The organism is Streptomyces spinosus, assembly GCF_020400655.1.
GTDB classification, from domain to species: domain Bacteria; phylum Actinomycetota; class Actinomycetes; order Streptomycetales; family Streptomycetaceae; genus Streptomyces; species Streptomyces argyrophylli.
This window is the reverse complement of record NZ_JAINRC010000023.1, coordinates 1-115343: the sequence shown is the minus strand read 5'-3', so window position 1 is coordinate 115343 and position 115343 is coordinate 1. Positions and strand designations below refer to the sequence as shown.

Here is a 115343-nt window from a genome sequence, read left to right as displayed (position 1 = left end):
GACTTCGCCGACGAGTTCGGAGGCGTCGAGGGGGCCGTCGCGCGGTGGGAGGGATCGCCTGCCGTACGCCGCCGGCTGGAAGCCATCGGCCGGTCCACCGCCAGCCTGGTGCTCTTCCTGGAGCACGTGCCTCAGACACTCGCCGCCTGGCTCGGCGCCGCCGGTGCGGTGGCTGACACCAGGCCGGGAGGCGACTCAGGCGACTCCTCCTATCTGTGGGTGGAGAAGGCGCTGCTGGACGGGACCGAGTTCATGAGCTCCCGGGGAATGGTGCACTTCGACGCACACTTCGCCAACCTGCTGACCGACGGGCAACAGGTGTACTTCGCGGACTTCGGGCTCGCTCTCAGCCGCGACTTCGAACTCTCGGCTGCGGAGGCCGCCTTCCTCCGCGACCACCTCGTCTACGACCGCTGCTACGCACCGTGGCACCTGCTGCGCCACCACCTGCCCGAGGCCGTGCGCGGTGACACGGAACTCGGGACTTTCCTGCGCCGGTGGATCGCGGGCCGCCGCCCCGACGGCGTCCCTCCCGGAATCTCGGCGATCATCGATCGCCATGCCCCGCATGCCGTCGTCATGGACGACTTCGCCCGTCGTCTCGTCACGGAAAGCAAGCGCACCCCGTTCCCCGCAGCCGAGGTTCGGCAGGCCCTGGCCGGCGCGTCAGCACCGCGGTGAGTGGGGAACGACTGCGGCCACATGAGGGCTCGTGAGGGGATGTCCGAGGGGATGTCGCGGTGTCGCCGATCGGTCGCGGCCGGCCGGCAGGCGCGGCAGAAGGCGCCCTGCGTGGCCGGTGCGGCGACCGGACGGCACGTCCGCGCGAGCAACCACCGCACCGGCGCGCCACTCCCGACCGGGGCCTGGACTCCCGGCCGGGACCTACCTGGCCTTCAAGATCACCGCAGTACCCGGCCCCACGCACCCGCGCAGCGCACACAACCGGCCGGAACCAAGCGCTTTCCTGTCATGTTTCGGACAAGATCCGACGCCGGTCGGCGCCACGGACGGCACCGGACGCACGCCCGGCCGGGTGACGCGGAGAGAGCGGAGCGACACGGGAGACTCCCGCGCCCACGCGTCGATCGCCTCCCCTGCCTGCGGGAACGGCACTCGGTCCACCGCCTCCCGGCCGGCCGGAGCGGGACGCCGCACATCGCCCGCAGCACACCGCGAAACATCACCGCAATGTTTCACCAAGATCTTCCCACCGCCTCCGATGGCAGAATATCGGCGACCATTGAAGACGCCCCTGACCACCGCGTTGACGCGGCCTGGACCCGCATTTAGTCTTGCCCCTCGTGCGGCCGGCAGGTAGCTGAAGGAATCGGTCTTATCGCGTCCGGAGGGGCGGTCAGTATGCCCGCAATCTCGTCGCCGACGTCCCCGACTCTCGTTCATATACTCCGGGACAGAGCATTAGAAATGCCCGACGCCACGGCGTACGTATTCCTTGCCGACGGCGAGGACGACGAACGGCGGATCAGCTACCGGGAGCTGTACGCCGCGGCCGCCGACGTGGCCGACGCCCTGGGCGCGCGCCACGGGCGCGGCGAACGGGCGCTCCTCCTCTTCGCCCCGGGCCTCGACTACGTCACCGCGTTCTTCGGATGCCTGCTCGCGGGTGTCGTGGCCGTGCCGGCGTACCCGCCGCAGGACGCCCGCAGCCTCGGCCGGCTGGACGCCATCATCGCCGACGCGGGCGCGGGCATCGCCCTGACCACGAAGGACCTGCTGCCGATCGCCCGGTCGGCGCTGGACGCACCACTGGAGTGGCTCGCGACCGACGCCCTGGCGGGCGGCGCGCCGCAGGCGGGCGGGCCACCCGGCGCCCGGCCGGTCGTCACGGCCCCCGAGGACCTCGCCTTCCTCCAGTACACCTCCGGTTCGACACGGCTTCCGCGTGGCGTCATGCTGTCGCACGCGAACCTCATCCACAATCTGGAGGCCATCTACCGGGCTTTTGCCGGGTCCGGTCACGACGTCATGGTGAGCTGGCTCCCCCCGTATCACGACATGGGCCTTATCGGTGCCATCCTGGAACCGCTCTACGGCGGATTCCCGGGCATTCTGATGGCTCCCCTGCATTTCCTGCAGAAACCCTATCGGTGGCTGAAAGCGATCTCCGTGCACCGGGGCACGATCAGCCCGTCCCCGAATTTCGGATACGAACTGTGCCTGCGGAAGATCGACGACGAACAACGGGCGTCACTCGATCTCTCGTCCTGGCGCGCTGCCGTGAACGGTGCGGAACCCGTACGCGTGGAGACGATCGAGCGGTTCACGGAGCGGTTCGCCCCGGCCGGCTTCGACGCCGGAGCCTTCCGTCCCAGTTACGGCCTGGCGGAGGCCACCCTGCTGGTGACCGCCGACCCGGTCGGCGAGAGCGTGCGCCGCTTCCCGGTCGAGGGCGTGTCCCGGATCGCGTGCGGGACCGCCCGCGGCGACCAGTCCGTCGTCGTGGTGGACACCGCCACCCTCGCGCCGGCCGAGCCGGGGCGGGTCGGCGAGATCTGGGTGTCGGGACCGAGTGTTTCGGCGGGCTACTGGGGCCGTCCCACCGAGAGCGAGGCCCTGTTCGGCGCGACGCTCCCGGACGGCCGGGGCCCGTACCTGCGCACCGGGGACCTCGGGGCCCTGGACGAGGAGGGCGCGCTCGCCGTCACCGGCCGGCTGAAGGACCTGCTCATCCTGCGGGGCCGCAACGTGTACCCGCACGACGTGGAGGGCGCCGCCGAGCGCAGCCACCCCGCCCTGCGGCCCGGATGCGGCGCGGCGTTCACCGTTCCCGTGGACGCGGAGGAGCGGCTGGTCCTGGTGTTCGAGGTCGTGGACGGCGCGGACGCGGAAGCCGTCGCGCTCGCCGTCCGCCGGGCGGTGCGCGAGGAGTGCGAGGCCGACCTCCACGAACTCGTGCTCATCCCGCCCCGCACCATCCCCAAGACCTCCAGCGGCAAGATCCAGCGCCGCGCGACGCGCGAGGCGTACCTGTCCGGGGACCTGTCGCCGGTCGGCGGCTGGCGTCCCGAGGGCACGGCGGTGTCCGGCGAGCGCACCGCCGTCCCCGCGCGCACCCCGCTGGAGGCGCTGATCGCGGACATCTGGGCCGAGCTGCTCGGACGGGACGAGGTGGGCGTGCACGACGACTTCTTCGCCTCAGGGGCGCAGTCCCTCCTCCTGTCCCAGCTCGCCGTCCGCATCGAGGCGGAGCTGCCGGTACGGGTCACGACGGGCGACCTCTTCCAGGCCTCGACCGTCGCGAAGCTGGCCGCCCTGCTGGAGAGCAGACCGCTCACCGTGGACGACGAGCAGGTCGCCGGTCTGATCGCCCGGAGCGACAACGGCTGAACAGCGCGAGCACCGACCTCTTGGACCGAAGTCTCACCGTTCCCGACGCACGCTGATCCCAGCAGGGGGGCCCATGGATACGACGGACGTGGTGGAAACGCTGGACAACCTGGTCGCCGACGCCACCGACCACCACTACAGCCCCTACACACGGTTCGACTGGGTGGACGAACTCGCCGAGGAGCAGTGGTGGATGACGCCCGACCTGCTCACGGTGGCCGGCACCCGGCACGCACGGGAGCTGGACGAGAAGCAGCTCATGCGGCTGAGCAAGTGGGAGAGCATCAACTTCTTCAGCCTCAACATCCACGGCATACGCGAGCTGCTCATCGAGGTGACCCGGCGGATCCACACCCGGGGCTTCGAGCTGCCGTCCGAGTTCTTCCACCGCTTCCTGGGCGAGGAGAACGGGCACATGTGGTTCTTCGCCCAGTTCTGCCTGCGCTACGGCGGCAAGATCTACCCTGACAAGTCGCTTCCGGTCGCGACGCCGGAGGAGGACGCCGCCGTCGCCAACTTCCTGGTCTTCGCCCGCATCCTGATCTTCGAGGAGCTGGTCGACCACTTCAACATCAGGATGGGCCGCGACACCACCCTGCACCCCCTGATCAGAGAGGTGAACCAGGTCCACCACGACGACGAGTGGCGGCACATCATCATGGGCCGCAAGCTCGTGGGCCTGCTGTACGAACCCCTGCGGGAGCGCGGCGACCAGGAGCTGCGCGAGCGTCTCGACGTCTACCTGCGGCGCTACATCACCGCGAGCGTGCAGTCCCTCTACAACCCCGCCGTGTACCGGGACGCCGGCGTCCCCGAGGCCTTCGCCTTCCGTGAGGAACTGCTGCGGGACCCGGCACGCGCCGCCTACCACGAGACGTTCTTCAAGCGCATCACCCGGTTCCTGGTGAGCCAGGACATCATCACCGCCTCCCCGTTCCAGGAGGCCGCGGCCTGATGGCGACGGACGTGATCGAGCAGGTACGGGCGTGGCTGCTGGCGCGCAACCCGGAGGTCACCGGGATCGGCTGGGACGAGGACCTCATCGACAGCCGGCTCATCGACTCCCTCGACTTCCCCCACCTGCTGCTCCTGCTGGAGGAGCTGGCGGGCCGGGAGCTGGAGCTGACCCCGGAGAACGTCGTCGGGTTCCGCACGCTGCGCGGCATACGCGACACGGTCCTGGCGGACGCCACCGGCGCCGGCGCGGTGAGCCATGAGTGATCTCTACACGGAACGCGGCGGGCTCGTCGCCCTCGGCCCGGAACTCGTCCGCCTCATGGACCTGCTGGACGAGCGCTTCCGGGACTGGGCCGAGGAGTGCGGCGCGACCCCGATGCTCTTCCCGGCGGTCATCGGCACGGCGGACCTGGCGTCCATCGACTACTTCGACAACTTCCCGCAACTGGCCCTGATGACGGCCCCGTTGAAGCTGCCGGCCCAAAAGGTGGAGGACGGCGCGGCACTGCCGCCCGAGCGTCTCGGCGCGAGCGCGTACGGGCTGGCCTCCGCGGCCTGCTACAACGTGTACCTGCACCACCGCTCCGCGACCCTCGCCGGACCCCGCCGCGTCACCACCGTCGCCAAGTGCTTCCGCAACGAGGACCACTACGACGGGCTGCGCCGGCTGCACGGGTTCACCATGCGGGAGATCGTGTGCCTGGGGTCCCGCGAGGCCGTGCTGGCGCACCTGGCCGCGTTCCGGCCGAAAGTGGTGGAGTTCGCGGCCCGGCTCGGGCTGGAGCTGGCCGTTCAGCCGGCCTCGGACCCGTTCTTCGAGAAGGGCGGCGGTCGGGCTCTGCTGGCGCAGCTGTTCCCGGTGAAGGAGGAGTTCGTGCACGGCGGCGATCTGGCCATCGGCTCGCTGAACTTCCACCGCAACTTCTTCGGGGAGCGCTGCGGCATCTCCCTGGCCGACGGCGGACCGGCCTTCACAGGATGCGTCGCCTTCGGTCTGGAGCGCTGGATCGCCGCCCTGCTGGAGACGCACGCGAACATCGACGACATCCTGGAACGGGTGGCGGGGGCGGGTTCGTGAGCGATCTCCTGGGACGCCTCGCCGAGTTGTCCGGGCCGGAGCGCGCCCGCTTGATGGCCCGGCTGCGGCAGCGCTCGGCCGGACCCGCCGCGCGGCCCGCCGAACCCGGCGCCGCCTCGGACGCGCAGCAACGGCTGTGGCTGCTCCAGCGCCTCGCCCCGGACAGCCCGGCCCACCACCTGTCCGCCGCGCTGCACCTGGAAGGGCCGCTCGACGCCGACGCGCTGCGCCGGGCGCTGACCGAGATCACGGCCCGGCACGAGTCGCTGCGCACGGCGTTCGAGGAGCGGGACGGCACACCGGTGCGGCAGGTCGCCGCGCCCCGGCCCGTCGACCTGCCCCTGGTCGACCTGGGCGACCTGGAGCCGCCGGAGCGGGAGCGCCGGGCGCGCCGGGCGCACGCCGAGAACGGCAAGCGTCCCTTCGCGCTCGACGAGGCGCCCCTGGCCCGCTTCACCCTCTACCGGTTCACGGCCGAGCGGCACGTGCTGACCGTCGTCGCGCACCACCTCGTCTGCGACGGCTGGTCGATGGGCGTCTTCACCGCCGAACTGACCGCGCTGTACGAGGCCTTCACCTCGGGGCGCCCCTCTCCCCTGCCGCCCCCGGCCGCCCTCCCGGCCGACGAGCGCCGGCCGGCCGGCGCCGAGCGCGACCGGTCGGTGGCGTACTGGCGCGGCGAGCTGTCCGGCGAGCTTCCGGTCCTCGAACTGCCCACCGACCGGCCGCGGCCGGCGCGGGAGACGATCGAGGGCGCCCGGCACGGCTTCCGCCTGTCCACCGGCCTGCACGAGGAACTGCGCGCCGCGGCCGGCCGTGACCGGTCCACCGTCTACGGCCTGCTGCTCGCGTCGTACGCCGTCACGCTGCACCGGATCACCGGCGCCCTGGACGTCGTCGTCGGCGCCCCCGTGGACGAGCGCAGGGGAGCGGGCGAACAGGCGCTGATCGGCTTCTTCGTGAACACGCTGCCGCTGCGGTTGCGGCTGCGGCCCGGGCAGACGTTCGCGGAGACGGCCCGTCAGGCCGGCGAGGCGGTCAGGGGCGCGCTGACGCACGACCTCCCGTTCGGTGACATCGTGCGGGAGACGAACCCACCCCGGCCGCCCGGGCGGACGGTGCTGCGGCAGACCGCGTTCTCGCTCCAGCCCGCCGTCACCGGCAGCCGGGGCGCCGGGCGGCTGACCGTCGCCCCGGCCGCCCCGGACGACTTCGACCTCGGCGTGTCCCCGCTCGACCTCAGCCTGCACCTGCGCGAGCAGGACGGCGAGCTGCTGGGCTGCCTCGAGTACCGCACCGACCTGTTCGACGCCGCCACCGTCGCCCGCTGGGCGGAGGGGTTCCAGGAGGCGGTCCGGCAGGCCGTGCGTTCGCCGGAGGCGGTCGCGGTGACGGGCGGGCCGGGGCCGGGGACGCAGCCGGCGGCCGAGCCGGTGACCAATCTGACGGACAGTCAGCTCGCATTGTGGTTCGGCAAGAAGACCGCCGCGGGCGTGCGGCTCTACTACGAGAACGTCACCGCCCTCTACACCATCGCCGCCCCGCTCGACCACGGACGCTTCCAGCGTGCCTTCCAGAAGCTGGTGGACCACAGCGACGCCCTGCGCAGCACCTTCCACGAGGTGGACGGCGTGCCCCTGCGGCGGGTCGCCGGGCCCGTCCCGGCGCCGGTGGACCTGGTGGACCTCTCGGCCGAAGCCGATCCCCGGCAGGCCGCCCTGCACTGGGCCCGGCGGCGCAGCGGGCAGGGGCTCGACCCGGAGCGGTGCGTCTTCGACTCCGCGCTGCTGAGGCTGAGCGACACGGCGTACGCGTGGTACCTCAACGTGGACCACCTGGTCTGCGACGCGTGGTCCATGTCGCTGTTCCTGCGCACCGTCTCCGCGTACTACGACCTGGACCGGCGCGGGAGTCTCGACGAGGCCGCGCCGCTGCCGCCGTTCCAGGCGTACGTCGACCACGAACGTTCGCTGCGCGGCTCGGAGCGCCGCGCCCGGGCCGAACGCCACTGGAACGAGACGCTGGCCGAGCCGGTGGAGCGGCTCGCCTTCTACGGCAGGGAGGACGACGTGGCGGGCACGACCCGCACCGCCCGGCTCACCCTGGACCTCGGCGCCGGACGCAGCGCCCGCATCGCCGAGTTCGCCCGGCAGGAGGGCCACGCCTCGCCCGCCGTCGCGTTCGCCACCGCGCTCTTCGCCTACCTGCGCCGGATCGGCGGCGGCGAACTGCTGCGCGTGGGAACCCCGTTCGCCAACCGCCCCGCCGAGTTCCGCGACACGGCGGGCCTGTTCATGAACGTGCTGCCGCTGCAACTGCGACTCGGCGACGACACCACGCTGCGCCACCTCGCCCGCGAGACGCAGCGCGCCTTCCTGCAAGCGGCCCGGTACCAGGACCACGTGCCCCGGCATCGCGGCGGCGCCCGTCTGTACGACGTGTACCTCAACTACCAGAACGCGGTCTTCGAGGGCTTCGGCGGCACGGCCGGCTTCGAGCTGCTCGACACCGGGCACTCCCCCGACCGGCTCACCCTCCAGGTCCGTGAGCTGCGCCGGGACGCCACCGCGCCGCCGCGCTTCGTGCTCGACTTCGACTTCAACACCGCCTGCTTCGACGAGGTGCAGCGGGAGCGCACCACCGGGCACTACCTGGCCCTGCTGGACGCCCTGCTGACCCGGCCCGACGACGCGCTGTCCGCCCCGCGGATGCTGTCGGACGAGGAGCTGAAGCAGCTCGACGCCTGGAACGACACGGCCCGCTCCTACGACCTCGGCATCCCGCTGCACGCGCACGTCCAGCGGCAGGCGCGCCGCACCCCCGACGCCACCGCGCTGGTCTACGAGGACCGCTCCCTGACGTACGCGGAGCTGGACGCCGCGGCCGGCCGGCTGGCCCGGCGGATCCGGCGGGCCGTCGGCGACGACCGCTTCGCGCCCGGTACGACGGTGGCCGTGCGCATGGAGCGCTCCCCGGAGCTGGTCGTCGGCCTGCTCGCCGTCCTCAAGGCGGGCGGGGCCTACCTGCCGCTCGACCCGGCCACCCCCGCGGAGCGCGAGGCGTTCATGCTCGCCGACGCCGGCGTCGAACTGGTCCTCGTCACCGGGTCGCCGGACGCCCTCCCGGACGGCGTACCGGTCCTGAGGGTCGACCTGGCCGAACCGCCGGAGCCACGGGAGACGGCCCCGGAGGTGGTGGTGGCGCCCGACCAACTGGCCTACCTCATCTACACGTCGGGGTCCACGGGCACGCCGAAGTGCGTCATGCTCACCCACCGGGGCATCTGCAACCGCCTGCTGTGGATGCAGGAGGAGTACGGCCTCACCTCGGCCGACGCGGTGCTGCAGAAGACGCCCTTCACCTTCGACGTGTCCGTGTGGGAGTTCTTCTGGCCGCTGATGACCGGGGCCCGGCTCGTCGTGGCCCGGCCCGGCGGTCACCGCGACCCGGGCTACCTGGCCGAGGTGATCCGCCGTACGTCGGTGACGACCGTGCACTTCGTCCCGTCGATGCTGCGCGTCTTCCTCGCCGACCCGGCGGCCGCCGGCTGCGGTTCGCTGCGCCGCGTGATCGCCAGCGGTGAGGCCCTGCCGCCCGACCTCGTCGGCCGGTTCTTCGAGGTGTTCCCGCCGCCCGCCGTCGAGCTGCACAACCTGTACGGCCCCACGGAGGCGTCCGTCGACGTCTCGGCGTGGCCGTGCGGACCCGAGGACGCGGCCGGCCCCGTGCCCATCGGGCGTCCGGTCGCCAACACCACCCTGGACGTGCTGGACGACCGGCTGACCCCGCTCCCGCCCGGCCTCGTGGGAGAGCTGCACATCGGCGGGGTGCAGCTCGCGGCCGGGTACCGGGGCCGCGACGCGCTCACCGCCGAGCGCTTCGTGCCCGATCCGCGCCGGCCCGGCGGACGGCTGTACCGGACCGGCGACCTGGTGCGGCAACGGCCCGACGGCGCCCTGGAGTTCATCGGACGCGCCGACGGCCAGGTGAAACTGCGCGGCTTCCGCGTCGAACTCGGCGAGATCGAGGCGCGGCTGGCGGCCCACCCGTCCGTGCAGGCCGCAGCGGTGCGGCTGCTGGACGACCGGCTGGTGGGGTATGTCGTCCCGGCTGCCGGAGCCGAACCGCCCGGACCGCGGGAACTGCGGGCCTTCCTGGAACGGTCCCTGCCGGACTACATGGTGCCGCCGGTCCTCGTGCCGCTGACCGCCCTGCCCGTCACCGCCAACGGCAAGCTCGACCGCGCGGCCCTGCCCGCGCCCGACCCGGCCGCCGCCACCGCCCCGGCCCGCGTGGCGCGCACCGCGCTCCAGCGCACGGTCGCCGGCCTGTGGGCCGGGCTGCTCGGACGGGACGCGGACGCCATCGGACCGGACGACGACTTCTTCGCGCTGGGCGGCCACTCGCTCCTCGCGGCGCGCCTGATGGCGGTGGTGGCCCGCCGCTTCGGGGTGCGGCTGCCCCTCACCGCCCTGTTCGAAGCGCCCACGGTGGCCCGGTTCGCCGAACTGGTCTCGGCGGGTTCCGAGCACTCGCTGCTCGTGTCCCTGCGGGCGCCGGTCACGCCCGCGCCGCTGTTCCTGCTGCATCCGGCGGGCGGGGACGTGATGGCGTACCGGCACCTCGTGACGCTGCTGCCGCCGGGCCGCGAGGTGCTGGCCGTCCGGTCGCCCGCCCTGACCGGCGGGGCCGAGGCGGCGACCCTGGCGGAGATGGCCGCCCAGTACGTGGACGTGATCCGGGAACGCCGGCCGACCGGGCCGTACCACCTCGCGGGCTGGTCGATGGGCGGCGCCCTGGCGGTCGAGGTGGCGGCCCGGCTGGAGGCGGCGGGCGAGCGCGTCGCGCTGGTCGCCCTGCTGGACTCCTCCGTGCCCGGTGCGGGCGAACCCGACCCGCTGCTCGCGCCCGCCGTCGCCCTGGCCGGCTCACTGCCCGGACTCGACGTCACCGCCGAGGACACCGCGGCGCTGCGTGACCGGCTGCGCGGGCTGCCGCTGACGGAGCGCCTGAAGCTGCTGACCACCTGGGCGGAGGAGCGCGGCTCCCGGGTGCTGCCGTCCGAGGCCCTGCTCCGGCAGGCGGAACTGGCCGAGCTGCACGAGCGGTTGGTGCTCGCGCACCGGCCGTCGGTCGTCGACGCCCCGCTGACGCTGTGGTGGGCCCGCGACCGGCTCCGCGAGCACCGCGCCTCCTGGGCGCGGCAGACCCGGGGCGGTGTCCGCGAGGAGGCCACGCTCCCCGGGAACCACTTCACCCTGCTCCGCCCGCCCCACGTCGCCCAGGTCGCGCGGCGGCTGGCGGCGGCCCTGGACACCTGCGAGCGAACCGTCCTCGCAGAACGACAAGGAAGTGAACATCTGTGACCTCTGCGAAAGCCAATCAGGGGACCGCCTCACCGGATTCGCCGCAGTCTCCGGCCCCGTCCCCGGGCACTCCGCCGCTCGCGGTCGCGGCCGGGCTGCTCACCGTCTTCCTGTGGGCTTCCGCGTTCATCGGCATCCGCGCGGCCGGCAAGGACCTCGATCCGGGCGCGCTGACCCTGGCGCGGCTGTTCATCGGCGCGGTGCTGCTGGGCGTGGTCGTCCTGGTCCGCAGGGTCCCGTTGCCGCCGCGCTCCGACCTGCCGCGCCTGGTGCTGTGCGGTCTGCTGTGGTTCGGTGTGTACAACGTGGCGCTGAACGCCGCCGAGCAGCGCATCGACGCGGGCACCACATCCATGATCATCAGTCTGGGGCCGGTGCTGATCGCCGTCCTGGCCGGGTCGCTGCTCAAGGAGGGCTTCCCGCGTCCGCTGGTCGTCGGCGGCGGCGTCGCCCTCGCCGGTGTCCTGCTGATCGGCCTCGCCACCTCCAGCAAGGGGCTGGAGGCCGGGACGGGCAGTGCGCTGGCGCTGCTGGCCGCCGCCGCGTACGCGGGCGGCGTCGTCACCGAGAAGCCGCTGCTCGGCAACAGTTCGGCCCTGGTGATCACCTGGCTGGCCTGTGTCGTCGGCGCGGTGCTCTGCCTGCCGTTCCTGCCCCAGCTGATGGACAACCTGTCGCACGCGAGCGGCAAGGCGATCGGCTGGACGGTGTACCTGGGCGTCTTCCCGACCTCGGTCGCCTTCACGACCTGGGGGTACGCGCTGGCCCGCTCCACCGCGGGGAAGATGGGCGCGCTGACCTACCTGTCCCCGCCGATCGCGGTGACCCTGGCCTGGCTGATCCTCGACGAGACGCCTCCGTGGCTCGCGGTGGTCGGCGGCGCGCTGTCCCTCGCCGGTGTCGTCTACAGCCAGCGCAAGAGGTGAGGGGCCGGTGACGGCGGCCGTGACCGTCGCCGTCGCGGACACGGACCGGCTCCTGGCCCTGCCCGGTGCGGACGCGTCGCTCCTGACGGCCGCGGAGCGGCGGCGCCTGGCCGCCGCCCGCACCGCGCGGGCCCGGGCCGACTTCCTCGCCGCGCACGTCCTGGCCCGGATGTGCGTGGCACGGCGGACCGGCGGCGCGGCCCGGGACGTCGCGCTGGACCAGCGGTGCCCGCTCTGCGCGGGCCCGCACGGCCGGCCGCGGGTCACGGGCGCGCGGTGCGGGGTCAGCCTGTCGTACGCGGACGGGGTGGTGGCGGCCGCGGCGGCCGATCACCCCGTCGGCATCGACGTCGAGCGGCTGCCCGGGCCGGCCACCCGGTCCGGCGGGCCCGGCCTGCGCGGCTTCGACTCGTTCCTGACCCGCGGCGAGATCGACCGGATCCGCGGGTCGCCCGCCCCGCACCGCGCGTTCCTGCGGACCTGGGTACGAAAGGAGGCACTGGTCAAGCTCACCGCGCGGGGCCTGCCCGCGATGGCGGACGTGGACCTCGCGCGCCTGCCGCTCGTCCCCACGGGCCGGGACCGGCCGTTCCGGCTCGGCCGCCGACTCCTGTACGACCTGCCCGGCGTGCCGCCCGACGTGGTCGGCGCGGTCGCCGTCACCGCCCCGGACGCCTCGGCCGGCCGGGGTTCCACAGCCGCCTCCGGCATGCAGTCGCTCACCACAGACGACCTGATCGACACCCTCTCATTCCAGGGAGAAGCATCATGACCGAGGTACAGACCCAGCCCGAGAGCGTCGTCCCGGACGCCCTGACCACCGTGCTGCTCGGACACAACGCCTTCCAGTTCACCCGCGCCGGTGTCGAACTCGGCCTCTTCGACCTGCTGGAGCGCGACCCCGGTACGCCGCGCGAGCGGATCGGCACCGAACTGGGCCTCGCCGAGCGGTCGTTGGACATCCTGCTGCTCGGCGTCACCTCGCTGCGGCTGGTGGAGCGCACCGAGGAGGGGTACCGCAACTCGAAGTCGATCTCGGACCTGTTCACGGGCGGCCACTGGGAACTCGTCAAGGCGGTCGTCGGGTTCGAGGCGTACGTCACCTACCCGGGTCTCGTCGACTTCACCGAGTCCCTGCGGGCCAACAGCAACATCGGCCTGCGCCGCTACCCGGGCGACGGCGCGACCGTCTACCACCGGCTCAGCGAGGACCCCGAACTGCTCAAGGTCTTCTACCACTTCATGGGCACCTGGTCGGCCGTCGCCAGCAAGCACCTGATCAAGTACGGCGACTTCAGCGCCTCCCGGCGCGTCCTCGACGTCGGCGGCGGCGACGCGACGATGGCGATGGCGGTGGCCCGGGCCCACCCGGACATCGAGGTGACGGTCCTGGAGATCCCGAAGGTGGTCGACCTGGCCCGCAAGCGGGTGGAGGAGGCGGGGCTCGGCGACCGCGTCAAGGTGATCGAGGGCGACATCTTCGCGGGCGACTACCCCGAGGGGCACGACACCGTGATGTTCGTGCACCAGCTTCAGATCTGGCCGCAGGACCGCATCCGCGTGCTCCTGGGCCACGCCCACGCGGTGCTGCCGGACGGCGGCCGGGTGATGATCCTGAACTCGATGTCCGAGGACAACTACGACGGCCCCCTCATGGCCGCCCTGGCCAGCCCCTTCTTCGCGGCGGTCGCGGGCGAGGGCGGGATGCTCTACTCCTGGGAGGGCTACGAGAAGTCACTGAAGGAGGTCGGATTCGACCAGGTGCGCCGCACCCGCTGCACCGAGGCCATCACCCCGCACGGCATCATCACGGCGGTCAAGTGAGCGGGCGCCCGCCCGGTCCCGGCCTGGTGGAGGACCTCGTACGCCTGCGCGAGGACCTCCACCGGGAACCGGAACTCGGGCTCGATCTGCCGCGGACCCAGGCCAAGGTGCTCGCGGCACTCGACGGACTGCCCCTGGAGATCACGACCGGCAGCTCGCTGTCCTCCGTCACCGCCGTGCTGCGCGGCGGGGGCCCGGACACCGGGGACGGCGACCGTCCCGTCGTCCTGCTGCGCGCCGACATGGACGCGTTGCCGCTGACGGAGACGAGCGGCGTCCCGTACGCGTCCAAGATCGAGGGCCGGATGCACGCCTGCGGGCACGACCTGCACACGGCCATGCTGGTCGGCGCGGCCCGGCTGCTCACCGAGGACCTGGACGGGCTGCGCGGCGACGTGGTGTTCATGTTCCAGCCGGGAGAGGAGGGGCACCACGGCGCGCGGCTGATGATCGAGGAGGGGGTGCTGGAGGCGGCCGGCCGGCGCCCGGTGGCGGCGTACGCGCTGCACGTGGCCTCCTCGATGCTGCCGCCGGGGTGGCTGCTGACCCGCAAGGGCCCGCTGCTGGCCGGGGGCGACGCCCTGCGCGTGACCGTCCGGGGCCGGGGCGGGCACGACTCCCAGCCACAGCTCCTGAAGGATCCGGTTCCGGCCGCGGCCGAGATGGTGCTGGCGCTCCAGACGTACGCGAGCCGGGGCTTCGACCCCTTCGACCCGGTGCTGCTCTCGGTCGGCAGCATCCACGCGGGCACGTCGGCCAACATCATCCCGGACGAGGCGGAGCTGAAGATCGGTGTCCGCACCTTCGGGCCGGGGGCCAAGGCCCAGGTCGTGGAGGGGGTGCGGCGGGTGCTGGAGGGCGTCGCCGCGGCCCACGGGGTCACGGTGACGGTGGAGCACTCCATGGACTACCCGGTCACCGTCGTCGACCCGGACGAGGCGGACTTCGCGGCCGGCACGGTCGAGAGGGCGCTGGGCCCGGGGCGGCTCGTCTGGTCCCCGAACACCCTCAGCCCGTCGGAGGACTTCTCCTTCGTGCTGGACCGGGTGCCGGGGGCGATGCTGTTCCTCGGTGCCTGCCCGCCCGACCGCGACCCGGGGACGGCGAGCTTCAACCACAGCCCTGACGCGGTGTTCGGCAACGAGGTGCTGGGCGACGGCGCCCTGCTCCTGGCCTCCCTGGCGAAGGACCGGCTGGCCGCGGCCGGCTGACCGCGGCGGGGCGGGCGCGGACGCGGCTCGGGGTGCGGATCAGGTCCGCGCCCCGAGCCGCGCACGCAGTTCCCGGTTCTCCTCCTCCAGGCGCACGAGGCGCTCGTACACGGGCTCCAGCACGTGCGCGAGCTCGGCCTCGGAGAAGCGCGGGGTGATGTGCTTGGTGCAGTTCCAGGCGAGGCCTTCGACCCGCACGACGATCAGCGCCTCCTCGTGCCCGTCGGTGCGCGCGTCCCCCGACCGGTCCCGCAGGCCGTGGAATTCGGCGGCGTCCCTGATCTCGGCCCGGCCGAGTACCTTCAGCCGGGTGCGGTGCGCGTAATCCATGAAGAACAGCGAGACCCGGTCGTTCCCGCGCACGTTGCCGGTCGTGATGTACTGCCGGTTTCCCCGCACGTCGAGGAAGGCCAGCGTCTCCTCGTCCAGCACGTGCACGAATCCGGGCGGCCCGCCGCGGAACTGGATGTACGGCCAGCCGGTCTCCGTCACGGTGCCGAGGTAGAACCCGTCGCGGGCCGCGATGAACTCGGCCTCGTCGGCGCCCAGTCGGTCGGCACGCCCCGGGTCCGAGGCGAGCAGCCGCTGCATCGCGGCGGCGCTTCCCCGCTCCTCCTGGACGCGCCGGACGTTTTCGGTGAAGGCCACGTGGGCGTATCGGCTCATGCGGCGCTGCCTCCCTATCGAGGAATCCAACCGGGCACGCGGAAAGAGCAACGAGGGACGACTTGGGTCCAGAGCTTAGTTCACAAGCCCCGATGAACTCCACGATTCGGTGAACGGACCGAGGGCCGCCCTGTGCCATTCGGCCCTGCCTCGACGTCGATCCGGGCACCACCGGGCGGTCGGTCCCCGGCTCCGGCCGACGCTTCCGGCCCTGCCGAGGCGACGATGCGGTGCGCGGCCTTGCGGCCCTTCGACGGCGACCGGGCCGCGTTCCGCGCAGCGCGTGCGGCGGTTGGCCCATGCGTCGGCTGCCGGCGGGGAGGTCGTGGTCCACGGCGCGCCTTCCGCGCACCGGCAGACCGGCCCGGCGGCGTCGACGATCCCGCTCCGGGCCCGCTCGGACGTCTACGAGGCCGAGACGGTCCGGGGCTTCCGGCCGAACCGATGCTTCGGCACCGCCTCGTCCGAGGAGGCCCTGCGCCGGCCGGCGGCCCGGCCGCCGCACCACGACAGTGATCGGTCACGACGCATCCGCCGGAGCCTGCGCGTCCGCCTCGGGCTCCCTCGCCGTGGCGGACACCGTCCGGCCCGCGCCGCCGCGGCTGAGGTGCACGCCGATCGCCGAGGTCGCGAGGCCCAGTACGGCGGCCGCACCCCAGGCGGTCCGGAAGTCGTTCCGTGAGGCCGCACCGACGTGCGAGCCGACCACCGCGACCAGGACGGCCACGCCGATCGTGGCGGAGATCTGGCGGACGGAGTTGACCAGCGCCGACCCGGTTGCCGCGCGGTGCCCGGGCAGGGCGTGCACACCGGCGGCCACCAGCGTGCCCAGGGCCAGGCCGACGCCCGTTCCGGTCAGCAGCTGGCTGGGCAGCAGGTCGAGCGCGTAATCCGGTGTGACGGACGCGAAGCACACGCGCCAGATCATGCCGCCGGTGAACAGCAGCCCGCCGGCGGCGACCAGCGGACCGTGTCCGAAGCGCTGCGCGGCGCGGGCGGTCAGCAGGGTGACGACCGGCACGAGGGCGGGACCGGGGACCAGGGCGACGCCGGTGCGCAGCGCGCTCCAGTGCCAGACCTCCTGGCACCACAGCACGTTGGACAGCAGCATGATCGCGAAGGCGACGCCGAACGCGAGGCTGCCCGCGTTCGCCGCCCCGAAGCGCGGCAGCCGCAGCAGGTGCAGCTCGAACAGCGGGCGGGGGTGTCGCAGCGACCTGAGGACGAACGCGGCACCGCCGGTCACGGCGACGGCCACGAGCAGTACGGTGCCGCCGCTCGTCCAGCCCCAGTCGGGGGCCTGCACCAGCGCCCCGGACAGTGCCGCGACCGACGACATGAGCAGCAGGGCGCCGAGGAGGTCGGGCAGCGGCCCCGTCTCCCGCGCGGCCGGCTGCGGCAGGGCCGATCGGCCGGCGACGAGCGCGGCGATGCCGATGGGCACGTTGACCGCGAAGACCCACCTCCAGTCCACCTCGGTCAGGAGGCCGCCGGCGACGGGTCCGGCGGCGGCGGCGAGTCCTCCGACCGCGGCCCAGTTCCGGGTGGCGTGGGTGCGGCGTTCGGCCGGCACCGTCGCCAGCAGCAGGGCCAGGGACGTCGGGATCTGGGCGGACGCCCCGACGGCCTGTACCACCCGGGCCACGACGAGGGTCGCCAGGTTCGGGGCCAGGGCACAGCCCAGTGACGCGAGGGTGAAGACGGCGACCCCGGTGAGGAAGACCGGCCGTTGGCCTATGCGGTCACCGGCGCGCCCGGCCACCACCAAGAGCGCGGCGAAGGTGATCGCGTAGGCGTTGAGGACCCAGGACAGCGAACCGAGGGTCACGCCGCTGCCGCCCCCGGAGAAGCTCGCTCCCATGGCCGGAAGGGCGACGTTGACGATCCACAGGTCCAGGTTGGTCATGAAGACGGCCAACAGGACCACCATGGTGGCCCTTCGGGTGTGCTTTGGAAATCCAAGCGTCGTGGGCATGGCGCAAGTGAAGCACGAGGGTGGTTTGGAAATCAAACCATTGCGAGGTGATACTGGGACCGTGACCACACGCATCGATCCCCAGGACATGGCCGGACGCCCCTGCTCGCTCGCCGCCGCCCTGCAGATCGTCGGTGACCGATGGGCTCTGCCGGCGATCCGCGAGGTCATGCTCGGCAACCACCGGTTCCGGCAGATCGCCAGGAACACCGGCGCCCCCACGGACCGCCTGGCGGCACGCCTGAAGGCGCTGGTGGAGAGCGGCGTCCTCGAACGGCACCCGCTGCCGGACGACGCACGCCACAGCGGCTACTACCTGACCGAGGCAGGACGCGACCTGGCGGGCATCACCCGCGAGCTCATCGGCTGGGGCGACCGCTGGGCCGTCACCTCACCTCCCGTCCGGCTCCTCCACCGGGACCACGAGCTCGTCACCCACACGGTCTGCGAGGTCTGCGGTGAGCGGGTCCACGCCGAGGACATCCACCGTGAAGAGACAATCCCCGGCTGGGACCGGTCCGGTCCGGTGCAGGCCTCGTAGACAGCGGTGAGGCCACGATCCCCCGCTGATCAACCGCTGTCGTGCGGACGGCCTCGAAGCCTCCGTCACGACACCGACGCCGGTGGTGGCGTCAGTGAGCGGGGTCGAGGTGACCGGGCAGCGCCCCAGGGAGTTCGCCGGGAGACCACGTCAGCACTGCCACAGGAACTTCAGGGCCTGATTCCCGCCCGAGTCCGGCCCCCAGTCGCCGCACGACCAGGCAGGCCCTTGGCCTGGCAGAACGCGGCCGACGGCGGGGACGCGGCGCAGGACGAGGCCACCCGCGCAGTGGGCTGCGGCGGCATGCCCGACGGCGTCGGCACGCAGGACCGCGAGGTCCTTGAGCGCGGTGGCATCCGGCAGGCGGGCGTGCAGCGGGACACCCCGGCCGAGCAGTCGCCGCGTCCGGTGATCCGGACGGTCCGGCTCCGCCAGGGAACGCGCTCGGCGGAAGTGTCGCTGAAGGCGCTCGTCGCAGCCGTCCGTCCTCGTTGGCCGATGGGTGTGGATCCGTGACGTCGGTCACGCGAGCCACCGATCAACCAGCGCCCTTAGTAGGAGCGGCGTAGAGGATATTAAGCGCTTTGTCCACTTTGGGTTGGATGTGCATCCTGTCGTGCGTACGGGGGCTCCGCCCGGTCGCCCAGCATGCCAACAACCCCTGCCTGTGAGGTTTTCTGACGTCGCGACAGCTCGTCCTCCTGTCGCCATGCCCTGACGCGGGGGCCTGCCCGCTGCCCCGGAGAGGCCTGAGGGCCTACGAGGCGTCGTAGTGGAGGGACCCGTTGCGCACCCTGTTGAGCCGTTTTAAGAATTACGGCCCACAGGACGTCGCCGCAGTTGAGAACCGGTGTTCACGCCGACTCGACCGCGCACTGCGGCGATCGGTCACCGAGTGAGCAGGAGCCCCCCACGTGAAATTTTCCCGACCGTCCCCGCGACTCCTCTCCCTCGCTCTCGGCCTGGGGCTGGCCTCCAGCGCGCTGGGCGCGGCAGTGCCGGCGAGCGCAGAGCCGGCCGCCACCCCGGCCGCTTCAGCCGGTACCTCCGTGGCGCGGTACGACGGGTCGGCCGAGGAGGCCGCGAACAACAAGGCGTTCTTCGAGGCCGTCCTCAAGTCGGTCGCCGAGAAGAGCGCCGCCCAGCCCGACGCGCAGACGGTGACCATCCACTACGACGCCTCCAAGGCGCCGAGTTTCCGTTCACAGATATCGAGCGCGGCCTCGATCTGGAACAGCTCCGAGTCCCACGTCAAGCTCGAAGAGGCTTCGAGCGGTGCCGACTTCTCCTACTCCGAGGGCAACGACCCTCGGGGGTCGCACGCGGACACCGACGGCCACGGAAAAGGCTCCATCTTCCTCGACTACACCCAGACCCAGCAGAACGACTCCATCCGCGTCGTCGCCCATGAGACCGGACACGTGCTGGGTCTTCCGGACGACTACAGCGGGCCGTGCAGTGAGCTGATGTCGGGCGGCGGCCCCGGTCCGTCCTGCACCAACCGCTACCCGAACGCCACCGAGCGCGCGCGTGTCGACCAGCTGTGGGCCACCGGAGCCGCTCAGGCCCCGAGCACGGGGAACCCGTCTGCGGGGGGCCCGAGCGCGGGAGGCCCGAGCGCGGGGAACCCGAGCGCGGGAGGTCCGAGCGCGGGAGGTCCGCCTGCGGGAAACCCGTCTGCGGGAGGCCCGAGCGCGGGAGGCCCGCCTGCGGGGGGCCCGGGCGTGGGGGGCCCGAGCGCTGGGAACCCGAGCGCGGGAGGCCTGGGCACTGCACCGGGGGTGCGGATCGTGACACCGGGTAACGGTCCGTGGCAAGCGATCCGCAATGCGCCCTGACTGACGGCCGGGGCCGGTTGATCACTTCCCGAGCGGGCGGCGGCCCTCCGTCACGGACGGCCTCGGTCACACGCCCAGGACAGTCGCCTGAGTGTTGCCGTCGGCCGCCCGGAAAGTCCGGTGCCGCCGTGGTCGGCCGGTACGGCCGGTACTCCAGGACCATCGAGCCGGGTCTCGACCCGGTGATCCGGTTCATCGACTCGACACACGACCGGCTCGCCTCGCGCGAGCCGGTCGTGGTGTTCCCGGTCCGTCGCGGCGCACGCGGAAGACCTGGACCTCGTCCACGTGCCTGATCGTGCCGGTTCCGTCGTCGTGGGTCTCGGCGAGACGGTGGCCCGCCCTCACCGCCGTCCGCGCCCACCGCCTCGCGGGCTCCCGCCTCGTCCTCCTCCGGCATCACCCACCACACCGGCTGCCAGGTGTGCGCGGACGGCTCGTGACGCGGCTGCCGGGGGCCGCGGCGGGGACCGGCGGTGCCGGGGTGCACCGGGTGCCGCTCCAGCTCGACGCGGCACGGATGGAGGGTCGGCCGGACAGGGTCCTGGACCGGCTCCGGGGACACGCCTCCGGCCTTGTGACACCCGCATTGCGATCACGTGACAGGCTCCCGGGAGGCCTGGCGCGGAGCGTGATCACGGCCGAAGAATCAATGCCGGTCGGTGTGCTCGCCCGATGCACAGCGAACGACATCCGCCCGCAGGTCCATCACCGCTCCACCAGGACGGCGTGCCCTTCGCCCTCAGAAAGTGTCAGGCTCATGCCATATCCCGGCACACCCTCGCCGGCTCCCCGCGCTGCCACGACCGTCGAGATCCGCTCGCCCAGGGGGGCGGGCTTGTGATCCGCCACCTGACGCGCAAGGCAGCGGGATGGCTCGTCATGATCGTCGTCGCCACCAACGTGACGTACGTGCTGGCCGCCTGGTTCCTCGACCCGAGGTCCAACTACCGGGGGCTGCGGCCGGTCCGCACCGAGGAACAGATCGATCACGCGCTGGCGCCCTACAACCTGGATCCCCGGACCCCTCTGGCGGACCGGTGGTGGCACTGGTTCAGCAACGTGCTCCTGCACTTCGACTGGGGGAAGTCCCCCGTCGGGGCGTCGGTCGACTCGGAGATCGGTTTCCGGGTCGTGGTCAGCGGCCAGCTGGTCACCGCCGCGACACTGCTGTCCGTGGTGGCGGGTGTGGCGCTGAGCGTGTTCACCGCCTCCCGGCAGTACGGGTGGTGGGACCGGACGACCCAGCTCGTCTCCGTGTTCCTCTTCAACGTCCCGGCCGCTGTCGCGGCGCTGGCGGTCGTCTTCGCCGGGATCTGGCTGAACCAGCACCTCGGCTGGCGCCTCTTGTACGTCGCCGGAGAGAAGTCCCCGGACGTCAGCGGAGTCTGGCCGACGGTCGCCGACCGGTTCCGGCACCTCGTCCTGCCGACGCTGAGCCTGACCCTGCTCGGCTACGTCGGTTACCACCTGACCCAGCGCTCGCTGCTGCTGGACAACATCAACTCGGACTTCGTGCGCACCGCCCGCGCCACCGGCCTCACACGTGCCCAGGCGATCCGCCGACACGCACTGCGCGCCTCGCTGATCCCCACGGCGACGTCCGTGGCGTTCAGCATCCCGGCGATCTTCACTGGCGCGGTGATCACCGAGACCGTCTTCGGCTGGAACGGCATGGGCCAGTACTTCGTCCAGACGATCGCCAAGAACGACGTGCACGGTGCCGTCGCCGTCGCGGCGTTCGGAGCCGGCATGACGGCGATCGGCGCGATCCTGGCCGACGTCGCGGTCGTCGTCCTCGACCCCCGAGTGCGGGTGAGGTGACATGGCGACCACGGTGACCTCCCTGCCCGAGCCGCTCGATCCGGACACGACGGCGCCTGGTCCGGCGGCCCGTGCGGGCGGCGGACGACTGTATCTGCGGCGGTTCGCCCGCAACCGGCCGGCGCTGTTCGGGGTCGTACTCCTCGTGCTGCTGGTCCTGTTCAGTGTGTGCGGCGGTTGGCTCACGCACTTCTCCTACACCGACGTGGACTTCACCGCACTCACCCAGCCCCCCGGTGGCACGCACTACTTCGGCACCAACCAGGGCGGCAACGACGTCTACGCCGAGGCCGTGCACGGTCTGCAGCGCTCCCTCGTGATCGCCGTCAGCGTCTCGGTACTGACGATCGTGCTCGCCGCGGTGATCGGTGCGGGTGCCGCGTACTTCGGCGGCCGGGTCGAAAGGCTGACGCTGACCGTCATCCACTTCCTGCTCGTCGTGCCGTCGTTCCTGATCCTGGCCCTGGTCTCGCATCACCTGGCCGGGGACTGGCGGGTGCTCATCCTGGTGCTGACCGTCTTCGGCTGGATGTCGACGGCACGGGTCATCTGGTCCGTCTCCACCTCGCTGCGCGAGAGGGACTACGTGCTGGCCGCCGAGTTCATGGGCGTGCGGCCGTGGCGGATCATCCTGCGGCACATCATTCCCAACCTCGGTTCCCTGCTCATCGTCAACCTCACTCTGGGAGTCGTCGCCACCGTGCTCAGTGAAACCGCCCTGTCGTTCCTGGGTTTCGGAGTGCAGACACCCGACGTGTCACTGGGCACGATGCTCGCCGACGGATCCGGCACGATCACCACCGCACCGTGGCTGTTCGGCTACCCGGCAGCGCTGGTGGTGCTGCTGACCCTGTCCATGACGCTCGTCGGGGACGGCCTGCGCGACGCGTTCGACCCCAGCTCGGCCACCGGTGCGCGCGGAGGCCGGCGATGACCGTGACATCCCCGGGGACGCACCCACCCGCCGGATCCGCCGCGACAGCACCGGCGCTGTCCGTTCGCGGCCTCAGCGTGGCCTTCCCCTCGGAGGCCGGTCCGGTACAGGCCGTGCGGGAAGTGAGCTTCGACGTCCTGCCCGGACGGACGCTCGGCATCGTCGGTGAGTCGGGGTCGGGCAAGTCGGCGACGGCGATGGGCGTCATGGGGCTGCTGCCGGAGACGGCCCAGGTGTCGGGCTCAGTGCTGCTGGGCGGCCGTGACCTGGTCGGGCTCGGCGACCGTGAACTGTCCGCCGTGCGCGGCAAGGACATCGGCATGGTCTTCCAGGATCCGCTGTCCGCCCTGACCCCGATCTTCTCCGTCGGCAGACAGCTGTCCGACGCGCTGCGCGTGCACCAGGACCTGACACGGCAGGCCGCGTGGAACCGCGCCGTCGAACTGCTGGACCTGGTCGGCATCGCCGAGCCGCACCGCAACGCGCGCGCCTTTCCGCACGAGTTCTCCGGGGGCATGCGTCAGCGCGTGGTGATCGCTCTGGCGATGGCGAACTCGCCGTCGGTCATCGTCGCCGACGAGCCGACCACCGCTCTCGACGTGACGGTGCAGGCGCAGATCCTGGACGTGCTGCGGACCGCACAGACCGAGACGGGCGCCGGCCTCGTGCTGATCACCCATGACCTGGGGGTGGTGGCCGGGTACGCCGACGACGTCGCCGTGATGTACGCGGGCCGGATCGTGGAGCAGGCCGGCGCCCACGAGCTGTTCGCGCGGCCGACCATGCCTTACACGATCGGGCTCCTCGGCGCGGTACCCCGGCCCGAGGCACGGGCGAGCGGGCGGCTGGTACCGATCGGGGGCGAACCACCGTCGCTGGTGGGCCTCCCGGCGGGATGTTCCTTCGCGGAACGCTGTCCCGCCGCCGTGGACCGCTGCCACCAGCAAGAACCACCGCTGACCGCCGTACCCGGACACGGTCGGGTCGCCTGCTGGCGCTCCCATGACATAGCCGACGGGAACCCGGCGGCCGGTTCGCTGTTCTCGCCACCCGAAGCGGCCGTCGAAGAGCACCGCCCCGACCGGCGTGGCCCCGGTGAGACCGTGCTGCGGGTCGCCGGACTGGCCAGGACGTTCCCGCTCACCAAGGGGGCGTTCCTCAAACGCCGCGTCGGCACGCTGCACGCCGTCAGCGACGTCGGCTTCGAACTGCGGGCCGGTGAAACCCTCGGGCTCGTGGGCGAGTCCGGCAGCGGCAAGACCACCACCCTGCTGGAGATCATGCGCCTGAGGCCGCCCGAGCACGGCCTGATCGAAATCGCGGGCACCGACGTCGCCGCACCACGCTCCACGGAACGGACCCAGCAACTGCGCCGCACGGTGCAGATCGTCATGCAGGACCCCATGGGATCGCTCGATCCGCGGCTGCCCGTCTTCCGGCTGCTCGCGGAACCGCTCCAGGCCGTCGGTACGGACCGGGACGCCGTCCGGGTCCGCGTGGAGGAACTCCTGTCCCTCGTCGGGCTGGACGCGTCGCTGGCGGACCGCTTCCCAGCGGCTCTCTCGGGCGGCCAGCGCCAGCGCGTCGCGATCGCCCGCGCCCTGGCGACCGAACCGCGGATCGTGGTCCTGGACGAACCCGTGTCCGCCCTGGACGTGTCCGTCCAGGCCGACGTCATCAACCTGCTCACGAGGCTCCAGCACGAACTGGGCCTGGCGTACCTGATCGTCGCCCACGACCTCGCGGTGATGCGACAGGTCTCCGACCGCATCGCCGTCATGTACCTGGGACACATCGTCGAGAGCGGTGCCACCGAAGACCTCTTCACACACGCCCGGCACCCGTACACCGAAGCCCTTCTGTCGGCGATCCCGGTGCCGGATCCACAGGTGGAACGCTCTCGCGAGCACATCGTGCTCAAGGGCGAGCAGCCCAGTGCGTCACGTCTCCCGCGAGGCTGTGTCTTCGCCGACCGCTGTCCGCTGTACCCGCTGCTCGACGGCGGGACACAACAGCGCTGCCGCACCGAACGGCCCCTCCTGCGGCCGGCGGCATCGGGAACCGACCACCGCCACGCCTGCCACGCCCGCTGACCGGTTCCTTCGCCTTCCGCAGCGGTGCCGCGACGCGTGGCGCCGCCTCACCCCACAGAGAAACGGATCAACTCCCCATGCGATCGAGCATCGCCCCCGCCTCCGCGCTCACCGTCGCCCTCGCCCTCGCCGTCACGGCCACCGCCTGCAGTTCCTCCGGGGCCGACGCTCCGAACGCCGGGAAGGCGGGAAACGGCTCGACGCCCGCGGTCGCCTCTGCGAAGGTCGACTACAACCCCCAGCCGTACGACAACATCAAGGACGGAGGTACCTACACCACTCCTGGAACCTTCGACGACCAGGGCAACCCGTTCAACGCCAACGCCACCCTCACCGCGAGCCGTGTGTGGTTCTGGTACAACCCGGATGTCATCACCTACTCCCCCACGGGTGACGTGCAGTACAACCCGGACTACCTCAGTGACGTCAAGGTCACGGTGACCGGCGGCAACCAGCGGGTGGTCCTCACACTCAACCCCAAGGCCGCCTACAACGACGGCACCCCGATCGACTGGCGGGCCGTGAAGGCGACCTGGCAGGCCAACAACGGCTCGAACAAGGACTACAACGCGACCAACACCGAGGGCTACCGCAACATCGTCTCGGTCACCCGCGGCACCGACGACCGGCAGGCCGTCATCGACTTCAAGGGAGTCGACCCGTGGTGGTCGAGCCTGTTCACGACGTTCCTGCATCCCAAGGCCGCCACGGTCGCCAACTTCAACGACGCCTACGTGAAGAAGGCGCATCCCGAATGGGGCGCGGGTCCCTACACCGTCGGCACCTTCGACACCAAGAGCGGCAACCTCACCTTCGTCCGCAACCCGAAGTGGTGGGGCAAGAGAGGCAAGCTCGACAAGCGCGTCTACGTCAACCTGGACTCCGAGGCCGCGATCAACGCCTTCAGGAACGGGCAGGTCGACTATGCCGCCACCGGCAGCGCCGAGGGCTTGAAGCAGATCAGCGGGGTCGACGGAACCGAGATCCGTCGTGGCGGCAGCCCCTTCGAGTACTCGCTCTACGTCAACGCGAAGTCCACGGTGCTCAAGGACGTCAAGGTGCGCAAGGCGCTGCTGGAGAGCGTCGACAGGACACAGATCGCCAAGATCCAGTTCCAGGGCCTGGACTACTCCGAGCCTCTTCCCGGCTCGGCGCTGCTGTACAGCTTCCAGAAGGGCTACTCGGACAACGTCTCATCGGTGATCAAGTACTCGCCCGACGACGCCAGGAAGACTCTCGACGCGGCCGGCTGGAAGGCCGACGGCAACGGCGTCCGGGAGAAGAACGGCGCCAAGCTCAGGGTGGGCTACACCCTGCTCGGCGACGACCCGCTGGAGAAGGCGACGGCCAACGCGTTCGCCGCCATGCTCAAGCCGGTCGGCATCCAGGTGGACATCAAGAAGGCCGACGAAGCCGATTTCTCCAAGATCCTCAGCGATCGCGACTTCGACCTCTTCCTCTCCGGCAACCGCTCGACGGACCCCTTCGGCGCTCGCTACCTGTACCAGTTCTACGGCACCGACAGTGACTCCAACCTGACCGGCACCGGAACCCCCGAGCTGGACAAGGAGATCCACGCGGCGTCCCGGATCTCCGACCCCGCGAAGCAGACGGCCCAGGCCAACGCGATCGAACGCAAGGAACTCGCGCAGTACGCCTTCCTGCCGCTGTACAGCGGTCCCTCCGTCTACGGTGTCAAGAAGGGGCTGGCCAACGTCGGCGCCACGATCTTCGGCACGCCCCTGCCGGAGACGGTCGGCTGGCAGAAGTGACTCCTCGCCGCCGTGGGGGCGTCTTCGCGCCGTCTTGATCCGTGATCGCCCCCTCCCCGGCCTCCGGCAGCGGGCATGGCGCACCCCGGCCCTGGGCGGAGCAGCCCTGACGGCACCTGCCCGCGCTGGTTCGGGTGGTGGCGGACCCGCTGCCGCCGCTGAACGCTTCGGTCCGCGACGGCACACCACACCGCGTCACCACGGCGCCGCCGCCGGCCCCGGGTCAGGGCCGGCCGGCTTCGTCCGCGGATCCGGTTCTGGCTCGCTTCGCGTGAACCGGTCACGGTGGGTCATACGGCGTAGCTCAAAGGCCGTGGTCCCGGTGAGCTTTCCGTGGCCGGAAAGTCCCGCGCCACGGAGGTGACCCGGTCCCGAACGCGCTGCCGGTCCGGAGGTTGACCGCTCGCCAGGTCGAGCGCTCTCGCCAGGTCGACGACGGGCTGCGGCACGTCGGGGTAGTCGAGTTCGGCTGCGGCTTCCGTATGGATCAGCCTCGCTCCGTGTACGGGATCGAGTCGACCGGCACGACCGCTGCCGACCCGGGCTGAACCACCTGGCATTCCACGTCAAGGATGCCGCCACCGCCGAAGCCCTGGCCGCCGAGGCCACACAGCACGGCTGGCGCCTGCTGTTCCCCCACCTGCACCCGCACGCCGGTGGCGAAGAGCACTACGCGGCCTACCTGGAGAACGAGGACGGCTTCGAGATCGAACTCGTCGCGATCAACCCAGCCAACCGCGGATGAGTTCAACCGGTCACAGGTCTCGACTATTACTCCGGTGACCCCGCACTGGCCGCGGCGGTCGATGCCCGCCCGGGCGTCGACACCAAGGAGCGAGATGGAAGCCGCCCATGCATCATCCTCGCCCGCGCGGTCTGGACCTGCTTCCCGGCGTCGTTCACGACGCTCACCTCCACCACCGATTATCGAGTGTATGCTCGATTATGCGGATACCCGCGATGCGGGCAGTCCGGATGACCATTGCCCCCAATCGACCAAGGAAAGCCCTGGTGAGGGCCCGTCCAGGGGGAAGCTGAGCGCAGCGGTCCGGTCGCGTGGGGCGGGGGTGCCGGGCAGGATGTGAAGTGTCAATTCGAACGGGCGCCCTTCGTCTCCGCGCGGCGGCGAACCCCGCAAACGGACCCCCTGCGACGGGGCGGACGCGTCTCGGTGGAGCCCTCAGGGTCGACGCCACAGCGATCCAGGGCGCGACACGTTCCCCGCACAGCACCAAGGAAAGCGGGTCGCCATGTCCCAGGCCGCAAACGAGTTGAGCAGGGCCCCCACGCCGGACCCGGCCGAAGACGACGCGTACTTCCCGTCGCCGTATTCGCTCAGTCAGTACACGTCGTCTAAGACCGACTTCGATGGGGTCCAGCACAGGGGCGCCTACACCCAGGGGAAGTGGAAGGTGCTCATGATCGCGACGGAGGAGCGCTACGTCCTGCTGGAGAACGGCAAGATGTTCTCCACCGGAAACCACCCGGTGGAAATGCTGCTTCCGCTTCATCACGTGATGGAGGCGGGCTTCGACGTCGACATCGCCACGCTGGAGGGCTATCCGGCGAAGCTCGAGCTGTGGGCGATGCCCCGCGAGGACGAAGCGGTCATGGGGACGTACGAGGTCCTCAGGGCGAAGCTCAAGCAGCCCGAGAAGCTCTCCGAGGTCGTCGCCAAGGAACTCGGAGAGGACTCGGATTACATCGCCGTCTTCATTCCAGGCGGGCATGGGGCCGTCGTCGGGCTGCCGGCCAGTGAGGCGGTGAGCCGGACGCTCGAGTGGGCTCTCTGTCCAACGACAAGTTCGTCATCACCCTGTGCCACGGCCCGGCGGCGCTGCTCGCTGCTTCGATGGGCAGGGACGAGTCGCTGTTCAAGGGGTATTCGGTCTGCGTCTTCCCCGACGCACTCGACGAGGGGGCGAACCTCGAGATCGGCTATCTTCCCGGCCGCTTGCCCTGGCTGGTGGCCGATCTGCTGAGCAAGCAGGGACTGAACGTCATCAACGACGACATGACCGGCAGGACCCACCGGGACCGGAAGCTCCTGACGGGTGACAGCCCCCTCGCCTCCCACCAACTCGGTCTGCTCGCCGCCGAGGCCCTGGTCGAAGCGGTCGCGACCGCCGACCAGGTGTACTGATCACGAACGTTGTCGACGCCTGTCGGGCTTGATCGTGGCGAAGACCTCCGGTGTGGTGGAGCTGTCCAGGACTGCACCGCACGGAGGTCTTTGGTTCCCTGCCCGAGGGCCGCTCCGGCACGTTCGCGTACAGCCGCACCGGCGACCTTCGGGTGGCGGCGTCTTCCCGCCGGCAACCGGCCGTCGTCCGTTTCTGCCTCACGGCGCCGTCGCTCGGCGAGGTGGGCCGCTACGCGGACGGCCTGTCCGCGGCCGGGGACGGAACCGTTTCCGTCGCGGGCGCCGGAACATGCCCGGTGGACATGCGGTCCCTTCGCCATGGCAGGAGCAGCGCGCTCGCCATGCACAACAGGCCGGCGATGAACAGTGCGCCGCGTGCGCCCGCTGCGGCGGCGACGAGGCCACCGGCGATCATGAAGGCGGCCTGGCACGTCTTCGAGCCGACGGACCAGGAGGTGCCGACGCGAGACATGAGCGCGTCCGGTGTGGCCGCCATGCGATACGTGGTGAACGACGGGTTGAAGACCCCGGCGGAGAAGAGCAGGCCGAAGTCGGCGGCCACGATGACGCACACGCCGAGGGCACCCGAGGGCGTCAGCGGCAACAGGATCGTCCAGAGAGTGCGCCCGACACCGGACAGCAGCAGAACACGACGCTGCCCGAACCGCCGGGTGAGCAGTGGAGTCAGACGTGAGCCCAGCACGCCTCCCACGCACGGCAGCCCCAGGGCGAGTCCGTACTGCCACGGCGCCAGGCCCAGATCCTTCAGCATGAGAACGGCCATCAGCGGTGAGGCCATCATGACGGATCCGCCGAAGAGCAGCGCGTTGAAGAACAGCGGGCGCAGCGCCGGGTGCCTCAGGAGGTACTGCCACCCGGCAGCGATGTCGCTGCCCAGGTGAGACGTGGCCGCGCGCTGCGGTGGCGCGGGTTCAGGCTGCCGGATGCGACGGACGCCCAGGGCCGATCCGAGGAACGACAAGGCGTCGACCACCACTGTGGCGGCCGCACCCAGGGCTCCGATCAGAAGCCCGCCGACGGGCGGGCCGGCGCTGACGCTGATCCAGTTGGTCGTCTCGAACAGGCTGTTGGCACGCAGACGGTGCTCGGGTGAGACCAGTGCCTTCAGGTGCGCCCCGCTCGCCGCGTCGAACGCGACGGACGACGCCGTCTGCAGAACGCCGACGACGCACAGCTGGATGAAGGTGAGCCTGTCGAAAGCCATGGCGACCGGAATGCTCGCCAGCATCACACAACGGGCCACATCGGCGGTGATCATGACCGGCCGCTTGTACTGGTGCTCGATCCGCACACCGAGCGGCAGAGCGATCACCGCACTGGCCACCGCGGACGACGCGGCGAGCACGGAGACCTGGAACGCGGAGGAATCCAGCACCAGCAGAGCGATCAGCGGCAACGCCCCCATGCCGACGGCACTGCCCGCCGCACTGACCGCGTAGGCGCCCCACAACCGCCGGAAGTCCTGCCCCAGCGTGTCTCGCCGTACCAACCGAACCTCCCCGGGTGCGAAGGCGCTCAGCGTAGTGACACCGAGCGCCCACTACCGCATGATCAGGCCATCACCCGACGCACCCCGGAACATGTCTCCTTCCGCAGGGGACGCGTGGGTGCCGCAGGAGCGCAGGGTTCAGTGCCGAGGTCTCGCGGAGGGCGGGGCGTCGATGACGGCCCGGACGGGATGGCAGTCGGTCGGCGGTCTTGCCGTTGCTGACGTGGTTGCGCATGTCCGGGGTGAGCCCGGTGCGTTGACGCCCGGGGTCGCCCACCGCTGTCCGTAGGCGACCGCCGCCTGACCCGGAGTGCGCATGCCTACCATCGCTGAGACGGGTCAAGGCTTCGAGCACGGTGGTCCTGGGGCCCCTGCCCCGGCCCGCGCCGATCGCGACGCCGGTGGGCGGAGTGATCGTCCAGGTCGACGCCCTCGCGGCGGGCGACGTCGGCAATGGATCCAGCGGCCGGCCTCCGGGCAGGCATCTCTGCCCAGTCCGCACACACCCGGTCGCCGCGCCGTTCGCCGGCGCGGCTTCCCGGGCGACACTGCGCCGAGGCTCCCTTGACGGCCTGACGGCGACGGCACCGGCGTCGGTGGGGGCGCTCAGGTCACAGGACCCCGGATCGCCTCAGTTCGACGAGGCGGTCGTCGACCTCGATGAGCTCGCCGCGCGAAAGGGTCCGGGCAATCCACTGACGTGCGGCGCCGTGGGCGATGAACTCCTCTGGGAGGCCGATGCCGTAGTACTCCACGTAGTCGGCCGCGTCGAGCCGCCAGAAGAAGCGTCCGTCGCTCATGACGGCTGTACCGCCGGAGCGGGCGAACTTGTTGCCCAGGACGTCCTCCGAGTATCCCATCAGGGCGATGACCGGAGTGCCGGAGCGGAGATAGCCGGCGATTTCTTGCCGCTCTTGCGTGGGGATCTCACCCGCTCGCCGACGAAGCGCGTCGGCGTTCTCCGCCCAGGCGGACTGGCTCGCGATCTTGCCGAAAATGCCGAGGGGGATGACGTCTGCCATGCGAGGTTCTCCGAACAGTTAGGCGCTGATCCCGTCGACAGGGGAACGGAGGATCCGTGTTCCTGCCCAAGGCCCGAAGCCGCCGGCACGGGCCACTCGGCCGCCGGCGGCACTGTGCTGAGCCTGGTCGGCCACCAAGGGAGCGGTGGATCTGCTCCTTGCCGGCGCCGGGTGACCAGCTGGAATTTCCGGTGGCCCAGGCAAGGTCCGTCCGGGCGTCGCCCGAGGCCACACGTCCGTGACTTCTTCTCGACGGGTAGCCGGCGTCGGTGATCACGGTGGTGCGGCCGATGGCGGGCTCGGCTTCGGACCGTGCCCACGCCCTGCCGGCGCTGCGGTTGCCAGGCAACGGTCGGCCGACGGTGGGGCAGGGGCGCCGGCCCCCGGGGCCGGCAGCACCCGATCCTCCGGTGGCATGCTTCACGGCGATCCTCCTCACCGGCCCCTGGCCGCCCGGGTCAGTCGAAGAGGGCAATGACTCCGTTGACCCAGATCGCGAGGAACGCGAGGGCCCCCACCGAGCAGCCGGTCCCCGCCAGCACACCGCCGACCGTCCACGGCCCATAAGGCGCCTCCTCGTACTTCTCCTCCAGGCCGTCCCGGTAGGAGGCGGGGTCGTCCCAGTCGACGGGATGCCCCAGCTCCTCGGCGCAGGCAGTCCGCACTGCGATCAACTGCCTCTCCGCGAAGGAGGTGGCAGCCATCGCCTCGGGGCCGCTCCAGGCGAGGGCCTTCATCCGCCACCCGGGAGACCCGTACCGCGTCTCGAAGGCGGCGGTCTCGTCGGCGTTGCGGTCCTCCTCCAGGTACATCCAGCGTCCAGCCTCGGCGGCGTCGCCGTAGAGCCGGTACACCTCGGCCAGACGCCGACGAAGCGTCAGGTCGTACGGGAAGGACGAGACGAGACCTCGCAATCGCTGGCGCGCGACGGGAACGCGGCCGGCGGCCAGGTCCGCATCGACGCGGGCAAGGGTCTCGCTCAGGGGCATGAACACATGATCGGATACCGCACTGGTTCTCGTCGACCCGGTTTGTTGCCCAGCACTTGCCACTCTGCACGATGTGCTGCCGCGCCGGGCACAGGTGCGAAGCCCGGCTGGTTGGGCTGGCGCTGGAGTGGCCACACGGGCTGCTTGTTGCGGTGGGGAAAGGCCGGGGCGCCGCCCTCGTCCGTCCCTGGCGCGTACGGCTGCGGCAGCCGGCCGGGGACGAGCGCGTACGGGCCGGGCGGGCGGAACAGTACCCAGCCGGGGTAGGAGGCCACGTACTCGGCCACGTCCTCCTCGAGGACCGTCGCTGCGCGCCCGTCCGCGGCCGCGTCCAGGAGGTCCCTCTCCGGGGCGGTCAACGACGTGCTGCGGGGGCAGGCCCCGGCCGGCCTCGGTGATCGGTCGACAGACTCGTCGTGGCTCGCGCCCAGGACGTGGGCGGCGAGGACTGACCCGCCGCCGACATGTGGCAGGTCCCGCCGGGCATGTTGGTTCTCGGGCTCCACCAGCGGCCCGTAACGATCCGTCCGCATGGCCGAAATGACCGAACGGGAGATACGACATGATCCTGGACAGCGAACCGGCAGCCCCGGCCCTCCTCACCGCGTCCGACGCGGCAGCACGCAAGCAACGGCTGCGCCGCCGTCTGGAACGGCTGATCGGTGTAGCCGCCACCGAAGGCAACGAACTCCTGCCCCTGCGCAACGGTGACGAGATCTTCCCCGCCATGCTCAGGGCGATCAGGTCGGCCCGGTACACGATCGACATGATGACGTTCGTGTACTGGCGTGGTCAGATCGCCCGGGACTTCGCCGTCGCTCTCGCTGATCGCGCGCGGGCGGGAGTGCGCGTCCGTCTGCTGCTGGACGGCTTCGGCGCCAAGGAGATCGAGCAGGGGTTGCTGGATCTCATGGACGCGGCCGGTGTGCAGGTGGCCTGGTTCCGCAAGCCCGCCTGGCTGTCGCCGTTCAAGCAGAACCACCGTTGCCACCGCAAGGCTCTCATCGTCGATGAGCAGGCCGCCTTCACCGGTGGCGTCGGTATCGCGGAGGAATGGTGTGGTGACGCCCGCAACCCCGGGGAGTGGCGCGACACCCATGTCCAGGTGCGCGGACCGGCCGTCGACGGTATCGCGGCCGCGTTCGCGCAGAACTGGGCCGAGTGCCACGACCAGCTCTACGACGACCGCGACCGCTTCGTCGAGCACGAGCGGGCCGGCTCGTCGGTGGTCCAGGTCGTACGCGGCTCGGCCAGCATCGGCTGGCAGGACATGCAGACGCTCATCCGCGTCATGCTCACCTCCGCCGAGGAGCGTTTCCGCCTGGCCACCGCCTACTTCGCCCCCGACACCTACTTCATCGACCTGCTGTGCCGGACCGCCCGCCGCGGGGTGCGTGTGGACATACTGCTTCCCGGGCCGCACACCGACCAGCGCGCCTGCCAACTCGCCGGCCAGCACTACTACACACGTCTCCTGGAAGCGGGCGTGCACATACGCCAGTACCAGCCGACCATGATGCACGCCAAAATCATCACCGTGGACTCGGTCGCCGCCCTGATCGGATCCACCAACTTCAACCGCCGGTCCATGGACCATGACGAGGAGGTCATGCTCGCCGTCCTGGACGAGACGTTCACCGCCGAACTCGACCGGGACTACGACGCGGACCTGCGGCGCAGCGTCGACATCGACCTCACCCGATGGAGACGGCGGGCCGTACTCCAGCGCGCCAAGGAAGCCGCCGTCGCTCCGATCCGGCACTTCCTGTGAGACGCCGCGCACGCCTCGGCGCGCCGCGCGATCGGACCCCCGACGGGTGTCCGTCCCCCGGCTGACGCGCGCTCGTGACGGACCCGAGCCCGCATGGCGCGCTCGTCACTACCCGAGCCCGCATGAGCCTCCTCCGCACGTGATCGGGGGTTCCGCCGACCCGCCGACCCGCCGACCCGCTCCCGCGCATCCCGCCGGACCGGATGATCACCCGGTCGGGCCGCGCTTCGGCTGATCCGGCACGGCCTCAGCCGGGTGCACATCGACGCGTTCACGTCGGCGTCCGCTGGGCCGCGGACAGGAGCGGCCGCTGCCGGCCGGCCACTCGTGAGCAGGCCCCGACGCGTCGCGGATCCAGGGCTCGGCCGCCGCTCGCGCCGTCCACGCCGCGACGGCCACCTTCACCGGCCACGACTGGGCGATCAGCGATCGCGAGCCGCCCATGGCTGGGCGAGGGTGATCGGAGACCTGCCCTTTCATCGGCTCACCGATGTCCCGCATTGCAAGGAGCACCGCCATGTCCGGACGCAATACCGTCATCCGCAGCCTGCACGATCTGGGGCTGGCCGCGTGGTTCGGTGGCTCCCTGATGGGCGCGGTCGGTCTCAACGGGGCCGCCAGGCAGGAAGGCGGTACGGAGACCGCCCAGGCGCGCATCGCGTCAGCCGGGTGGAACAAGTGGACGCCGGTCAGTGCGGCCGCGGTCGCCGCGCACCTGTACGGAGGCGGGGGCCTGCTCGCCGCCAACGCCCACCGGGTGTGCACGCAGAAAGGCGTGGCCGGCTCCACCACCGCGAAGACGGTCGTCACCGCGGCGGCACTGGCCGCCACCGCCTATGCCCGCGTCCTGGGCAAGAAGGTCGAACTCGCCTCCTCCCCCGACCCCGAGGACACCGAGAAGGCGGCCAGGCACCCCATCGACACCGCCAAGGCCCGGCGCCAGCTCGCCTGCGTGCAGTGGGCGGTGCCGGCCCTGACCGGCTCCCTCGTGGTCCTCAACGCCCTGCACGGCGAACAGCAACGGCCACTCGAGCAACTGCACGGCATGTGGGAGCACGCCCGCGCCGTCACCCCGCTCCTGCCATGACGGTCAGCCGGTCGCCGGCGCCCCTCGGGGACGCCTCGGAGGCTGAGCACGTCAGGGGCCCGTTCGGCGCCGGGTCGTGAGGGCGTCGGCACAGATCGGCCGAGACGGGTGCACACGGGCAGGCATGAGAACCGCCTGAGAAGGAACGTGTCACAGCACAGCTGACTTCACCTTCCAGAAAGGATCACCCGTGTCGCAGGTCGAGGAATCCATCGAGGTCGACGTCCCCGTGAGCGCCGCCTACAACCAGTGGACCCAGTTCGAGGACTTCCCGCAGTTCATGGACGGCGTCGAGCGTATCGAGCAGCGTGGCGACACCCTCACCCACTGGGTGACGAAGATCGGCGGAGTCATGCGGGAGTTCGACGCGGAGATCACCGAGCAGATCCCCGACGAGCGGGTCGCCTGGACCAGCGTCGGCGGTGAGGCCAAGCAGGCCGGCGTCGTCACCTTCCACTACATCGACGAGGCCACCACCAAGGTCATGCTGCAGCTCGACTACGAACCCGAGGGGCTGGCCGAGACCGTCGGCGACAAACTCGGCTTCGTCAAGCGGCAGGCCACCGGCGACCTGAAGCGGTTCAAGGAGTTCATCGAATCCCGCGGCGGCAACGAGACCGGCGCCTGGCGCGGCGCGGTCTGACACCACCGACCGGGGAACGCCACCCGGTCATCTGCGCGGGCGCGGGGCCGGCTCTTTCGCCGGACCCGCGCCCGCGCAGGCCGGGCCGACGCTGAGCGACCGTGCGTGTGCGGCGCCGGCCCGCGGGCCTGCCGTACGGGCGTGTGCGTTCGCCTGGTCAGTTGTCGAGGCGTCGCACTGTCACGGCGCGTCGTGGTCCGCGGGTCTTCGCCGTGGCAGGGGGCTGCGTGGCTGCCGCGCGTGCCATCGCGGTGAGTCGCGCGACTTGCTCACCCATGCCCCGCGTCCCGGTCAGCGGGGTGTGCGCGTGCGGCCAAAGGGTCTTGGCGAGACAGACGTGCCGGGCGCCGCCGAGGACGACGACGGGGTCGAGTGCGCTCAGGCCGAGTCGTTCCGCCTGTTCGCGCAGCTCGGGGGCCGTCACTGCGTCGGGATGCCCATGCGGGACGTCGTAGGGGTCGATCTCGTCACCGAGGTCCAGCAGACCGTGGAAGGCGGAGAGAATCACGAGCCGATCCGGCTGGAGCGCCTCGGCCGCCCTTCGGCAGGCGCGGTGGTACGAACCGACGTACATGTCCGCAGCGCGGGCCCGATGGTCCAGCTTGCGCGCACCGCAGGGGACGACGACCAGTTCCGGCCGGAAGCCGTCGGTGTAGTCCGTCCAGTCCATGAAGATTCCCTTCCGCTTCGCTTGTGACGGGAAATGGAACGCGGTACGGGGCTACGGCCGTCGCGGCACGGAGGGACACGTGGCCCTCGGATCCGGACGTGACGTTTCGGACCCTCCCGCACCGATTTTTAGGCGACCGGTCGTATATTGTGTGGGAGGTATTAGCTACCACCAGGGAGCAAGCAGGTCGTGGCATCGGCGTGCGGGGTCGGCGCACGATGACGGGTGGGAGACCGGAGCGGCGGTCCCGTCAGGATCAAGCCGGGTCCCCTGGTTGCGCCGGCCGGCCTTCGAGCTTGAGCGATCCCACGACCGGGAGGCACCCCATGTACCACAAGCAACCCGGAGCGGGTCCGCTCACGGTGAAGGTGTTCGTCTTCCCGGGGGTACGGCTGCTCGACGTGACGGGCCCCATCGAGGTCTTCACATCCGCGAACGACTGGGGTGGGCAGTACCGGGTCCAGGTCGTCTCCGAGGACGGCGCGGACGTGGTCACCGCCGCCGGGACGCGTCTCGCCGCCGACCTGTCGGCCGGCGACGTGCACGACACCTGCGACGTCCTGGTGGTCCCGGGCGGTCCGGACTGGGAGACGCTGGTCAAGGACGACGCGCTGCTGGACGCCGTACGGGGACTGAGCGGCAGGGCCCGGTGCACGGCGTCGGTGTGCACGGGAGCCTTCCTGCTGGCCGCGGCGGGACTCCTGGACGGCCGCCGAGCGGCGACCCACTGGCGGCAGACGCGTGAACTGGGCCTGCGCTACCCGTCGGTGCGCGTCGAGCCGGACGCCATCTTCGTGCGCGACGGGAAGATGATGACCTCCGCCGGTGTCAGCGCCGGGATCGACCTGTCCCTGGCCCTCGTGGAGGAGCACTACGGGGCGGAGGTCGCCCGGGCAGTCGCCAAGGACATGGTCGTCTTCATGCAGCGGCCCGGTGGCCAGTCCCAGTTCAGCGCCCGCTCCCGGGTCGCGAACCCGCGCCAGGAGATGCTCCGCGAGGTCTTGGACGCGGTCGCGGAGAACCCCGGGGGCAACCACTCCCTGACGGCGATGGCCCGCAGGGCGGGCGTCAGTGTCCGCCACGTCACGCGCCTGTTCTACGAGGAGGTCGGCACCACTCCGGGCCGGTACGTGGAGCAGGTCAGGCTGGAGGCCGCCCAGGCGATGCTGGAGACCGGTGACGACCCCATGGCGGTGGTCGCGCGGCGTACGGGTTTCGGCTCGCCCGAGTCGCTCCGCAGGGCCTTCGTGCGTCACCTGGGGGTGACACCGGCCGCGTTCCGGGCCAGTTTCCGGACGACCGGCCCGGGCACCGGCGGGCGCACCTCCACGACCGACCCGTCGTAGCCCAGGCCTCCCTGCACGGAGGGCGTCGAGGGCTGTCCGACCGCCCCTCGACGGCTCCTCCTCCCCCGGTCTACGGCCGCCTCCCGGACGGCGTCGATTTGAGGTCTCACCGCGGCGGACAGGCCCGCGCGGTAGCCGGCCGGACGGACACCGGATCCGGTGCCTCGGGGCGCGGGGGGGGGTTCGGCACCTGGATCCCGTTCATCGCGGGGGCCGGGGTCGGTGAGCCATTCGGCGAGGACCGCGGCATGGTTGCGGCCCGTGTCCCGGGTGGCGGTCAGCAGGGTGGGGCCGCCGTGTCCGGCCAGGTTCCGCAGTCGGGCAGCCGCGTCCTGGTGCCGCGCGTCGCCGCGTTGCGTCGGTTGCCATGGCGCCCTCCTCCGCCTTGCGACGCACAGCACCAGACCCCGCTCTCCCATCCGGCCTGATCCGGCCTGATCCGAACGAAAGACCCTAGCCGGCCGCCGTCCCGGCGGGGTCCGGCCAGCGGCTCGTGACGACCTTGCCCCGTGTGTAGAAGTGCACGGCTTCGCTGCCGTACATGCGGTGGTCGCCGAAGGCCGAGTCCTTCCAGCCACCGAAGGAGTGGTAGCCCACCGGCACCGGCATCGGCACGTTCACGCCGACCATGCCGGCCTCGACCTCCAGCTTGAACCGGCGGGCCGCACCGCCGTCGCGTGTGAAGACCGAGCTCGCGTTGCCGAACGGGGAACCGTTGATGACGCGCATGGCCTCCTCGTAGGTCTCCGCGCGGACCACGCACAGGACGGGACCGAAGATCTCGTTCCGGTAGGCGTCCGAGTGCGTACTGACCCGGTCGAGGAGCGAGATGCCCATCCAGTGCCCGTTCTCGAAGCCCTCGACGGTGAAGTCTCTGCCGTCCAGGACCACGTCGGCGCCCTGGGCGGCGGCGCCGGCGACGTAGTCCGCGACCTCGTCGCGGTGTGCCCGGGTGACCAAAGGGCCCATCTCGGACCGCGGGTCGTTGCCCGGGCCGATCCTGACCTTCGTGGCCCGCTCGACGATCCGGGGCACGAGCGCGTCGCCCGCGGAGCCGACGGCGACCACCACGGACACCGCCATGCAGCGCTGCCCCGCGGAGCCGTAGGCGGCGGTCACGGCCGCGTCGGCGGCGGCGTCGAGGTCGGCGTCGGGCAGCACCAGCATGTGGTTCTTCGCGCCGCCGAGGGCCTGGACGCGTTTGCCGTTCGCGGACGCCCTGCGGTAGACGTGCCGGGCGACCGGCGTGGAGCCCACGAACGACACGGCCGCCACGTCCGGGTGGTCGAGCAGCGCGTTCACGGCGGCCTCGTCGCCGTGAACGATGTTGAGCACACCGTCGGGCACACCGGCCTCGGCCGCGAGCTCCGCGAGGAACATGGAGGCGGAGGGGGCCTTGCTGCTCGGCTTGTGGACGAAGGTGTTCCCGCAGGCGATCGCCATGGGGAACATCCACATGCCGATCATCGCGGGGAAGTTGAACGGCGAGATGCCCGCGACCACACCCAGCGGCTGGCGCAGCGACTCCACGTCGACGTGGTCCGACACCTCCGTGGACGTGTCGCCCTTGAGGGCCGTGCCGAGCCCGCAGGCCAGCTCGACGATCTCCAGGCCCCGCGCCACCTCGCCCAGCGCGTCCGCGTGGACCTTGCCCTGTTCGGCGGTGATCAGCGCGGCGAGTTCGTCCCGGCGCGCGTCCAGCAGCTCGCGGTAGCGGAAGAGGACCGCCGTCCGCCGCGCGAGCGGTGACAGGCGCCAGGTGGCGTAGGCCTCCTTCGCCGCGGCGACGGCGGCATCGACCTCGTCGGCTCCGGCCATCGCGACCCGTGTGGTGACTTCTCCGGTGGCCGGGTCGGTCACGGGGCCCCAGGTGCCGGACGCGGCCGTGGCGTCTCCGAACGGCTTGCCACCTATCCAGTGGACGACGGTCTTCATTGGCGGAACTCCTTCAAAGGTGACGGTGGCGGGCAGCCAGGCTGCGGACAGCCACTGAAAGGGGGTTGAGGTCAGCCGGACGTGTCGCGGCCCGGCCATGGATGCGCGTGCGCCGCCCGGGCGAGCGGGACTGCCGACGTCGAAGCTACTTCTCCGATCCGCGCGTGCGGGCGGTCCGAAGCCGTACGGCCCGAAGTGCCTGCCTCGTGTCCCGAAGTGCCGTGGGGTGGATCACTCGCGTGCCGAACGCCGGCGCGGGCGGGCCGCCGGCCCTCAGCCGGTGGCGGGGCGTGGAGGACCACCGCGTTCGTGCGGACGCCGGCGGCCGGAGTGCCGGACTGCCTCCGCCGTACGTCTCCGCCGCTGCGGCGGGTGGCCCAACACCATGCGGCGAGGCCGGGATCCGTCAGCGGAAGGCCGCCTCCACGAGCTCCTTCTGCTCGGCGGCGTGCCGCCTGGCGGAGCCCACCGCGGGGGCCGAGGCGGGCGGTCGGCCCGTCAGTTCCGGGGCGCGGCCCGCCAACCGCTCCACGTGCGGCCTCACGAAGGACCACGCGCCCTGGTTGCCGGCCTCCTCCTGCACCCACCGCACCTCGGCGTCACTCGGGAAGCGGGCGAGTTCTGCGGCCAGTTCGGCGTCCGGGAACGGGTACAGGCGCTCCAGCCGGACGATCGCGGTGTCCCGCAGGCCGGCGTTGCGCCGGTACGCGTCGAGGTCGTAGAAGACCTTCCCCGAGCACAGCAGCACGCGCCGGACCCCGGCACCGTCGACCGCTCCGTCCGGCAGGACCGGACGGAAGGAGCCCGTCGTGAAGTCCGTCAGCCCGGAGGTGGCCTCCTTCAGCCGCAGCATCGACTTGGGGGTGAACACCACCAACGGCCTCCTGCGCTCGGTGAGCGCCTGCTGCCTGAGCAGGTGGAAGTAGTTGCCGGGCAGCGTCGGGACGGCGACGGTCATGTTCCCCTGCGCGCACAGCTGGAGGAACCGCTCGATCCTGCCCGAGGAGTGGTCGGGACCCTGCCCCTCCAGGCCGTGGGGCAGCAGCAGCGTGACCCCGGAGCGTTCCCCCCACTTCTGTTCCGACGACGCGACGTACTCGTCGACGACGCTCTGCGCGCCGTTGGCGAAGTCGCCGAACTGGGCCTCCCACAGCACCAGGGCGTCGGGCCGCTCCAGCGAATAGCCGTACTCGAAGGCCAGCGCCGCCATCTCGGAGAGCGACGAGTCGTAGGGGGTGAAGTCCGCCGTGCCCGCGCCGAGCCCGTTCAGCGGGGTGTGCTCCGCCCCGGTTCGCCGGTCGGTGAGCACCGCGTGGCGCTGGCCGAAGGTGCCGCGACGGGAGTCCTGACCGGCCAGCCGCACCGGAACCCCCTCCATCAGCAGCGAGCCGATCGCCAGGGTCTCCGCCGTGGCCCAGTCGACGGTTCCGGCGTCCAGCATCGTGGTGCGCCTGCGCAGCTGCGGCAGGACGCGCGGGTGGACGGTGAAGTCCGCGGGCTGCCCGGTCTGAGAGGCGATGACGTGCCGGGCGGCGGCCTCCGTGATCGCGGTCGGCACGCGCGCGGCGGTGTCGTCCCCGGAGCCCGTGGGGGTGGCGGGCCTGCGGAAGCCGGCTCCCGGCAGGGCCCGGGTCTCGGCGAAGGCGCGTTCCAGGCGCTCCCGGTAGTCCCGTAGGGCGCCCTCGGCCTGCCGCTCGTCGATGGCCCCGCTGCCGACCAGCGCCCGGGCGTACAGCGTGCGCACGGAAGGGGTGGCGTCGATGCGGTCGTACATGCCCGGCTGGGTGATGGACGGGTCGTCGACCTCGCTGTGGCCGTGCCTCCGGTAGCAGATCAGGTCGATGACGACGTCCTTGTGGAACGTCTGCCGGTAGTCGAAGGCCAGGCGTGCGATCCGGACGACCGCTTCGGGGTCGTCCGCGTTGACGTGGAAGACCGGGGCCTCGACCGTCCGCGCCACGGCGGTGGCGTAGGTGCTGGAGCGGCCGCTGGCGGGCGAGGTCGTGAAGCCGAGCTGGTTGTTGATGACGACGTGCACCGTCCCGCCGGTGCGGTAGCCGGGCAGCTGTGACATGTTCAGCGTCTCGTAGACCACGCCCTGCCCGGCGAACGCGGCATCGCCGTGGACGACGACAGGCAGGACGGGGAAGGCCTCGCCGCCGCCGTCGGCCAGGTCCTGCTTGGCGCGCACGACCCCCTCGGCCACCGGACCCGCGATCTCCAGGTGAGAAGGGTTGGCCACGACGGAGACGGCGACCGAGCCGCCGTCCGGGGCATGGTAGGTCCCTTCCGCCCCGAGGTGGTACTTCACGTCGCCGGTCCCCTGGGCCGACAGGATGTCCACCGCGTCCTCGAACTCGTGGAAGATGCTCCCGTACGACTTGCCGACGATGTTGGCGAGGACGTTGAGCCGGCCCCGGTGGGCCATCCCGATGACCGCCTCCCGCATCCCGCGCCTGACGCAGCGGTGCAGCAGCGCGTCCAGCAGCACGATGGCCGACTCGCCGCCTTCGAGCGAGTACCGCTTCTGGCCGACGTACTTGGTCTGCAGGAACGTCTCGAAGGCCTCCGCCGCGCCCAGCCGGTAGAGGATCTGCAGCTGGTCCGCCCTGTCCGGCGGGGGTGCGGGCGCCTCGATCCGCTCCTGCACCCAGCGGCGCTCCTCGACGGCCTGGATGTGCATGTACTCGGCGCCCACCGTCCCGCGGTAGGAAGCGCGAAGGACGTCCAGCACGGCGCGCAGCGTCATGGTGTCGCGCCCGGCGAAGCCGTCGACGACGAACTCCTCGTCCAGGTCCTCCTCGCTCAGCCCGAATGCCGCGACATCGAGCTCCGCGTGTGCGGCCACCGGTGCGACGGCCGCGAGGGGGTCGGTGTGGGCCGCCAGGTGTCCGCGTGCGCGGTGGGCGTGGATCAGCGCGTTGACGCGTACGGCCTTGAGCGCCGCCTCGCGCGCGTTCCGGTTCGGGGACGGCGTGCCCGTAGGCTCACGCCAGCCCGTCGCGGAGGCCCGGGCGACGAAGAAGTCCCTCCACTTCTCGTCGACCGATTCGGGATCGTGCAGGTAGCGCTCGTACTGCTCGTCCACGAGCCATTCGTTGAGGCCGAATTCCGGTCCTTGGAGCGCCCTTTCTCCGGCGCTGGATGTCGACGCCACTGGGTGGATCGCCTTCTTTCCTCGTTCGGGACAGCCGATGGCGGGCGCGTTCGTGTGTGCCCCGTCATCCGCGCATCGCTCCCGGCGGGGGTGCGCCCCCGTTCCGTCGCGGTGGCGTGCGCGCATCGCTGACCGTGTGGCACCACCGACGCTACGGCGGCGCCGGGCCTGCGCCGAGGTCCGAAGGTGCCGGGGCGGCGTCACATCAGGACGTTTCCCGGCGCCGTGCCGTGCCGGTGGACGCGGTGTCCGCCGGGAGCGGGGGCCGGACGTCCTGATGTGAGGGTGCCATGGCACGCCGAGCGGTGCGGTGGCGGCCGGACGCCGGCGTAGCGTCGTGGGGCCAACGAGCCGACGGCTGCGGCCGCGGCCCGTGCGCTGTTGGGGCGGGGAGCCGGTGTGCCGACTGCCGACGGTGGTTCCCGATCAGAGGAAAGAAGCGTTCTCCGCCGTGACATCCCATCCCAGCGACACCCGGTCCCTCCCGCCCCGGAGCGGGCCGGGGACCCGGCACGCCACCCATGCACGCCCCCGGTTGCCGGCGGCCGGCGGGACGCGACGTCCGCACCTGGGCCCCAGCTGGTTCGCGGCCGTCATGGGCACCGGCATCGTCGCCAACGCGGCGGTGACGTTGCCGCGAAGCTCCCCCTGGCTGCGTGACGCCGCCAGGGTGGTCTGGGCGGGGGCTGCGGTGCTGCTGGTCGTCCTCGCGGTCCGGTACCTCGGGCAGCGGGCGTTGCGGGTGCACGTCACCGATCCGGTGCTGGCGCCGTTCCTCGGGGCCCCGCCGATGGCACTGCTCACGGTGGGCTCGGGCACGCTGCTGCTCGGCGGGCCGGTGGTCGGGGCGCGGACGGCCCTGACCGTCGACTGGGTGCTGTGGTCACTGGGCACCGCCCTCGGCCTGGCCGCGGCCTGCGCGGTGCTGTTCGTGATGGTCACCCGGCACCGCTTCGGGCCGGACGCGGCGTTCGGCGGCTGGCTGATGCCGGTGGTGCCGCCGCTGGTCTCCGCCGCGACGGGCGCACTGCTCGTCCCGCACACACCCGCCGGCCAGCCGCGGCTGGCACTGCTGCTCGGCTGCTACGCGATGCTCGGGCTCGGCCTGGTGGCGGTGCTGCTGGTGCTGGCGATGGTCTTCAGCCGCCTGGTCCACCACGACGCACCCACGGGAGCGGTGGTGCCCACGGTGTGGATCGGTCTGGGCGCCGTCGACCAGGCGGTGACGGCGATGGGCACCCTCGCCGCGGCGGCGCCGAGCGCGTTGTCCGGGCCGTACGCACGGGGCGCGGCGGCCTTCGCGCTGCTCGGGGGAGTCGGGCTGTGGGGCTTCGCGATGCTGTGGCTGGTCCTCGCCACGTCGCTGACGGTACGGCAGTTGCGGTCGGGTCTTCCGTTCGCGCCGACCTGGTGGTCCTTCATCTTCCCGCTGGGCGCCTGCGTCACCGGCACGAGCGTGCTGGCCGCCCGCACCGGGTCGCAGCCCCTCGTCTGGACGGCGGTCGTGCTCTACCTCCTGCTCGCGGCGGCCTGGGCGGTGGTGGCATGGCGTTCGCTGCGTCATGCCGCCGGACACGCCGGCCGCAGGGAAGCCCGGACGTGAATGCGGCCCCCGCCGTCTCGGGCAGCGACGGCTGTGGTCACGACCGTGTCCTCACAGACGGTGCATCGACGCTCACTTCCCGGAGTCGGTCCACGTCGCCACGAGTGCCGCCAGATCCGGGAAGCGGGGACCGGAGACCGTCTCCGCGGTGGGTTCACCGTTGAGCCAGCACACTTGCTCGGGGGCGCCGTCGCCGGTGTCGAACAGGCAGCACACTCCTCCGCTGTCGGCGGTGAGGCCGGTGAACGCCTTCCTGATGCCGGCCGACTGCGCGAACAGGCGGCTCATCCGCGACGTCGCCGCCCAGCACTCCACCGACGTGTAGCCGGGGTGGAGAAGGGACTCGAACCGGACCGTCACGTAGATGTACCCGATCCGGACACGCCCGTCCGCCGGGGGTTCGACGCCGTTCGTCTGCGCGTCGTGGCGCAGTGCGTCATCGACGTCGAACATGAGGGACGTGTCGAGCTCGAGCGTGCTGTGCCTGGAGCAGTCGACCGGCTCGCTCGTGAAACGGGACGTGAACGGGAGGACGAGCCGCTCACCGTCGGGCAGGGTGACCTCGAGCGGCGGGACGGCACGAGCCGGTGGCGCCAGCGCGGCCAGGTGGGTCAATGCCCTGGCGACATTCCGAGGACGCAGATAGATGTCGTAGCCGTAGACCAGCCCCACGTGTTCCCCTCTCCCGCATCGAGTCGCACCCTCTCACGACTCAGGCGCGGAGTGAGACGGGACGCGGGCCACCTTCCTGATGTCGCCGACGCCCGAAGCGCGTCACGGCTTCAGGGCCGGGGCGGTGCGGGTCACTCACCCGTTCGGTCCCGCCCCGGCCCAGCGACGCCGCCGCCGGGGCGAGCCGGCCGGGGTCGGTCCAGTACTGGCCGGCTCCCTGGTGGGAGCGACTCGATCGGCCCGCTGTGGTCCCGGCGCCGTGGCGCGGGGGCCGCTGCCGAACCGACGGGTACCGGTGCGCACCGCCAGGACCATGGTGAGGCGCTCTACTCGGTGTTTCCGGGGCGCGGTTAAGGTGCGGGCATGAGCAACCAGGCCCCGACGCTGGAGGACGTCGCCCGTGAGGCGGGTGTCTCCCGGGCGACCGTCTCCCGGGTCGTGAACGGTGTCCGCAACGTGGACCCGGCGATCCAGAAGCTGGTGCACCGCGCGATCGAGCGGACCGGTTACGCCCCCAACCGGGCCGCCCGGTCGCTGGTGACCCGGCGTGCCGAGACGGTGGCGCTCGTGGTGTCCGGCGCCGGTGACCTCTCGCGGGAGACCCAGGAGGCCTTCGTCGCCCGGACCTTCGCCGACCCCTTCTTCGGAAGGGTGGTTTCGGGGATCGTCGGCTTCCTGCGGCCACGCTCCATGTACCCGGTGCTGATGTTCGCCGAGTCGCCCGAGGACCGGCAGGAGGTGCTGACCTACCTGCGGCAGGGCCGTGCCGACGGCGCGCTCGTCGTCTCCACCCACGCCGACGACCCGCTGCCCGCCCTGCTGGCCGAGGCGAAGCTGCCCACCGTGCTGTTCGCCCGCCCGGCACGCGAGGTGCCGGTGAGCTACGTGGACCTGGACCACCGGCACGGCGGACGGCTCGCGGCGGAGCGCCTCCTGGCCCGCGGCTGCCGCGGACCGGCCACCGTGACCGGCCCGCTGGCGCTGCCGGCGAGCCGGGACCGGCTCGCGGGTTTCCGCGACGCGCTGGCCCGTGACGGCCATCCGCTGGTGCCGGTGGCCGAGGGCGGCTTCACCGTCAACAGCGGTGTCGCCGCCATGGAGCGGCTGCTCGCCGGACACCCGGACGTGGACGGCGTGTTCGCTGCCAACGACCTCATGGCCCAGGGCGTCTTGCACGTGCTCCGTGAGCGGGGCAGACGGGTGCCCGAGGACGTCGCGGTGATCGGCTTCGACGACTCGGGGGTCGCCCGGGACTGCACTCCGCCACTGACGACGGTGCGCCAGCCGGTCGAGCGGATGGCGGCGGAGATGGCCCGCCTCCTCGACGACCTTGTCCGCCGGAACCGTACCGGCCCGACGCGTGTCCTCTTCGAGCCGGAACTGGTCGTGCGGGAGACCGCGTGACCGGGGCCGGACACCGACGCCTGCCGGCTGTCCGTCGCCTGGCCCCCACGTGGTGCCGGGCGGTGACGGGCCCGTCGACGCGAAGGGCTCCGACTCTTACGGCTGTTGGGCCACATCGACGGGTGGTGACCGGTCCCGCCGGGAGCGGACCGGGGGCCCGGCCGGTCCCGCGGCGCGCGGGACCGGCCGGGCCGAGGGGCGGGACCGCCGTTCAGGGCAGCCGGTAGTCCGTGTTCAGGGCCGCACCGGCTTCCGGGTGTGTCTGGTCGTAGCCGCGGGCGTCGCACTGGAGGCCGCCCACGATGCAGTGGTCGACCATGGCCTTGAGCGTGCGTTCCTCCCACGCGTTGAAGAAGTCGTAGTGGAAGGAGTAGCCGCGTCCGCTCGCCAGACGCACCTGGGACATGTCGCCGTTGACCGGGAAGGCCATCTTGAACTCGATCATCGGCAGTGCCACCGGATGGTCGTCGGGGCACATGTTGTCGTTGGTTCCGGGCTTGACGACCGGGTACGCCATGTGGCTCTTGTGGTCCGGTGTGTCGAGGTACTTCCCGTCCCAGCAACTGGGTGCCTGGAAACGGATGTTGAGCTGTACGTCGGCCCGGTTCGGGCAGCTCGTGGGGATGTCGGTGTTGAAGTAGCTGTCACCGCACTCCCAGCCCTCGACGAAGCCGCGGTGGTGGCGGAACTGGTCGGCGCTCTGCATCGGATCGCCCACCACGAACCGCAGGCCCTTGGGGAAGGGCCGCACGCTGGTGTAGTCGGTGACGCCGGCCTTGTAGTAGATCGTCTGGGGGCCGACGGGCAGGATCTTCTGGTCGCCCTTGTACAGCGAGGGCATCCAGTATCCCGAGGCGTCGGCGGGTGCCTTGCAGGTGGTGGCGCCGCCGTAGAGGGAGGCCGTGGTGCTGCCCGCGTCGGTCGAGGTGTTGCCCATGAAGGTGTGGTCGTGGGACTTTCCGGGCTGGCCCGGGTAGACGATCGGGTCGTCCGGAGCGGTGTGCGTGACCGAGCAGTTGGCCTGGAACTCGTGGAAGTAGCGTGGCGGCGGGGTCTTCGTGGACGGTGTGACGCCGGTGACCTGCGGCACGGCGGGTATGTAGCCGTCGCCGTCCGGGTCGTCGCCGGACGCCTGGGTGGACACGGCCATCACGTGCCCGGTGTGGGCGACCGCCGTGGCGGGAACCTCGCGGCTGTCACCGGCGGCGGAGAGGGTGCCGACACCCAGGACACCGGCGAGCAGGGCGGTGCCGAGGAGGAGTGCGGGGAGTCGCTTCGGACTCGATCTCATGAGGGTCTCCTGCCCGTGGGGTGGGAAGAGGGCCCGCGCGCACGGTGTGTGACACGCGGGTGGTGCGTTCGGTGCGGTGGTGGCGGAACGCCGCGGTGGGTGCCGTCACCTTCGTGCGGGGCACAGCCGTCAGCCGTAGATCCCCAGTTCGTGCAGGGAGTAGCCCCAGCCCGTACCGCGTGCCGTCAGCTGGAGGCGCACGTAGCGGCCGGTGGCCGAGACGTCGAGGGTGTCGACGTCACCGTCGCCGGCGGTCGTGGAGTACACCGGGCGCCAGGTGTTCGCGTCGTCGGACACCTGCACCTCGTAGGACTTGGCGTAGGCGGGGTCCCAGACGAGCTGGAGCCTGCGCAGGGCCTTGGGGGCGCCGAGGTCGACCTGGAACCACTGCGGATCGCTCCAGTCGCTGGCCCAGCGGGTGTCCGCGCGGCCGTCGACGGCCAGGGCCGGGGTGCAGGGGCAGTCGCCGTAGGACTGCTGGGAGGAGGAGGCGGTCGCGGGCCGGTTCAGTGCCAGGTTGGTTCCGCTCACCGGCGGGGCGACGACCTTGACGGACCTGGTCTCGATGCCGGCGTTGCCGTGCCCGTCCTCGGCTTGCACGTAGACCTTCCACACACCGAGCTTCTGGGGCGCGGTGACCGTGAAGTTCCCGTTCCCGGTCGAGCGCCACTGCGCCTCGACCAGCCGCTTGTCCCCGTTCGCGTAGTTGCCGCTGAGGAAGACCTTGTACGTGACCGCGTCACCATCCGGGTCACGGACGTCGGCGTGCACGGTGAAGTCGCCGCCGGCGGGTGCGGAGGAGGCCGGGGAGACGGTCATGCCGCTGATGACCGGGGGCGTGTTCCCGAGGGACGCCGAGCCGGTGTACGCCTTCTTGACGGCGTAGTACGACAGCCGCTTCAGCCCGTCGGGGACGAGGTTGAACCAGACGCCGCCGAAGTCGTGTTCGGTGCCGTAGTGGAAGAGGGTGGCGCCCAGGGCCACGCCCTGGTGGCCGGTGACGCAGTTCCAGGCCCTGGTGTACCCGTCCGCCTTCTGCACGTCGGTCGGCTCGTCGGGGACGCCGTTGACGTCGTCGGGCACCTCCCACTCGCCGGCCGGTCCGGTCTCGGTGATGATGTACGGCTTGGTGTACCCCCCGTCGATCCAGTCCTGGCGGACCTTGCACACGTTGCTGTACGAGTTCATCGCGTACAGGTCGAGATCGGGCGCGTTGCGCTTGTAGTACGGCCAGGCGCCGGTCCACGCGTCGGTGGAGGTGACCGGGTGGTCGGGGTCGATGCCGTGGATCTTCTTGGCGACGTCGTTGACGAAGCTCGTGTAGGCGTTGCGCTGGGCCTCCAGTTCGTTGCCGCTGTAGCAGTTCTGGAGGCCGAGGACCGACTCGTTGCCGACGTTCCACATCAGCGTCGCCGGGTGGCTCTTGTAGGCGTCCACCCACTTGGCGAACTCGGTGAGCATGGAGTTCTTGTACGCCGTGTCGGTCACGTAGTTGACGCAGCCTCCGGCGCCCGGCCCGCCGCCGGGCTGGAGCCAGAAGCCGTTGATGACGCGGAGCCCGTTGGACGCCGCGGCGTCCAGCAGTGCCTTGCTCGAACCGTCGGTGCCCCAGGTGCGGATCGTGTTGGCACCCATGGCCCTGACGTCCGGCAGGTACCTGGGCGCGTCGGAGACCGCGGGGCCCCAGGTGACTCCCTTGACGGTGTACGGCTGGCCGCCCACGGTCAGGCGCCAGTTGCCCTGGCCGCCCTCGACCTTCACGGCGCCCGGGGCGGGGGGCGGTGTGGTGCCGCCGGCGGAGCCGTAGACCTGGAACTCCCACAGCGAGTACCCGTATCCGCCGGACCGGGCCAGGCCCTGCATCCGCACGTAGCGACCGCTCCCGGACACGGCGAGGTCGTCGGTGCCGCCGTCGCCGCCGGTCACCTTCTTCAGGGTGTGCCAGTCACCGCCGTTGTCGGACGCCTGGATCTCGTAGTCCTTGCCGTAGGCCGACTCCCAGGTCAGCACCACACGGCTGAGGTCCGACACCTGGCCCAGGTCGACCTGGAGCCACTGCTGGTCGCTCCACTGGCTGGCCCACCGGGTCCCGGTGAGGTCGCCGTCCACGGCCGCGGCGGCCGCGTAGCCGTCGCCCTCCTGTGAGGAGGCGGTGGCGGGTTTGCCCTGGGACAGGAGGGTGTCGGCCGCGTGCGCGCCGGGGGCGAGCGCCACGGTGAACGAGGACGCGAGGAGAGCGCCGAGAGCGATGAGGGGAACGGCCGCACGGCGGCGCAGGGAGGGGGTGGTAGCCGGTCTGGACAACGGTGCTCCTGACGGGTCGGGTGGGGTCGGGTCGCCGAGGACAGGACGTGGTGCCTGAGGGGGCCGTCCTCTTCGGCCCCCTGAACCGGTTCGCGGTGTGGGGTGCGCCGGCCACGCTCCCGCGGAACAGGCCGTCGATGTGCGTGCCTTACGGGGGCTGGCGTCCCCCGCGGGCCGCGGTGCGGTGCACGCTACGGCCCCTTCCGGGCCGGGCCGGCCTGCCCCGCGTCGTTGCCGACGTGCTCGTACCGGCCGTCGCCGCCCGGGAGACGACCAAGGCGTCGTGGAGTGTTCCTGCCTCGACGCCGGTACGGGCTCGCCCTGCGGCAGGAGCACGGGGGCGACCTGTGAGGTGCGGCATCGCTGCGCTGGTACCGAGAGCGGACACGAAGTCGTCTCCTCGGGAGCGGAGTTGAGGGGGGCGGGTGAAACTGGGAGAGCGCTCTCCCGACCATGCCCGGCGGTCACCCCGGGGTCAAGGAGTTGAACCCCTTTTCTTTTGGCTTTACTTAAGAACGAGCCCGATGGTCCTTTGCGGTAGACCAGTGCCGCGAAGGGAGGCGGTCAGCCGGCAGGCCCTGGCCGGAGTCCAGTCGCCCGTAGCGACGACCCGCTGCGCGAACGGAGGTCATCTCGGAGGTGCGCGGTGATCGGTGCGCGGTGATCGGCAAGCTCACGGCCGGCCGTGGCTCCCTTCGTGAGGGGACCTCAAGGGAGTCGCATCACGGTGCCGGATCCGGCGGCACGACCGTGGTGACGGAATGCGAAGGGCTGGCCTTCCTCGAGCGCGACAGGTTCTTCGAGCACCACGGTCACCTCGGCTCCGTGATACGGCCGGACCGTCTCGGCGCCGGCGGGCAGTGTGACGGTGCCCCAGACCACGGCGGTGCGGGTGTAGAAACAGAGACGCTCCCCGGAGACGACGTCCGCACTGCCCTGCTCCTCGGACAGCAGGGTGATGTCGGCAGTGAAGCCGGTGTGGGCGCCGACCGATCCTGGCGCCGCGAGCACCTGTCCCCGCTCGACGGCGTCCGCGGCAATGCCACGCAGCAGCACTCCCACGTTCATCTCCGCCCCGGCCTCCGCGATGGACATGCCGTGCTGTTCGATGCCCTCGACGAGAGCGGTCGCACTGCCGCCCAAGCCGATGATCTCCACCGCGTCGCCCTTGCGCACCCGGCCGCGTTCGATCCGACCCGTCGGCATGACGACCCTGCCCTGACGCAGACGAAAGACGTCTTCGACGGGCATCAGGAACGGCTTCTCCGCTGTGCCCACCACTGACTGGCCTGAAGACGCGTCCATGAGTGCCCATCCTCCCTTGTGACCGAGCGTGGCAGCCACGAAGGGAAGTCAAAGACTGACCACGATCGCCGGCCGCCCGGCCCAGGGGCCGACGCGGGCGGTGTGAAGGCCGAAGGAGCCGTCCGGTCCGGCTTGGACATCCGGCGGTTCCACGCCGTCGCGCCTCGGTGGGCGGAGCCGTTCGCGGTGATCACGCTGCCGCCTGTCCGGCATCACCGCGACGTCCTCGGCACCGCCGACGGTGTCGCGTAGGCGGTCTCGTCAGGCGTTCCGGAGCTTACGTCGTCCACGCGCGTGCCCAGGCCTTGCACCCGGGCGGCTGCCCGAGCCTTTCCCGGCCGGGCCATATGTGCTCTCTGATCGCAGACACTTCGTACTTCCCGCCAGACCCGCGGCGACGATCCGGCGCCTATGGCCGCCTCGGCGCCGGCCCCGTCGGGGCAGCCGGCCGCTGCCGCTCTGCCGCGTCGGGCGGCCGTGTCCGCCATCGTGCTGGAGCTTGAGCACCGGCTGGTGGAAGGCCGGGGCCGCCACTGTGACCACCTGCGACCGCACACCGTTCGTCGCGGATCACCGCTTCTCGGACGGACATCCGTCATCGCCGCGGGCGACGCCACCCGGCACTACGGGTTGCGCCCCGCCGCCTCCCCCGGTTCGCCGCCGCAAGCTTGGCGGCACTCACCCGGTCGCAGCGGACTCCGGGCCGCGCCGGGGTCCCTGAGGGGCTGCACCGGAAGGACTCCGGCGAACCGGAGCACCGCGCTGGTCCCCGCCCCGCCCGAACCGCCCCCGCCGGGACAGCGAGGCCGGGCCGCGGGTGAGAGGTCGGACCGGCCGCGCCTACGGGTGTGTGTCCGTGATCGCGATGACCTCGTCGAGGCGGTCCCGGGCGGCCTCCAGGTCCTCGATCCTGGCCTGGATGCGATCGCGCTCGACGCGCAGCATGGCACGTTGCGCGGCGTCGGTGTGCCCGGAGTCCCAGCACGGCAGGAGTTCGGTGATCCTCCGGCTGGTCAGGCCGGCGGCGAACATCTGCTGGAAGAAGCGGACCAGGGAGATGGCCTCCTGCCGGTACAGACGCTGGCCGGACGGGCTGCGCTCCGCGGTGAGCAGCCCCTGCTGCTCGTAGTAGCGCACGGCGCGCACCGAGACGCCGGCGCCCCGTGCCACCTCTCCGATGCGGATCAACCGCTCGGTCGCGTCCGCTGTGACAGACATGGTGATTCCTCTCACCCTGACTCTGACGGCCGGCACTTGCCTCTGACGTTAACGTCAGGTTTTAGCGTACCGGACATGGACATCAACAACTCCGTCGCCCTTGTCACCGGAGCCAACCGCGGCTTGGGCCGTGCCTTCGCCCAGCGCCTGCTCGAACGGGGCGCCCGCAAGGTCTACGCGACGGCCCGCCGACCGGAGACCGTGAACCTGCCCGGGGCCGAGGTGCTGCCCCTCGACATCGCCGATCCCGCATCCGTGAGGGCCGCCGCCGAGGCCGCCCCGGACGTCTCGCTGCTCGTCAACAACGCCGGAATCAATACGGGGACCGACCTGGTGACAGGTTCGCTGGACGCGGTGCGGCGCGAGCTGGAGACCAACATGTTCGGCCACCTCGAAATGATCCGGACGTTCGCGCCGGCGCTCGCCAGGAACGGCGGGGGCGCGATCGTCAACGTCCTCTCCGCCATGTCGTGGTTCGGGGGCCGGGGCGCCGGTGCCTATCACCTGTCGAAGGCCGCCGCCTGGGCCATGACCAACGGCGTCCGCCTGGAACTCGCCGAGCAGGGCACGCTCGTCACAGCGGTGCACCTGGGCCTCGCCGACACCGACATGGCCGCGGGCTGGCCCGTGGACAAGATCGCTCCGTCGGACCTGGCCGACGCGGCGCTCGACGGGGTCGAGGCGGGCTCCGCCGAGGTCCTCGCCGACCAGTGGAGTCGGGATGTCAAGTCCCGTCTGCCCCTGACGCCGGAAGAGTTCAACTCCGCGATGGACCGCGCCCTGGCGGCGCTGACGGCGGCCTGAGGACCTCCTCGGGGCCACAGCGACGCCGGCCGGCTGTTTCTCCGCCGGTCTCTCGAACTCCTCCGCTCCCGCCGGGTTCGTGGTGCCGTGTCGCCGGTCAGGCGGGCCTGATGGTCAGGTGAGGAACCTCGTCACCGGCTCCTCCTGCGACCGGCGTCCTGCTGAGCCCCGCTTGGTGTTCCGGCGGGCCGCGGCAGCGACCGTGGGGGCGGCCTGGTCAGCGGTCGCCGGGTCGCGGGGCCGGTCCGGCGCCGGGAACGGTGGTCGCCGGATCGCAGGCCCGGTCCGGCGCCGGGAACGGTGGTCGCCGGATCGCAGGCCCGGTCCGGCGCCGGGAACGCGGGGCTCGCCCGCCGCCGCCCGCGGCCCGGGCGGCGGGCTCAGCGGAGCAACAGGTCGCGGATCGCCCCCGTGATCTCGTCGGGCGCCTCCTCCGCCATGAAGTGTCCCGCCCCCGTGAGCCGGTGGTCCAGGTCCGGCGCCCACGCGCGCCAGACCGCGGCGGCGTCGTAACCCAGTCGCACGCCCCAGTCCTGCTGGACGACCGTCACGGGCATGGCCAGCTGGGAACCGGCGTCCCGGTCCGCCTGGTCGTGTGTGACGTCGATGCCCGCCGAGGCCCGGTAGTCCGCGACGATCGACGGTACGGCCGCGGCACTCGCCCGCAGGTACGCGGCCCGGACCGGTTCCGGTATGGCGGCCGGATCGCCGGCCCAGGCATCGAGGAAGGAACCGAAGTAGGCGTCCGCGCTGTTGGCGATCATCGTCTCCGGCAGTCCCGGCGGCTGCGCCATGAGGAACAGGTGGTAGCCGACCGCCGCCGGGACACCGTGCAGCACGTCCCACATGTCCAGCGTCGGCAGGACGTCGAGGATGCCGAGGTGTGTGAGGGTCTCGGGATGGTCCAGCCCCGCCCGGAAGGCGACCAGGGCGCCCCGGTCGTGGCCGACCAGAGCGAAGCGCTCATGGCCGAGAGCCGCCGCCAGAGCGACGACGTCGGCGGCCATGGTGCGCTTGGAGTACACCTCGGGACCGGTGGCCGCCGGCTTGTCGCTGGCGCCGTAGCCGCGCAGGTCGGGACAGATCACCGTGTGCTCGCCGGCGAGCCGCTCGGCGACGTGCCGCCACATCAGGTGGGTCTGCGGAAAGCCGTGCAGCAGCACGACCGGGCTGCCGCCGCCGCCGACGGCGGCGGCCAGCTCCACGCCGTCCGTGCCGGGCAGGCGGACGTGGTCGAAATCGGGAATGGTGGGCGTCATGAGCTGCCCTTCCTGGGGTCGGCGGACCGGTGAGTGTCTCGGTCCGGGGACTGACCGGGTCAGCGCGGGCGACGGCGATCAGCAGCCGATCAGTGCGCTTCGACGCCGCACACCGGCCGCCCGCAAGATGGAGGGCATGCGAATCGACGTGCTCGGTGCCGTGCGGGCCTCCCGCGATGACGGCACACCGGTCGACCTGGGCGGGCCCCGCCACCGCGAGGTGCTCGCCCGGCTCGTCGCCGCCGGGGGACGGATGGTCGCCACCGACACCCTGGTGGACGACCTGTGGGCCGAGCCGCCGGTGCGCGCCGTGGGTGCGTTGCGCACGTTCGTCGCCGCGCTGCGCCGCGCCGTCGAACCCGACCGGCCGCCCCGCACCCCGCCGCGCGTCCTCGTCACGGAAGGCCCCGGCTACGTGCTGCGCCTCCCGCGCGAGAACGTCGACGTCCACCGGTTCGAGGACGCCCTGGCCCGCGCCCGGCGTACACCCGATGCGCTGACCGACCTCGACGCGGCCCTCGCGTCCTGGCGCGGCCCGGCCTACGCCGACGTGACCGGCTCCCCCTGGGCCCAGCGCGAGCGGACCCGGCTGGAGGAGCTGAGGCTGGAGGGTGTGGAACTGCGCGCCCGCCTCCTCCTCGACTCCGGCGCAGGAGCCGAGCTGGTCGCCGAACTGGGCGCCCACGTCGCCGAACACCCCTGGCGCGAGCCCGCCTGGGGACTGCTGGCCCGCGCACTGCACCGGGCGGGCCGTCAGGCGGACGCGCTGGCCACCCTCCGCCGCGCCCGCACGATGCTCGCGGACCAGCTCGGGCTCGACCCCGGTGCCGACCTCCGGCGCCTTGAGACGGACATCTTGAACGGAGTCACGACGCTCCAGCCCGCGCGTACCGTGTGGACCGCCGGAGTACGGCTCGGCCCGCGCACCACTGTCGAACTGGCGCGCACCCTGGCCCTGGCCGGTGGTGACGCCCTCGTCCACGCGCGGCGCGACCGCCTCGCCGCCGCCCAGGCCGCGGAGCGCACCGGGGACATCGCCCTGACCGCCCGCGTCATCGGCGCCTACGACGTACCCGCCCTGTGGAGCCGGGCCGACGACCCCGAGCAGTCCCGCGCCGTCGTCGCGGCGGCCGAGCGCACGCTCGCGGCGCTCGGTCCGGACGGCCCCGCCGAGCTGCGCGCCCGGCTGCTGACCACCGTCGCGGTCGAGAGCCGCGGCGCCGACCTGTCCGGCACCGAACGAAGGCGTGCGGGACAAGCGGCGCGCGAGGCGGAGGCGCTGGCCAGGGAGCTGGGCGACCCCGCCCTGCTGGTGTTCGCCCTCAACGGCGTGTTCCTCCAGTCCTTCACCCGGCCCGGGCTCGCTGCGGCACGGGACGTCATCGGCATCGAGATGCTCGACCTGGCCACCCGGCACGAGCTGTCGAACTTCGCGGTGCTCGGCCGGCTCGTCCGGCTGCAATCCGCCTCCGCTCTCGGCGACCTCCATGCCGCGACCGCCCACGCCGAGGCGGCCGAGCACCTCGCCGTCAGCACCGAGGCCTCTCTCGTACCCGTCCTCACCGGCTGGTTCCGGGCCCGGGCAACGGCCGCCCGCAGCGCCGAACCAGGCGGACCGACCGCCGCCACCGCCGCGGCGCACTACCGCGTCGCCGAGGACGCCCTCGCCGGGACGGCGGCCATGCCGGGACTGCACCGGGGCCTGTTCGCCCTCGCGCTCCTGGGCCTACGTCTCCTGCACGGCCGTCCCGCGCCCACCGACTCCGCCCTCGACTGGGGCCCGTACCATCCCTGGACGCACCCCTTGGTGCTGCTCGCCCGGAACCGGGCCGAGGAGGCCCGTATCGCCCTGGCCAGGGCGCCCGAACCACCTCTTGATCACATGCAGGAGGCGCTGTGGTGCCTGACCGCCCACGCCGCCGCCCGCCTCGGCGAGCGCCGGATCGCCGCCCGCGCCGCGACGGCTCTGCGCCCGGCCCACGCCGAACACGCGGGCGGGGCGAGCGGGATGCTGACGCTGGGGCCGGTGGCGCGGTACCTGGCGGAGGCGGAGGCGTGCGCCCGCGGGAGGTGACCGGCATCGTCCGCGGACCGGCTCCCACGTCCGCTCTCGCACCTGGGTCGGACAGGGACCTGCGGACCGGTCCCGTTCCCATGTGCCCGAGGGCGGCCGTGAGCCCTGTAGCCGCCGGCACCGGTCATTTCGCGCGTTCGGCTCTGTCTGCGGCCAGGACGCTGTCGAGTACGGCGGCGAACCTGTCCCGTGCTTCGTCGCGCAGGGACACGTAGCAGCGTGTGCCTTCCATACGTTGCAGCAGGAGCCCGGCGTCGCGGAGCACCTTGATGTGGTGGCTGAAGGTGGACTGGGCGAGCCGCACATCGAAGTCTTTGCGTGTGTGTTCGTTGCCGTCCGCGATGATGCTCATGACGTGGAGGCGGACGGGGTCGCCGAGGGCGGACAGCACTTTCGCGAGGGTGACGGCCTCGATGTCGGGATGGGCCAGTTCTCTGGGCATGAGTCCAGCATACTTCGAACATCGTCGATTATCGATTAATGTGGCGACGTGGGTCGCCGATGCCCGGCTGGGCCCTCGTCTCGGTCCCACCACCTGTCAGCGGAGTGAGGAAGTACCGTCATGAAGCAAGAGCCCATCCTCAACGGTCGCGTCGCGATCGTCACCGGCGCAGGCTCGGGGATCGGCCGGGCCACGGCGATCGCGATGGCCGAGGCGGGGGCCCGCGTCCTCGGTGTGGGCCGACGACGGACAGCCCTGGAAGAGACCGCCGCCGTCAACTCCAACATCGCCACCCTCGCCGTCGACGTGCGCTCCAAGCGGGCTCCCGAGCTGATCATCGGCGCGGCGATCGACCGGTGGGAGCAACTGGACGTGCTGGTGAACAACGCGGGCGCCACCGCACGCGTCTCCCTCCAGGAGCTGACCCGCGAGCGCATCACCGATCTGTTCGACCTCAACGTCATCGCGCCCACCATGCTCGCCCAGGCGGCACTTCCCCATCTGCGGCGCAGTCACGGCTCGATCATCAACATCTCCAGCACCTACGGCCACCGCCCGCAGCCCGGCGCCGCCCACTACGCGGCTTCCAAGGCCGCGCTGGAACAGCTGACACGTACCTGGGCGCTCGAACTGGCCGAGGACGGGGTCAGGGTGAACTCCATAGCGCCCGGACCGACGGAGAGCGAGGCACTGTCCCTGAGCGGTCTCACGGAGGAGGACGTGACAAGGGTCAAGAAGGAGCAGGCCGCACAGATTCCTCTCGGCAGGCGAGGTGAGCCCGAGGAAGTGGCGTCCTGGATCGTTCGCTTCGCCGATCCCGCGTCGACCTGGCTCACGGGCCAGGTCCTCACGATCGACGGCGGGCTTGAACTCGTCTGATCCGCGTGCCTGTCGGGACTCGTGGGCCGGTTCCGGGTGGCTCTTCGCGGTCGGCCCGCCATGGTCCGGTCCCGTGGCGTTCGGCCGGCCCGCCGCCGGGTGCCTCATCTCGGGTCCGGCCAGGTGCTCGTGAGCCCGGACGGTCGTGGAATCCGCCGGCACCGCCCAGGCCAGATCCTCCTCGGCGTCGGCCTGGGCCGTCAGCGGCGTGAAGACCCGCTCCGTCACTCGGTCTGCGGAGATGCCGCTGCGGTCACGGCAGCATGATGGTGCCCGACCGCTCGATCACCTGCTCGGCGCGCGCAGCCATGGCCTCGTCGATGGGCGGCGGCGTCTCCCCCGGGCGCGCGGGCGTGCTGTGGTCCAGCATGAGCTGTTCCAGCCCGGGCGGCGTGTAGATGAACAGCAGCCTGGCGGCGTGCACGCCCGTGTTCCTGAATCCGTGCCGTACCCCCTTCGGCACGTGGATGAAGTCGCCCGCCACGGCGGTGAAGACGTGGTCGCCGTCGATGAACTCCAGCTGCCCGTCCAGCACGTAGAAGGTCTCGTCCTCCTTCGTGTGCGCGTGTGGGATCGGGCCGCCGCCGGCCGGAATGGTCGCCTCGATGAAGCCGATGTTCCCGTTGGTCTGCGCGCCTGTGGCCTTGACCGTGTAGACGTCGTCCGCGCCCCACACGGTCGGACCTTCGCCGGCCGGGACGTAGAGCGCGCCGCGCCTGTCCCACATCGGGTCGTCGGGTGCCACTTCGTTCAGCAGGAAGCTCATGGGTTGCTCCGATGGTCGGTGCGACGCCGGCCACCTCCGCGCCGGACCGGGTGCGAGGGCAGTCATGGCGGCCGGTGCCCAGCATCGAAACGCACATTTCCTTGTCGTGTCAAATACGTGTTCCGAGGTTCAGCGTTCCGGGCGGTAGGTCGCGATGATCACTCCGCTGCTCGTCGGCCGGGCCTCGACCAACTGGAGCCTCTTCATGGGGGCGTCGTCGGTGAACAGCTTCTTGCGGCCTTCACCGGCCACTACCGGGTGGATGAGCAGCACGAGTTCGTCGAGCAGGTCGAGTTCCAGGAGCGAGCGGACCAGCGTGGGGCTGCCCGCGACGGTGATGTCCTTGCCCTCGCCCGACTTGAGCTCCTTGACGGCGGTCACGAGGTCACCCCTGATCAGCGTGCTGTTCGCCCAGTCCTCGACGCCGTCCAGCGTGGAGGAGACGACGTACTTGGGCGACTCGTTGATCCACTTCGCGAAACCGGCGTCCTCACCGCTGGTGACCGTCGGCCAGTACCCGGCCCACTCGGTGAACGTCACCCCGCCCAGCAGGATCGTGTCGGCCGTCTCCAACGTGCCGGCCAGCGCGGCGCCCATCTCCTCGTCGAACGCGAACTGCCACTCGTTGGGCGACTGGGCGACACCGTCGAGCGAGACGAACAGACCCGATACGAGCTTGCGCATGATTCCTCCACGAGTGATGCCGAGGGGTTCTCCCTCCGCCCCGGCCGGGGCGGGGCGACCCGTCGGCCACGTCGGGGACGTTAGTCGGGTGCCGGGAGCGAGGTCTTGTACAGAAGCGACAGCGGTTCCGTCGCGTCCGGTGCGCTCAGCTGGGTGGCGGTCCTTCCCACATACCGTTTCAGGGACCGCGCCAGGTGCGGCTGGTCGAAGTACCCCAGGCGGTGCGTGACCTCCTGGGCCGGCACGCCCTCCTGGATCAGCACCGCCGCCTGGCGGGCGCGGTGGATCTGCCGGACGGCGCCCTGGGTCAGGCCGGTCGCCGCGACGAAGCGCCGCTGTACCGTCCGCTCGGACACGTCCGGGCCGGAGCCGCCGAGCACCGCGGGGACGACCGGGTCCACGTCCACGATGCCCTCGCGCACCATGCGGCGCACGAACGCCTCGGCGTTGTCGTAGTCGGGGACGTGCCAGGCCGACCCCTTCAGCCACAGCGAGCGCCTCGTCACGTCGGGGATCTCCGCGCTGCCGCCCACCAGCCGGCTGACCGGGACGTGGGGCATCGACGTCCCCAGGGCGAAGCTGATCCCGAAGAAGACGGAATCCTCCGGGACCGGTGCGGGCGACGCCTTCGCCTCCGGGCCCAGCACCGCGGCCTGCGCCTCACCTCGGTGCTCCCAGAACACCAGCTCCCAGTGCGGCGTCGCCACGGACATCATCCGGCAGACGTCTTCGCTGCGGCTGCGCCACACTCGTTCCACGTACGCCAGCTCCGACGGCCGACTCTCGATCACCAAGCCCACTCCGGTCCCCCCAGCTCCAGCACAGGCCCTGGCCCGGCCATGGCACGTTCCGCAGCATCCTGTCAGCTCGCCGGCGTCCTTCGCATTCGGTCAGCGGCAGTCTCCACGGCCGGCCGGAAGGCGATCCCTCCTCGGGTGGCGCCCTTCAGCCTGTCCGCGTGACGGTGCCCCGGCGAGTTGGGCCTGGTCCGTCTCGTCCTCAGCACGATCAGGAACTGCTCACGCAGGACGAGCAGGTGGGGTGTTTCCGCAACGCCGCACGTCATCCGAAGCCATGGCGGACGATTCGGTATCCCGATACCGGTGCCACCGCTGGGCCCGGTCGGCGGCGGGCGCCGGCTTCCGGGCCGACGACGCGCGAGCACCATGCCGCGGGCCGGTGATCGACCGGGAGCCGCGCGTCAGCCCCGTACGACGAGGAGGAGCTTGACCACCTCGGCCGCCATCGCCAGTGCCATCTCCAGGACGGCGGCCGGCAGCCCGGACATGGGTTCCGTGGCAAGGCGGCCGTCTTCGCCGCGATGCTCGAGCAGGCGTGGCCGACCCCGCCGTGGAGGAGACCCTGACCGCCGAAGGCACGCGTATGACCACTGCCCGGTGATCCGTCGATTCGTGCGGACCCCGGCGGCTCGGTTCCCTGCGGTCGCGCCGGTGCGTCCCAGGACATGTGGGCCAACGGCAGCGCCCTCGACACGTCCCGGCCGGCACACGTGTCCGGTTCGGCATCTGACCGGCAAGACCCTGCCAGGCCTCGACAGCACCCCGCGCCGTCCGCAATTTGCTTGCTGAATCAACCATTTGCGGGATAACTTACAGGCCTCCACCTCAGTCTCGTGGGCCGGGCCGTCGGCCGAGCGCCCCTCAGCTATCCCAAGTCGGCCCGGAAGGCGCGCCGTTGCCCGGTCGGCAGTGCGGGTGAACCCGTTCCCGGCACGTGGCTCGGGACCGACAACACGGTCGACACAACGAAGGCGCCCAGTTGAGTTGTGCACAACTTAATCGCGCGCTATGTTTTTCCACGTCGCCACGGGGCGGAACCGCCCCGGAAGACACGTCCCTTGCACGCCCACTGCCCGAGGAGAGCCACCATGGACCTGAAGACCGTCTTCCGCCCCACCCGCAAGCGCATCGCCGTGCTGGGCGCCGTCGCCGGAGTCTCGGCCCTCACACTGACGGTCACCACTCCCGCCAGCGCGGCAAGGGCCGAGCACCGCGCCGCGGGCGAGAAGCCCACCGTCGTCCTGGTCCACGGCGCCTTCGCGGACGCCTCCAGCTGGAACGGCGTCGTCAAGCGGCTTCAGCACGAGGGCTATCCGGTGGTGGCACCCGCCAACCCGCTGCGCGGACTGGCCGACGACGCCGCCTACGTCCGCAGCGTCCTGGAGAGCGTCAAGGGGCCGGTCGTCCTCGTCGGCCACTCCTACGGCGGCGCGGTGATCAGCGAGGCCGCGACCGGCGACCCGAACGTCAAGGCGCTGGTCTACATCGGCGCCTTCCTCCCCGACAAGGGGGAAAGCGCACTGGAACTGTCCAACAAGTTCCCCGGCAGCACCCTCGGCGAGAACCTCAACCCCGTCACCTTCCCCCTCCCCGGCGGCGGCACCGGCACCGACCTGTACATCAAGGCCGACAAGTTCCACGACCAGTTCGCCGCCGACGTACCCAGGCCGACCACCGACCTCATGGCCGCCACCCAGCGCCCCATCGCCGCGAGCGCCCTGGAGGAGAAGGCCACCGAGCCCGCCTGGAAGACCATCCCCTCCTTCGACCTGGTCACCACCCAGGACAAGAACATCCCGCCGGCCGCCCAGCGCTTCATGGCCAAGCGCGCCCACGCCCACACCGTCGAGATCGCCGCCTCCCACGCCGTCTCCGTCTCCCGGCCGGCCGCGGTCACCCACCTCATCGAGCAGGCCGCCCGCGGCACCACCCGCTGACCCCGCGCACCCCCTCCGGCACCGGGACGACCGGAGCCGGGCACGGCAGTCGCGGGCACCGACCTCCGTACCACCGCACGAGAAGAGGACACACCATGAACAGCAAGCCGGAGAACAAGCCCACGGTCGTCCTGGTCCACGGAGCGTTCGCGGACGCCTCCAGCTGGAACGGCGTCATCGAGCGGCTGCGGCACGCGGGCTATCCGGTGGTGGCACCCGCCAACCCGCTGCGCGGACTGGCCGAGGACGCCGACGGTCTGCGCGACTACCTCACCAGCGTGCAGGGCCCCGTCGTCCTGGTGGGCCACTCCTACGGCGGCGCCGTGATCAGCCAGGCCGCCACCGGCAACGCCCAGGTCAAGGCCCTCGTCTACATCGCCGCCTTCATCCCCGAGGCGGGCGAGAGCGCACTGGAGCTGTCCGGCAAGTTCCCCGGCAGCACCCTCGGCCCCAACCTCGACCCGGTCGGCAACGGCACCCGGACCGACCTGTACATCAAGGCCGACAAGTTCCACGACCAGTTCGCCGCCGACGTACCGACGCCGACCACCGACCTCATGGCCGCCACCCAGCGCCCCATCGCCGCGAACGCGCTCGAGGAGAAGGCCACCGAGCCCGCCTGGAAGACCATTCCCTCGTGGAGCCTGATCGCCACGCAGGACTACAACATCCCGCCGGCCGTTCAGCGCTTCATGGCCGAGCGCGCCCACGCCCACACCGTCGAGATCGACGCTTCCCACGCCGTCTCCGTCTCCCAGCCGGGTGCCGTGGCCGACCTGATCGAACAGGCCGCCCGCACCGTCACCCGCTGACCGCCCACAGCCCCACCGCGCAACGGTCACGCACGCGGGCACTGGTAGCCCGGCCGGCCACCAGTGCCGGGCGACCGGAGGCACGAACGGTGCCCGCGCGACCCTGACCTCGGCCAACCCGCCCGCACAGGCCCCGCTGGAGAACGTCCAGCGGGGCTCCATGCCGTCCAGGCCGGGTGACGGGCGGCGCGGCGCATCACCCCGCGCTCAGGGCAGCGGGGCCGGGGCCGGCCGCCGGCACCGGTCGCCGTCGTGACCCGAGGGGATCACTGAGCCGGAGGCCAGGCGGGCAGGACGCGGTAGCTGTAGACCGGGGCCGGCGGGTTCCACCAGTGCAGACCGGTGACGTTGCCGAGGCCGTCCGTGCAGTCCTTGCCCTTGAAGATCTCCACGTTGGCGTACTTGAAGTTGGCCACGGACAGCATCGGTTCCGGAAGGTTCGTGCACGCTGTGTCGGTGGCCGGGATGGGGTACACCGTCCCGGTGAGATTCGTACCGGTGTAGAAGTTGGCCTGCCCCCAAGGGAGTTCGACTGCGGCGGCGGGTTGTGCGAGGGCCCCGCCCACGAGCAGCGCCGCTCCCGAGAGGCTGACGGCGGCAGCCGTGAGACGCGTGCTCCTGCGCATGTTCATGGTGCGCTCCTTTGCGCTGGTCCATCGGTGATGCGCCACCTTGCGGCAACGCACTCCGTTTACTTGACTCGTCAAGCATGAGGGGAATTCTCAACTCCCGCAACTGACAATCGAATTGACGTCCGTCACACCTTGAGCGGAGAAAAACACGCGAAAGATATTTAAGATATGTTTCATGAGCACTTCCTTGCCGTTCCGGGTGGCTCCGCGTTCGCCCTCCTACTGGCGCGTGACGTTCGACAGCCCCCCGATCAACCTGGTGACCTTCGAACTCTTCGCCGCGCTGGGGGATCTCCTTGACCGCATGGAGGCGGACGACGACCTCAAGGTCGTCGTCTTCGACAGCGCGGACCCCGACTTCTTCCTCGCTCATTTCGACATGCTCCCGCCCAGTGAGCCGTACACGGGCCCCACTTGGCTGGAGGTCGCGGGACGCATGGCCCGCTCCCGGGTCATCAGCATCGCCTCCCTCCGCGGCCGGGCGCGCGGGGTGGGCAACGAGTTCGCCCTGGCGTGTGACATGCGCTTCGCCGCCAGGGAGAACGCCGTGCTGGGACAGCCCGAGGTGGGGGTGGGCGTCACACCCGGGGGCGGGGCCCCGGAACGGCTGCCGCTGCTGGTCGGACGGGGGCGCGCGCTGGAGATCATCGCGGGCGCCGACGACTTCGACGCCGAGACGGCGGAGCGGTACGGCTGGATCAACCGGGCGCTCCCCGACGCCGAACTGGACGCCTACGTGGACCGCCTCGCCACCCGGATCGCGTCCTTCGACCGCCGGCCGCTCTCGGAGGTGAAGGCCCTGATCAACCGGTCCACCCTGCCGTCCGAAGCGGACCTGACGGCCGGCCAGGACACCTTCCGCGCCTCGCTGACCTGGCCGGAGGCGCACGACAGGATCGGCCGGCTGCTCCAGCGGGGCCTGCAGCAACGTGGCGACGTCGAGTACGACCTCGGCGACCACGTCGCCGGGCTGTGACCGTCCGCCGGCCCGCACCACTGCTCCCGCGTTCGTGACGCGACAGAGGCCCACCGGGCGTCCGGTGGGCCTCTGCGCGGCGCCCCGGCCGGTCACCGCCGGACGTCGCGTCCTCAGGACAGGTGCCGCGCGAACCAGTCGACGGCCGCGCCGCTGGCCGCGTCGAACTCCTCCAGGTACGGCGCGAAGTGTCCGCCCGGGATCAGCTCCAGCCGCTTGGGCTCCAGCGCGCGCTCGTACGCGGCGAGTGCCATGTCGGCCGGCGTCATGGTGTCGGCACGGCCCACGATCATCAGCAGGGGCGTGGGGGAGATCCGGTTGATGTACACCCCGGGTTCGTACATACGGCTGTTGCGGCTCGATCGCAGCGTCAGCCTGTTCTCCCACGGGACGTCGGAGTCGTACGGCCGGAGGTAGAAGTCGACGACGTCGGGAGCGTGGTACAGAGCGGGAACGGCCGGGTCCTCGCTGACGATCGTGACCGTCACCGGGTCCTCCCCCCGCAACTGCGCGCGCTCGTCGTCGTCGTAACGCCGTTCGATCTGCGCCTGGTGCTCCGGCAGGACGCGACGCAGGCCGATCTCCATGCCGCTGACGATGGGTACCTGCGCCACGACGGCACGCAGCCGGCGATCGGTGGCACCGAGCACCAGGGCGTGGCCGCCGGCGAAGCTGGTGCCCCACAGACCGATGCGGTCCGCGTCGACCTCCGGCCGTGCCTCCAGGTAGGAGATCGCCCGGCGCCAGTCCGCGACCTGCTGCCACGGGTCGACATCGTGGCGCGGCGTTCCGGTGCTGGAACCGAAGGTGCGGTGATCGTGGGCCAGGACGACGAAGCCTGCCTCGGCGAAGGCCCTGGCGAAGGGTTCGAGTCCCTGGTCCTTGATCCCGCCGAGCCCGATGGCCATGGTGATGGCCGGCAGCGGCGTGCCGGCGTGGTCGGGCACGAAGAGCCAGGCCCCGAGGGTCGCCCCTTCCGCCGGTATCCCGACGTCGTGACGGGTGAAGGTCATGCGCATACCTTTCCGGGTCCGTGACGGCCCGCGTGTGTCCTACTGGGCAACGTGGCGGCCGAGGTCGAGTTCCACGCCGTCGGGTCGCTGGAGCCCGCGCTCGAACAGGGAGCGGACGCGGTGGGCGTTCTCGGGGCGTCCGGAGGTCTGGAAGAAGGCCTGCAGGCTGGCGCCGTAGGACTCCTCGGCGGGCAGGGACTCCGCGTCGACGAGGGCCTTGGTCCGGGTGATCGCCGTCTTGTCGAACCCCGCGACACGGCGGGCGAAGCCGTCGACGAACCGCTCCAGTTCACCGTCCGGCAGGACGCGGTTGACGTAGCCGTACGCCGCCGCGAGGCCGGCGGGGAAGTCGTCGGCGCCGAGCAGGATCTCCAGCGCGCGCCCGCGGCCCACCAGGTGGGGCAGCCGGCCACTGGGGTTCCCTCCGGGGACGGATCCGACGCCGACCTCGAACTGGCCGAGGACGGCACCCGGTCCGGCGAAGCGGATGTCGGTCGCCAGGGCGAACTCGCTGCCGGCGCCGCGGGCGCGGCCGTTGAGCTCGGTGATGGTGACGGCGGGGACCTTCCCGAGCCGGTACAGGTTGTCGGCGAACGGGTGGAGGCCGGAGGGGGCCGGCCGCATCGCGGCGACGCGGGACCGGTCGGCCAGCATGTCCCAGTGCGCCATGAAGAAGTCGGGGTTGGCGCTGCGGAAGACGACGGCGGTCAGCTCCGGGGCCTGCTCGATGCGGGTGACCAGCTCGGCCAGCTGCTCGATGGTGTCGGGGTCGATCAGGTTGATCTCGCCGTTGGAGAAGGTCACCCGCCAGTAGGACGGACCGACCTCTTCGACGGCGAACTGTTCGTGGGTGCTCATGGGTGTCTCCTCGGTTGGGGTGTACGTGTGTTTCCGGAGCCGTGCCGTGCCGCTCGTGCCGCGCCTGACCGGGCCGGGGCAGGGGGGACGTGGTCACGACGAGGGGCGGCCCTCGGGGGCGGCCGGGCGGTCGAGGCCCGGCAGGTGCCGCCCCATGCGCATCTCGAAGTCGCCGGGCCTGCCCAGTCCCTGTTCGCGCGCGGCGTCGAGCCGGCGCCGGCTGGCCGGGCGGGCCGCGGAGGTCCAGAACGCGCGGCCGGTACGGGCCTGGAGGGCGTGGGCGGGAAGCGAGACCTCGCCGACGAAGTCCTTCACCTCGACGAGCGCGACCTTGTCGAAGGAGGCGATGCGCTCCGCGACGTCCGTGACGAGCGTGTCGAGGTCGGAGTCCGGGACCGCCCGGTCGACATAGCCGTAGCGCTCGGCGAGGTCGGCGTCGTAGTCCTGGCCGGTGAGCATGATCTCCAGTGCCCGGCCGCGGCCGGTGAGGAAGGGCAGACGGTGCGTGGGTGCGCCGCCCGCGACGAGTCCCAGACCGATCTCGGGCTGGGACAGCACCGCGTTCTCCCGGCCGGCGTACCTCATGTCGCACGCCAGGACGAACTCGCTGCCCGCGCCACGGGCGCGTCCCCGGATCTTGGCGATCGAGACGAACGGGCCCTCGGCGATCCGCGCCAGTACGTCCAGCCATGGGGGAAGACCCGTGGGCCCGGCCGGCGGCGGGCTCTGGGGCAGCGGGGCGTCGACGTCGTAGTGCGCCAGGAAGAAGTCCGGGACGGCGCTGTCGAAGACCACGACGCGCACGTCGGGATCCTGCTCCAACTCTTCGACGAGAGCGGTCAGTTCGCTGATGGTGTGGCGGTCGATGAGGTTGAGCGGCGGATGGTCGAAGGTGATCCGCCACACCCGGGGATCCGACCTGTCCATCACGAGGCGCTGCTGTGCGTTAACGGTGACCTCCGGGGATGCCGAGCCTGGGACCTGTTTTCCAATCTAGCATCTGGATTGGAAAACACGTCTCAGCGGTAGGATGGGGGTATGCCGAGAAGAAGCCATGCAGCCCCGACAGGTGAGGCACGTTGCTCCATCGTTCGCTCGCTGGAGGTCTTCGGCGACCGGTGGAGTCTGCTGATACTGCGGGAGGCCTTGAACGGAGCGACCCGTTTCTCGGAGTTCAGGGAACGCCTGCACGTGGCGAGCGATGTCCTCACCCAGAGGCTCGGCGTCCTGGTGGACGGCGGAGTGCTGGACAAGCGGCCCTACCAGGAGACGGGCACCCGGTCGCGGATGGCCTACCACCTGACCCCCGCGGGGCGTGAACTCATGGTGGTCTTCGGCGCGCTCCAGCAGTGGGGAGACCAGTACTGCCCGCACCCCGACGGCCCGCTGGTGCGCCGGGGCAGCAGGTCGAGCGGCCGCCCCCTGCGTGTCGCCTTCGTCGACGAGACCGGCCGGGAGACGCCGCTGGAAGACGTCGACCTGGCCTCACCGGTCGAGACGGATGCCGAGCGGCCGGTGGCGTAGCACCCGGCGGCAAGGCGCGGCCCGGAGGCGTCCGGTGGGTCGAGGCGAGCCGGCCCGCCCGGTCAGAGCGGACCGGGCCGGTGGACGACGAGGGCGATCCGGACCCGGTTGTTCAGTTCGAGCTTGGTCAGGACGTGGGAGACATGTGTCTTGACCGTCGGGATGCTCAGGCCGGGCGCGGCCCTGCTGCTGCTCGGCCTGGTGCCCCTGGCCGAGCGCCTTCTCGCCCACCTGGAGGTGTGGAGCCTCCCCCGCCCTGACCGACCTGGCCCTGACCGCGGCGGGCTCGTCGCGCTGCTCCTGGCGCCGCGGAGCCGGGGCGTCCCGGCCCCCGGCCTGCCGAACTCGCGGGAGCGGTGACCCGAGCCCCGTCCCGCAGGTCATCCTTGCGGGGCGGGGTCCGTCCAGCGCGGGACACTTCGCCCATGGTGCGGGTGTCCCGACGAGGGCACCCGCGGCGAGGCGACCGGTCAGCCCACCTCGGTCACGAACCGGGTCAGCGTGTCCGCGAAGTCCCACGGCGCCTCCACGTGGGGGGCGTGCCCGGCACCGGGCAGGATCTGCACCGCGCCGCGCCAGAGCGTCGGCATGGTGAGACCGAGCAGGTAGTCCAGGCTGACCAGTTGTTCGCCCTCGCCGTGCAGTACCGCGAGGGGCCGCGTCAGCTCCGCCACGACGGCGGCCTCGTCGGCGAAGTTCCCCGACTCGATGCACGCCAGGAGGCCGGCACGAGCCCTGCCGTCGGTGGCGAGCACGTCGGCGACGAAGGCGTCGGTGGACAGGGTGGAGCCGGGCGCGAGGAAGGCCGTGGCGAAACCCCGGGCCGCCTCGGCGTCGACCTCCGCGGTGAAACCCACGTTCATCGCGGGGTTCGGGAGGAACGCCCTGCCCACGTCGGTGACGCGCCCGACGGGCGGAGTGCCGACGAGGGCGAACCCGGTGGCGCCGGGCAGCCGCTCCGCCGCCTCCAGTGCGATGTGCCCTCCCAGGCTCCATCCGACGACGACGGCGTCCTCGGCGTCCGTCTCGCCGACGAAGGACGCGAGGAGGGAGGCGTAGCCCGGCAGCGAGTAGTCCTCGGGATGCCGCGCGGGCGCTGAGCCGCCGTGCCCCGGCAGGTCGGGTGCCAGGCACCGGAACCGCTCCCCGAAGGTGCCGTGCAGCAAGGGGTCCCAGACCCGGGCCGACGAGGAGTTGCCGTGCAGGAGGACGACGGTCCGTCCGTCACCCTCCGACGTCCTGTAGGTGATGTCCTGACCCGCGATGTCGATCCGTCGTTCCCTCACGGCGCTTCCCTCCCTGTATGGCGATGCGTCCGGACTCCGCCCGGCGGCCGCGAACGTGTGGCGCGGCGCGTCCGGTCAGGCCGGGCCCGGACCGGGCTCCACGCACGGGCGGGCCGGCCGGGACGGCGTCGCCCGCGCCGCGGGTCTCACTGCGAGGCGGCGAGGGTGAGGGCGGCCGCCACCGCGACGACGAGGAAGAGCACCGGAGCCATGGCGCCGCCACGGCTCGCGCTGTCGCCGTAGTCGCCCCACTTGACGTGGTACCTGATCGCTCCCAGGAACAGGACGGCCATGCCGACGGCCGCGGCGATGCCCAGGGGCTGCCACCAGATGCCCACGACGAGTCCCACCGCCGCGGCCACCTCGGCGAGGCCGATGAAGCGGACCAGCCCGGTGCCGAGTCCCTTTGCCACGAGGCCGTTCGGCACATCGCCCTTCAGCTGCACCTTGGGTACGCCGGCGGCGAGGGAAAGAAGGGCGAGGAGGACGCTGAGAACAACAGCGGCAATGTACATGACAGTCCTGACGTTGAGATGGGATGAAGAACGTTGGGTCGAAACGGATGAGGGTGCTCGCGCGCCCTGCCCCCGCGCGTAGGCGCGGCGCGGAGCGGGGCGTCTTGAGGGAGGGAACGCACGAGCCCACGCCCGGATCGGCACACGGTGACCCGAGCCGGGCAGGGCGGGCGCTCGCGCCCTCAGGTGCCGATCTTGCGCAGAGCCGCCGCCAGCCCGGCGAGGTCCAGGCCCGCGAGGTGGTCGAGGAAGTGGCGTCGGACGGATGCCAGGTTGGTCGGCCAGGCCTTCTCCAGCCGGGCGAACCCCGCGTCGGTGAGGCTCGCGTGCCAGCCGCGGGCGTCCTCCGCCGACCTGACCCGCCGCACGAGCCCCCGCCGCTCCAGGCGGTCCACCAGCCGCGTCAGACCGCTGACCGACATCTCCACCGCGGCGGCGAGGTCACCCATGCGCATCTGCCGGTCCGGGGCCTCCGAGAGGTTCATCAGCGCCAGGTATTCGACGAGAGGGAGCCGCTGCTCCCGGACCATGTCGGCGTCGACGGCGCGCGGCATGGCGTGGATGACGCGGTCGAGCGCCCGGACGACGGCCTCCTCGTCCGCGGTGAGAGGACGCGGTTCCCGGTCAGCGGGCTTCGAACGCCGTGCGTCGGAGGACATGCTCCCCACCGTACGTGTCCGAGGGCCCGGGACGACCGGGCCGGGGCGGCGGGAGCGGCCCGTCCCGCCCGGCCGGCCGGGTGCTGTCTGATCTTGGTCATGCCGAGACCCTTCGCGAAGGCGCAACCCGGCGACGGTCCGGGATATACTTGCTGCGACAAGCAATCTACCATCGAAGATTGTAACGTCAAGTAAAGGGTGCGATGCCCCGCCACCGGGGAAGCCGAGTCCACCCCGATCGGTCGGCGTAGCGTTCATCGAGCGAAACACGAGGATGTGACCATGGCACCGAAGCCCGCAGCAACCACAGACGGCGTTCGCCCGCTGTCCGCGGACGAAGAGGCCGTCGTGCGGTCCCTTCCCTGTCTGATCTACGCCCTGCCGCGCGCGATCGACGCCGACATGATGCGTGAGCAGCGGATGTCCAACACGGAGTACCTGACGCTGATGCACCTGTCCGAGGCGCCCGGCCGGCAGATGCGCATGGGCGTCCTCGCCGGCGCCTGTGAGATGTCGCTCAGCGGCATGACCCGGGTCGTGCACCGCCTGGAGGGCCAGGGTTACATCCAGCGCGTGCGGTGCGACCAGGACGGCCGCAGCTGGCACGCCTACCTCACCGACAGCGGGCTGACACGCCTGGAGGAGGCGTGGCCGAGCGCGCTCGCCGCCATACGCCGGCACTTCCTCGACCATCTGGAGGGTTTCGACCTCGCCAAGCTCGCCGCCGCCCTGCGGAACGTCGCCGTCTGATCCCCGCGCCCCGGCCGGCGCACGGCCGGCCCGGCCGGGGCGGCGTTCACCCCCCCCGGCCACCACGGAGGCGTGCGTACTCCTTACAGGACCGCGCCGGGTGTGCCCCGTGTGGCGTACGGCACAGGTTCCGGTGGGACGGCCGACGAGATACGTGGTTATATTTGCTTCGCGTAGCAAGTTCCTCGGCGCCGCGCCTCCGGTTTCGTCAGCGGCGATGGCTCACACCTGACGAGCGCACGCGGCCCGCCGGACACCCGATCGTTCTCCACTGCCCAGCAGTGCACACCACGTAGGAAATCGAGATGGCTGCCAGCATCACCGACGTCCCGTCAGAGCACCCTCGGACCACGCGTGTCCTCACATTCGGGGGCACCGGCCGGCACCGTGGCACACACGCCGACGAGGACCGGTGCGCTCCCGCCGGCGACTTCGTGGGGCACGGCCGTCACCGTCGACCGGCGGGCACGCCCCTGATGCCACCCGCCGCCCTCCTCGGAAGCGGCGACGACCGGACGGCAGTCCGGCCCGGCCGGAACTGAAAGCGGCCGGCCCGAGTGCCGTCCGGCCGGTGGCGGCCGACGACGCCGCGGTCCTCACCGCGGCGTCCGCACCGCGGACAGCCCCGTACCGCTGTCGCGTCCCGCACGGCGCATCGCGCGCCGGCCGAGAGCAACCGGTGACTCAGCCGGGGAACCCTCAGTCCATCACGGCGGCCGGCACAGCCGTCGACACGACAGGCAGGACACACATATGCACTTCGGGATCTTCGGCGTGGGTGACGTGGCTCGCGACCCGCTGTCCGGGCGGACGCCCACGGAGCACGAGCGGATCAAGGCACTCGTGGAGTACGCGAAGCTCGCGGAGGACGTCGGGCTGGACGTCTTCGCGATCGGCGAGCACCACAACCCTCCTTTCGTCCCGTCCTCCCCCACCACGCTGCTCGGGCACATCGCGGCACGGACCGAACGGATCCTGCTGTCGACGTCCACCACACTGATCACCACCAACGACCCGGTGAAGATCGCCGAGGACTACGCGATGCTGCAACACCTCGCGGACGGCCGGGTCGACCTGATGCTCGGCCGTGGCAACACCGGCCCGGTCTATCCCTGGTTCGGCCAGGACATCCGCAACGGCATCGAACTGGCCGTGGAGAACTACGCCCTGCTGCACCGGCTGTGGCGTGAGGACGTGGTGGACTGGACCGGACGGTTCCGTACCCCGCTTCAGGGCTTCACCTCCACTCCGCGCCCGCTCGGCGGTGTTCCGCCCTTCGTCTGGCACGCGTCCATCCGCAGCCCGGAGATCGCCGAACAGGCCGCGTACTACGGTGACGGCTTCTTCCACAACAACCTCTTCTGGCCCAAGGAACACGTGCGCAGGCTGGTCGACCTCTACCGGAGCCGCTTCGAGCACTACGGACACGGCCCCGCCGACCACGCCGTCGTCGGCCTCGCCGCCCACCTGTTCGTGCGCAGGAACTCGCAGGACGCCGTGCGGGAGTTCCGCCCCTACTTCGACGGCTCCGCCGCGTACGGGAACGGTCCGTCGCTGGAGGACACGATGGCCCAGACGGCGGTGGTCGTCGGGAGCCCGCAACAGGTGATCGAGCGCGTTCTCGCCTACCGCGAGAACGCGGGCGGCGACTACCAGCGGCAGTTGTTCAACGTCGACGGCATCGGCGTCCCGCACAGGACCGTGCTGGAGCAGATCGAATCGCTGGGCGAGATCGTGCCCGTCCTGCGCAAGGAGTTCGCCAGGAGCCGGCCCGCCCACGTGCCGGACGCCCCCGTGCATCCCTCCGTGGGCGCGGCGGCCGGACTCGCAGGCGCTGAGGGCGGACGATGAAGCGCACGCTCGCCGTGGTGTCGGCCGGCCTGCGGCTGCCGTCCACGACCCGGATGCTCGCCGACCGGCTCACCGACGGTGTCCGCGCCGAGCTGGAGGGGCGCGGGGCCCAGGTCGACGTCGAGGTCGTCGAGGTACGCGACCACGCGCACGACCTGGTCAACCACCTGATGGCGGGCTATCCGTCACCCGGGCTGGGGCGCGCGTTCGACGCCGTGACGGCCGCCGACGGCCTGATCGTGGTGACGCCGACCTTCACCGCCTCGTACAGCGGGTTGTTCAAGATGTTCTTCGAGTGTCTCGAAGACACCGCTCTGGTGGACAAGCCGGTGCTGACAGCCGCCACCGGAGGCACCGGGCGGCACTCACTCGTCCTCGAACACGCGGTGCGACCCCTGTTCGCGTACCTGCGCGCGGTGGTCGTGCCCACGGCGGTGTTCGCCGCGACGGATGACTGGGGCTACGGCAGCGGCGACACGCAGGACCCGCTGGTGCGGCGTATCGGGCGAGCTGCTCGGGAACTCGCCGACGCGGTGGCACGGCGTGAGGCGCCGACCGTCGAGGATCCCCACGACGGTCTCGTACCGTTCGCGCGGCTACTGGAGGGCGGGGAGTGAGGTGAGCCGTCGCGGTGCGGCGGCTGCCGGTTCCACCGCCGTGCCGGTACGGTCCTCGCGGGCACGGTGCCCCGGAGCGCCGAGCGCGTCCGGGGCACCGTGCGGAGGCTGTTCCGCGACGGGGGGCACGGGACAGCGTGCCAGCCGAGCGCGGACGGCAGGCCCCGGTCGTGGCGGCGTACGGTCCACCTCTCCGCTGTCGCCGAGACTCTACGAGCCGTTACTTGATGCGTCAATCGTAAGAAGTGTCCGCCGTGCGGCCTCCGTTGGGTGTGCCGGTCGCCCGGGGCGGGCCGGGGCGCGGCGGCACCTCACCACGCCGCGGCGCCGCCGTCGACCAGGTAGTCCGTGCCTGTGATGTACGCCGCGCGGTCGGAGGCGAGAAAGGCCGCGAGTTCGACGATCTCCTCGGGGCGGGCGAAGCGCTTGAGGAGTGTCTTGCCGGTGACCGCGTCCCGCGCCGCCTGGTCGTCGCCGAGATCCCGTTCACTGGCCGGCGTGCTGACGGGCCCGGGACTGATGGACACTGCCCGGATGCCGTGCGGCGCCCCTTCGAGCGCGAGTCGCCTCGTCATGCCGACGACGCCGGCGTTCGCCGCGCAGTGCGCGACCATCGGCGGCACCTGCCCCGCGATCGAGCCCGCGACGGAGGCCACGTCGAGGACGACGCCTGCGCCGCTCCGGACCAGATGTGGCCAGGCGAACTTGGTTACGAGAAAGGGACGTTGAGCTCGCCGACTATGGCGTTCCAGTCGTCGACGGAGAAGGCGGTCCCGCAGGTCGACCGGCGCGACGTGCGTCGCCTCACCAGCCGCACTACGTACGAGTTCGACCGTCCCGCGGCTGGCGTCCTCCTGGATGTCGCGGCCGACCCGGAGCATGCCGTCTTCGGTCCATCGGCGTACGCGGCTCGAAAGGGAGCAGCAGGTCCCGCACCGCGCGACGCCTGGATCCGGCGCCCCCGGGGCGCGCGCCGCCGCCGGAGTGCGAGGGGACACCGGCAGCGCGGCGCCACGGGGACGGGTCGGAACCACCGCGAGCGGACGGTGTTACCAGGCGCTCGCGCCGCCGTCGACCGGGTAGTTGGCACCCGTGATGTACGACGCCCGGTCGGAAGCGAGGAAGGCGGCCAGCTCCACGATCTCCTCGGGCCTGGCGAACCGCTTGAGGAGCGTCTTGCTGGTGACGGCGTCCCGGAGGGCCTGGTTGTCACCCAGGTCCCGGTCGCTGGCCGGGGTCAGCACCGGACCGGGGCTGATCGCCACCGCGCGTATGCCGTGCGGGGCTCCTTCGAGCGCGAGCTGCCGCGTCATGCCGATGACGCCGGCGTTCGCTGCGGTGTGCGCGACCATCGGAGGGTTCGACCCTGCGATCATGCCGGCCTCCGATGCCACGTTGATGATGACGCCACCGCCGCGCCGGACCAGGTGCGGCCACGCGAACTTCGACACGAAGAACGGGATGTCGAGTTCGCCGGCCTCCGTCGCCCGCCAGTCCTCGACCGAGAAATCCGGCATGGGGCCAAAACGCTGCATGGCCGCGTTGTTGTACACCACATCGAGTCCGCCGTAGGCGCTGACGGCGCCCTCGACCAACTGCCGCGCCTGTTCCGGGTCGGTCAGGTCGATCGGCGCGATCCCCGTCATCTCGCCGCCCGCGTCGCGGACGAGCCCGACCGTCTCGTCGTTGAGGTCGGTCTTGACGTCCGACCCGACGATCTTCGCACCCTCCCTGGCGAAGATCAGTGCCGCGACGCGCCCCATGCCGCCCGCGCTGCCGGTGATGAGCACTACCTTCCCGTCGAGCATTCCCATCGGAATTCTCCTTGCCTCAGGATGTCGGGACCGGTCCTTTGATCGATCAACCATTTGCTTGACGAAGCAAGCTTGCGCCTGCGCCAGGCGAGCGTCAAGCGATTCACGACCGTGTGGACGCGCCGTGACCGCACTCACACACGTGTGACGCGCACACCGGAGCGTGTTGGACGGGACGGGCCTCTCAGCACCTCGGCCGCCGCCCTCTCTGCCGCCTGCGCGGTCCGGGCGGGCTCGTCCTCCTCCGGTCACCCACCGGGCCGGCGGGTGTCCCCGAAGTCGTGGGCGGCGGCCCTGTCCGGTCGGGCAGACGTGAGGAGAGGGCCGCCGAGGCCGTACGGGAGGCCGGGCCGGTGGACCGGACCGCCGCACGGGGAACGGGCCGCCCGTCGTCGCGGCGTGTCACGCCGAGGCGGCCGTCCCGCTGCCGCCGCCCGCGTGGACGGCGGCAGCCCTCACAGGGGACGACGAGGCGACCCGCGCCGAGGGTTCACCCGCAGGAGCCCGCCGCGGCGCTCGTGGTCAGGTCAGCCTGTGCCAGGTGAGTTCGGCCGTGCGCTCCGCACCCCAGAGCCGGGTGGGGGTGGCGACGGCGAGCTGGAGGAACGAGCCCACGAAACGCACCTTCCGCACCTGGGAGCGCCCGATCCAGTTGGGGAACAGGCTGGTGGTGACGTGGTGCTCCACGGTGGTGGGGTCCACGACCTCGAACGGCCCGCCGTAGGAGACGTAGCCGGCCGCCGCCCTCGCCAGTTCGCCGGTCTCCGCGTCCTCGAGACGCGCCGATCTCAGGGGCGGGCGGTCGCCGCGCCCCAGCTGGGCGGACATGTAGCCCTCCGGGGTGTAGACGATCAGGCCGTACGGGGCGGGGCCGAGGGGGTGGACGACCTCTCCGTCGGAGCTTTCGGCGGTGTACGACACGAGCTGCCATGCGCCGAGCAGTCTCCGGCGCACCTCCTCGCGGGCCTCGCGCTCGTCGTCCGAGGCGGCGCGGTCGGTGACTGTCACAGAAGGGCTCCTTTCCTTGGTGGGGGCGATCCCCTGTCTTCGGCGGAACGGGCCCCGTCCGGTGGCGGACGGGGCCGTGGGGCGGTTCAGTCCCGGGTGAGTTCGCCGTCGACGACCCGCCACAGGTGCAGCGGGTTCGCCTCGCGCAGCGGCTGCGGCAGAAGCTCGTCGGGGAAGTTCTGGTAGGTGACCGGCCGTATGAACCGCTCGATCGCGCCCATGCCGACGGAGGTGAAGCGGCTGTCGGAGGTGGCCGGGAACGGGCCTCCGTGGGTGGTGGCGTACGTGACTTCCTGCGGGATCGAGAAGGCGTTGAACACGATGCGTCCCGTACGGCGCTCCAGGACCGGCAGGAGCCGCTCGGCCTCGGCGCGGTCGGCGGCGTCGGCGTGCAGGGTGGCCGAGAGCTGTCCGCGGAACGCGCGGGCCGCCTCCGGCAGTTGCTCCGGGCCGCTCAGCCGTACCAGCAGCAGGGCGGGGCCGAAGACCTCCTCGCGCAGGGCCGGCTCGGCCAGGAACCGCTCCCCGCTGACCTCGTACAGCTGGGACTGGCCGTCCCACACGCCGTCCGGGGCCGGTCCCGCGGCGATCCGGGTGGCGCCCTCGTCCGCCAGGCGCCGGGCGTTGCGGGTGTAGGCGTCGTGGATGCCGGGCGTGAGCATGGTCCGCGCGGCCACCTTCTCCACCTCGGCGATCGCGGCGTCCCGCAGTTCCGGGAAGCCGGGTCCGTCGACGGCGAGGAGGACGGCGGGCTTCAGGCAGGCCTGTCCGACGTTGTACATGCCGCGCTGGACCAGTCCGCCGCCGATCTCCGCTCCGCGTGCCGCCAGGGCGGCGGGCAGGACGAAGGTCGGGTTGACGCTGGTCATCTCGGTGAACACCGGGATGGGGTCGGGGCGCTGCTGGGCCCGGCGGTAGAGGGCCATGCCGCCGGTCTCGGAGCCGGTGAAGGTGACCGCGCGGACCAGGGGGTGGTCCACCAGCGCCTCGCCGATCTCGTTGCCCGCGCCGCGGACGAGGGAGAAGACGCCCTCGTGCAGTCCTGCCTCGGCGACGGCCTCCTGGATGACCCGGCCCTCGATCTCGGAGGCGCCGGGGTGCGCGTTGTGGGCCTTGACGATGACGGGGCAGCCGGCCGCCAGTGCCGAGGCGACGTCGCCGCCCGCCACCGAGTAGGAGATCGGGAAGTTGCTGGCGCCGAAGACGACGACCGGGCCGAGGGCGACCTTCTGCAACCGGTGGTCGAGGCGCGGTGCGGGCTGCCGGTCCGGCTGCGCGGGGTCGATGGTCGCCTGGAGGAAGCGGCCCTTGCGGACGACGACGGCGAACTTGCGGAACACGCCGGCGGTCCGTACGGCCTCGCCCTCGAACTGGGCGGCCGGCAGACCGGTCTCCAGCTCGAGACGAGCGGCGAGCTGGTCCTTGACCGCCTCCAGCTTGTCCGCGACGAGTTCGAGGAAGGCGGCGCGCTCGGCCAGGCCGGTGTGGCTGTAGCTGTCGAACGCCTCGTCGGCCAGGCGGACCGCGCGGTCGACCTCGGCCGCGCCGCCGAAGGCGAACTCGGGCTCGAGGAGTTCGCCGGTGGCGGGGTTGAGCGCCTTCATGGTGCCCGCGGTCGCGGGGACCTGGGAGGCTCCGATCAGCAGGTCTCCGGTGAGGGTCATGCGTGTGCTCCCTTGAACGCGGTGGTGAGTTCGTCGGTGGTGGTGATGGCGTGGGCGTAGGTGGGGCCGTTCAGCTCGTGCGCGGCGTGCAACATCTCGGGCAGGAACGCCGCGGTGGCGTCGCGCACCAGCGTCACGTGGTAGCCGAGTTCCATGGCGAAGCGGCCGGTCGACTCGATGCATGTGTTCGCCAGCAGGCCGACGAGCACCACGTGGGTGATGCCGTGCTGCTTGAGCTGGAAGTCGAGGTCCGTGTTGGCGAACCCGCTCTGCGCCCAGTGCTCCTGGACCACGGGCTCGCCCGGCTGCGGCTGGAAGTCGGGGTGGAACTCGCCGCCCCAGGTCCCGCGGGCGAAGCTGTGGCGCTCCATGATGCCGAGCTGGGTGGGGTTGGGGTGGTCCCACGTCTCGTAGTCGCCCGGCTCCCAGCGGCGGTGCGGGACGAACACGACGCGGACGCCGTTCTCGCGGGCGGAGGCGACCACGGAGCGCAGGTGGTCCAGCAGCCCCACCTCCCGCGCCATGGGCTCCAGGCGCGGCCAGATCTTGCCGCCCTCGGAGAGGAAGTCGTTGAAGGGGTCGACCAGCAGGACGGCCGTGCGACGGGGGTCGTAGGTCGGGGTCATCGGTTCAGCTCCGATCTGGATGATGAGTAACATCCTGAATCGAGATTACGTACGTCATCCAGAAAGTCAAACGGAGAGGCCGGACAGGCAGCTTTGACAGGCGCAGGTGTATGATGTACGTCATCCAGTTGCGCGGTGTCCCACCGCGTCGCTCCATGAAAGGCAGGGTCGGATGGGCCACTCGCAGGCGGAGAAGGCGGCGACCCGTGAACGGGTGCTGCGGATCACCTCACGCAAGATCCGCGCCGAAGGCGTCACCCGCCCCGGGATCGCGGAGCTCATGAACGAGGCCGGGCTGACGCACGGCGGTTTCTACAAGCACTTCCGGTCGCGCGACGACCTGATCACCCAGGCCGCCGCCTTCGCCCTGGCGGAGGGCACCGCGAAGATGGAGCGGTCCGCGCGGAAGAACGAGCAGGATCCGCGAGCCGGACTGATCGACGCCTACCTCGCCAAGCAGCACCGGGACGCACCGGCCACCGGCTGTGCCCTGGTCACCCTCGGGGCCGCCACCGCGCGCGGCGGCCAGGACGTCAAGGAGGCGTACGAGAAGCAGGTCCGCACCTACCTGGACCTGATCGCCGGCCTGGACGACGACGCCGAGGACGGGGAGGACGCCCGGGCGGAGGCGATGGTCACCCTGAGCGCCCTCGTCGGTGCCGTGCTCATGGCACGGGCCGTGGACGACCAGGAGTTCTCCGACGAACTGCTGGAGACGGTCACCGCCCGGCTGTCGCGGCACGCGTCACAGAACACGGCTCCGGCCACCTGATACGTGTCCCTGGCCGGAGGCGGTCGCGGGGCGGTGGCGCCGGGGCGTACGACCGCACGGCGCCACCCGGTTCCGGGCCGGGGGCGCACCTGTCGGGGCGCGCGACGACACCCGGCGCTCGGCGGGCCACCCGTCCGCGACGGGGGCGGGCCGCGACCGCCCGGTACCGGCCGCTGCGATGGCGGACCGGGTTCCTGGTGTGCTCCAGCCGGAGGCGCAGGTCCTCCGCGCGGGCCCCGGACGGTTGTGGGCCGGCTCTCCTGACGCGAGGCTCACGGAGCCTCCACGTCGCCGGCCCCTGTCGTCCGGCCGCCGGCGCGGGCGAGCCTGGTCAGCTCGCGGACGGTGACCGCCCCGGTGCCTCCGTCGACAGCCAGGGGTGTGCCCGAGGAGAAGCGGGTGGTCGCACCCGTGACGCCGACCGCGGTGGCAACGCCGTACTCGCGGGCCAGGACGGCGGGGTGTGACAGGACGCTGCCCGTATCCGTCACCAGCCCGGCGAGGCCTGGCGGCCGGGACCCGGGGGGCGGGTCCCGGGAGTCCGCGACGAGAGCCGCGTGATGGGGACGCGCTCCCTGTCCGTGCCAGGCGGCGCCGATACCGAACCCGCCGCCCGGCGGGCCTGGCCCCTCGTCGGCAGACGACCGCCGTGACGTCGGGCCCGGCCGCCCCAACGGCCGGGCGCGCCGCGTGAACTGATGGCGTTCCCCTGGCGTGCCGCCGTCCACGAGCCGGTCGGGACCGCCCCGCACCACGCTCACCAGGACGCGGTCGGGACGGCCCTCGATCGGATCCGCGCCGTACATCACCCCGCCGAGGAGCGACGCGAGCATGGGCCGCACGAGCACCGCCATGCCGTCGGCGGACAGGTCCCGCGCGGACGCCGCAACGGCCTCACCGGGCACGGGGAGCAGGAATCCGGGGGTACCGGAAGCCCGGCCACTGCGGCACGCGCACAGTGCGCGACCGTGGCGCCCCGGTCTCCAGCCCCGCGTGGCACGACTCATTTCTCCCGTGAACGGGTGAACTCACGTGCCGCGCCCCGCGCCGGCGGGCGCCGTGGCCCGCCGCACGCCACGATCCTGGACCTGGTGGCCGACCGGTGGCCCCGGCGCCGTGCGAAGACCTTGACGACGAATGCCGGAACCGTCACCGCCGCCACCGCGGCGACGGCGACCGTGCCGGCCGTGCGCAGCAGTCCGGTCGCGGCGGCACCGGCATAGAAGCCCAGCAGCACCGTACCGGTGCCCCAGACCAGCGACGCCGTGGTGCTGTGGAGAAGGAAGCGCCGGTAGGGCATGCCCGACGAGCCGGCGGCGTAGGGCAGGAAGGTCCTCGCGAACCCGATGAACTTGCCCGTGAAGACGGCGGCTCCGCCGTGGCGGGCGAGGAAGGCCCGGGCCCGTCCGTCACGGTGGCCGACGAGGGCTTTGAGGGACCGTCGGCCGGGCCGCCGTGCACACCTGCGGCCCAGGGCATAGCCGAGGTTGTCGCCGGTGACGGCGCCCGCGACCACGACGGCCGCCAGGAGGGGGGCGTTCAGCTCGCCCCGGCCGGCGACGGCCGACGCCAGCAGGACGGCCGTCTCGCCGGGCACCAGAAGGCCGATGAACGCGCTGGTCTCGCCGGCCGTGAGGACGAACACCGCGGCGTACGACCACCATCCGGCCGCCTCGATCACACGGTCGACGTGCATGGCCGTCAGCCCGCCTGCCGCAGGGCCGCGGAGGACGCGCCCGCCAGGCGCTCGCGGGTTCCGGCGCGCCTGCGCACCGGCTCGGCCCGGCCTTCCGGCTCCCAGGCGTCCGCGGGGCCGCGGGCCCGTGCGCCCAGGCGCGCGAGGCGTCCCGCGAGGAACCAGCTCAGCAGCGGCACCCCTGCGGCGAATGTGACGGCGGGCCCGGCGTGTTCGGTGGTCAGGACGGACGTCGCGACGGCGCCCAGCGCGGTCGTCATGACGGCGACGCGCGCCCGGGACGACGAGACGGCGCTGACGACCCCGAGTGCGGTCAGCAGGCACCACCCCGTCAGCGCACCGGGCATCGCCAGGTAGTCGCCGAGGAGGCTGCCCTCACGCGCCGGGAGGTGGTCCAGAGGCATCCGGCTGGTGTAGGCGAGCCCGGCCGCGCCGGTCGCCAGCAGTGCGAGGGCGGTGCGGGCGTAGGCCGTCGGCCGCTGGTGTGCCAGCCACAGCAGCACCAGGGCCGTCAACGGCCAGGGAGCGAGGAGGCGGACGACGGCCATGGCCTGCGCCGTGTCCAGCCGGTCGGGTACGAGCGGGGAGCCGGCCGCGGAGGAGACACCGAGGAGGGCCGCGTGGAGCAGTGCGAACGCCGCCGCCCCGGTCGCCAGGTGCCGCAGGGTCCTGCGGGTGACGGTCTCCTGCCCCTGCCGGGCGTGACGGGGACGGGCTGCCTGTCGGCGCTCGGACGCCGGATCGGTGGAGCCGTGCGGTTGAGTGGTGTGGGTTGCCACTTGGTCACCTCACTAACTTGACGCGACAACCATTTCATTGATTGATTCGTCAAGCAAGTAGTTCCGATACACACGCTTCGGCGATCACCGGAGTCGACACGCAACCGACCCCCCGAATACTTGACTAGTCAAACAGATGTGGTGGAGAGTGGTCGGCGGCGAGGCTGCCCGAGGAGGACACCATGACGGCCCCGGCCTTGGATCCCACGCGGGAACGTCGCGAGAGGGAGCTCGACTGCGGCGCGCCGTTCGCCGGATCCCCTCAGACCGTCGCTCGCGAGATCGCCGACGTGGCCCGGGAACTGCGTCTGAGCCGCTTCGGCCTCAAGCAGGACATCATGCACCTCCCCCTGGCGGCCCGCGCCCGCACGATCGAGCCGCTGGGCCGCGAAGTCGCCCCGCGCGTCAGGGAACCGTCCAGCAAGGAGTCCACCCATGTCTGATCCCGTCTTCGGCCTGGACACGTTCGGCGAGGTACCCGAGGACGACTCCGGCGTCCTCGTCTCCCACGCCCGGGCGATCCGGCAACTGGTCGAGGAGGCGGTGCTCGCGGACGACCTCGGCGTGGACGTCCTCGCGCTCGGCGAACACCACCGCCCCGAGTACGCGGTCTCGACGCCGGAGACCGTGCTGGCCGGCATCGCCACCCGCACCCGCCGCATCCGTCTCTCGTCCGGAGTGACCGTGCTGAGCTCGGACGATCCCGTACGGGTGTACCAGCGCTTCGCGACGGTCGACGCGCTGTCCGGCGGCCGGGCCGAGGTCATCCTCGGCCGCGGCTCCTCCACGGAGTCGTTCCCCCTGTTCGGATTCGACCTGAGTGAGTACGACACGCTGTTCGAGGAGAAGCTCGACCTCTTCGTGCGGCTGCTGGAGGAGAAGCCCGTCACCTGGAAGGGCACCGTACGGGCCCCCCTGGAGAACGCGGAGGTCTTCCCCACCACCGAGTCCGGGCGCCTGACCACGTGGGTCGGCGTCGGCGGCTCCCCGCAGTCGGTCGTCCGGACGGCCCACTACGGGCTCCCCCTGATGCTCGCCGTGATCAGTGGATCGGCCGAGCGCTTCGCGCCCTACGTCGACCTCTACCGGCGCGCGGCGGAGCAGTTCGGCACCACCGCCCACCCGGTGGGCCTGCACTCCCCCGGCTTCGTCGCCGACACCGACGAGGAGGCCAGGGAGGTCTTCTGGCCGCACTACCGGGAGATCCGGGACCGGATCGGCGCGCTGCGGGGCTGGCCCCCGGTGCGCCGGCGGGAGTTCGACGCCGAGATCGAGCACGGTTCCCTGTACATCGGCTCGCCCGAGACGGTCGCACGCAAGATCGCCGGCGCCATGCGCGGGCTCGACGTCGCCAGGTTCGACCTGCTGTACACAGCGGGCGCACAGCCGATCAGCGCCCGCCTGCGCGCGGTGGAGCTCTACGGATCGAAGGTCATCCCCATGGTCCGCGACATGCTCGCCGGCTGAACCGGTCCGGCGCCGGCCGGAAGAAGCCGGCTCGAACCGCGCCGTCATACGCGGCGACCGCGGTCCGTCACCCCCATGCCCCCCACGCTCCAACGAGAAAGGACCCGATCATGGCACAGCCGCAGGGCGAGGAACTGCAGGCGCTTTTGAAGCGACAGGAGGAACTGAGGAACCGGTACCTCGTACCGGCGGCGCAGCGGCCGCGGACCACCGCACGGGGCATCCAGCACGCCGCGTACATCGCCCGGGACGTCGAGGAGACGATCCGCTTCCACCAGGACGTCCTGGGCTTCCCGCTGGTGGATCTGATAGAGAACCGGGACTATCCCGGGTCGACCCACTTCTTCTTCGACGTCGGCGGCGAGAACATGCTCGCCTTCTTCGACTTCCCCGGCCACCCGCACCCGGACTACGCGGAGACGATCGGCGGTGGCCACCACATCGCGCTGTCGGTCACACGGGAGGTGTACGACGAGGTGAAGGGCCGCCTCGACGAGCGCGAGATCCCGTACGCGGCCTTCCCGATGGGCCCCACTCTCAGCCTGTTCGTGGCCGACCCCAACGGGCTGCGGATCGAGCTGACCACGGAGGCGTTGGGTCACTCGCTCGGCGAGTACCTCCTGTGACACCACGCGCGCCGGTCTCGGTCCGCCGTGACCGGCGCGCGGCCGTTGATCCGCGCTCGGCCCGCTCGTCACCGGCGTGCCCGCTCGCCACCGCCGTGCCCGCTCCTCACCGGCGTGCGCGGGCGGCCCGGACGGGGCACGCACGACGAAGGGCGGGACCGCCGGTCGCGGTCCCGCCCCTCGTGCTCGCGTCAGCGCAGGCCGAAGGCCCGGGTGAGCGTCTGCGTCACACTGTCTCCGTCGTGGTCCGTCGCGCCGACCCGGAGGCTGACGAAGCGCGCGTCCTTCGGGGCGCGCAACGCGGTGCGCCAGGCGTCGCCCCGGCCGTCACGGCTCAGTTCGGCGCGGTGCCAGGTCTTGCCGTCGTCGTACGACAGGTCGACGGTCGGCTTGCCCACCGCGCTGTGCACGCCGGGGAGCTGCGAGGCGGTCACCGTCAGCGCGGCGTGCCGGCCGGCGCGGCCGGCCGGGTCGGTGTCCACGCCGTAGTCCACCTGGATCACCGGCAGCGGCACCTCCCCCTCGGTGGCCTCCGAGGTGAACCTCCACTCGGTCAGGGTGTGCCGGGAGTAGGGGTTGGCCCAGGCGCCGCGGTCGTTGTCTACCACCAGCCGGTACGGCAGCCGCTGCGGGGCCAGGCCGGACAGCAGCAGTTTCTCGTCGTTGCCCCAGTCGACCTCCTGGTCACCCTGGTACAGGGTGACGCGGTTCTTGACGTCGAAGTTGGCGTGGGCGTCGCCGATGTGTCCGGCACCCGAGTCGCCCCAGCCCGGCACCGGCAGCCACATCGCGTCGCCGTAGCGCACCGGCTGGTAGCCGAGCGGACCCATCCGGGGCCGCTGGATCGGTCCGAACCAGGTGACCGGGCTGGTGGTCCCGCGGCGATAGGTGGTGAACTCCTGTGACGCCTGGGACGTCTCACCGAGGATGCCCGCGTAGTCCTGCCACGGGATGTCCGCGGTGAGCCAGTCGGTCCGTTCGCCCTGGGCGGGAGCGGGCAGGGGCGCCCAGACGCCCGAGAAGCCCTGCTCGTCCGAGCGGAACTCGTACGCCTTGCCCGGCCGGTAGTTGCGGAAGGAGACGTCGACGCGCGCCAGGTCGCCCCGGCGCTCCCGCCACGTGGGGTCCGCGGGGACGCCCCCGGTCCAGTGGTGCACCACGTCGTAGACGTAGTCGGTGGTGGGGTTCGAGGTCACCGTCAGGCGGACACTGCCCCGCCGCAAGGCGTCGAGAAGGCCCGCGCCCTGGTCGGTGTCGAGCGTGGCCGTCGACAGCGGCGCCGGGTCGCCTTCCAGCTTCCCGTCCGGGGAGGGCAGCAGACGGCCGGTGCCGTCGTTGACGACGACGATCAGCCGGGCGCCCGCCGCGGCGGCGGCCTCCGCCTGCTGCTCCGGTGTGAGGGTGTCGCTGCGGCGCACCACCGCGGCCTTGCCGCGCACACCGGCCTCGGCCAGTTCGTCGGCCGTACCCGTGCCACCGTAGACCGCCGTCAGCCGGTGGGTGCCGGCCGGCAGCGGTGTGGCTCCCCGCCTGACCAGGATGTCGCGGTAGGTGTGGGTCTTGGTGGCGATGGTCAGGGCGGGCTCCTCCAGCCGGAACCGCGCCCCGAAGGTGAAGCCCTCCTCGTGCTGCCGGGGGGTCGGCAGTGCCCAGATGCTGTCATACGTGTCATCGGGCATCTGCACGGTCGTCACGGAGCTGTCGCCGAACGTCTGGGACACGTCCAGCCGCGACAGGAGTGCCGTGGCGTCCTGGGGGACCTCCGCGCCGACCCGCCGGAGCCGGCGTCCGTCGAGGGTGACGGTGCGGTCCTGTTCCACCTCGACGCCCTGGAAGCCGAGCAGCGCCAGACCCTGCGCGTGGGGGCCGTTGGCCCCCGTGACGGTGGACAGCATCCATCCGCTGTAGACACCCGGAGGCACCCGCAGGGTGGCGCGGCCGGAGTCGTCGAACGTCGCCGACGTCCACAGGTTTTCGGACGCGACCAGGATCGACTCCCCGGCGAGCGGCCGGCCGGAGCGGTCCTTGGCGACGAGGGTCAGGTCGTGGCGTTCCCCCTCGCGGGAGGCACCGATCAGCGTCCGGCCCCGGACGGCTCCGGTGTCGTCGGTCGCGAGGACCGTGCCGCTGACCGGCCGGTCGGCGGGCAGGCGGCCGACCGCCGTGGTGAGCCGCACCGACCGGGTGCCGTGCGCGGGTACGGTTACGCGCCGCTCGGACAGCGAGAACGCGTCCGTGGCGGCACCGGCGTCGACCGCGAGACCGAGGTCGACCGGGGTGTCGCCGACGTTGCTGTACGTCACTATCCGTACGTCGGTCTCGTCCGGTGCGGTCGGCCAGGTGTGGCGGCCGGCGTAGGCGCTGGCGGTCGCGAAGACGTCCGCGCGCGTGGCGGCACCGGCGTCGACGCGTCCCGCCCCGGCCTCGTACGGCGTGTAGGACGGGGTGGGCCGGGCGCTGCTGACCAGCGCCTGCTTCAGCTGCTGGCCGGTCCAGTCCGGGTGGGCGGCGGCCAGCAGCGCGGCGGCCCCGGCGACGTGCGGGGTCGCCATCGAGGTGCCGCTCATCGTCGTGTAGAGGCCGGTGCCCTCCGCGCTGTCCTGGGAGCGGGCGGCCAGGATGCCGACGCCCGGCGCGGTGATCTCCGGTTTCAGTCCGTCGTCCCCGGAGCGCGGGCCGCGGCTGGAGAAGTCGGCGAGGTGGTCGGACGCGTCCACCGCCCCGACGGTCAGCGCGGCGTCCGCGGCGCCGGGGCTGTTGACCGAGTGCGCGCCCGGCCCGGCGTTGCCGGCCGCGATCACGAACAGCGAGCCGGTCTCGGCGCTGAGTCCGTTCACCGCCTGGCTCATCGGGTCGGTGCCGTCGCCGTATCCGCCGAGGCTCATGCTGACGATCCTGGCGTGCCGGTCCCGGGCGGCCCACTCCATGCCGGCGATGATCCAGGACTCCTGCCCCTGGCCCCGGGGGTTGAGCACCTTGCCGATCTCCAGGCGTGCGCCGGATGCGACGCCGCGTTCCTTGCCGTCGGAGGCGGCGCCGGTGCCGGCGATGGTGGAGGCGACGTGCGTACCGTGCCCCACCACGTCGGTCATGTCCTGGTCGGTGGGGACGAAGCTGGCGGTCCCGTCCACCTGCCCGGCCAGGTCGGGGTGGTCGAGGTCCGCACCGCTGTCGAGGACGGCCACCTTCACGCCCGCCCCGGTGTTCCCCTTCGCCCAGACCTGCGGCGCTCCGATCTGAGCGGTCGAGTCGGCCAGGTCCGCGGTGACCCTGCCGTCGAGCCACACCTTCGCGACGCCCCCGGCGAAGGCGGGCTTCGCCGTTCGGTTCGGCGCGCCGCCTTCGGTGGTGAGCGCGGACCAGAACGCGGGAGCCCGGGTGTGGTTCTCCGCGACGGCCGCGCCGTTGATGCTGTCCAGCGCGCGGACGGTGGTGGATCCGGCGAGTTTCGCCGGGGTGCGCGCCTTGGTGGCCTCTTTGGTGTAGCGGACGATCAGAGGCAGTTGGTCGGTGTGCGCGTCGTCGTAACCGTCGCGCACCAGCCGGGTCACATTGAACAACTGCTTGTCCAGCAGCCCCGAGGACACGTACGGCAGGACGACGGTGGGAAACACATATGTCGCGCCGCCCATGACGACGGCGTGGTAGCCGGAGCCGGTCTTCTCCGCCCCTTCAAAGGAGCGGACGGTGGTCCGGCCGCGGGATGCGGCGACCGTGACCTTGTCACCGGTGATCAGCGTGACGGTGTGGGTGCCACCCGGGTGATCGGGCCGCTGTATGACGTCGGTGGGGCCGGGGACGGTCCGGGGTGCGGCTGCCGCCCCGGTGGCCGGCAACACCCCGACAGCCAGGGCGGCGGCCGCGACGAGCGCGATCGGCCCCGGTCTGGGACCGGACGAACTGAGCAAGAAAACTCCCCTTCGGGCAGCAGGGCTCGGCTGCCGCACAGCGAGCGCGTCTCCCCGTCACGTCCGCCAAGAGCGGACAGAACACGAGGAAACGCTCTTAATTTACAGGGCAAGTAATGCGGCGTCATTCAAAGTCCTGGTGAACAACAAGTCAAGACTCACACGACAGCCTCCGCCGGCCGCGACGGCCGACCTGCGACATCAAGCGGCGTCAAGGCCGCACGCCATCGGCGGTCACGTGACATGTGTGACACCTGCAACGACTTGACCGACCGTCAGGTGTGACCTGTACTTGACCCAACAATGACTTACCGGCACGACTGGTCGCCAAAAGCGACCGAGTGAAGGCAGTAATGAACCCGGAAGACCTCTTCTCCGGCACGGAGAATCCCCCACGAACGCCCTCACCCGAGCCACTTCCCGCACACGTGCGCAGAATCCGTGACTACGTTCTCTCCGAGCTGCCGTCCGACCTGTCGGCCGTGTCACGGCAGGAAATGACCTACACGGCCCTCGCCGGCAAACAGTGCGGGCTCCTGGAAGAGGCCGGCGCCGACGCCTTCCCGGTCGACGACCTGGCCGCGGCACAGGTGACGCAACTGGACCTGCTCTTCATGCTGAACGGCTATCTGCCCGCCGGCCCGGAGGCGTTCCCACGGCCGCTGGTGGACGCCGTCACCGCACAGTGCGCGCGGCATCCCTCGCTGGACCCGCACATGAGTTACGAACTCCTGATCGACGTCAACAGTGAACAGTGGCAGCGCCACGGACACATGCGGGTGTTCTCGGAAGGTGAACTGGGGCGCCTGGAGCGCGACTTCTACCTGGGACACCACCTCACGGAGCCGGCGGTACGAACGGCGTACGACCGGCTGTGCTCGTCACTGTCGGAGCCGCCCCCGGAGGACCTCGCGCACAGCATGGACGAGGCGTTGCGGAAACTCGACGAGTTCCGGCTCGGCATGGCGCGCTACGGCAGGCTGACCAGGGAGCAGTTCAACTCCTTCCGCCGTTACCACATGGGCTACCAGGGCGGCCCCCGGGGAGCCAGCGGCGCGTTCATGCCCAGTGTGCAGTTGCTGGAGCTGGTCCTCGTCCCGCCCACCGAGGAGTACGAGGTGTACCTCGACCAGTCCATGCCCTATTTCCCCACGTGGTCCCGGGAACTCATCGCCGAACGGCGGGCGAAGTCCGCACAGGGGGAGAACGTCACGCAGGCGGTCCTCGACGGCCGCCTCAAGCTGGACCAGGAGTCCGCGACCGCACTGCTCGGCGTCCTCGACAAGTTCACGGACTTCCGCATGGTGCATCTCGGCGTGACCAGGAAGATGATCCCGGAGGCGTTCGCGGGAACGGGCGGGACGACCCGCGGGGACATAGCCGCACAGGCCGGGGAGCGCACCGTCCTGGCCGAGGGGAATCCGGGCACATCCGGTTTCGACGTGCGCAACGTGCTCACCAACGCGGTGTACCGGCTGCTCGCGGCCCGCCGCGAGATCGAGGCCCTCCATGCCGTCTCGTCCTGACACGCGAGGAGGTGTGATGTCCGGACCACAGGTGGCCGTGGTGGACGCGTTCGGGACGGCCTTCCGCTACACCGACGCGTTCGCCGCCCTGGACACCGGGGTGATACACGTCCAGAGCACACCCGGCCTGCTTCCGGGGGTCGCGCCGGTGGACTCGGCGAAGTTCACCCGGACCCTGGTGCACGACGGCGACCTCGACGGCCTCGCCGACAGGCTGGCGGCTCTGCGGCCGCTCGCCGTCCTGCCCGGACGCGAGTCGGGCGTCGAGCTCGCCGACGCGCTGTCAGAAAGACTCGGCCTGCCCACCAACGGCACCGAGCTCAGTGCGGCGCGCCGCGACAAGTACCTGCAGATCGAACGCCTGAAGGCACAAGGCGTGCCCGCCATGCGGCAGATACGCACCGACGACGAGGACGAACTGCGCGCCTGGCACGAGGCACTCGCCGGTACCGCGGTGGTCAAGCCGCTGCGCGCCGGTGGCGGTGACGGTGTGACCTTCTGCGACACCCCGGACGACTCGGCCGCCGCGCTCGGCGCGCTCCTGCACCGTGTGAACAGTCTCGGCGAGCGCAACACCCATGTCGTGGCGCAGGAATACCTGGTCGGCGCCGAATACATCGTCAACACCGTGAGCTGTGCGGGCCTCCATCAGGTCACCGACGTGTGGAGCACCGACCGCATCACCGCGAACGGAGTGCGGGACCTGGTCGTCGCGCAGGTGCTGCTCCGCCCGGACGATCCCGCGGTCCCCGAGTTGGTGCCCTACGCCCGCCGGGTCCTCGACGCGCTGGACATCCGGCACGGCGCGGCGCATCTGGAGATCAAGCTGACGCCGGACGGCCCCCGCCTGGTCGAAGCGGGCGCCCGGCCCTCTGGGCTGCCCTACTACGTGGCGGAAGCCGTCGGCGAGGGCCAGTTGGAGTGGTCCGCCGACGCGTACCTCAGACCGGAACGCTTCCGGGCGCGCGCCGGCAACGACTACCGGCGCCGGACCGCGTTCGCCTGGGCGGCGCTCGTCTCCCCGGTGTCGGGACGGCTGGTACGCTACCGTGCCCTCGACGAGGTCCGGCGCCTGGAGAGCTTCCGGGACCTGACGCTGCTGGTCGAACCCGGTGACCGTGTCGTGCCCACCACGTGGGATCTGGGGTACCCGGCGACGCTCACCTTGAGCCACCCCGTGGAGGCCGTCCTGCGGCGCGACCTGAACACGCTCCGCTTCCTGGACGGCACGGGGATGTACGAGGTGCGGGAGAACCCGGATCCCGCCCACGAACGGGCGTGACCGGCCCGCACGAGAGGAGTTCACCCGGTGGGCCGGCCCGGGACGAGCCGGCCCACGGTCCACGGTGCACCGTCGACCGGGTGTGGCGAGTGGCCTGCGCAGGCCCCCTCCATGACAGCCGTCCCCGCTTCCGTACGCGAGGAGGCGGGGACGGCTTCGTCTCGACTGCTCACCCGGCCGTGAGGAACTCGTCCGCTGACAGGGGGCGGTTGACGACACGGATGTCACCGATGTTGCCGTGGAAGACGATGTCCACGGCACCCGCGTACTCGTGACCGCCGACCAGCCACGGCAGCCCGAGCGTGGTGAGGCCGCTCGACACCCGGCGCGGGTTGTCGACGACCTCAGCGCCCTCGACGTACAGCTTCGTGTAGCGCCCGTCGTTGACGACCGCCAGGTGCCACCACTTCAGCTCGACCAGGCCGTGCCCCCAGTTGGTGGTCGGGTAGGTGTTGTTCAGCGGGTAGTGGTTGAACTGCGGCTCGCGGCCGTTGTTCGAGATGGAGAGCTGCACCAGGGGCTCGTCGGGGTCCGTGTTCCTGCCCTGCTTGCCGGCGGCCCCGGCGGAGCCGCGACGGCTCAGTACCGACGCGAAACCGTTCCTGCCGGCGTCCCAGTCCAGCGGCATCCGCACGAAGGTCTCGATCGTGTACCCGCCGCGGAAGGTCTCCCTGTTCAGCGGGGCGTTCGCCCCGGTGCTCAGATACGCGCCGTGGAGCGGGTCGCGCCCGCCCGCGAAGCTCAGGCTGGCGTGGCCCGGCTGGTCCGGGTGGTGGTCCTGCGACCAGGTCAGCGCGTCGGCGGCCGTGCCCGGCACGGTCACCACCGTGAGGTCGTTGCCCTTGCCGGACAGGTCACGGATCGTGTGGCCGGCGGGGAGCGGGGTGCCGGGCGCGCCCTGTCCGTCGAAGCGCCAGTAGGCCAGGGTGCCCTTCACCAGTTCCGCGGCGGCGGGGCGGGCGGGCCGGCCGGGTACGGGCAGGAAGCCGGAGAACCGCTTCGCGAAGTCGATCGGCACCGAGAAGTCGTCGACCGGGCCGGTGATCCGGGCGTGTTCGGCCGCCAGCTTGTTGCGCGACTCCGGGGCCTGGGCGAGGATCCACGGGTTGACGGTCTCGACGTCGATGGTGTCGCGGGCCAGGTCGAAGTGGTACAGCCGGATCATGCCGCCCCCGCCGAAGTAGCGGTTCTGGTAGTTGGCGATGTGCAGGTACACGTCGTTGCCGGCGGCGTTCTTCCTGGTCGTGCGGCCCGACGGCCAGTAGTGGCCGTTGAGGGTCAGGAAGATCTGATCGTTGTTCTTGATCAGCTTGTCCCAGATCTTCTGGCCGTAGCCGGAGAGTTCGGCATTGTCCTCGGGATCGCCGGACTCGTACGGGAAAACGTTGTCATCGTAGGTCGAGTAGACCAGGTCGTGCGTCGTGAGGATCACCGGCATCTTCGGGTGGGACCTGATGAAGTCCTCGGCCCACGCGAAGGCCTGGTCCGTGGCCCGCCAGTCCAGTGCGAGCACCAGCCAGGAGCGGCCGGCGGCCCGGAAGACGTGCGCGGTGTTGTAGCCGGTCGGGTCCGCCCCGGCGAAGGTCTTCGAGCGTCTGAAGCGCTGTGGTCCAAGGGTGCGCAGGTACGGCGTGTCGCCGCGGTCGTCCTCGCCGGTCACGTCGTGGTTGCCGGCCACCACACTGTAGGCGGCCCCGTGCGCGTCCAGGAGGGAGAACGCCTTGTCGACCTGGTCGAACGACGTCGGGTCGGCGTCCTGCGTCAGGTCGCCGAGGTGCGTCATGAACACGATGTTGTCGGTTCCGCTCCCGCTGTTGCGGATGATGTAGCGGAACGACTCCTCCTGCGGCGTCCTGTTGACGCTGTCCTGGCTGCCCCAGTACAGGAACTGCGTGTCCGGCATCACCGCGAGGGTGAACTGGAGGGCGTCGGGGTCGGGGCTCCACGTACCGGTGCCGCCGCTTCCGGCGGCGTCCGCGGCGTACGCGGCCGGTTCGCCGAGGAGGGGGGCGCCGATCCCCGCGGCCGCCGCCCCGGCGCCCGCCAGTGTCGCGTTGCGCAGGAAGCCGCGTCGGCTCTGCCCGGCCGGTTCGTGTGAGGAGGTGTCAGCGTGAGTGCACATGGTGTCCCTTGGCGGATGTCGATGGAACAAGCTCCACGACGCTAGCCAGAAGCCGCGCGGGCCGGGCGGACACGGGGTGACGAATGCCGTACGGGTGCTCGTCCATCAGGGGAACCACCCACCCGGTCCGGCCGGCCTCCGGGCAGGCGTCTTCGGAATACCGCACACGTGTCGCCGTCCGCCCCGCAAGGTGTGTATCCGGCGCGAGCGGTGTTCCCGCATGTTCCGGCGCCGGGACATCCGGCGGCCCGCTCACACCTCCCGGCTTCTCACCCGGTGCCTTCGCGTGCCTTCCGGCGGAGCGTGTGACGTTCCGCGGGCGGCTGTTCGCCCCGTATCTCCGCCAGGAGCGCGGTGATGGCGGCCATGATGTCCTCGGTGGCCGCCGCCAGTACATCGGAGGTGAGGGGCAGGCCGCGGTACCGGCTGAGGTCGACGGGCGGCCCGGCCGTCACCTGGACCCGCTGGCGGGGGACCAGCCGCACCCTGCGGTTGCCGCGACCGCCGCGCGCGTACGGCGGCACGATGCGGTGGGCCCCCCACTGGGCCACCGGGATGACGGGCGCCCCGGTCGTCAGCGCGATCCGTGCCACACCGGTCTTGCCGGTCATCGGCCACAGCCCGGGGTCGCGGGTGACGGTGCCTTCGGGGTAGACCGCGACGCACTCGCCCCTGTTGACGGCGTCCACCGCGTCCCGCAGCGCGAACGCGGCGTCCGCGGTCCCGCGGTGGACCGGGATCTGGCCCGTCCTGCGCAGCACCGTGCCGACGAAGGGGATGGTGAAGAGCGACGCCTTGGCGAGCAGGCGGGGCGGCCGGCCGCTGTCGTACTGGAAGTGCCCGTAGGTGAGCGGGTCGAAGTAGGAGATGTGGTTGACGGCGGTGAGGAAGCCGCCCTCGGCGGGTATGTGTTCCATCCCCCGCCACTGGTGTCTGACGAGTAGGAACAGCACCGGTTTCGCGATGGCCGCGGCCAGCCGGTACCAGAAGCCGTAGGGGTTGTGTGCGCTGCGGGGCACCCGGGATCCTCTTTCCTCCGTGCGGCACGCGGTCCGGCCGCCTCCCGCCCACGAGTCTGTTTCCCCGCCGCGGCCGGTCACGGCACGTGGGTGCCCGGTGGCGGGGAAACGGGTCCTCGAGGCCGAGGTGGGCCGGGCGCGGGAGTGTCCGTGGGGGCCCGGCGGACACACGCCGCCGGACGGGAACACGCACGGGCGCGAACCGCCGTGAACGACCCATTTGCTTGACGGTGCAATATCCTAGGGCTGATGTGTGCCTCGATCAACACCGCCGCCGGTGACTGCGGGACACGTCGCCGAAGCGGACCGCGGTCGGCGTGCCGGGGTGGGCCCGGACGCGGCGCCGGCGGTGCCGGCACCCCCGTGCCGGAGCCCGTGTCACGTCAGCCGGTCGTGCTCTCGCGTACGGGGAGCCTGAGCGCCGCGGTCACCTCCCCGGAGGGGGCGCGTGGCGCCGCCAGGCGCACCGTGGAACCGCTGACAGCGCGTCGCGGGCGCGGGTGGTCGGTGCCGCGCCCCGTCGGGGCCGGTACGGCGTGGGGGCCGGCGAGGTCGGCCGCGGACGGCCGGAGGTCCGCGCCACCCGCGTCGTCGACGAGGTACCGCCGGGTCCTGACTCCGGGGACGCGCGGGACCGTCGGCTCCCGCGCCCCGCTTGCCGACGTGCTCGAAGTGGGTGAACCTGCTGGGAGAGCCCGCGGGCACACGCGCCCGTGCACGGTCGTGTGCGGACCGGCCAGACCCCATCAGACGGCACCAGGTGGTGACAGGGCTCGACTCCCGCGGGCCGGCGGCTCGACATCCGCCGGCGGATCCGTTCCCGGGCGGCTCCCCGGGTTCGGCCGGCGCGGCAACGCGGGAGGTATCACCATGTGCTTCGTCCACTCCGGAACCCTGCCGGACGGCAGCCTGCGGCACCAGGCGTCCGCCGGACCGGGCGCGGACGCGCTGTCCCGCCTGGCCGCCGGCGCGGAGGGCATCGGCGGCATGGACGTCGCCGGCTCGGGCACCCCCGACGTGACGGCGGGGCCGGGCGGGCAGACCGTCGTGGACGGGTACGGCAGGGTGCTGCACAACCGCTGGAACAGGGACCTGCCGCCGGTGGCCACCGTACGGCCCGGTGAAGTGGTCCAGTTGCTGTGCCGGGACGCGCTGGACATCGGTGAGGCTGCACGGACGATGACGCCCGACGGTACCCTCACCATCGACCTGGGTCTGGTGCATCCGCTGACGGGGCCGGTGGAGATCGTGGGCGCCGAGCCCGGCGACATCCTCGAGGTGGAGATCCTGGACGTCGCTCCCCTGGTGGACTTCGGCTACGTCGCCGTCAGCCCCGCCCTCGGCCTGTTCGGTTCCCTTCGTCCGGAGGCGCTGGCTCCGTTCGCCTCCTGGAGCGAGGCTTCGCAGCTGAGCGACCCCACCCCTGGACCTGCGGCCGGGGCCATTCCCGAGGACCAGGCCCACAACAGCGGAGCCCCCTTCCTGCAGACCTTCGGGTTCGAGCGCGGTCAGAGCGATGGCCTCGCCTCGTTCACCGGCGTCGACACGGGCAAGAAGGCGCGCGTCCCCGTCGCCCCGTTCATGGGCATCCTCGGGGTCGCCCCGCTGCACAGGGGCATGTACCGCACCTTCCCGCCGGACGTCAGCGGGGCGATGGGCGGGAACACCGACATCCGACAACTCGTCAAAGGTGCCCGGGTCCAGTTTCCCGTGTACGTGCCGGGAGCCATGTTCTCCGCCGGGGACGGGCACATGGCGCAGGGCGACGGGGAGGTGACGGGGACCGCCGTCGAGACGCTCATGGCCGTCACGCTGCGCTTCGGCCTGGTGAAGAACACCATGATCGCCTCCTCCCGGGCCATCGTTCCCGCGGCGGACCCCACGCAGCTGACCATGCCCGCGGAGATGCTGCAGCGGGGGTACTACCAGACCGTGGGCACGGGACCGGATCTGATGGAGGACGCCAAGACAGCCGTCCGGGAGATGATCGACTGGCTGGTGACCGACCAGCAGGTGAGCCTGCACGAGGCGTACGCCCTGTGCAGTGTGGCCGGCGACCTGAAGATCAACGAGACGGTCGACCTGCCCAAGTGGCTCGTGTCGATGACCCTGCCCCGCGGCATCTTCGGCTGACTGCCGCTCCGGCCCGCCCGACTGCGGCAGGACGCGGGAGCGGCGGCCCTGTCCCGTCCTCCGCCGGGCCACGGGTGACCGTCCGCGGGGCCGCTGGGCGTTGAGGGGGAGAACCGGAAGGCCGGCTGCCTCGGCGAGAAACATGCCTCCTTGGCGCCCCAGCGCCGACGCGGACCTGCCGGCGTGTCATCACTCTCCCGACCGGCCCGCCGCCCTGGCGCCCGGTTGCCGCCGCAGAACGCGGGTTCCCTCGGCACCCGGCCACGCGGACGGAGGGCACGCCGGGGCGGAGTGCCGACACCGACCCGCGGACCAGGCCTGGCCGGCCAGGCCGTACCGGGACCGGCTGCGGGCGGTTCGCTCAGCCGAAGTCCGGCGGGCTGGTGCGCGTGCGCTTGATCTCGTAGAAGCCCGGCGTGGAGGCGACGGCGAGCACGCCGTCCCACAGCCTGGCGGCCTCCTCGCCCTTCGGTGCCGGGTTCACCACCGGGCCGAAGAAGGCGACGGGGTCGCTGCCCGCGTCCCGGCCGGGGACGGCGATGACCGGGCTGCCGACGTCCTGGCCGACCAGGGCCATCCCCCTGTGGTGGGAAGCCCGCAGGCCTTCGTCGAACCGGTCGGTGTCGCCTGCGTCGGCGAGGTCCACGGGCAGGCCGGCCTCCCGCAGGGCGTCTTCCAGCGTGGCCCGGTTCTTGGGCTGCTGCCGCAGGTGGTAGCGCTCCCCGAGGGCCGTGTACAGCGGCTCCAGGGTCTCGGGGCCGTGCAGTTGGGCCGCGGCGGTGAGAACCCGCACCGGCGCCCACGCCTCGCCCATCAGCACCCGGATGCGCTCGGGCAGCTCGTCCAGCCTGTTCTCGTTGAGCACCGCCAGGCTCATGACGTGCCAGGTCACCTCCACGGGCCGGCTCCTGGCGACCTCCAGCATCCAGCGGGACGTGAGCCACGTCCACGGGCAGACGGGGTCGAACCAGAAGTCGACAGGCGTCGTGGGCTCGTGAGGGGTCGGTGTACGCACGGGGGACTCCAAAAAATAGACCGGTCGCCTAGTATGCCTCACGGACGGCGGTCCCGCGCGGTGGGACGACACCCGGATGGCACCGGCGCGTGAGCGCACTCACCGGCGCACGGTGCCCATCCGGGCGCCTGCGGGGCGCTGGAGCGTGAGGCGATCATCCGCTGGCACTGCAACGAGGGCCCGGCCGACGCCCAGCTGTACGCCGGGGACGACCGGGCCGGGCCCGTACAGCGGTCGTCGCCAGGCACCGAGTGTCGGGAACCTCTCCCTGACCGGGCCGACCGGAATGCATACGACCGGTCATCCGTTTCCACTCCCGTCCTCACGGCCTCTCGCCACCGCGGCGAGCCGGCCGGCCCGCGGGCGCCGTAGCGGCGCAGCGCCTGAGCGAATGAGCAAGACATGAGCCACGATTCCACCCACCGCCCCGGTCCGGCGTCCTCACCCCCGCCGGGTACCAGCTGCCGTTGCGAAGGCACCGTCCTGCTCGACGGTTCGGTCACCGTGCCGGTCACCCTGTCCTTCCACTACGCCACCGACGAGCCGTACGCCGTGCGGATGGTGGTGGACTCGGGTGTGACACCACCGGTGGAATGGGTGTTCGCGCGTGATCTCCTCGCGGAGGGACTGTCGAGGCCCGCAGGTCTCGGAGACGTGCAGACCTGGCCGGCGCCGCGTCGCCCGCACCGGCTTCGGGCGGGCCGGGGCGCGCTGTGCATCCGGATCAGCTCGCCGGCCGGCACCACGATCGTGTCCGCGCCGGCCACCGCGCTGCGGCGCTTCCTCGACCGCGCCTACGGCAGCGTGGCCGCCGGCACCGAGAGCGGCATGCTGGGGCTGGACGAGTTCCTCGGCGGGCTGATGCGCGGGACCGGTCGCAGGACGGAGTGACCCGGATGCCCTCCCGGCCCTCGGCGGCACGGGGGAAACCCCGGCCCAGTCGGCTCAGTACGCAGGTCGCAGGCCGTTTCCGAATACCTCGGCCTCCTGCGGCTCCAAGACACGTGTCATAAGCCACTCCGCACATGTATCACCGGCGGGGCCACGCCGTATTCGGTGGCCGGTGCCTTTCCGGTCGACCGCGAAGTCATGGAAATGCCGTGCCGGCGGAAACACGCGCTCGCCACCGCACGGGGCCGCCTCGCCATGCAGGACAAGACGTACCGGCACTACCCGGCCCGGCACTACCCGGCCGTCGTCCCTCTGGACCGTGCTCTCTGCGGCACCGGTGGGATCCTGCACGCCGACGGCTGCCGGAGCACCGGTCACAGTGCATTTAGTTTCCGCTGCAATTTGAGTCGACCGGTCGCCTTCTAAATGACGAATTTCCCTTTTCCGCGACCGGAGTCCTGGATGCGGACCCGGTACGCACCGTTCTGCGACAGGGTTACGGCATTTACACTGGCGCCATGGCAGACGTGACAACCATCAAGCCCTTGAACCGCGACGAGGAGGCCTTCCTACGGGCCTTGGGGAGAGTAATCACACTCCTGCCCCGGGTCGTGGACGGGGACATGCTGGAAGAGCATTCGATTTCGAGTACCGAGTACATGGTCCTCGTGCACCTCTCCGAGGCGCCGGACAACCGGATGCGGATGAGCGAGCTGGCCGGCATGTGCGGGCTGTCACTGAGCGGAATGACACGGGTGGTGAACCGGCTGGAGGCGCAGTCGCTGGTCACCCGTGAGAAGTCGCCCGACGACGGGAGGGCCTGGCTGGCCGTTCTCACCAGTGCCGGATGGACGCAGCTGAAGCAGGCCTGGCCCACCAATCTCGCGAGCGTACGACGCCATGTCTTCTCGCGCCTGGAGGGCTGCGACATCGCCGCCGCCGCGAAGGTTCTGGAGCGCATAGCGTCCGCCTGACGCTCCGTCGGCCGAGCGGACCGGCCGGCTCGCGCCGAGCCCCGGCCGAGGTTGCCGCGCCAGTGCTCTGCGATCCCGTGCCGCGGGCCGAGGACCTCGCCCTCCCCGCCGGCCCCGGTCGCCCCTGCCGAGGAGTCCTCGCCACGGACCGTCGGACCAGGTGGTGCCGCGCGGAGACCCGTCAGCCGTCGGTGACGCCCAGCAGCTTGCGGATCGCCGGGACGGCCAGGTTCCTGCTCTTGAGCGCCGCCGTCGCCCTGTTGCCGAGGACCAGGACGTCGCGGCCGAGCGCCGGGAGGAGGGTGGTGCCCCCTTCGGGTCCGAGCGGCACGGAGAAGATCCTGACCGGCGCGGGCTTGTACGGGCGTGGCCGGCCCCCGTGCTTGCCGTGGTCGAGGTACGCGCGGATGTTGTGCGCCGCGGCCTCCCCCTGCGCCACCGCCGAGGGGCTGAGCTTGGCCTCGGACACGTCGTTGACGTCACCGACCGCGAAGACGTCCCTCTGTCCCAGCACCCTCAGGTGTGTGTCCACCTTGACGTGACCGCTGCCGTCGAGCCAGGTACCGAGGCCGGCCAGGCGGAGCCACAGGGTGTTCGGAGTGGTGCCCGTCGTCCAGTACACGACGTCGGCGGTGAGGGGGTTGCCCGCCTGGTCGCGCAGCCGGGCACCGACACCGCCGGCGGAGGTGACCGAGGTGTCGAGCAGGACCCGCACGTCGTGCCGCTCCAGCCAGGCCCTCGCCTGACGGCCCATCCGGCCGGTGCCGTGGTGGTTGAGCAGGCGGGGGCCGCGGTGTGCGAGGGTCACCGCGGCCGCCGGGTTGACGCGGCGCAGTTCCGCCGCCAGTTCCACGCCGGAGGGGCCGCCCCCGATGACCAGGATGCTGCGTGCTCCGGTGACGCGTCGCTGGTGGCTCCGGAACGACTCCGCCGCCTCCTCTACGGTGCTGCCGGTGAAGCGTGCCGGTTCCTGGTAGTCGGCGCCTGTCGCGATCACGAGGGCGTCGTACGGCACCCGGTGGCCGGTGGCGAGGACCACCTCACGTTCCGCGGTCGCTATGCCGACGGCCTTGTTGCGCACGACACGGCCGCGGGCGAGGAGTGAGTCGTACGGGATGAAGGGGGCGTACGTCCATTCCTCGTCGGCGCCGGCCCGTAGCGAGGCGACGCGGTGGAAGAACGCCTCCTTGAGGTCGATCAGCGTGACGTCGGCGTCCGCGTCGAGTTCGCGCGCCAGGCGTACTCCCGCGTATCCCCCGCCGATGATGACGACGCGTCGCCTGGTCGTGACTATGGACATGATGAGCTCACTTCTCCGCACTCCTGCCGAGTCTCCTCGACAGCCAACCGATGCCGCCCGGCCAGGGGCCGCCTTCCGTTGAACGCCCGGAGGGACGTGTGGGGTTCAGAGGGGCTCCCGCGAGGTGCGAAACCTCTCCTTGTGGGCACGTGTGTGAAGATCTCGTGTCCACCCGGCCGTGGCGGGCGGCCGGGCCGTCCGCGCCGCGGTGCGCGGCTCCGCCCGTTGCGGCGGCGTCAGCCGGTTCCCGGGTCCGGGTGGCGCAGCAGCGTACCGGCCCTCTCCTCGAGCAGTGCCACCGCCAGCAGTTCGCCGTCGACCGGCCCGTACCGTTCGAGCGCCTCCTCGTGCAGGCGCCGGACGGTGTCGGCGACGGCGTGCGGAGTGCCGCGCTGTTCCGCCAGAGCGTTGATCGCCGCCAACTGGTCGTGGATGCGGTCCAGGCCGTACGCGGGCAGGTAGTCGCCGGCGAGGAGCGCGGGCAGGTCCCGGCGGACGAAGGCGGACGAGGCGGGGCCCGCGGCCAGGACGTCGGTGAGGACGCCCAGGTCGATGCCGGCGCGGCGGCCCAGCAGCAGCGCCTCCGCGGTGGCGACCGCCTGACCGAACCACAGGAGGTTCACCAGCAGCTTGGCGGTGTAGCCGGTACCGGGTCCGCCGAGGTGGCTGATGCGGTCGGCGACCGCCGACAGCAGGGGACGGTGACGTTCGAGGAGGGTGGCGTCGCCTCCCACGAAGAGCCGCAACCGCCCGTCGGCGGCGTCCGCGGGCGAGCCGCCGATGGGTGCCTCCAGGAATCCGACACCGTGCGCCGCCGCCCGCTCCCGGCAGGGGTCCGCGGCCGTGGGCGCGTTGCTGCTCATGTCGATCCACGTGGCGTTCGTGGCCAGCGCCTGGAGGACGGCGTCCCGCACGGCCGCCGTGACCTCGGCCGGACCGGGCAGCACCGTGAGGAGTACGTCCGCCCCCGACGCCGCGGCCACCGCCGAGTCCGACCACCGGGCCCCGCACGACCGGACCGCCGCCCGGCGCTCGGTCCGGATGTCGTGGGCCCGCACCTCGTGCCCGGCGAGGACGAGACGGCGGCACACCGGTTCGCCCATCCGTCCCACACCTATCAGGCAGATCGTCGACATGCGCGGATGCTATCCCGTCGCCCCCCTGCGGACCCCGGAGAGCGCCTCACGTGTGCCGCCCGGTCCGCGGCGTGTGGTGAGGCGGCACACCTGGACCTCGACGAACCGATTGTGGCCTCCCCCGAGGTCGGCCGGAAGACGCGGCCGAGGTCCGTGCGGCCTCACCTCACGCCCATGCTTGACGCGTCAATTATTTTGGATGACACTTGATCCATCAATGAAAGTGCCGGACGGTACCGGACGGTCGAGCCGGCAGAGGAGAGATCATGAGCGCCACGCCCTTCGATATCGGACTCAACTCCTTCGGAGAGGTCGCGACGGACGACGGCCGCGTCCTCGGCGACGCCGAGACGGTACGGCTGCTGGTCGAGGAGGCCGCGCTCGCCGAGGCGTCGGGACTCGACGTCTTCAGCGTCGGAGAGCACTACCGTGCGGGCCACGTCGACAGCGCCACTCCGGTCCTGCTCGCCGCCATGGCGACGGCCACGGAACGCATCCGGCTCGGCACGTCGGTGACCGTGCTCAGCACCAACGACCCCGTGCGGCTCTACCAGGAGTTCTCGACACTGGACGCGCTGTCCGGCGGCCGGGCGCAGCTGGTCCTGGGCCGCGCGTCCGCCACGGAGTCCTTCCCGCTGTTCGGCTACGACATCGCCGACTACGAGCAGCTCTTCGAGGAGAAACTCGAACTCTTCACGCGTCTGCAACGTGAGGAGACGGTGACGTGGTCCGGGGCGTTCCGGTCGCCGCTCACCGAGCAGCGGCTGATGCCCCGTATGCGGCCCGGCGGCATCCCCACCTGGATCGGCGTGGGCGGCAGCCCCCACTCCGTACTGCGCGCCGCCCGCTATGGCCTGCCCCTGATGCTGGCCGTCATCGGCGGACGCCCACAGCGCTTCGCCGGCCACGTCGATCTCTACCGACGGGCACTCCAGCAGTCCGGGCACGCTCCGCGACCGGTCGGCCAGCACTCGCTGGGACTCGTCGCCGACACCGACGAGGAGGCGGTCGAGACCTGGTGGCGGTACTGGGAGCCGGTCGCGACCGCACTGGCCGAGGAACGCGGGTTCTACGCCCCGACCCGCGCCCGCTACGAAGCGGAGCTGGCCGACGGCGCGCTCTACGTCGGGTCCCCGGAGACGGTCGCCCGCAAGATCGCTCGTACGGCCCGTGATCTGCACCTCAGCCGCTTCGACCTCAAGTACGACATCATGCACCTCCCCCGGCAGGCCCGCGCCCGCACGATCGAGCTGCTGGGCCGCGAAGTCGCCCCGCGCGTGCGGGAACTGCTCAGCGACGAGCCAGCCCCTGTCCGGCCCGGTACGGCACCGAGGTGATCCCCCTGATCACGCCGGCCGGCTGACAGAAGGCCCCCGAGGAAGAAGCGAAGGAGCGCAATGAACATCACCGACGTCCGCACGATCGGCATCCTGGGCGCGGGAAAGGTGGGAACCGTACTGGCCCGGCTCGCGGTGACGGCCGGCTACCGGGTGCTGATCGCGGGCTCGGGCGAGGCCGACGCCATCGCTCTCACCGTGGAGGTCCTCGCCCCCGGCGCGGTCGCGGTCACCGCGCGGGAGGCCGCGGCCCAGGCCGACGTGGCGGTCCTGGCGCTGCCCCTGGGCAAGCACCGCAACGTCCCGGTGGAGGCGCTGCGCGGCAAACTCGTCGTCGACGCCATGAACTACTGGTGGGAAGTCGACGGCATCCGCGACGACTTCACCGACCCGCGCATCTCCACCAGCGAACTGGTCCAGGCGTTCCTGCCGGACTCCCGCGTGGTCAAGGCGTTCAACCACATGGGCTACCACGACCTCGAGGACGAGGCCCGGCCGGCCGGGGCGGCCGACCGCAAGGCGATCGCCCTCGCCGGTGACGACCCGGACGACAGGGCCACGGTCGCGCACCTCGTGGACGCCCTCGGCTTCGACCCCGTCGTCGCCGGTCCGCTCGCCGCCGGCATACGACTGCAACCGGGCACCGAACCCTTCGGCGCCAACGTGGACGCCGACCGACTGCGCGCCATGCTCGACCTCGACCGCTTCCCCGCGCCGGAGCCGGGCCACGCCGTCGGCGAGGCTCGCTGAGGCGGTGTCGTCGGCGGGGGCGGCCGAAGCGGTCTCCAGCGTCCGCGGACCGGCGCTCACGATGATCAGGATGCTCGCGCCGGTCAGTCGGCCGGCGCCGCCCGGCCGCGGAGGGCCCGGGTGATCGCACACGGCCTGGGCCCGCCCACCGTCTTCGAACGGGCGAGCCGGTCCGGCAACCCGAGGGCGATCGGGACACGACACGCACGCGTACCGGCCCGCGGGCGCCTGGACCCGGACACCGCGCACGACGGGTTACGGCTCGCGCGGAGCCTCAGGGCCGCCGAATAATTGTTATCGCCGGAGTACGGCGGAGCACCTTTCGACGACCGGTCGGCGACAGCCGACGACCAGCACCTCGCTGGAGGGAGCCGTCTCGTGACGAGCAGCGGCGCAGCACCGGATCAGCGGCGGCGGAACGGACCCGTGGACAGGCGCGGAACGGACCTCGGCCACACCCTCCACCGTGCCGCCAGTGCGGCCAGACGCCGGTTGAACGCCGTGACGACAGCGGTCTACCTGCTGGACGAGCACCGCGGCGGACTCCGCCTCGCGCTGGCCGACGGAAGCGCGCCGTCGCTGTTCACGATGCCGGGGCGGCTGGAACTGGACGTGCCCGCCGCCACGGTACGCGCCGTCCTGACGGGGGAGACGGCCGTACTGCTGGACCGGGACCCCGCCGACCAGCGCCGTGAACACCATCTGCCGTATCCCTACATCGCGGCGGCGGCCCCCGTCGTCGCGGCCGGCCGGCGCTTCGGCGCCCTGACCGCGCTGCGGCTGGAGACCGACGGCGCCTTCACGGCCGCCGAGAGGGCGGAACTGCGCGATGTCGCGGACCGGCTGGCCGCGGCTCTGGCCGCGCTGGCCGACGACGGCGTGGCCGTGGCGGCCGGTCCGATGCCGATCATGGTGCCACCGGCCCAGGACGACCCGCGTGCACCTGTGTGCACTCCGGGCTGGGGGCTGGGCGACATCCCGGGCTCCGCGGGCACGAGCATGATGTTCCCGCTGCGCCGCCTGGCAGAACTGCTCAACCGGGCCACGACCATCGAAGAGGTGATGCAGGCCGCCCGGTACTGCGTCATGGACCCGCTGGGCGCCCGGGCGATGGCGCTGGTGTCGGCCGTCGAGGGCCGGCTGTGGGTCCTCGGGCACGTCGGTGCCTCCTCCGGCATGGCCCGCGCTCTGCACGGTGCCAGGATGGACGACCGGACACCGGCGGCGGAGGCGTTCCGCGGCCGCCCGGTGTTCCTGACCGGGCGCTCGCCCACGGGTTCCTTCTCGGCCGACGAGTCGCGCGCCGAGCTGTACCTGCCGCTCACCGGCGACCGCCAGTTCATCGACCTGGCGATCGGCGGCGGCGGGCGGGTGGTCGCGGTGTGCTGCCTGGAGTTCTCCCGGCCGCAGGGCTTCCCGCCCGAGGAGAGGGCCCTTCTCGGGATGATGGCCGGGCTGCTGGGAGCCGCGGTGCGCCGTGTCGAGCTGAGCGCGCAGCAGCGGGCGATGAGCGAGTGCCTCCAGCGTTTCCTCCTGCCCTCCCGGCTCTCGGACCTGCCACGGCTGGCCACCGCGGCGCGCTACCGGCCCGCCGGCGTCAGCACCAGGACGGGGGGTGACTGGTACGACGTGATCACGCTGCCCGGGGACCGGGCCGTGCTGGTCGTCGGCGACGTCGAGGGGCACTCCGTGGAGAGCACCGCGGTCATGGGGCAGATACGCACCGCGGTGGCCTCCTACGTCGTCGAGGGCCACCGTCCCGCCGCGGTGATCGACCGGACCGGCAGGCTCCTGGCCACCCTGGGCACCGACCTCACCGCGACCTGCTGCGTGGTGTCGCTGGACACGCTGGACGGCACCGTCGAGGTGGCCCTCGCCGGGCATCCCCCGCCCCTGGTGCGGCGGCCGGACGGCACGACCGGCGTCCTGGCCGCCCCGGCCAACCTGCCACTGGGCGTTCCCGGGGCGGACGCCTGTCAGGCACGCGAGCACCGCCTCGCGTGTGGGTCGGTGCTGATGCTGTACACGGACGGCCTTGTCCGCTGGGACGCGCCCGATCCCCAGGCGCGCCTGCACGCGCTGCTCGGCGCCGGCGGCGGGGCTCCGGCGCCGGATCTCGAACAGCTCGCCGACCTGGTCGTCGAGGACGGCTCCACGCCACAGCAGCGCCGCGACGACGCCGTCCTGTTGGTAGTGCTGTACGGCGGGGCGGTGGGGCAGGAAGAACCGCGCGTGGGGAGCCTGCACATCCAGCGCCGTGATCTGCTGGGGGTCCGGGCGGCCCGCGCGTTCGTCCACGACCGGCTGGGTTCCTGGGGGCTGGAGGAGATGTCGGAGCCCCTTGAGCTGGTCGTCTCCGAGATCGTCACCAACGCGCTCATCCACGCCGGCAGTGACGTGGACGTGCGGCTGCGGGCCTTCGACGATCACCTCCGGCTCGAGGTACGGGACTCCGACAGCAACCCGCCGATACCCTCCTCGCTGTCGCTCGGCGAGGAGGAGAACGCGGAAGCGGAACACGGCCGGGGTCTGCTGATCGTGGAGGCGCTGGCCGACACCTGGAACAGCTCGCCGAACGGACAGGGCAAGACGGTTTCCCTGACACTGCCCATCACCGGCCGATGAGCGGCGGCGGTGCGCGGGCGGGCGCCGGGTCCGGACACATCTGGTACGTGACGGCCGGCGGGTCCGGTCCGAGGGCGGTCCGATTGACTGCTAGCCGACCGGTCTACTAACGTGGAAGTCAAGGAAGCCTCACCCCACCCGGAGGAATGATCATGAGCACTCAGAAGGTCGCCGTCGTCACCGGTGCCTCTCAGGGCCTCGGCGCGAGCATCGTCGACGCCTACCGCAAGCACGGTTACGCCGTCGTCGCCACGTCCCGCAGCATCGCGCCGTCCGACGACCCCGACCTGCTCACCGTACGGGGCGACATCGCCGACCCCGCCACCGCCGAGCGCGTCATCGCCCAGGGCCTGGAACGGTTCGGCCGCATCGACAGCCTCGTCAACAACGCGGGCATCTTCGTCGCCAAGCCCTTCACCGAGTACACCCTGGACGACTACGCCGCCGTGACCGGGGTGAACCTCAGCGGCTTCTTCCGCATCACCCAGCTGGCCATCGAGCAGATGCTCGGCCAGGGCGGCGGCCACGTCGTCACCATCACCACCAGCCTGGTCGACAGCCCGGACATGCGCCTGCCCTCCGCCATGGCCTCGCTGACCAAGGGCGGGCTCCAGTCCGTCACCAAGTCCCTGGCCATCGAGTACGCCACCCGCGGCATCCGCGTGAACGCCGTCTCGCCCGGGACCATCAAGACCCCGATGCACCCCGAGGAGACCCACGCGGCCCTCGGCGGACTGCACCCGATGGGACGGATGGGCGAGCAGAGCGACATCGCGGACGCGGTGCTGTACCTGGAGAACGCCCCGTTCGTCACCGGCGAGATCCTGCACGTCGACGGCGGCATGAGCGCGGGGCACTGAGCACGCGCCGAAGCCGGCCGCCTGTGCGGAAGGGCTGTGGCCGGTCCGGTTCGCCGGACCGGCCGCAGCCCTTTCCGCATCACGCGGCGGGGTCAGTGCCGCAGCGACCTGAACGACGTGCGCAGCTCCTCGGCCAGCAGGCGCGGCTGCTCCCAGGCGGCGAAGTGGCCTCCCCTGTCGACCTCGTTCCAGTGGACGAGGTTGCCGTAGGCCCGCTCGCCCCAGCTCCGCGGCGCGGGGTAGATCTCGGCCGGGAACACCGTGACCGCCACGGGGAGGTCGGGGATGTGGAACGCGTCGAACGGTCCGCCGCCGGCCTGGTAGCCCTCCCAGTACAGCCGGGAGGAGGACGGCCCGGTGTTGGTCAGCCAGTACAGCGAGATGGCGTCGAGCATCTCGTCGTAGGTGAGGACCTTCTCGGGCTCACCGCCGGAGTCGGTCCACTCGGCGATCTTGTCGTAGTAGTACGCCGCCATCGCCACGGGCGAGTCGGCGAGGGCGTAACCGATGGTCTGCGGACTCTGGTTCATCATCGCCGCGTAGCCGAAGCCGTCGTGGTAGAAGTGCAGCAGCCGGTCGTAGGCGACCTTCTCGCGGGCCGACAGACCGGCGGGCGCCGGGTCGGAGTTCCGCAGGTGGCGGAGGATGTCCGGCGGCACGGTACCGGGCATGTTCACATGAATGCCGAGCAGTCCCTCGGGCCGCTGTGTGGCCTGGATCTGCGCGATGATCGCGCCCCAGTCGCCGCCCTGGGACACGTACTCGCCGTAACCGAGCCGGAGCATGAGCCGGTGGAACGCGGTCGCGACGCGGGCCGGGTTCCATCCGGCCGACCTGGGCGTCCCGGAGAAGCCGTAGCCGGGCAGTGTCGGGAGGACGAGGTGGAAGGCGTCCTCGGCACGTCCGCCGTGGGCCGTCGGGTTGGTGAGCGGATCGACGATCTTCAGCAGCTCGATGATCGAACCGGGCCAGCCGTGCGTCATCAGCATCGGCATGGCGCCGGCGTGCGGCGAGCGGATGTGGGCGAACTGGATGTCCAGCCCGTCGATCTCGGTGATGAACTGGGGCAGCGCGTTGAGCCTCGCCTCGACCTTGCGCCAGTCGTAGCGGGTACCCCAGTACTCGACCAGCGGGCGGACCTTCCCCAGCTGGGCGCCCTGGGAGCGGTCGCCGACGGTCTCCCGGTCCGGCCAGCGCGTCGCCCGCACACGCCGCCGCAGCTCGGTGATCTCCCGCTGCGGGACCCTGATGCGGAAGGGACGGACCCCGGGGACCGGGCGGGGGAAGCCGGTGGCGCCGGCCGCCGGTGCGGGGCCCGCGGGTACCGGCCCGCCGGACGCGGCGTGCGCCTGGCCGGAAAGGCCGAGCTGGGTGGCGGCCGCGGCACCCGCGGCCAGGCCGAGGAACCGGCGGCGACCGGTGGTGAGGCGACCGGTGTCTTCGGTGACTCCCATGACAACTCCCGGATAAATCACTTGCTAAAGGGGTTATGTTTGTCCAACGAGTGCGATTTTTACGCTTCTTTCGTCACCGGTCAAGTCGGTGACTGAGATATGTGTCGGAACAGACGTTCCCCACTCTTCTACTTGACGTAGCAAGGAAAACGTTTAGGCTTGGGTCCGACGGCGGGGCGTCCGTCGTGACGCCGAGTCAGGAACCGTGATGCAAGCGGAAACACTCCCCCGCGCGTTCATCCGTGTCGCGACGGAACACGCCGAGCGTGAAGCCCTGGTGGACGGAAGCGTCCGGCTCAGCCACGCCGAAACGCTGCGCCGGGCGGTAGGTGTCGCGCTCCGGCTGCGGGACCGGGGAGTCGCCCCGGGCGACCGGGTCGCCATCCTGCTCCCCAACTGCTGGCAGTACGCGGTCGGTTACCTCGGGGTCCAGCTCGCCGGTGCCGTCGTCGTCCTGGTGAACACCCGGCTGACCGGTCCGGAGCTCGACCACGTCCTCACCGACAGCGGTCCGCGGGTGATCCTCACCGACGCCGTCGAGGGGCCCCTCGGCGGACGCGTGCCGATCGCGTTCGCCGAACGTGTCGTCCCCGCCGCCGCCCTCCTCGCCCCACCGGCGCCGGACGCGGCTGTTCCCGACGCCGGCACGCTGCCCGGGGCGGACCGGACCCCCGGCGACGTGGCACACCTGCTCTACACCTCGGGCACCACCGGCAGACCCAAGGGCGCGATGCACACCCACGCCAATCTGCTGTTCAACGCCCGCACCGTGCGCGAGCGCCTCGGCGCCGGCCCGGAAGAGCGCACCCTGATCGCGGCGCCGATGTTCCACGCGACCGGTGTGGTCTCGCAGTTCATCGGATTCCTCACCGCCGGTGCGTGCTGCGTCCTCACCCCCGAGTTCCAGGCGGAGACCGTCGTCCGGCTGATGGTCCGGGAGCGGATCACGTTCTTCGCCGGTGTCGCGGCCATGCTCCGGCTGATCCTTCTCAAGGCCGAGGACACCGCCTCCGACCTGTCCGCCCTGCGCCTGTTCGTCATGGGCGGTTCCCCGGTCCCCGAGAGCTTCCCCGCCGAGGTCGTCCGCCGTGTGCCCGGGCTGAGGCTCGGCAACGTGTGGGGGCTGACCGAGGGGACCTCGATCGTGACCTACACCGAGGGCGACGAGTACCTCGCCCACGCCCGCTCGGTGGGCAGGCCCGTGGCGGGTCTCGACGTCGCCGTCTCCGTGGACGGCGCACCGCCCCGGGACCTGCGGGACACCGTCGGCGAACTGTGCGTGCGCGGCCCCGTGGTGGCCGCGGGCTACTGGAACGACCCGGACGCCACCGAGGCCACCTTCGTGGACGGCTGGCTGCGCACGGGAGACGTGGGCAGCGTCGACGCCGACGGGTTCGTCAGGGTCCTCGACCGTCTCAAGGACATGATCATCCGCGGGGGCGAGAACATCTACAGCGCCGAGGTCGAGAGCGTTCTGTCCGGGCACCCGGACATCGCCGACGTCGCCGTCGTCGGCGTGCCCGACCCGGTCTTCGACGAGCGGGTGCGCGCGGTCGTCGTACCCCGCCGGGGCAGCGCCCCCGGCGCGGATTCCCTGCACTCCTACGCCGCCACCCGTCTGGCGGACTACAAGCTCCCCGCCGAGTACCTCTTCGTCGACGAACTGCCCCGCAACCCGTCCGGCAAGGTGCTCAAGCACCGGCTCGCCGGCATCCCCACCGCCCGCGACGGCGTCACCAGCCGGGCGCGGCCGTCGGCTCCCGCCCAGGACACCGATGACCTCCCGCGCTGATCCCGCCGCCGGCACGGCCGCGCCGCCCGCGCCCGTGGACGTGCTGATCGTGGGCGCCGGGTTCAGCGGGCTCGGTCTCGCCGCCATGCTCCGCAAGGCGGGAATCCGCTCGTTCCGGATCCTGGAGGCCGCCGACGACCTCGGCGGCACCTGGCGCGACAACACCTATCCGGGCTGCGCCTGTGACATCCCGTCGCCTCTGTACTCGTACTCCTTCGACCAGAAGCCCGACTGGAGCCGGCTGTTCGCGCGCCAGCCGGAGATCCTGGACTACCTGCGGGACGTGGCCCGCCGACGCGGACTCGTCGAGCACGTGCGGTTCGGCCAGGAGGTCCGCGGCGCCCGGTGGGCCGAGGAGGAGGCCTGCTGGGAGGTGGTGACGTCGGCCGGCGACCGCCATCGCGCCCGGTTCCTGGTCTGCGCCGTCGGGCCGCTGCACCATCCCGTCCGCCCGGACCTGCCCGGTGTCGAGTCCTTCGGCGGCGCGGTGTTCCACTCGGCGGCCTGGCGGCACGACGTGGACCTGACCGGCAAACGGGTCGCGGTCATCGGCACCGGCGCCAGTGCCGTCCAGTTCGTCCCGGCGATCGTCGACCAGGTCGCGGCCCTCACCGTCTTCCAGCGCACACCGCCCTGGATCCTGCCGAAGGCCGACCGGCTCTTCGACGAACGCCACCGTCGTCTTGCCCGCTGGTGTCCGCCCTACCGCTGGTGGACACGCGCACGCCTGTTCCGGATCCACGAGGGGCGCGCCGCCGGATTCGTCAGCGATCCGAGTGCCCTCGCCGCGACCGAGGCGCTGGCCCGCCGGCTCGTGGAGAAACAGGTGTCCGACCCCTCGCTGCGAGCGGCCGTCACCCCCGACTACGCCCTCGGGTGCAAGCGGCTGCTGATCTCCAGCGACTGGTATCCGGCGCTGTCCCGGCCCCATGTCCAGCTGCGGCGGGGCGGGGTGGCGAAGGTCGGGCCCGGCACCGTGGTCGGCGAGGACGGGGCCGAGGTCGCCGCCGACGTCCTCGTCTACGGCACCGGCTTCGACACGCAGAACACCCTCCGCATCGACGTCACAGGGCGGGACGGCGTCACCCTCGCCGAGGCCTGGGCCGACGGAAACCGGGCCTACCTCGGCACCACCGTCGCCGGCTTCCCCAACATGTTCCTGATGGCCGGGCCGAACACGGGCCTCGGTCACAACTCACAGATCGTCATGATCGAGGCGCAGGCCCGCTACGTCACCGCCCTCCTGCGCCGAGTGCGCCGTCGCGGCGCGGACTCGGTCGAGGTGCGCGCCGACGTCCAGCGGGCCTTCAACGACTGGGTGGACGAGCGCATGGCCGGCACCGTCTGGCAGACGGGGGGCTGCCGCAGCTGGTACCAGGACCCCCGCTCGGGCCGCAACACCGTGCTGTGGCCCGACACCACGATCGCCTTCCGACGACGCACCGATCGCGTCCGGATGGCGGACTACCGGCTGGGGCGGACCTGAACGGAGTGACGGACCGCTCGGCACGTGGGCAGGCGTGCACGATCCGCGCGCGGATCCGGCGACACGTCCGGCGGTCCTGCCGGCGCTCGCGAGAGGAGAAACGTAGGTTGCACCCGCCCGTGACGTCACACGGCCGGCCGGGTCCGGGCCCCGTCGTCGAACCCCCTTCGCCCGGAGGGCGCCCCGCGCGGCGTCGGGTGCGTGCTGGTGTCCCCCGGCCGAAGGCTGGGGGAGGTGCCGGGCTCTGGCCGCCAAGACCATGGCCTCCGGCAGGAGTTCGGCGCCCCGCCGGAAGAGTCCGTCCTTCCCTCGACGGGCGTCCGGGGACCGCTCGAAGCGGCGGATCAACGACGGGGGCGGGTCCGGGCTCCGGCTGGTGCTCCCGTAAGGTACGTGTGAATCGGTAGCCGACCGCGGAGATGCCACCCGCTGCGAGCAGGTGTGCGACCGCAGTTCACCCCAATGACCGGGTTCGGCCCGTTCTGTGGGCGGCTCACACCTGATGACCGCTCATCCCACCTCGCATAAGGAACGTCATCTTGCATCAGAGGAAGAGACGGCTGCGTCTCCCTGTTCTGCTCGCGGCCGGTGCGTTGGCCGTAGGCGGCCTGACCGCGACGCAGGTCACCGCACTCGCCACGACGGATTCCACCGTCACCTCCCGGCAGCAGGACTTCGCCTCGGCCGCCGCGGAGTACCACGTCCCGGTGAGCGTGCTGCTCGGAGTCGCCTACGAGGAGTCCGCGTGGGACGCCCACGGGGCGCAGCACAGCACCGACGGCGGCTTTGGTCCGATGCACCTCACCGACGTCACCCCGGCGATGATGGCCGGCGGAGCCATGGGCGGTGCCGGCCGCAAGGACCTCGCCTCCCTGGCGGCCAAGCCGGCCCTGCACACGCTCCAGGCCGCCGCGAAGCTGACCGGGATGTCGCCGGACACCCTGCGCGAGGACCCCGCCGCCAACATCCGCGGTGGCGCGGCGCTCCTCGCCTCGTACGAGAAGAAGGTGGCCGGTGGGACGCCGGCGGACCCGGCCCTGTGGTTCGGAGCCGTGGCCCGCTACAGCCAGTCGACGAGCCGTCAGGGGGCGGTGGCCTTCGCCGACCGTGTCTTCGGCACCATCCGCAAGGGCGCCTCCGCCGAGACGCACGACGGCCAGCGCGTCCGTCTCGCCGCGGTCCCCTCGGTCCGCCCCGCGAAGGCGCAGGTGGACCGGCTGCACCTGACGGCATCGGCCACCGCGGACACCGAGTGCCCGCCGGCCGTGGCGTGCACGTTCGTCCCCGGCTCGGCTGCGGGTGTGCAGGTGTCCAAGCGTCCCGCGAACGGCATCCGGATCGACACCATCGTCATCCACGACCTGGAGACCACCTACGACGCCGGCGTGAAGGGCCTGTCGTCCCAGACCAACAGCGCCGCGACCCACTACGTGATGCGGTCGTCCGACGGCGCGGTGACGCAGATGGTGCCCACCAAGGACATCGCCTTCCACGCCGGCAACTACTCCATGAACCTGCACTCCATCGGCATCGAGCACGAGGGGTACGCCGCGCAGGGCGCCACCTGGTACACGGAGGCCCAGTACGAGGCCACGGCCGACCTGGTCACGTACCTCGCGGCACGGTTCGGCATACCGCTGGACCGTCAGCACCTCATCGGTCATGACAACGTCGACAGCCCGGACGACGCTCACGCCGCCGGGATGCACTGGGACCCGGGCAACGGCTGGGACTGGGACCACTTCATGACGCTCCTCGGCCACCCCTACAGCGGGCCGCACAGCGTCCCGGCCGTGGGTTCGGTCGTGACCATCGATCCGCCGTTCGCCGACAACGTGCAGACCGTGCGTGTCTGTCCCGGTGACGACCCGACCGATCCCACGACCAGCTGCACGGAGCGGCAGCAGGCGTCGAACTTCGTCTACGTGCGCACCGCCCCGGACGCGTCCGCCCCGCTCTTCGGCGACCAGGCGCTCCACGGCACCGGCGGCGCGGGTACGGACGAGATCAGCGACTGGGGCAGCACGGCCCAGTCCGGGCAGCAGTTCGTCGTCGCGGATGTGAGCGGCGACTGGACCGCGATCTGGTTCAGCGGTGCGAAGGTGTGGTTCTACAACCCCGGCGGCAAGAACGCCAAGATCGCCTACGGCGTGAAGATGATCCGTCCGGCCGGCTCCGCCCCGGTGGCCGTCTACGGCCGCAGCTACCCGGACGCCTCGGAGTACCCGGCGGGCATCTCGCCCTCGACGCAGGCTCCGCTCACGGTGTACACCGTCCCCGCCGGGCAGGCGTACGTCGCCACCCAGGCCCCGGCCGTCACGGACGACTACGACAAGAGCAGCGGAACAGTCGTCCTCGGCGGCAAGAAGATGTACACCATCCAGTACGGCCACCGTGTCGCGCTGGTCTACGAGAACGCCGTCACCGCGACCCCCGTGACGCAGCACTGGGAGGACGGCGGCAACTGATCACCTGATCACCGCCACGCGAACAGGGACCGGGCCGCCTGGGGCGGCCCGGTCCCTCGTCCGTTCCGGACGCACGCGCGTGTGCGTCGCGCGCCCGACCGGCGAAACGGTCCGGCAGACCGGCCGGCCCCGCCGGCCGCCGGACCCTTCCCGGTTCGGCCCCCGAGGGGCCGTGCCTCACGCGGCGGCCCGGTCCGCCCAGGCCTGCTTCAGGGCCCGCGTGAACGTCTCGGGCGACTGGACGCCGCTGACTCCGTACCGCCGGTTCAGCACGAAGAAGGGCACCCCGCCGGCCCCCATGTCGGCCGCCAGTCGCTCGTCGGCCCGCACCTCCTCGGCGAACGCGGTCGGATCGTCGAGCACCTTCCGGGCCGAGGACTCGTCCAGGCCCGCTTCCACCGCGAGGGCCACCAGTGTCTCCTTGTCGTAGATCGACCGCTCCTCCGCGAAGTTCGCCCGGAAGGCGAGGTCCATCAGCTCGGCCTGCCGGCCGTGCGACCCGGCGAAGTGGATGAGGCGGTGCACGTCGAAGGTGTTACCGAAGACACGTCCGCCGATGCGGAAGTCCAGCCCCACCTCGCGCGCCATGGCGGCGGCCTGTTCCTCCCTGGCCACCTGCTGCTCCCTGGTACGGCCGTACTGCGCCGCCACCGCGTCGATGATCGGCACGGTGCCGTTCTCGGCCTGCGGGTTGAGCTCGAACGAACGGTGCACCACCTCGACCTCGTCACGGTGCTCGAACGCGGCCAGTCCGCGGTCGAAGCGGGCTCGGCCGACGTAGCACCACGGGCAGGCGACGTCGGTCCAGATCTCGACACGCATGGGTAGATCTCCTGTCTCAGCTGATCGGAGGGGGCAACCTGCGGGTTGCCCGCCGGTAGGTCCGGCCGTACGTCCCCTGTGGACGACCGGCCGTCTGTCGATACGTCGCTCAGAGGCGCGTTCCGGGGCGAACCGTCCGCGCGGGCACGGTGAAGCGGGCGGAGGCGCGGTGGGGGGCGGAAGTGCGGTCGGGCGGGGTCGTCCCCGGCCTGACCCGGGCGAGAGCCCCCACGGTCACGTGCGGTGTCACCGGCGCCGGCGCTGCCACCAGCGTCGCGGACCCTCCTCGGTGCCGGTGCCGGTGCCGGTGCCGGTGCCGGTGTCAGTGCCGGTGCCGGCACCGCTCTCGGCCTCGGTCTCGGCCTGGACCTCGACCTGGATCCCGGTCTGTGCCTCGGCCGCCGCCTTGAGCCTCGCGGCCATCTCG

Annotated in this window: 94 protein-coding genes and 4 pseudogenes (1 of these 98 running past the window's edge); 53 read left to right on the top strand and 45 right to left on the bottom strand. The window is 71.7% G+C overall.

The annotated features are described in order from the left end of the window. The 10 genes from LG395_RS35165 to LG395_RS35120 all read left to right on the top strand — a co-directional run. A protein-coding gene (locus tag LG395_RS35165) for a protein kinase family protein (RefSeq protein ID WP_225812893.1) crosses the window boundary here: on the top strand, positions 1 to 681 show its 3' portion. The gene continues 408 nt to the left of window position 1, outside the view; only the last 681 of its 1089 coding nucleotides appear in the window; its start codon lies off the left edge, out of view; its stop codon occupies positions 679 to 681. A gap of 681 nt (positions 682 to 1362) precedes the next feature. Beyond that, complete coding sequence (locus tag LG395_RS35160; RefSeq protein WP_225812891.1) at positions 1363 to 3351, top strand: AMP-binding protein; 1989 nt, start codon at positions 1363 to 1365, stop codon at positions 3349 to 3351. A gap of 73 nt (positions 3352 to 3424) precedes the next feature. Continuing rightward, positions 3425 to 4306: a diiron oxygenase gene (locus LG395_RS35155; RefSeq protein ID WP_225812889.1), complete on the top strand. Its 882-nt coding sequence runs from the start codon at positions 3425 to 3427 to the stop codon at positions 4304 to 4306. After that, positions 4306 to 4572 (top strand): acyl carrier protein, encoded by a 267-nt coding sequence (locus LG395_RS35150; RefSeq protein ID WP_225812888.1) that lies wholly within the window; start codon positions 4306 to 4308, stop codon positions 4570 to 4572. Before LG395_RS35155 ends, LG395_RS35150 begins: the two co-directional genes overlap by 1 nt. Further along, the gene (locus LG395_RS35145) at positions 4565 to 5386 is read left to right on the top strand and encodes a class-II aminoacyl-tRNA synthetase family protein (protein ID WP_225812886.1); all 822 of its coding nucleotides are present in this window, start codon (positions 4565 to 4567) and stop codon (positions 5384 to 5386) included. The genes LG395_RS35150 and LG395_RS35145 overlap by 8 nt, the downstream gene beginning before the upstream one ends. Further along, positions 5383 to 10752: a non-ribosomal peptide synthetase gene (locus LG395_RS35140; protein ID WP_225812883.1), complete on the top strand. Its 5370-nt coding sequence runs from the start codon at positions 5383 to 5385 to the stop codon at positions 10750 to 10752. Before LG395_RS35145 ends, LG395_RS35140 begins: the two co-directional genes overlap by 4 nt. Then, on the top strand, positions 10749 to 11678 hold the full coding sequence (locus tag LG395_RS35135; RefSeq protein WP_225812881.1) for a DMT family transporter: 930 nt from the start codon (positions 10749 to 10751) through the stop codon (positions 11676 to 11678). The genes LG395_RS35140 and LG395_RS35135 overlap by 4 nt, the downstream gene beginning before the upstream one ends. 7 nt (positions 11679 to 11685) lie before the next feature. Beyond that, a complete protein-coding gene (locus LG395_RS35130) occupies positions 11686 to 12450 on the top strand; it encodes a 4'-phosphopantetheinyl transferase family protein (protein WP_225812879.1) in 765 nt (254 codons plus the stop codon). Next, the gene (locus LG395_RS35125) at positions 12447 to 13502 is read left to right on the top strand and encodes a methyltransferase (RefSeq protein WP_225812877.1); all 1056 of its coding nucleotides are present in this window, start codon (positions 12447 to 12449) and stop codon (positions 13500 to 13502) included. The genes LG395_RS35130 and LG395_RS35125 overlap by 4 nt, the downstream gene beginning before the upstream one ends. After that, positions 13499 to 14713: a M20 metallopeptidase family protein gene (locus LG395_RS35120; protein WP_225812875.1), complete on the top strand. Its 1215-nt coding sequence runs from the start codon at positions 13499 to 13501 to the stop codon at positions 14711 to 14713. The genes LG395_RS35125 and LG395_RS35120 overlap by 4 nt, the downstream gene beginning before the upstream one ends. A 39-nt stretch (positions 14714 to 14752) precedes the next feature. Here LG395_RS35120 and LG395_RS35115 read toward each other — a convergent pair whose 3' ends face one another. Together LG395_RS35115 and LG395_RS35110 are read right to left on the bottom strand one after the other, a co-directional pair. Further along, a complete protein-coding gene (locus LG395_RS35115; protein ID WP_225812873.1) occupies positions 14753 to 15379 on the bottom strand; it encodes a pyridoxamine 5'-phosphate oxidase family protein in 627 nt (208 codons plus the stop codon). Between the two features lie 520 nt (positions 15380 to 15899). Continuing rightward, a complete protein-coding gene (locus tag LG395_RS35110; RefSeq protein ID WP_225812871.1) occupies positions 15900 to 17354 on the bottom strand; it encodes an MFS transporter in 1455 nt (484 codons plus the stop codon). A gap of 61 nt (positions 17355 to 17415) precedes the next feature. On the opposite strand from LG395_RS35110, the gene LG395_RS35105 reads away from it, so the two are divergent. The 10 genes and pseudogenes from LG395_RS35105 to LG395_RS35050 all read left to right on the top strand — a co-directional run bounded on the left by LG395_RS35105 (position 17416) and on the right by LG395_RS35050 (position 28499). Continuing rightward, positions 17416 to 17895, top strand: a complete 480-nt coding sequence (locus LG395_RS35105; protein WP_225812870.1) for a winged helix-turn-helix transcriptional regulator — start codon at positions 17416 to 17418, stop codon at positions 17893 to 17895. A gap of 228 nt (positions 17896 to 18123) precedes the next feature. Next, on the top strand, positions 18124 to 18411 hold the full coding sequence (locus LG395_RS35095; protein WP_225812868.1) for a hypothetical protein: 288 nt from the start codon (positions 18124 to 18126) through the stop codon (positions 18409 to 18411). 398 nt (positions 18412 to 18809) lie between these two features. Beyond that, a pseudogene (gene snpA / locus LG395_RS35090) lies at positions 18810 to 19451 on the top strand (snapalysin); the annotation flags it as partial. A gap of 1122 nt (positions 19452 to 20573) precedes the next feature. Next, complete coding sequence (locus tag LG395_RS35080; protein ID WP_225812866.1) at positions 20574 to 21557, top strand: ABC transporter permease; 984 nt, start codon at positions 20574 to 20576, stop codon at positions 21555 to 21557. A 1-nt stretch (position 21558) separates the two neighbouring features. Further along, positions 21559 to 22491, top strand: a complete 933-nt coding sequence (locus LG395_RS35075; RefSeq protein WP_225812865.1) for an ABC transporter permease — start codon at positions 21559 to 21561, stop codon at positions 22489 to 22491. Further along, the gene (locus LG395_RS35070; protein WP_225812863.1) at positions 22488 to 24584 is read left to right on the top strand and encodes a dipeptide ABC transporter ATP-binding protein; all 2097 of its coding nucleotides are present in this window, start codon (positions 22488 to 22490) and stop codon (positions 24582 to 24584) included. The genes LG395_RS35075 and LG395_RS35070 overlap by 4 nt, the downstream gene beginning before the upstream one ends. Before the next feature lie 77 nt (positions 24585 to 24661). Next, a complete protein-coding gene (locus LG395_RS35065; protein ID WP_225812862.1) occupies positions 24662 to 26356 on the top strand; it encodes an ABC transporter family substrate-binding protein in 1695 nt (564 codons plus the stop codon). 517 nt (positions 26357 to 26873) lie between these two features. Then, positions 26874 to 27101 (top strand): annotated as a pseudogene (locus LG395_RS35060) (VOC family protein); the annotation flags it as partial. Between the two features lie 505 nt (positions 27102 to 27606). After that, positions 27607 to 28338, top strand: coding sequence for a type 1 glutamine amidotransferase family protein (locus tag LG395_RS35055; RefSeq protein WP_225812861.1), 732 nt, complete (start codon positions 27607 to 27609; stop codon positions 28336 to 28338). Beyond that, positions 28311 to 28499 (top strand): hypothetical protein, encoded by a 189-nt coding sequence (locus LG395_RS35050; RefSeq protein WP_225812860.1) that lies wholly within the window; start codon positions 28311 to 28313, stop codon positions 28497 to 28499. The genes LG395_RS35055 and LG395_RS35050 overlap by 28 nt, the downstream gene beginning before the upstream one ends. Before the next feature lie 229 nt (positions 28500 to 28728). Here the strand turns inward: LG395_RS35050 and LG395_RS35045 are convergent, their stop codons facing one another. The 4 genes and pseudogenes from LG395_RS35045 to LG395_RS35030 form a co-directional block, all read right to left on the bottom strand. Continuing rightward, the gene (locus LG395_RS35045) at positions 28729 to 30009 is read right to left on the bottom strand and encodes an MFS transporter (protein WP_308071479.1); all 1281 of its coding nucleotides are present in this window, start codon (positions 30007 to 30009) and stop codon (positions 28729 to 28731) included. A 611-nt stretch (positions 30010 to 30620) separates the two neighbouring features. Further along, positions 30621 to 31031 (bottom strand): hypothetical protein, encoded by a 411-nt coding sequence (locus LG395_RS35040; RefSeq protein WP_225812910.1) that lies wholly within the window; start codon positions 31029 to 31031, stop codon positions 30621 to 30623. Positions 31032 to 31263: 232 nt separating this feature from the next. Next, positions 31264 to 31392: pseudogene (locus LG395_RS35035) on the bottom strand (IS5/IS1182 family transposase); the annotation flags it as partial. 97 nt (positions 31393 to 31489) lie between these two features. Beyond that, a complete protein-coding gene (locus LG395_RS35030; RefSeq protein ID WP_225812859.1) occupies positions 31490 to 32020 on the bottom strand; it encodes a DUF6584 family protein in 531 nt (176 codons plus the stop codon). A 562-nt stretch (positions 32021 to 32582) separates the two neighbouring features. Between LG395_RS35030 and LG395_RS35025 the strand changes: the two genes are divergently transcribed. Then, positions 32583 to 33791: a phospholipase D-like domain-containing protein gene (locus LG395_RS35025; protein WP_225812858.1), complete on the top strand. Its 1209-nt coding sequence runs from the start codon at positions 32583 to 32585 to the stop codon at positions 33789 to 33791. Between the two features lie 207 nt (positions 33792 to 33998). On the opposite strand, the gene LG395_RS35020 is transcribed toward LG395_RS35025, so the two are convergent. Continuing rightward, positions 33999 to 34310 carry a hypothetical protein gene (locus tag LG395_RS35020; protein ID WP_225812857.1) on the bottom strand — a complete coding sequence of 104 codons (312 nt, stop codon included), beginning with the start codon at positions 34308 to 34310 and terminating at the stop codon, positions 33999 to 34001. Between LG395_RS35020 and LG395_RS35015 the strand changes: the two genes are divergently transcribed. Both LG395_RS35015 and LG395_RS35010 read left to right on the top strand, forming a co-directional pair. Further along, positions 34309 to 34878: a hypothetical protein gene (locus tag LG395_RS35015; protein ID WP_225812856.1), complete on the top strand. Its 570-nt coding sequence runs from the start codon at positions 34309 to 34311 to the stop codon at positions 34876 to 34878. The genes LG395_RS35020 and LG395_RS35015 overlap by 2 nt on opposite strands. A 190-nt stretch (positions 34879 to 35068) precedes the next feature. Then, the gene (locus LG395_RS35010) at positions 35069 to 35521 is read left to right on the top strand and encodes an SRPBCC family protein (protein WP_225812855.1); all 453 of its coding nucleotides are present in this window, start codon (positions 35069 to 35071) and stop codon (positions 35519 to 35521) included. A gap of 157 nt (positions 35522 to 35678) precedes the next feature. Here the strand turns inward: LG395_RS35010 and LG395_RS35005 are convergent, their stop codons facing one another. Then, positions 35679 to 36191 (bottom strand): DUF6884 domain-containing protein, encoded by a 513-nt coding sequence (locus tag LG395_RS35005; RefSeq protein ID WP_225812854.1) that lies wholly within the window; start codon positions 36189 to 36191, stop codon positions 35679 to 35681. A 326-nt stretch (positions 36192 to 36517) separates the two neighbouring features. Here LG395_RS35005 and LG395_RS35000 point away from each other — a divergent pair, with 326 nt between their 5' ends. Beyond that, positions 36518 to 37537: a GlxA family transcriptional regulator gene (locus LG395_RS35000; protein WP_225812852.1), complete on the top strand. Its 1020-nt coding sequence runs from the start codon at positions 36518 to 36520 to the stop codon at positions 37535 to 37537. On the opposite strand, the gene LG395_RS34995 is transcribed toward LG395_RS35000, so the two are convergent. The 3 genes from LG395_RS34995 to LG395_RS34985 all read right to left on the bottom strand — a co-directional run bounded on the left by LG395_RS34995 (position 37444) and on the right by LG395_RS34985 (position 42755). Next, positions 37444 to 37956, bottom strand: coding sequence for a DUF488 family protein (locus LG395_RS34995; protein WP_225812842.1), 513 nt, complete (start codon positions 37954 to 37956; stop codon positions 37444 to 37446). The genes LG395_RS35000 and LG395_RS34995 overlap by 94 nt on opposite strands. A 34-nt stretch (positions 37957 to 37990) precedes the next feature. Next, on the bottom strand, positions 37991 to 39472 hold the full coding sequence (locus LG395_RS34990; protein ID WP_225812837.1) for a CoA-acylating methylmalonate-semialdehyde dehydrogenase: 1482 nt from the start codon (positions 39470 to 39472) through the stop codon (positions 37991 to 37993). A gap of 406 nt (positions 39473 to 39878) precedes the next feature. Next, positions 39879 to 42755: a multifunctional oxoglutarate decarboxylase/oxoglutarate dehydrogenase thiamine pyrophosphate-binding subunit/dihydrolipoyllysine-residue succinyltransferase subunit gene (locus LG395_RS34985; protein ID WP_225812836.1), complete on the bottom strand. Its 2877-nt coding sequence runs from the start codon at positions 42753 to 42755 to the stop codon at positions 39879 to 39881. Between the two features lie 325 nt (positions 42756 to 43080). Between LG395_RS34985 and LG395_RS34980 the strand changes: the two genes are divergently transcribed. After that, positions 43081 to 44232, top strand: coding sequence for a TDT family transporter (locus tag LG395_RS34980; protein WP_225812835.1), 1152 nt, complete (start codon positions 43081 to 43083; stop codon positions 44230 to 44232). Between the two features lie 72 nt (positions 44233 to 44304). Here LG395_RS34980 and LG395_RS34975 read toward each other — a convergent pair whose 3' ends face one another. Then, complete coding sequence (locus LG395_RS34975) at positions 44305 to 44904, bottom strand: hypothetical protein (protein WP_225812834.1); 600 nt, start codon at positions 44902 to 44904, stop codon at positions 44305 to 44307. 363 nt (positions 44905 to 45267) lie between these two features. Here LG395_RS34975 and LG395_RS34970 point away from each other — a divergent pair, with 363 nt between their 5' ends. Then, positions 45268 to 46308, top strand: coding sequence for a LacI family DNA-binding transcriptional regulator (locus LG395_RS34970; protein WP_225812832.1), 1041 nt, complete (start codon positions 45268 to 45270; stop codon positions 46306 to 46308). Between the two features lie 211 nt (positions 46309 to 46519). Here the strand turns inward: LG395_RS34970 and LG395_RS34965 are convergent, their stop codons facing one another. From LG395_RS34965 to LG395_RS34950, 4 genes are all read right to left on the bottom strand, one after another. After that, positions 46520 to 47599, bottom strand: a complete 1080-nt coding sequence (locus tag LG395_RS34965; protein ID WP_225812830.1) for a DUF1996 domain-containing protein — start codon at positions 47597 to 47599, stop codon at positions 46520 to 46522. Positions 47600 to 47728: 129 nt separating this feature from the next. Further along, positions 47729 to 49903 (bottom strand): discoidin domain-containing protein, encoded by a 2175-nt coding sequence (locus LG395_RS34960; RefSeq protein WP_225812828.1) that lies wholly within the window; start codon positions 49901 to 49903, stop codon positions 47729 to 47731. 708 nt (positions 49904 to 50611) lie between these two features. Then, entirely contained in the window at positions 50612 to 51208 is a 597-nt protein-coding gene (locus LG395_RS34955) for an EF-Tu/IF-2/RF-3 family GTPase (RefSeq protein WP_225812826.1), read from the bottom strand. An 840-nt stretch (positions 51209 to 52048) separates the two neighbouring features. Beyond that, complete coding sequence (locus tag LG395_RS34950; protein WP_225812824.1) at positions 52049 to 52426, bottom strand: MerR family transcriptional regulator; 378 nt, start codon at positions 52424 to 52426, stop codon at positions 52049 to 52051. Positions 52427 to 52501: 75 nt separating this feature from the next. Here LG395_RS34950 and LG395_RS34945 point away from each other — a divergent pair, with 75 nt between their 5' ends. Continuing rightward, on the top strand, positions 52502 to 53230 hold the full coding sequence (locus LG395_RS34945; RefSeq protein WP_225812823.1) for an SDR family oxidoreductase: 729 nt from the start codon (positions 52502 to 52504) through the stop codon (positions 53228 to 53230). 380 nt (positions 53231 to 53610) lie between these two features. On the opposite strand, the gene LG395_RS34940 is transcribed toward LG395_RS34945, so the two are convergent. Next, positions 53611 to 54489 carry an alpha/beta fold hydrolase gene (locus LG395_RS34940; RefSeq protein ID WP_225812821.1) on the bottom strand — a complete coding sequence of 293 codons (879 nt, stop codon included), beginning with the start codon at positions 54487 to 54489 and terminating at the stop codon, positions 53611 to 53613. 136 nt (positions 54490 to 54625) lie between these two features. Between LG395_RS34940 and LG395_RS34935 the strand changes: the two genes are divergently transcribed. Next, positions 54626 to 56563, top strand: a complete 1938-nt coding sequence (locus LG395_RS34935; protein WP_225812819.1) for an AfsR/SARP family transcriptional regulator — start codon at positions 54626 to 54628, stop codon at positions 56561 to 56563. Between the two features lie 124 nt (positions 56564 to 56687). Here LG395_RS34935 and LG395_RS34930 read toward each other — a convergent pair whose 3' ends face one another. Continuing rightward, a complete protein-coding gene (locus LG395_RS34930; RefSeq protein WP_225812817.1) occupies positions 56688 to 57005 on the bottom strand; it encodes an ArsR/SmtB family transcription factor in 318 nt (105 codons plus the stop codon). 120 nt (positions 57006 to 57125) lie between these two features. Between LG395_RS34930 and LG395_RS34925 the strand changes: the two genes are divergently transcribed. After that, positions 57126 to 57884 carry an SDR family NAD(P)-dependent oxidoreductase gene (locus LG395_RS34925; RefSeq protein WP_225812813.1) on the top strand — a complete coding sequence of 253 codons (759 nt, stop codon included), beginning with the start codon at positions 57126 to 57128 and terminating at the stop codon, positions 57882 to 57884. A gap of 253 nt (positions 57885 to 58137) precedes the next feature. On the opposite strand, the gene LG395_RS34920 is transcribed toward LG395_RS34925, so the two are convergent. The 3 genes from LG395_RS34920 to LG395_RS34910 form a co-directional block, all read right to left on the bottom strand. Beyond that, positions 58138 to 58650, bottom strand: coding sequence for a quercetin 2,3-dioxygenase (locus LG395_RS34920; protein WP_225812812.1), 513 nt, complete (start codon positions 58648 to 58650; stop codon positions 58138 to 58140). 129 nt (positions 58651 to 58779) lie between these two features. Further along, on the bottom strand, positions 58780 to 59334 hold the full coding sequence (locus tag LG395_RS34915) for a dihydrofolate reductase family protein (protein WP_225812810.1): 555 nt from the start codon (positions 59332 to 59334) through the stop codon (positions 58780 to 58782). An 80-nt stretch (positions 59335 to 59414) separates the two neighbouring features. Beyond that, positions 59415 to 60134, bottom strand: coding sequence for a helix-turn-helix domain-containing protein (locus LG395_RS34910; RefSeq protein ID WP_372463508.1), 720 nt, complete (start codon positions 60132 to 60134; stop codon positions 59415 to 59417). Positions 60135 to 61222: 1088 nt separating this feature from the next. Here LG395_RS34910 and LG395_RS34905 point away from each other — a divergent pair. Together LG395_RS34905 and LG395_RS34900 are read left to right on the top strand one after the other, a co-directional pair. Continuing rightward, complete coding sequence (locus tag LG395_RS34905; RefSeq protein ID WP_225812808.1) at positions 61223 to 62071, top strand: alpha/beta fold hydrolase; 849 nt, start codon at positions 61223 to 61225, stop codon at positions 62069 to 62071. A gap of 95 nt (positions 62072 to 62166) precedes the next feature. Beyond that, positions 62167 to 62883 (top strand): alpha/beta fold hydrolase, encoded by a 717-nt coding sequence (locus LG395_RS34900; protein WP_225812807.1) that lies wholly within the window; start codon positions 62167 to 62169, stop codon positions 62881 to 62883. Positions 62884 to 63149: 266 nt separating this feature from the next. Here LG395_RS34900 and LG395_RS34895 read toward each other — a convergent pair whose 3' ends face one another. After that, positions 63150 to 63515, bottom strand: a complete 366-nt coding sequence (locus LG395_RS34895; protein WP_225812805.1) for a hypothetical protein — start codon at positions 63513 to 63515, stop codon at positions 63150 to 63152. A gap of 175 nt (positions 63516 to 63690) precedes the next feature. Here LG395_RS34895 and LG395_RS34890 point away from each other — a divergent pair, with 175 nt between their 5' ends. After that, positions 63691 to 64491, top strand: coding sequence for an enoyl-CoA hydratase/isomerase family protein (locus tag LG395_RS34890; RefSeq protein ID WP_225812803.1), 801 nt, complete (start codon positions 63691 to 63693; stop codon positions 64489 to 64491). Positions 64492 to 64604: 113 nt separating this feature from the next. Here LG395_RS34890 and LG395_RS34885 read toward each other — a convergent pair whose 3' ends face one another. From LG395_RS34885 to LG395_RS34875, 3 genes are all read right to left on the bottom strand, one after another. Continuing rightward, positions 64605 to 65504 (bottom strand): alpha/beta hydrolase, encoded by a 900-nt coding sequence (locus LG395_RS34885; RefSeq protein WP_225812792.1) that lies wholly within the window; start codon positions 65502 to 65504, stop codon positions 64605 to 64607. 39 nt (positions 65505 to 65543) lie between these two features. Continuing rightward, positions 65544 to 66362, bottom strand: coding sequence for an enoyl-CoA hydratase/isomerase family protein (locus LG395_RS34880; protein ID WP_225812789.1), 819 nt, complete (start codon positions 66360 to 66362; stop codon positions 65544 to 65546). A 93-nt stretch (positions 66363 to 66455) separates the two neighbouring features. Next, positions 66456 to 67289, bottom strand: coding sequence for an enoyl-CoA hydratase/isomerase family protein (locus tag LG395_RS34875; RefSeq protein WP_225812787.1), 834 nt, complete (start codon positions 67287 to 67289; stop codon positions 66456 to 66458). A 111-nt stretch (positions 67290 to 67400) separates the two neighbouring features. On the opposite strand from LG395_RS34875, the gene LG395_RS34870 reads away from it, so the two are divergent. Then, on the top strand, positions 67401 to 67886 hold the full coding sequence (locus LG395_RS34870; RefSeq protein ID WP_225812785.1) for a winged helix-turn-helix transcriptional regulator: 486 nt from the start codon (positions 67401 to 67403) through the stop codon (positions 67884 to 67886). Positions 67887 to 68036: 150 nt separating this feature from the next. Beyond that, positions 68037 to 68246, top strand: a complete 210-nt coding sequence (locus LG395_RS34860; protein ID WP_225812783.1) for a hypothetical protein — start codon at positions 68037 to 68039, stop codon at positions 68244 to 68246. Between the two features lie 110 nt (positions 68247 to 68356). Here the strand turns inward: LG395_RS34860 and LG395_RS34855 are convergent, their stop codons facing one another. The 3 genes from LG395_RS34855 to LG395_RS34845 all read right to left on the bottom strand — a co-directional run bounded on the left by LG395_RS34855 (position 68357) and on the right by LG395_RS34845 (position 70346). Next, positions 68357 to 69172 (bottom strand): alpha/beta fold hydrolase, encoded by an 816-nt coding sequence (locus LG395_RS34855; protein ID WP_225812782.1) that lies wholly within the window; start codon positions 69170 to 69172, stop codon positions 68357 to 68359. A 146-nt stretch (positions 69173 to 69318) separates the two neighbouring features. Beyond that, positions 69319 to 69687: a DoxX family protein gene (locus tag LG395_RS34850; RefSeq protein WP_225812780.1), complete on the bottom strand. Its 369-nt coding sequence runs from the start codon at positions 69685 to 69687 to the stop codon at positions 69319 to 69321. 182 nt (positions 69688 to 69869) lie between these two features. Beyond that, a complete protein-coding gene (locus LG395_RS34845) occupies positions 69870 to 70346 on the bottom strand; it encodes a MarR family winged helix-turn-helix transcriptional regulator (RefSeq protein WP_225812779.1) in 477 nt (158 codons plus the stop codon). A 282-nt stretch (positions 70347 to 70628) separates the two neighbouring features. On the opposite strand from LG395_RS34845, the gene LG395_RS34840 reads away from it, so the two are divergent. The 3 genes from LG395_RS34840 (at position 70629) to LG395_RS34830 (ending at position 73564) form a co-directional block, all read left to right on the top strand. Beyond that, positions 70629 to 71096: a MarR family winged helix-turn-helix transcriptional regulator gene (locus tag LG395_RS34840; RefSeq protein WP_225812778.1), complete on the top strand. Its 468-nt coding sequence runs from the start codon at positions 70629 to 70631 to the stop codon at positions 71094 to 71096. Between the two features lie 753 nt (positions 71097 to 71849). Further along, positions 71850 to 72947: a CE1758 family FMN-dependent luciferase-like monooxygenase gene (locus LG395_RS34835; RefSeq protein WP_225812777.1), complete on the top strand. Its 1098-nt coding sequence runs from the start codon at positions 71850 to 71852 to the stop codon at positions 72945 to 72947. Then, positions 72944 to 73564 (top strand): FMN reductase, encoded by a 621-nt coding sequence (locus tag LG395_RS34830; protein WP_225812776.1) that lies wholly within the window; start codon positions 72944 to 72946, stop codon positions 73562 to 73564. Before LG395_RS34835 ends, LG395_RS34830 begins: the two co-directional genes overlap by 4 nt. A 311-nt stretch (positions 73565 to 73875) precedes the next feature. On the opposite strand, the gene LG395_RS34825 is transcribed toward LG395_RS34830, so the two are convergent. The 5 genes from LG395_RS34825 to LG395_RS34805 form a co-directional block, all read right to left on the bottom strand. After that, positions 73876 to 74445 carry an SDR family NAD(P)-dependent oxidoreductase gene (locus tag LG395_RS34825; RefSeq protein ID WP_225812775.1) on the bottom strand — a complete coding sequence of 190 codons (570 nt, stop codon included), beginning with the start codon at positions 74443 to 74445 and terminating at the stop codon, positions 73876 to 73878. 168 nt (positions 74446 to 74613) lie between these two features. Then, complete coding sequence (locus tag LG395_RS34820; protein ID WP_225812774.1) at positions 74614 to 75378, bottom strand: SDR family NAD(P)-dependent oxidoreductase; 765 nt, start codon at positions 75376 to 75378, stop codon at positions 74614 to 74616. Between the two features lie 522 nt (positions 75379 to 75900). Further along, entirely contained in the window at positions 75901 to 76386 is a 486-nt protein-coding gene (locus LG395_RS34815) for a lipocalin-like domain-containing protein (RefSeq protein WP_225812773.1), read from the bottom strand. Between the two features lie 86 nt (positions 76387 to 76472). Further along, positions 76473 to 78050, bottom strand: a complete 1578-nt coding sequence (locus LG395_RS34810) for an aldehyde dehydrogenase (NADP(+)) (protein WP_225812770.1) — start codon at positions 78048 to 78050, stop codon at positions 76473 to 76475. Further along, the gene (locus LG395_RS34805) at positions 78047 to 78676 is read right to left on the bottom strand and encodes a cysteine hydrolase family protein (RefSeq protein WP_225812768.1); all 630 of its coding nucleotides are present in this window, start codon (positions 78674 to 78676) and stop codon (positions 78047 to 78049) included. Before LG395_RS34805 ends, LG395_RS34810 begins: the two co-directional genes overlap by 4 nt. A gap of 172 nt (positions 78677 to 78848) precedes the next feature. Here LG395_RS34805 and LG395_RS34800 point away from each other — a divergent pair, with 172 nt between their 5' ends. Continuing rightward, the gene (locus tag LG395_RS34800) at positions 78849 to 79448 is read left to right on the top strand and encodes a TetR/AcrR family transcriptional regulator (RefSeq protein ID WP_225812765.1); all 600 of its coding nucleotides are present in this window, start codon (positions 78849 to 78851) and stop codon (positions 79446 to 79448) included. Positions 79449 to 79720: 272 nt separating this feature from the next. On the opposite strand, the gene LG395_RS34795 is transcribed toward LG395_RS34800, so the two are convergent. The 3 genes from LG395_RS34795 to LG395_RS34785 form a co-directional block, all read right to left on the bottom strand. Further along, positions 79721 to 80353: a PEP-utilizing enzyme gene (locus LG395_RS34795; protein ID WP_225812763.1), complete on the bottom strand. Its 633-nt coding sequence runs from the start codon at positions 80351 to 80353 to the stop codon at positions 79721 to 79723. 98 nt (positions 80354 to 80451) lie between these two features. Then, positions 80452 to 81144 (bottom strand): DedA family protein, encoded by a 693-nt coding sequence (locus LG395_RS34790; RefSeq protein WP_225812762.1) that lies wholly within the window; start codon positions 81142 to 81144, stop codon positions 80452 to 80454. A gap of 5 nt (positions 81145 to 81149) precedes the next feature. After that, positions 81150 to 81923: a hypothetical protein gene (locus LG395_RS34785; protein ID WP_225812759.1), complete on the bottom strand. Its 774-nt coding sequence runs from the start codon at positions 81921 to 81923 to the stop codon at positions 81150 to 81152. A 182-nt stretch (positions 81924 to 82105) separates the two neighbouring features. Here LG395_RS34785 and LG395_RS34780 point away from each other — a divergent pair, with 182 nt between their 5' ends. The 3 genes from LG395_RS34780 (at position 82106) to LG395_RS34770 (ending at position 84016) form a co-directional block, all read left to right on the top strand. After that, complete coding sequence (locus LG395_RS34780) at positions 82106 to 82366, top strand: hypothetical protein (RefSeq protein ID WP_225812757.1); 261 nt, start codon at positions 82106 to 82108, stop codon at positions 82364 to 82366. Next, positions 82359 to 83390, top strand: coding sequence for an LLM class flavin-dependent oxidoreductase (locus LG395_RS34775; RefSeq protein ID WP_225812755.1), 1032 nt, complete (start codon positions 82359 to 82361; stop codon positions 83388 to 83390). The genes LG395_RS34780 and LG395_RS34775 overlap by 8 nt, the downstream gene beginning before the upstream one ends. Positions 83391 to 83500: 110 nt before the next feature. Further along, a complete protein-coding gene (locus LG395_RS34770) occupies positions 83501 to 84016 on the top strand; it encodes a VOC family protein (protein WP_225812753.1) in 516 nt (171 codons plus the stop codon). A 191-nt stretch (positions 84017 to 84207) separates the two neighbouring features. Here the strand turns inward: LG395_RS34770 and LG395_RS34765 are convergent, their stop codons facing one another. Then, the gene (locus LG395_RS34765; RefSeq protein ID WP_225812751.1) at positions 84208 to 87924 is read right to left on the bottom strand and encodes a S8 family peptidase; all 3717 of its coding nucleotides are present in this window, start codon (positions 87922 to 87924) and stop codon (positions 84208 to 84210) included. 497 nt (positions 87925 to 88421) lie between these two features. On the opposite strand from LG395_RS34765, the gene LG395_RS34760 reads away from it, so the two are divergent. Further along, positions 88422 to 89450 (top strand): hypothetical protein, encoded by a 1029-nt coding sequence (locus LG395_RS34760; protein ID WP_225812750.1) that lies wholly within the window; start codon positions 88422 to 88424, stop codon positions 89448 to 89450. Positions 89451 to 89466: 16 nt separating this feature from the next. Further along, on the top strand, positions 89467 to 90732 hold the full coding sequence (locus LG395_RS34755) for a biotin carboxylase (RefSeq protein WP_225812749.1): 1266 nt from the start codon (positions 89467 to 89469) through the stop codon (positions 90730 to 90732). Between the two features lie 169 nt (positions 90733 to 90901). Here the strand turns inward: LG395_RS34755 and LG395_RS34750 are convergent, their stop codons facing one another. Both LG395_RS34750 and LG395_RS34745 read right to left on the bottom strand, forming a co-directional pair. Continuing rightward, the gene (locus LG395_RS34750; RefSeq protein WP_225812748.1) at positions 90902 to 92854 is read right to left on the bottom strand and encodes a LamG-like jellyroll fold domain-containing protein; all 1953 of its coding nucleotides are present in this window, start codon (positions 92852 to 92854) and stop codon (positions 90902 to 90904) included. 269 nt (positions 92855 to 93123) lie between these two features. Continuing rightward, a complete protein-coding gene (locus LG395_RS34745) occupies positions 93124 to 93873 on the bottom strand; it encodes a lysophospholipid acyltransferase family protein (RefSeq protein WP_225812747.1) in 750 nt (249 codons plus the stop codon). An 870-nt stretch (positions 93874 to 94743) separates the two neighbouring features. On the opposite strand from LG395_RS34745, the gene LG395_RS34740 reads away from it, so the two are divergent. Further along, positions 94744 to 96006, top strand: coding sequence for an acetamidase/formamidase family protein (locus LG395_RS34740; RefSeq protein WP_225812746.1), 1263 nt, complete (start codon positions 94744 to 94746; stop codon positions 96004 to 96006). 361 nt (positions 96007 to 96367) lie between these two features. Here the strand turns inward: LG395_RS34740 and LG395_RS34735 are convergent, their stop codons facing one another. Then, the gene (locus tag LG395_RS34735; protein ID WP_225812745.1) at positions 96368 to 97021 is read right to left on the bottom strand and encodes a mycothiol-dependent nitroreductase Rv2466c family protein; all 654 of its coding nucleotides are present in this window, start codon (positions 97019 to 97021) and stop codon (positions 96368 to 96370) included. Positions 97022 to 97423: 402 nt separating this feature from the next. On the opposite strand from LG395_RS34735, the gene LG395_RS34730 reads away from it, so the two are divergent. Both LG395_RS34730 and LG395_RS34725 read left to right on the top strand, forming a co-directional pair. Continuing rightward, entirely contained in the window at positions 97424 to 97912 is a 489-nt protein-coding gene (locus LG395_RS34730) for an SsgA family sporulation/cell division regulator (RefSeq protein ID WP_225812744.1), read from the top strand. Positions 97913 to 98430: 518 nt separating this feature from the next. Continuing rightward, positions 98431 to 98886, top strand: a complete 456-nt coding sequence (locus LG395_RS34725; RefSeq protein ID WP_225812742.1) for a MarR family winged helix-turn-helix transcriptional regulator — start codon at positions 98431 to 98433, stop codon at positions 98884 to 98886. 181 nt (positions 98887 to 99067) lie between these two features. On the opposite strand, the gene LG395_RS34720 is transcribed toward LG395_RS34725, so the two are convergent. Beyond that, positions 99068 to 100186 carry an NAD(P)/FAD-dependent oxidoreductase gene (locus LG395_RS34720; protein WP_225812740.1) on the bottom strand — a complete coding sequence of 373 codons (1119 nt, stop codon included), beginning with the start codon at positions 100184 to 100186 and terminating at the stop codon, positions 99068 to 99070. A 236-nt stretch (positions 100187 to 100422) separates the two neighbouring features. After that, positions 100423 to 101322, bottom strand: a complete 900-nt coding sequence (locus tag LG395_RS34715; RefSeq protein WP_225812738.1) for an NAD(P)-dependent oxidoreductase — start codon at positions 101320 to 101322, stop codon at positions 100423 to 100425. Between the two features lie 266 nt (positions 101323 to 101588). On the opposite strand from LG395_RS34715, the gene LG395_RS34710 reads away from it, so the two are divergent. From LG395_RS34710 to LG395_RS34695, 4 genes are all read left to right on the top strand, one after another. Beyond that, on the top strand, positions 101589 to 102659 hold the full coding sequence (locus LG395_RS34710; RefSeq protein WP_225812736.1) for an LLM class flavin-dependent oxidoreductase: 1071 nt from the start codon (positions 101589 to 101591) through the stop codon (positions 102657 to 102659). Positions 102660 to 102719: 60 nt separating this feature from the next. After that, positions 102720 to 103409, top strand: coding sequence for an NADPH-dependent F420 reductase (locus tag LG395_RS34705; protein ID WP_225812734.1), 690 nt, complete (start codon positions 102720 to 102722; stop codon positions 103407 to 103409). Positions 103410 to 103787: 378 nt separating this feature from the next. Next, complete coding sequence (locus LG395_RS34700; protein ID WP_372463507.1) at positions 103788 to 106034, top strand: ATP-binding SpoIIE family protein phosphatase; 2247 nt, start codon at positions 103788 to 103790, stop codon at positions 106032 to 106034. Between the two features lie 146 nt (positions 106035 to 106180). Continuing rightward, positions 106181 to 106894 (top strand): SDR family NAD(P)-dependent oxidoreductase, encoded by a 714-nt coding sequence (locus LG395_RS34695; RefSeq protein WP_372463506.1) that lies wholly within the window; start codon positions 106181 to 106183, stop codon positions 106892 to 106894. Positions 106895 to 106986: 92 nt separating this feature from the next. On the opposite strand, the gene LG395_RS34690 is transcribed toward LG395_RS34695, so the two are convergent. Then, positions 106987 to 108348 (bottom strand): epoxide hydrolase family protein, encoded by a 1362-nt coding sequence (locus tag LG395_RS34690; protein ID WP_225812728.1) that lies wholly within the window; start codon positions 108346 to 108348, stop codon positions 106987 to 106989. A gap of 208 nt (positions 108349 to 108556) precedes the next feature. On the opposite strand from LG395_RS34690, the gene LG395_RS34685 reads away from it, so the two are divergent. The 3 genes from LG395_RS34685 to LG395_RS34675 all read left to right on the top strand — a co-directional run bounded on the left by LG395_RS34685 (position 108557) and on the right by LG395_RS34675 (position 114094). Beyond that, positions 108557 to 110140, top strand: coding sequence for a class I adenylate-forming enzyme family protein (locus LG395_RS34685; RefSeq protein ID WP_225812726.1), 1584 nt, complete (start codon positions 108557 to 108559; stop codon positions 110138 to 110140). After that, positions 110124 to 111626, top strand: a complete 1503-nt coding sequence (locus LG395_RS34680) for a flavin-containing monooxygenase (protein ID WP_225812724.1) — start codon at positions 110124 to 110126, stop codon at positions 111624 to 111626. The genes LG395_RS34685 and LG395_RS34680 overlap by 17 nt, the downstream gene beginning before the upstream one ends. A 539-nt stretch (positions 111627 to 112165) precedes the next feature. After that, on the top strand, positions 112166 to 114094 hold the full coding sequence (locus LG395_RS34675; protein ID WP_225812722.1) for a peptidoglycan recognition protein family protein: 1929 nt from the start codon (positions 112166 to 112168) through the stop codon (positions 114092 to 114094). 177 nt (positions 114095 to 114271) lie between these two features. Here the strand turns inward: LG395_RS34675 and LG395_RS34670 are convergent, their stop codons facing one another. Together LG395_RS34670 and LG395_RS34665 are read right to left on the bottom strand one after the other, a co-directional pair. Then, entirely contained in the window at positions 114272 to 114916 is a 645-nt protein-coding gene (locus LG395_RS34670; RefSeq protein ID WP_225812720.1) for a DsbA family oxidoreductase, read from the bottom strand. 246 nt (positions 114917 to 115162) lie between these two features. Next, positions 115163 to 115343 (bottom strand): annotated as a pseudogene (locus tag LG395_RS34665) (hypothetical protein); the annotation flags it as partial.

Excerpts from the sequence above, each read along its gene's own strand:
- LG395_RS35160 (WP_225812891.1), top strand. The coding sequence starts at position 1,363 with ATGCCCGCAATCTCGTCGCCGACGTCCCCGACTCTCGTTCATATACTC.
- LG395_RS35155 (WP_225812889.1), top strand. The coding sequence starts at position 3,425 with ATGGATACGACGGACGTGGTGGAAACGCTGGACAACCTGGTCGCCGAC.
- LG395_RS35150 (WP_225812888.1), top strand. The coding sequence starts at position 4,306 with ATGGCGACGGACGTGATCGAGCAGGTACGGGCGTGGCTGCTGGCGCGC.
- LG395_RS35145 (WP_225812886.1), top strand. The coding sequence starts at position 4,565 with ATGAGTGATCTCTACACGGAACGCGGCGGGCTCGTCGCCCTCGGCCCG.
- LG395_RS35125 (WP_225812877.1), top strand. The coding sequence starts at position 12,447 with ATGACCGAGGTACAGACCCAGCCCGAGAGCGTCGTCCCGGACGCCCTG.
- LG395_RS35115 (WP_225812873.1), bottom strand. The coding sequence starts at position 15,379 with ATGAGCCGATACGCCCACGTGGCCTTCACCGAAAACGTCCGGCGCGTC.
- LG395_RS35110 (WP_225812871.1), bottom strand. The coding sequence starts at position 17,354 with ATGCCCACGACGCTTGGATTTCCAAAGCACACCCGAAGGGCCACCATG.
- LG395_RS35075 (WP_225812865.1), top strand. The coding sequence starts at position 21,559 with ATGGCGACCACGGTGACCTCCCTGCCCGAGCCGCTCGATCCGGACACG.
- LG395_RS35070 (WP_225812863.1), top strand. The coding sequence starts at position 22,488 with ATGACCGTGACATCCCCGGGGACGCACCCACCCGCCGGATCCGCCGCG.
- LG395_RS35065 (WP_225812862.1), top strand. The coding sequence starts at position 24,662 with ATGCGATCGAGCATCGCCCCCGCCTCCGCGCTCACCGTCGCCCTCGCC.
- LG395_RS35055 (WP_225812861.1), top strand. The coding sequence starts at position 27,607 with ATGTCCCAGGCCGCAAACGAGTTGAGCAGGGCCCCCACGCCGGACCCG.
- LG395_RS35040 (WP_225812910.1), bottom strand. The coding sequence starts at position 31,031 with ATGGCAGACGTCATCCCCCTCGGCATTTTCGGCAAGATCGCGAGCCAG.
- LG395_RS35030 (WP_225812859.1), bottom strand. The coding sequence starts at position 32,020 with ATGCCCCTGAGCGAGACCCTTGCCCGCGTCGATGCGGACCTGGCCGCC.
- LG395_RS35025 (WP_225812858.1), top strand. The coding sequence starts at position 32,583 with ATGATCCTGGACAGCGAACCGGCAGCCCCGGCCCTCCTCACCGCGTCC.
- LG395_RS35015 (WP_225812856.1), top strand. The coding sequence starts at position 34,309 with ATGTCCGGACGCAATACCGTCATCCGCAGCCTGCACGATCTGGGGCTG.
- LG395_RS35020 (WP_225812857.1), bottom strand. The coding sequence starts at position 34,310 with ATGGCGGTGCTCCTTGCAATGCGGGACATCGGTGAGCCGATGAAAGGG.
- LG395_RS35005 (WP_225812854.1), bottom strand. The coding sequence starts at position 36,191 with ATGGACTGGACGGACTACACCGACGGCTTCCGGCCGGAACTGGTCGTC.
- LG395_RS35000 (WP_225812852.1), top strand. The coding sequence starts at position 36,518 with ATGTACCACAAGCAACCCGGAGCGGGTCCGCTCACGGTGAAGGTGTTC.
- LG395_RS34995 (WP_225812842.1), bottom strand. The coding sequence starts at position 37,956 with ATGGGAGAGCGGGGTCTGGTGCTGTGCGTCGCAAGGCGGAGGAGGGCG.
- LG395_RS34990 (WP_225812837.1), bottom strand. The coding sequence starts at position 39,472 with ATGAAGACCGTCGTCCACTGGATAGGTGGCAAGCCGTTCGGAGACGCC.
- LG395_RS34985 (WP_225812836.1), bottom strand. The coding sequence starts at position 42,755 with ATGCGCGCACGCCACCGCGACGGAACGGGGGCGCACCCCCGCCGGGAG.
- LG395_RS34970 (WP_225812832.1), top strand. The coding sequence starts at position 45,268 with ATGAGCAACCAGGCCCCGACGCTGGAGGACGTCGCCCGTGAGGCGGGT.
- LG395_RS34965 (WP_225812830.1), bottom strand. The coding sequence starts at position 47,599 with ATGAGATCGAGTCCGAAGCGACTCCCCGCACTCCTCCTCGGCACCGCC.
- LG395_RS34955 (WP_225812826.1), bottom strand. The coding sequence starts at position 51,208 with ATGGACGCGTCTTCAGGCCAGTCAGTGGTGGGCACAGCGGAGAAGCCG.
- LG395_RS34950 (WP_225812824.1), bottom strand. The coding sequence starts at position 52,426 with ATGTCTGTCACAGCGGACGCGACCGAGCGGTTGATCCGCATCGGAGAG.
- LG395_RS34945 (WP_225812823.1), top strand. The coding sequence starts at position 52,502 with ATGGACATCAACAACTCCGTCGCCCTTGTCACCGGAGCCAACCGCGGC.
- LG395_RS34940 (WP_225812821.1), bottom strand. The coding sequence starts at position 54,489 with ATGACGCCCACCATTCCCGATTTCGACCACGTCCGCCTGCCCGGCACG.
- LG395_RS34935 (WP_225812819.1), top strand. The coding sequence starts at position 54,626 with ATGCGAATCGACGTGCTCGGTGCCGTGCGGGCCTCCCGCGATGACGGC.
- LG395_RS34930 (WP_225812817.1), bottom strand. The coding sequence starts at position 57,005 with ATGCCCAGAGAACTGGCCCATCCCGACATCGAGGCCGTCACCCTCGCG.
- LG395_RS34925 (WP_225812813.1), top strand. The coding sequence starts at position 57,126 with ATGAAGCAAGAGCCCATCCTCAACGGTCGCGTCGCGATCGTCACCGGC.
- LG395_RS34920 (WP_225812812.1), bottom strand. The coding sequence starts at position 58,650 with ATGAGCTTCCTGCTGAACGAAGTGGCACCCGACGACCCGATGTGGGAC.
- LG395_RS34915 (WP_225812810.1), bottom strand. The coding sequence starts at position 59,334 with ATGCGCAAGCTCGTATCGGGTCTGTTCGTCTCGCTCGACGGTGTCGCC.
- LG395_RS34905 (WP_225812808.1), top strand. The coding sequence starts at position 61,223 with ATGGACCTGAAGACCGTCTTCCGCCCCACCCGCAAGCGCATCGCCGTG.
- LG395_RS34900 (WP_225812807.1), top strand. The coding sequence starts at position 62,167 with ATGAACAGCAAGCCGGAGAACAAGCCCACGGTCGTCCTGGTCCACGGA.
- LG395_RS34895 (WP_225812805.1), bottom strand. The coding sequence starts at position 63,515 with ATGAACATGCGCAGGAGCACGCGTCTCACGGCTGCCGCCGTCAGCCTC.
- LG395_RS34890 (WP_225812803.1), top strand. The coding sequence starts at position 63,691 with ATGAGCACTTCCTTGCCGTTCCGGGTGGCTCCGCGTTCGCCCTCCTAC.
- LG395_RS34885 (WP_225812792.1), bottom strand. The coding sequence starts at position 65,504 with ATGACCTTCACCCGTCACGACGTCGGGATACCGGCGGAAGGGGCGACC.
- LG395_RS34880 (WP_225812789.1), bottom strand. The coding sequence starts at position 66,362 with ATGAGCACCCACGAACAGTTCGCCGTCGAAGAGGTCGGTCCGTCCTAC.
- LG395_RS34875 (WP_225812787.1), bottom strand. The coding sequence starts at position 67,289 with ATGGACAGGTCGGATCCCCGGGTGTGGCGGATCACCTTCGACCATCCG.
- LG395_RS34870 (WP_225812785.1), top strand. The coding sequence starts at position 67,401 with ATGCCGAGAAGAAGCCATGCAGCCCCGACAGGTGAGGCACGTTGCTCC.
- LG395_RS34850 (WP_225812780.1), bottom strand. The coding sequence starts at position 69,687 with ATGTACATTGCCGCTGTTGTTCTCAGCGTCCTCCTCGCCCTTCTTTCC.
- LG395_RS34845 (WP_225812779.1), bottom strand. The coding sequence starts at position 70,346 with ATGTCCTCCGACGCACGGCGTTCGAAGCCCGCTGACCGGGAACCGCGT.
- LG395_RS34840 (WP_225812778.1), top strand. The coding sequence starts at position 70,629 with ATGGCACCGAAGCCCGCAGCAACCACAGACGGCGTTCGCCCGCTGTCC.
- LG395_RS34835 (WP_225812777.1), top strand. The coding sequence starts at position 71,850 with ATGCACTTCGGGATCTTCGGCGTGGGTGACGTGGCTCGCGACCCGCTG.
- LG395_RS34830 (WP_225812776.1), top strand. The coding sequence starts at position 72,944 with ATGAAGCGCACGCTCGCCGTGGTGTCGGCCGGCCTGCGGCTGCCGTCC.
- LG395_RS34825 (WP_225812775.1), bottom strand. The coding sequence starts at position 74,445 with ATGCTCCGGGTCGGCCGCGACATCCAGGAGGACGCCAGCCGCGGGACG.
- LG395_RS34820 (WP_225812774.1), bottom strand. The coding sequence starts at position 75,378 with ATGGGAATGCTCGACGGGAAGGTAGTGCTCATCACCGGCAGCGCGGGC.
- LG395_RS34810 (WP_225812770.1), bottom strand. The coding sequence starts at position 78,050 with ATGACCCTCACCGGAGACCTGCTGATCGGAGCCTCCCAGGTCCCCGCG.
- LG395_RS34805 (WP_225812768.1), bottom strand. The coding sequence starts at position 78,676 with ATGACCCCGACCTACGACCCCCGTCGCACGGCCGTCCTGCTGGTCGAC.
- LG395_RS34800 (WP_225812765.1), top strand. The coding sequence starts at position 78,849 with ATGGGCCACTCGCAGGCGGAGAAGGCGGCGACCCGTGAACGGGTGCTG.
- LG395_RS34790 (WP_225812762.1), bottom strand. The coding sequence starts at position 81,144 with ATGCACGTCGACCGTGTGATCGAGGCGGCCGGATGGTGGTCGTACGCC.
- LG395_RS34780 (WP_225812757.1), top strand. The coding sequence starts at position 82,106 with ATGACGGCCCCGGCCTTGGATCCCACGCGGGAACGTCGCGAGAGGGAG.
- LG395_RS34775 (WP_225812755.1), top strand. The coding sequence starts at position 82,359 with ATGTCTGATCCCGTCTTCGGCCTGGACACGTTCGGCGAGGTACCCGAG.
- LG395_RS34770 (WP_225812753.1), top strand. The coding sequence starts at position 83,501 with ATGGCACAGCCGCAGGGCGAGGAACTGCAGGCGCTTTTGAAGCGACAG.
- LG395_RS34760 (WP_225812750.1), top strand. The coding sequence starts at position 88,422 with ATGACCTACACGGCCCTCGCCGGCAAACAGTGCGGGCTCCTGGAAGAG.
- LG395_RS34755 (WP_225812749.1), top strand. The coding sequence starts at position 89,467 with ATGTCCGGACCACAGGTGGCCGTGGTGGACGCGTTCGGGACGGCCTTC.
- LG395_RS34750 (WP_225812748.1), bottom strand. The coding sequence starts at position 92,854 with ATGTGCACTCACGCTGACACCTCCTCACACGAACCGGCCGGGCAGAGC.
- LG395_RS34740 (WP_225812746.1), top strand. The coding sequence starts at position 94,744 with ATGTGCTTCGTCCACTCCGGAACCCTGCCGGACGGCAGCCTGCGGCAC.
- LG395_RS34730 (WP_225812744.1), top strand. The coding sequence starts at position 97,424 with ATGAGCCACGATTCCACCCACCGCCCCGGTCCGGCGTCCTCACCCCCG.
- LG395_RS34725 (WP_225812742.1), top strand. The coding sequence starts at position 98,431 with ATGGCAGACGTGACAACCATCAAGCCCTTGAACCGCGACGAGGAGGCC.
- LG395_RS34720 (WP_225812740.1), bottom strand. The coding sequence starts at position 100,186 with ATGTCCATAGTCACGACCAGGCGACGCGTCGTCATCATCGGCGGGGGA.
- LG395_RS34715 (WP_225812738.1), bottom strand. The coding sequence starts at position 101,322 with ATGTCGACGATCTGCCTGATAGGTGTGGGACGGATGGGCGAACCGGTG.
- LG395_RS34710 (WP_225812736.1), top strand. The coding sequence starts at position 101,589 with ATGAGCGCCACGCCCTTCGATATCGGACTCAACTCCTTCGGAGAGGTC.
- LG395_RS34705 (WP_225812734.1), top strand. The coding sequence starts at position 102,720 with ATGAACATCACCGACGTCCGCACGATCGGCATCCTGGGCGCGGGAAAG.
- LG395_RS34695 (WP_372463506.1), top strand. The coding sequence starts at position 106,181 with ATGATCATGAGCACTCAGAAGGTCGCCGTCGTCACCGGTGCCTCTCAG.
- LG395_RS34690 (WP_225812728.1), bottom strand. The coding sequence starts at position 108,348 with ATGGGAGTCACCGAAGACACCGGTCGCCTCACCACCGGTCGCCGCCGG.
- LG395_RS34685 (WP_225812726.1), top strand. The coding sequence starts at position 108,557 with ATGCAAGCGGAAACACTCCCCCGCGCGTTCATCCGTGTCGCGACGGAA.
- LG395_RS34680 (WP_225812724.1), top strand. The coding sequence starts at position 110,124 with ATGACCTCCCGCGCTGATCCCGCCGCCGGCACGGCCGCGCCGCCCGCG.
- LG395_RS34670 (WP_225812720.1), bottom strand. The coding sequence starts at position 114,916 with ATGCGTGTCGAGATCTGGACCGACGTCGCCTGCCCGTGGTGCTACGTC.